This is a genomic window from Lentibacter sp. (assembly GCF_965657785.1).
GTDB lineage: Bacteria > Pseudomonadota > Alphaproteobacteria > Rhodobacterales > Rhodobacteraceae > Lentibacter.
Window position 1 is genome coordinate 111,321 of the sequence record NZ_CBFHPP010000001.1, and the last position, 112,195, is coordinate 223,515.

Genomic DNA, 112,195 nt, shown 5'->3' on the forward strand with positions numbered 1-112,195 from the left:
TGGGCGTGCATTTTTGCACGCCCTTTTTCATTTGATCCACAAATTAGAGTTAACCGTGCAATTATGCACAGAATGCTTGCACCTGTGCCCGTATTCAAAACTTGCGCACTCTATTATCCATCCCGTCACACTTTATAGGGACGTAACAATGACACAACAAATTAACTCAGCACTTCTTGTCGCGCGCATATTTTTAGCGCTCTTGTTCATCATCGCGGGTCTTGGCAAGCTCGGAAATGTCGAGGGCTTCGCAGGGTTTATGGCCTCTGGGGGCATTCCAGCGATTTTGGCCTGGCCTGTCATCCTGTTTGAAATTCTGGGTGGCCTAGCGATCCTTGTAGGATTTATGACCCGCCCTGTCGCTTTGGCGCTCGGCGCCTTCTGCCTTGTCTCGGGGCTGCTGTATCACTTTGACCCATCGGATCAGAATCAGATGACAAACTTTCTTAAAAACGTCGCCTTAACAGGCGGTTACATAGCACTTGCGATTGCAGGCGCAGGGAAGTTCTCGCTTGATGGCCGCAAAGGCTAAGAAAACACACGCGCCGTAAGCCAAGGCCTATGGCGCGTGTCTTCAGCTAAATTTCTGTTCAAGATATGTCAGAAGCGGCGCTTCGTTGGGCGTTTGGCTAGAGGCCCGCGATATCAAATCACGCGGGCGATATAGACCACCATGAACCTGAACAGCATCGCGAAGCCATCCCGTTGCGCCGCTTAGATCTCCCGACGCCAGCTCGTTGTCCAGATTGGGGCGTGCAAGGCGTAATGCTTCATATAGGCAGCCGGCATAAACATTGCCCAAAGCATAGGTCGGAAAATATCCCCAAAGTCCGCAGGACCAGTGCACGTCTTGCAACAGACCATTTGATGGCTTGTCGACAGCGTAGCCAAAATCAGCTTCAAAGCGGGCGTTCCAAGCCTCCTCAAGGTCACGCGCCTCAACCTTTCCGCCAATCACATCGCGCTCCAGATCAAAGCGCAGCATAATATGAAGATTGTATTGAACCTCGTCCGCCTCCGTGCGGATATAGCCTTTGTTGAGGCGATTGACCGTGCGAAAAAACACCTCTTCATTCGCCACACCAAAGTCGCCAAACGCCTCTTTCATTTGCCCGAAAAGCCAGCCTGTAAAGGCACGCGAGCGGCCGAGTTGATTTTCATAAATACGGCTCTGGCTTTCATGAACACCAAGAGACACGCCTTCGCCCAGCGGAGTAAGCAAGTGCTCAGGCGCAATGTTTTGCTCATAGGTTGCATGGCCGGTCTCATGGATCGTTGAATAGATACAATTGAAAGGATCGTGCAAAGCCGTGCGCGTCGTGATGCGCACGTCATCGCCCGACCCTGAAGAAAACGGGTGCACGGCCTTATCGAGCCGCCCTTTTTGCATATTATAGCCAAAGGTCTTGGCCAGAGCGCGCGCAAGGCGCATCTGCTTTTGTTCATCAAACGCGTGGTTGAGTTCTGCGGGTTGATCAGCGCCCATCACTTTGTCGCGTAGCGCAACAAGCCGTGGCCGCATCGCCACAAAGGTTTCAGCCACATCATCGCCACTGGTGTCAGGCTCATAGTCATCCAGAAGAGCGTCGTAAGCATTGCCGCCCTCTGCGAGCGCAGCAGATTCTTCACGTTTAAGCGCAATCATGTCTGATAAGGCGGGTAAAAAGGCAGCTACATCTTCGTTGGCCCGCGCCTCAGACCAAATCCTTTGTGCGCTTGAACTGAGCCTTGCAATCGCCTCCGCAAGCTTGGCTGGAACACGTTGATTGCGTTCAAAACTGCGGCGGATATGCCGGATGTTCGCTGCGGCGACGGCGTCAAGCGTGACCGGGTCAATTTTGGAGAGCCACTCGCCAATGCGCGGATTTGTGCGCCGCGCATGAAGCACAGCTTCCATCGCGGCAAACTCTTCTGCGCGTTGGTTGGCAGCCCCCTCGGGCATCATTGTCTCCTGATCCCAACCGAGCCGACCGGCCACCTGCCCCAAAGCCTCCGTTTGGCGCTGAAACGCCATCAACTCGTCATATGCTGACATAACCTAACCTTCTCGGATGGAGGATGCGCGCGGGTATTGCGCCATGAAGCGTGCGCGAATGATCAAAACCCAAAGCAGCGCGGCCGTAGCTTGGTGCAAGATTGCAATTTCCCATGGCGCGGCCGTAACGACTGTATAAACGCCCAGAACAATCTGGAAGAACAGCACATAAACCGCGCTGGAGAATGCAGATTTTGTTTTGCTATTTGCAGACTTACGGGCCTTAAAAAAGATCATGATTGTGAACCCGAGAAGCAGATACCCAGCCATACGGTGAATAAATTGTACAAGTCCGGGATTTTCGAAAAAGTTCCGCCAGACGGGTTCGATCATCAGAGGATTGGGCGGGATGAATTGCCCGCCCATCAGGGGCCAATCGGTATAAGAGCGGCCCGCATCAATACCCGCCACGAGAGCGCCCAGTAGGATCTGCAAAAAGGTAAAATGCATCCAGCCAGTGCCGAGAGAAAAGAGCTTAGCATCACGCAAACGGCGGGCTTGCATCAAGTCTCTCTCAGGGCGGGACAGCAAGAGTGCATACCAAGTGATAAACCCTATGATAACGAAGGCCAGCCCAAGATGGGTGGCGAGCCTGTAGCTGGCGACATCGGTCATCGACCCTGTCAACCCAGAGGACACCATCCACCACCCGATCGCGCCTTGCAAACCACCAAGGCCGCCAAGCAGCAACAGCCGCGACGTCCATCCCGATGGAATTTGACGACGCAATGCAAACCACAGAAAACCAATCGCCCAGACCAGCCCGACCACGCGGCCAAGCTGGCGGTGGCCCCATTCCCACCAATAGATCACTTTAAAATCGTGCAGCTCCATCCACTTGTTTTGCAACTGGAACTCGGGAATCATTTTGTATTTCTCAAACTCAGAAAGCCAGTCCGCTTCATTGAGAGGCGGGATAGCCCCCGTCAGCGGGCGCCACTCTGTAATCGAGAGGCCAGAGTCCGTGAGACGCGTCAGACCACCGACAACAATCATCGCAAAGACCAGAATACCCAAAAGGATGATCCAAGCTCGGATCGCAAGACGCTCACCGCCCTGCCCTTTGTCGATAATTCCACCTTTGGGAGTTGCAGGTCCTGAACCCTTTTCTCCGCTCACATCCTCAAATATCGCGCGTTTCTCGGCCATGTCTTTCCTCACATCCTGTCGCTTGAGTTAAACTAGGGTGCGCCTTGGTGAGCTGCAAGCGCCGTCAGTCGTCTTTGCCCCTGATAAGTTGACGCAGTGCGCCATGCAACATTTGCACATCCGCCCGCGTGAGCGGCATACGGCTCCAAAGATTGCGTAAATTTGTTTTCATATTCGCGGCCTTTTCGGGTGGAAAGAAAAAACCACGTTCCTCAAGACGCTCTTCCAGATGCCCAGCCCAAGCCTCAATATCGCCGCCTGTCGCAGGGTCACCGCTGCGCGCAATTTCCATCCGCTCATGGCTGATCTCACCTTGTGCACGGCGCCACTCATAGGCGGAGAGCAACACACATTGCGCCAAGTTGAGTGAGGGAAACTCTGGATTCACAGGCACGGTGATCAGCGCGTTCGCACGCGCCACATCGTCGTTTTCAAGCCCCGCCCGCTCCGGCCCGAAGAGCACAGCGACTTTTTCTCCAGCCGCGATCTTTTCAGCAGCCAAAGCCATAGCGCGCTCGGGGCTCATCACAGGCTTCGTTAAGCCCCGAATGCGCGCCGTTGTCGCAAAAACGTAAGTCGTGTCCTCAAGCGCCTCAGCCAAAGTTCCAGTGACTTGGGCCTCGTCAAGCAAACGGCCCGCGCCTGAGGCCATCACAACTGCTTTCTCGTTCGGCCAGCCGTCGCGTGGGGCAACAACGCGCATACGATCCAGCCCAAAGTTCCACATGGCCCGCGCCGCCGCACCAATGTTTTCTCCCATTTGTGGGCGAACAAGAACAAAAAGAGGCTGTGGGCCTTCTGTGGGCATAGAGAGGTTTCCTTTCTCAGTTGACGCCGTTCTAGAAGAAAGCACGCCCCGCGCCAAGACACCAATCGCCAAGGCCTAAAGCCTCTTGGACAAGGCAAAAAATCACGCTAGAAGAGCAAACGCCAATTCAGGAGTCCAATATGGCACAAGACGATACGCCACAGATCTATTTGATCACCCCGCCTGATTTTGAGCTAAGCAGCTTTCCAACGCAGCTTGCCGCCGTGCTCGACACCCGCGAAATCGCTTGTGTGCGCCTTGCCTTGGCGAGCCACGACGAAGATACACTCTGTCGCGCGGCGGATGCCTTGCGCGAAGTCACCATGGCACGCGATGTTGCCTTGGTGATCGAGCGCCATATTCTACTTGTGGAACGGCTCGGCCTTGACGGGGTGCACCTCACTGATGGCAGCCGCTCGGTGGCAAAGGCCCGCAAAGCCCTTGGCCAAGACGCAATCGTCGGAAGTTTCTGCTCAGGCTCGCGCCACGATGGCATGGCAGCCGGCGAAGCGAGTGCTGATTACGTCAGCTTTGGCCCAATCGGCGATACAGCGCTGGGCGATGGCACACAGGCAGAATTTGATCTCTTTGAGTGGTGGTCACAGGTGATAGAAGTGCCCGTGGTTGCCGAAGGCGGGCTTGATGCAGAGCTGATCGCAAAATTTGCCTCCGTGACCGATTTCTTTGGGTTGGGAAGTGAACTCTGGTCTCAGGAAGACCCTGTAAAAGCGTTGAAACAGCTTTATGCGGCCATGAGGGAAACCTAACTCAAAGGCCCGAGGGCCTTGTCATAAGCTTTGCCCGCAGTCAGCTTTTCTTTGGGCAACCCATCCCGAACGGCCACTTCTGCGGCTTTGGCGAGCGCCTTACGATCCTGAAAGTCGGCCACTGCTAGCGGCCTGTGGTATTTAATCCTAACCTCGCCGCCACGCGGCGCAGAAAGCGTTTTCAAAAGATGTGGGCCAAAGGCCATGTCGCCCCACCAGCCATAAAATCGATCCTCCTCGCCCTTGGGGGCCTCATAAACAACTGTCACTGGCTGCACAGCAAGACGCTCGCGCAAAGGATCGGCAAAAAAGGCCTGAAACAAAGTTGGCTTGAAGGGCAAAAGACGTAGCCCGTCTGTCGATGTGCCTTCTGGAAAGAACAAAAGCTTATGCCCCACCAAAAGGCGGGCCTCAAAAATATCTTGCTGGATTTTGGCATCCCTCGGATCGCGCCGAATGAAAACTGTTCCCGTTGCTCGCGCCAACCAGCCGATCCCGGGCCAGCTTGCAACTTCGGATTTTGAGACAAAATAGACCCTCTTGCGCGCATTGAGTGCGAAGATATCAAGCCAACTGCTGTGATTGGCTACAATGGCTCCAGCTGTGGTCATCTGAGCGCCTTCGGTTTCATGCTTGATTCCCAAAATGTAGAATGCGCCGCGGCATACAAACTGGGTGATATAAGGCGTCCAAGGTCGCCTAAGTCCAAACAGCGGGCGCTCGGCGAGACGCAAAGCAAGCAAGACAAATAACCCTCCAAAAACCAACGCAGCCAGACACAGGCCCCGAACGGCCACGCGCAGCCACCCTAACAGGCTTATAGGCGCCTCTTCGGCTGGGCGGTCAGAGGTCCAGGTCATTTGCGCCCCTGATAAAGAGAGCGGCGGCGCGACGGCATGGCCGCCGTATCCATGATCAGGCAAACATCTGTTGTGTTAAACGCGCGGTCCGTAAACGCGCCCTCGCCCACAGCCCCTCCGAGGCGCAGGTAAGCCTTGATCAAGGCCGGCATTTCCATCATGGCACCACGGCGGTCGATCTCTTCTTCTTGCATCAAACCCATTGGCTGATAGCCCGCCTCCAAAGCCCGCACACGCAATGCTTCGGGTGCACAATATCTATAATGGAGCAAAGAAAGCGGCAAGCGCAGCTTGGTGGCATCCGTGCCATGAAAGCTTGCGACGCCAAACAGAATTTCAATCTCGCGCTCTTGGACAAACTCTGCGAGCGCGTTCCAGAGATGAAACATAGCGCTACCCCCGCGATAATCGGCATCAAGGCAAGACCGCCCCAATTCCAAGAGCCTGCGGCCTGAGGTTTTCAGTTTACTCAGGTCATATTCGTTTTCCGAGTAAAACTGACCTGCAGCGTCGGCCCCCGTCTCATCGAGAAGGCGATAGGCCCCGACCACATGATCAGGCGCACTTGCATCGCGCGCGTCATCCACCAGTATCAAATGCTGGCTGTGCACATCAAACCCGTCTCGCTCAAAACGATGAACATGATCAACCAATGCCCCGTCACTGCCAAGCTCTTCAACAAAAACGCGATAGCGCAATCGCTGTGCCCCCAAGATATCGGCATCCGTTTGGGCCAGTCTGACTGAAAATTGCGGCTCGCTCATAGGCTCTCATTTGCGCTGGCAGGTCCTGCGCTATTTAGGGTGTGATATTCTCAGACGCAAGAAGTGACAGTTTTAGATGATCTGTTAACTGTTCAGTAACTTCTATTCGTCATCAAAGACCCAGACCAGTTCGACGCGCGTTCCGTCTATCACAACTTTACCTGCTTCAGGAAAGTTCACAGTGGTTTTGCCGCCAGTGTTGGACTGCACCTGACCAATGCCCCAGTCGGGCATTTGCGGGTGGCGCACCCGCATTCCGGGTGTCAGGATGGCGTTCAAGTCGATCATATTGCGACACTACAGGAAGGACACCATATGGCACAAGACCCGCTCTCCTTGGCAAAACTGATCGCCTCAAGGATCTGTCACGATCTGATCAGCCCCGTGGGTGCCATTGCCAACGGGATGGAGCTTATGGCCCTCTCTGGTGGTGATAACACACCAGAATTAGATCTCATCTCTGACTCCGTCGCAGGCGCGAATGCCCGAATTAAGTTTTATCGGGTCGCGCTGGGGCTGTCCTCTTCCGAGCAAAAGCTGGGCCGCTCGGAAATCAGTAAGATTCTCGACGATTATTACAAAGACACCCGCTTTCACTGTGACTGGGACACCCAAGATGACTGTCCCCGCCCCGAAGTTCAGGCCGCTTTTCTTGCGCTGCTTTGTCTTGCAACGGCCTTGCCCACAGGCGGCCAACTACGTGTGACAAAGTTCGAGGGCGTTTGGACAATGTCCGCCGAGGCTGCCATGATCAGAACAGATGATGCGCTTTGGGCCACCCTCACAAGCGGTATCGCCCCTGAAACATTAAAGCCGGCCGAAGTCCAATTTGCCATGCTCCCCGAGTGCACAAGCGCTCTGGCCCGCCGTCCAACCTATCAGGTGAGTGACACAGCCATACAGATCACGTTTTGAGCTGTGATCAGGCGCGCACTGTGCCGTTGCCCTCAACCAGATACTTAAAGCTTGTCAGTTGTGCCGCGCCGACTGGCCCGCGTGCGTGCATTTTGCCTGTGGCAATGCCGATCTCGGCGCCCATGCCAAACTCGCCACCATCCGCAAACTGGGTTGAGGCGTTGCGCATCAGGATCGCACTATCAAGCCGCTGAAAGAACCGCGCCGCAGCGGCGTCATCTTCGGTCAGGATGCAATCAGTATGGCTTGAGCCAAATGCGCGGATGTGGGCGATCGCCTCATCAAGGCTTCCGACGGTCTTGGCTGCAATGATCATATCAAGGTATTCACAGCCCCAGTCTGCCGACGTGGCCGCTGAAACACCCTCGATAGCAGAAATCACCTCATCACCGCGCACCTCGACACCAGCGTCGAGCAGCGCTTTGATAACACCTTGGCCAATCGTGTTCATCACATCTTCATGGATCAGCAAGCACTCCGCAGCGCCGCAAATCCCAGTGCGCCGCGTTTTGGCGTTCAAAATCACATTGAGCGCTTTCACAGGGTCGGCGTTCTTATCCACATAAATGTGCACGATCCCCTCAAGATGGGCAAAAACAGGCACGCGCGCCTCACGCTGCACAAGCCCCACAAGCCCCTTACCGCCGCGCGGGACAATCACATCAATATAATCGGTCATGGTCAGCATCTCGCTCACCGCCGCGCGCTCGCGCGTGGGCACAAGCTGGATACTCGCCTCAGGTAGTCCCGACGACTTCAATCCCTCAACAAGACAGCCATGCAAAGCACTTGAAGAGTGAAACCCTTCCGACCCACCGCGCAAAATCACGGCATTGCCCGCCTTGAGACAAAGCGCGCCAGCATCTGCCGTGACATTGGGGCGGCTCTCATAAATCACGCCAATCACGCCCAAAGGCGTGCGCACACGGCGAATATGAAGTCCCGTCGGGCGGTCCCAGTCTTCCAGCACCTCACCAACAGGGTCAGCTTGCTCGGCCACTGCTTTTAGCCCCGTTACAATACTCCCGACCCGCGCCTCATCCAGCATCAAGCGGTCCATCATTGCAGGGCTCAAGCCCTTTTCAGAGCCATAGGCCATGTCTTGCGCATTGGCCGCTATGATCTCTTCACGCCGCGCCCAAACCGCATCGGCAGCAGCCAAAAGCGCGTCCCGTTTCTGATCAGAGGAGGCAAAGGCCAGCTCCGCCGCAGCAGCGCGCGCCTTTTCCCCCATCGTCTGCATCATCATAGCAATCTCAGTCATCGGATCGTGCCCTTTCAAATGGTCAGCGCCATATCGTCTCTGTGTATCAGCGCTGCACGCCCGATATAGCCCAGAATAGCTTCAATCTCGTCGCTCTTATGGCCTTTGATTGCGCGGGCTTCCTCGCCTGTGTAGCGGGCTAGACCGTGCCCAAGCACAGCCCCGTTCGCGTCGCAAATCTCTACAGGCTCCCCGCGCCCAAAGCTCCCGCTCACATCGGTGACACCCGCAGGCAATAAGCTCTTGCCTTGTGCCAACGCTTTCGCCGCACCCGCATCAAGCAGGATCCGGCCTTGTGGTTTCATCGACGCTATCCAGCGTTTGCGCGCAGCCTGAGGATCGCCTTCGGCAGCGAAAAGCGTATGCGCCGCCCCCTCTTCAATCGACATCAGCGGCTGAAAAGTCGAGCCAAGCCCAATAATCATTTCACATCCTGCGCCTGTCGCGGTTTTGGCCGCCATGAGCTTGGTCTTCATGCCGCCCTTGCTGAGGCCTGTTCCCGCATCTCCGGCCATCGCCTCGATGTCTGGCGTGATCTTTTCAACACGATCAAACCGCGTTGCGGTCGGGTCAAGCGCAGGGCTTGCCGTATATAGCCCGTCGATATCGCTCAGAAGCACCAAGAGATCAGCACCAACCGTCACAGCGACCTGCGCTGCCAAACGGTCGTTATCACCATAGCGGATTTCGTCGGTCGCAACGGTGTCGTTCTCGTTCACAATCGGCACAACCCCAAGGCTCAAAAGCTGCTCAAGCGTGGCCCGTGAGTTGAGATAGCGGCGTCTGTCGGCACTGTCTTCCAAAGTCACAAGCACTTGACCTGTGATTATTCCGTGCGGCTGCAAGACTTGCTCATAGGCACGCGCAAGTCGGATCTGGCCCACAGCCGCCGCGGCCTGTGACTGCTCCAGCGCGAGCTCTACAGGTGGCAAACCAAGCACGCCGCGCCCCAAAGCGATAGAACCAGAGGACACGAGCACAACATCCTGCCCCCGTGCCTTCATCCGCGCAACATCCTCGGCAAGGCTCCCAAGCCAATCCGCTTTCAACCCGCCAGCCGCAGGATCAACCAGCAGGGCCGAGCCGATTTTGACAACAACGCGCCGTGCCGTGCTTAGGGCTGCCATGGCGCTTCCTCCATGCCAAGCGCTGCCTCCGCGGCCCGCATTTCGGCAATCTTAGCCCGAAGGGCGCGCAACACGTCGGTTACGCCTTCGCCTGTGACGCCTGACATCAGCATCAGCTTCGCCCCAGTCGCCGCCTCAACCTCTTCTTTGAGAAAGTCGCGTTCCTCCGCATCCAGCGCATCAATCTTGTTAAGCACAGTGACACGCGGCTTGGTTGCCAGCTCGCCGCCGTAGGCCTCCAGCTCTCCAATAATCGTCTTATAATCGCCAACAGGGTCGCCAGAGGTGCCGTCAATCAAGTGCAACAGCACAGCACAGCGCTCGACATGGCCCAGAAAACGCACGCCAAGTCCCACACCTTCATGCGCCCCCTCAATCAGGCCCGGAATATCGGCAATCACAAACTCGGCACCATCAACACCGACAACGCCAAGGTTGGGGTGGAGAGTTGTAAACGGATAATCGGCAATCTTGGGGCGCGCGTTGGAGGTTGCGGCCAGAAACGTGCTCTTGCCCGCGTTCGGAAGTCCGAGCAGACCTGCATCCGCGATCAGCTTGAGACGCAACCAGATTGTGCGCTCAACCCCCTCTTGGCCCGAGTTCGCACGGCGGGGGGCCTGATTGGTTGAGGATTTGAAATGCAGGTTCCCAAATCCGCCGTTGCCGCCCTTGGCAATGCGCAAGCGCTGGCCGAGTTCTGTCAGGTCGGCAATCACGGTCTCGCCGTCTTCTTCAAGGATTTCCGTGCCCACAGGCACCCGCAAGATGATATCATCACCATCCTTGCCTGTGCGCTGGCTGCCCATGCCCGATTGGCCATTGTTGGCAAAAAAGTGCTGCTGATAGCGAAAGTCGATAAGCGTGTTCAGCCCGTCCACGACTTCTACCCAGACATCACCACCGCGACCGCCGTCGCCGCCGTCAGGCCCGCCATATTCAATAAACTTCTCACGTCGGAAGCTGATACAGCCGCCGCCGCCCGAACCGGAGCGAATATAGACCTTTGCAAGATCAAGAAATTTCATATCGTCTCCTTAACGCCCGTTGTGGGGCGGCTCAACTGAGTTTGCAGATGTATGTCCATGTCGCCACATTGCTGTTGCGCGCAACACAAAAAGTCTCCGCATCGCCAATATACTCAAACCCTTGGTTTGTCAGTACACGCGCTGATGCTGGGTTGTCTTGAAAAACACTCGCAAAGATCGTCTCGCAACCTTGCGGGTTGGCCTCTATCAAAGCTTCAACAGCGCCCGAAGCGATCCCCGTGTTCCAAAACGCAGGCGCGACCCAATAGCCGATCTCTGATTGGTTCCGGTCCATCCGTGACAGGCTGATGATCCCTGTCAAACTGGGGCCACCGTCTTTGCTGGCATCAATCGCCCAGATGTCCTCAAGCCGGTCTACACTTTGGGCGCGTTTGATAAACGCCTCCGTATGACCAGGCGGCAAAGGATGCGCAATGCGGCTTGTATTGCGCGCCACGCGTTCGTCACCAGCATAGAGATCAATCATCGCCTGATCCGAAGCCATAAGTGGCCTCAATGAAAAGCCATCTTTATTAATAATATCTTGCGCAGCACTTCTAATGTGTATCATGTGCTCTCCCCTTTAAAACAAAACAAGCAAAACAGAAGCCACAGTCAAAGCTGCAAGGCTCCACATAAGGTATTTTTCTTCTGGCCTCCCTGCCAGAAGCGCGGCAATCCTGTCACCTGCATAAACCCACATAGGATGCAGAATGAGCTGCAAGCCCAGTAGACACAGAGCGATAGTGAGTGTCGCCTCAAAGCTTGGCGTGCCCGGGGCCGTAAAACTTGTGAAGCCGGTGGTGATCATGGCCCAGGCCTTCGGATTGAGAGGATGCACCCAAAGCCCCGCCAAAAACCCAGGCGCAGCTCCCACGGAGGCACTTGCACTTAGCCGCATATTTGCGACGTTCCACGCCAGCCAACAGATATAAGCCACACTGGCCCACTTGAGCACCTCAAAAATCCAAGGCGCCGTTCTGGCAAGTTCCATAAGCCCAAATCCGACAGGCCAGATAATGAGCTGCTTGCCAAGCGCAACGCCCGCCACAAAAGGCAGCGCCGCGCGAAAGCCAAAGCGTGCGCCTGTCGCCATAAGCGCCATATTGGCCGGCCCAGGTGTGCCCACCTGAGACGCCCCAAAGACGATAAATGCTGCCACAGAAACGCTCATTCTTGAGCTCCAAAATACGAAAAAGGGACCGGTTCTTCACCGATCCCTTGTTTGTCTTAAAACCTTAAGGTCCGGTTACTCAGCGGCCTCCGCCACTGGGAGAACCGAAATAAAGGTGCGGCCTTTGAGACCTTTGTGGAACTTCACGTTGCCATTAGCTGTGGCGAAGATCGTGTGATCTTTGCCCATGCCAACGCCTGCGCCCGGCCAAAACTTTGTGCCGCGCTGACGCACGATGATGTTACCACCGATGACAACTTCGCCACCGTATTTTTTAACGCCAAGGCGGCGACCCGCTGAGTCGCGACCGTTACGGGATGAACCGCCAGCTTTTTTATGTGCCATATCGTTTCTCTCCTACTGCGCTTACTTGGACAGATCAGCGGCTTGTGCAACCCACTCGGGCTTCACTTTCACTGCGTCAAAGCTGTCTACGTCTACTTTTGCGAGGTCTGCAAAAGTGGTGATGCCGGCTGCAACGAGCTTCTTCGCGGCGGCTGGGCCCACACCTGTGATTTGTGTCAGATCGTCGCCCGCAGCGACTGGGGCTGCGGCGGCTTTTGGTGCAGCTGCTTTCTTGGCGGCTGGCTTCTTCGCGTCGGCTGTTTTGGCTGTAAAGCCAGAAACGGACCCTGTGCCAATTGCGGCTTTCACGCCGGTTTTGTCACCACCGCTTGCAAGAATGTCAGTGATACGCAGAAGCGTGAGCTTTTGACGGTGACCAACAGTCCGCTTGGAGGAGTGCTTACGACGGCGCTTAACGAAGTTAATCACCTTCTTGCCTTTGATCTGGTCGATCACTTCGGCCTGAACGGCTGCGCCGTCGACCATAGGAGCACCAACAACAGGTGCATCACCACCAAGCATCAGAATTTCGTTGAACTGGATTGTTTCACCAGCATCGGCTGCAAGTCTTTCAACACGGAGCACATCGCCCGATTGAACTTTATATTGCTTGCCGCCTGTTTTCAGGACCGCGAACATAGGTCTTTCCTTTTCATCATCCGCATTCTGTGGCCCCTGCTTTTGCAGTGTTTTAGCAGGGAATTGCGCCCCGCCGCCTCGAACAGCGCGTTCCTCTTGGGAACGTCATTAATAATAAATCCAGAGCGGCTTCCCCCTCCAGATGCGCGCTTATCGTGAATAGAAGGCCCCAAGTCAAGCGCGTTTGGCAAAGAAAATCGCCATATTCTTCGGCTTTTTGCCAGTTCTGGCTGCGCTAGAGGTCTTCCCCAAACATTTGAACAGAAACCCCTAAACCAATCGCATAACTCAGATCTTCGCTGAGCGCCCCGTAGCCCTCAAAAATTGCAGCATTGAGGGCTATGCCCTCATCTGTCTTGGAAAACGCCGTATAGGCCGCAAGATCCGCCTCATGCAAATCGCCAAGAGCGGCACAGAGATACGCCGATATCCAGGCTTCAAGCGCAACCCGGATTTCAGGCACCCGCGCCTGAACCTCGGCCAGCACATCCCCCTCGTCCATCTCAAAAACGCCGCCCGCAATCAATCCACGGTAAAACGCCAGATCCGAATTCAGCGTGCCCGCCACATTGCGCTCCAAGAGATCATTCACCTGCGCAAATTCGAGCAAAGCTTCGGCCCGTTCAGGCGGCTCAAGACACGCCGCTTCGGCTGTCTTTTGGGCGCCCTCAAGCAGTAAGTATCTGCGCCCCGCCAGCTCGGCCTCAACAATCCTTTGGCCACGTTCGGACTGATAAAACGTCATCAACGCGGCAATATCAGCCTTGCCAAAACTCTTCTCCATGGCCGAGCGCAGGCGAACCTGCATCAAGGTAGGGACGTAAAGACGCTCAAAAATATCGCGCCACGCCGCGCCGCTACCGTCAGGCAGCATCGCGTCACCGACAGTCTCGCCATAGTCCAGAAACTCTTCGCGCAGCACATCAATCAAAGCGTCAGAGCCAAGTGTCTCAAGCAGATCATCCACAGGCGCCGCCTGTGTCACCTGTGCCGTAAGCGCCCAAACCGATAAAGGCGCTGCGCCAACTCGCCTCAAAGCTCTTCGCCCGGGCTTAACTCGGCCATCCGCAATGCAAGTTTTTCATAACGGTCCGCCATCAGCGCATATTGCACCCCATTCATCAGCTCATAGACCTGCTGCATAATCGGATCTTCAAGCGCTTCGGCATAAGCCTCAACCTCGGAATCACTGAAGCCCTCATATATCCGCGCCGCACTGGCAAGCGCGGCGGCCTCGATTTCAACAGACATCTCGGCCGCCTGCTCTTCCATCAAGCTGCGCAGGGTAGCCTCGTCGATCCGGTTGATCACCCCCGCATCCGACGCCGCAAGCAAAAAGCGGATTTGCACGTCTTGTGCCGCTTGCGTCCCGATATTTTGCGGATCTATGGCGTGATTCATCCGCTTGAGAAACTCAAGCCGCACAGAGCCATCAGCAACCATCGTGGCCACCAGCGCCTCACCGCGCGCGCGATCCACGGCGCTGTCTTCTGCCGAATGCGCCGCGTTTTCCACCGCAACCAACCGCATCCCCAAATCAGACGCATAAAACGCTGCCGCGTGGACCAGCATCTCATCACTTAAGGCTTGCGCCAAGAGTGTCTTGGCATCTTGACGAATGGCCTTTGGCTCAAACACCTGATCGGCAAGAGCCGTCCACTGCAAGCCAAAGTCTTGCGCTTCCAAACCAAGGATCTGCGGAGCATTTGTCGCTCCGAGCCGTATGCTTTCCAAAGCAACGTCAAATCCTGTCACCGTAAGAAAAGCATCCAAGCGCGCATCGCTGGCCTCAGCTTTACCAGAGGTTGCTCCAAAAAGCGTCACACACAAAACGATAGCATAAAGTGCTATGACCATCCCTTGAGATCGCTTCTTACATAATATACCTGCCATTGCTCACCCTTCAGACCATCATATGCCCTTAACCTAGACCAATGCCCTTCTGGTTCAATGGCAAAGCCGCACTTGATCGCCAACAAGGCGATTAGACGCTTAGACGTCTTGCTCCGACCCCCTCGCCTCTTTAGGTTTTAGTGCAAGACCTTCTCTCTCGGGTCAAAAGGAATAGCCAATGCCAGCAAACGCCCTGCAAAAAGACAGTGTGAACAGTCGCGCCACGGTTTTGGCCAACTCCACTGATGCGCCCAACGCGCGTCTCGAGGCGCAGGTTGGCCGTCATCATGTCCTCCTGAAATGGGTTGCAAGCGATGAAAACCGCTGCACCAAAACGCTTCTTGAACGCCCTAACCCACTTGGATTGGACACGCCAAATGGATCATAAGTCCTTTCTTCAAACTTTAAACGCTGATGAAAAGGCGATCCTCACCCGCCGCTCTGATGCGGCAGGTCTGAGGCATCTTGCAGGGCACCTCGGCCTTATTATGACACTCGGAGCGCTCATAGCCTTCAAAGTCCCATTCTGGGGGCTATTGCTTCTGCCCCAAGGCATAGCGCTCGCGTTTCTTTTCACGCTTCAGCATGAAGCAACGCATAAAACGCCCTTTGCCACCGAGCGCCTCAATGAAACCATCGGTCATCTCATTGCGCTCCTGATTGCCCAGCCCTTCACTTGGTTTCGTTACTTTCACCTCGCCCACCACAAACACACCCAAGATCCCGCGCAAGATCCGGAGTTGGCGGGTCTGCCCAAGCCAGACAATTGGCCGAGCTTTTTCTACCACCTCTCCAGCCTCTCCTATTGGCGGGACAAGGTCGTGCTCTTGCTGATGCACGCAGGCGGCAAGGCCGAGGCCCCTTACCTGCCAAAGCGGGCTCACACCATGCTCAAACAAGAGGCGCGTGTGCTTCTGGCGTGCTATGCGCTGGCTGTCGCTTTCTCTGTCTTTGTCTCGCCGCTGTTGTTTTGGGTCTGGCTCGCGCCACTTGCCTTGGGGTTCCCTGTGCTGCGGCTTTACCTTCTTGCCGAGCATGGCCGCTGCCCGAATGTTGAAAATATGCTCGAAAACAGCCGCACGACCTATACGGGCAAGCTCGTGAACTTTCTCGCATGGAATATGCCATATCACGCCGAGCATCACAGCCACCCGCAAGTGCCGTTTTACTTACTGCCGCGCCTCAATTCTATTATGGCCCCATATATCGGCACAACAAGCCAAGGCTACCGCGCCTTTGCACAAAGCTACACAGCGTCCTTTAAACGTTAAACTGACTGCGCGGCCGCCACGGCGCGTTGCCACCGCGCATATTTCGCAGTGCGGGTCTTTGCACGCATCTGGGGCTGAAAGCTGCGGTCCAGCTGCCACATCTGCGCAAAACCCTTCTGATCGGGATAAAGCCCGACCGCATGCCCCGCGAGCCATGCTGCGCCAAGTGCCGTTGTTTCAAGCACCACAGGCCGATCCACCTGCGCGTTAGTGATGTCAGCCAAAAACTGCATGGTCCAGTCCGAAGCGCACATCCCACCATCTACTTTCAGAGCCGCCTCAGCATTTGCGCCCCAATCCGCCCGCATGGCCCCAAGCAAATCCCGCGTTTGATAGCCAACCGACTCCAAAGCGGCCCGCGCCATTTCTTCTGGCCCCGTCGCACGCGTCAGCCCAAACGCAGCACCGCGACAATCAGGGGACCAATACGGCGCGCCAAGTCCCGTAAACGCTGGAACAATAACAACGTCTTGCGCGGGGTCCGCCGCCTCGGCCAAAGCCTGCGTGTTTCCCGCCGAACCGATAATACCCAGCCCGTCGCGCAGCCATTGGACCACAGCACCCGCTACAAAGATCGACCCTTCAAGCGCATAAGTGACCTTGCCCTCAAGCTGGTAGGCGATCGTGGTCAACAGCTTATGGTCAGACGTAACAGCCTCGGCTCCCGTATTCAAAAGCGCAAAACAGCCAGTGCCATAAGTCGCTTTCATCATTCCAGGCTCAAAACAGCCCTGCCCGATCATGGCCGCCTGCTGATCGCCTGCAACCCCCATGATCGGCACAGCTGTGCCAAAAAGATCAGCCTCTCCAAACCAGCCCGCACAGTCCTTCACCTCGGGCAAAAGGCTCATCGGAATATCTAGCAAAGCGCAAATTTCTTCGCTCCATGCGCCTGCATGAATGTCATAGAGCAAACTGCGGGAGGCGTTCGTCGCATCTGTTGCATGGACGCGCCCCCCTGTCAGCTTCCACACAAGCCAGCTATCCACCGTGCCGAACGCCAGCTCTCCCGCCTCGGCCTGTGCGCGCGCCCCCTCCACATTCTCCAAAAGCCACGCCAGCTTGCTGGCACTAAAGTAAGGATCAAGCAAAAGCCCCGTCTTGGCGCCAATAAGGGCCTCATGCCCTGCTTCTTTTAGCGCAGCGCAGAACCCGCTTGTGCGCCTGTCCTGCCAGACAATCGCGTTATATATCGGCTTTCCTGTTGCACGGTCCCAAAGGAGCGTGGTTTCGCGCTGGTTGGTAATCCCGATGCCCAAAAGAGCCTCGGCCGAAATCCCCGCCGCATCAAGCGCGCCCTCACATGAGCGCAAAACCGTTTGCCACAAATCTTCTGGTGCGTGTTCAACCCAGCCAGACTGTGAGAAATGCTGTGCAAATTCCTCTTGGGCACTGCCACAGGGGCGCATCTCTGCATCAAAAACAATCACGCGCGAACTGGTCGTGCCCTGATCAATCGCCAAAATATAGCTCATACTCCGCCCCCTCAACAGGGCCTGATCTCGCAAGATAGGCCTCAAGCCCCGCAACACCCTCAGCGCTCATATGCAATCCCAGCTTGCTGCGCCGCCACAGAATATCTTCAGCACTCTGGGCAAACTCATGTGCAACCAACCAATCCACTTCAACCGTGCTCAGCCCCGCGCCCAACTCGTCAAGCGCCTGACACTTGCCAAACATATCAAAAACATCAAGCCCATAACTGCGCACCAACCGCGCAACAGTGCGCGCCTCAAGAAACGGATATGTTGCCGCCACCCGCGCTTCCAATTCAGGCTTAACGCCAAATTCAAACCCCCCGCCCGCAAGCGCAGCCCCTTTTGTCCAAGGGCGACTTTCGGGCGCAAGCCTATCCACAGCAGCTTCTGCCAGCTTGCGATACGTGGTGATTTTCCCGCCAAAAACCGTCAAAAGCGCAGCCTCTTGTGCTTCAAACCGCAGCTCATAATCGCGCGTCGCAGCCGAGGCGCTGGTTTGTCCATCGTCTTGCAAAGGCCGCACACCCGAATAAGACCAAACGACATCAGACACCGTAATATTTTTGCGCAAATACCCGTTCACAAATGCAATCAAATAAGACTGTTCCGCCTCACTAGCCTCTGGCGTTTCGTCGGCGGCGCCGTGCTCGGCATCTGTGGTGCCAATCAAGGTGAAATCGTCCTCATACGGAATAAGAAAGCAGATCCGCCCGTCCGCACCTTGTAGAAAATAGCATTTGTCGTGGTCATAGAGCTTGGGCACAACGATGTGAGATCCGCGCACCAGTCTGATTTGCCCGCGCATCGCTGTGCTGACATGGCCCAAAGCCTGCGCAACCCATGGCCCCGCAGCATTGACCAATGCGCGCGCAAGATGATGGCTTTGGACACCATCCTGCGCGACAGTCACGCGCCACAGCCCGTCCACACGCTCTGCCGCAACAAACGTCGTGCGCGTCAGGATTCGCGCGCCCCGCTCCGCAGCATCCCGCGCGTTCAGGCAAACAAGCCGCGCATCATCCACCCAGACATCAGAATACTCAAATGCGCGCTCAAAACCCGCCTCAAGCGCCGCGCCTTCAGGCCGCCCGACAAGGCTCAACGCTTTTGTGGCTGGCAAAGCATTACGACCGCCCATGTGGTCATACAGAAACAGCCCCAGACGGATCATCCAGTCGGGCCGCCGCCCCTTCATCCATGGCATAAACCGCGCCAATAGCCTTGACGCGGGCGTCTCTGCGTCAAACCGCATCTCTTTATTGAGCGGCAACACAAAACGCATTGGCCAACTGATATGAGGCATCATACCAAGCAAGACTTCGCGCTCCTTCAGAGCCTCTCTCACAAGGCGAAACTCAAAATACTCCAGATAGCGCAACCCGCCATGAAAAAGCTTGGTCGAGGCCGAGGATGTGCCCGAGGCCAGATCATTTTGTTCCACAAGCGTCACAGAGAGCCCGCGCCCCGCCGCATCACGGGCAATACCACAGCCGTTCACCCCACCGCCAATTATGAAGATATCCCTGATCTCGCCTGACATATTGCTCACCTCGCCCTTTTGTTATGAACGCCCTCACACCAAAAGAAAACCAGTAGAAAAACTGACGAAGCATCCCATCCTGATCAATTATCCCAATAATGCTCACGAAACGGTCCGTTTTCGCCACATTTTAGCATCACGTTAAGCCTTATCGGCTTGGGTGTGGGGCTATAGCTGTGAGGACTTCGCCTTTGAAACGCGCTTCTAGCCTGCCACGACACGCCCGCCTGTTTGAGCTGATCCGTCAGCAAAATCTGGCGTTGGCTGCACGCCCGAAATCACAACAAAAATCTTGTGACACGTCAGACGCCCAGAGGCTTATTGTCCTCGCCCACAAAACTTTGCGGCCCCCTCAGAGCACTATCCTCTAAAGCCCGTCGCAATCACAAATTTCTCAGAGCTGTCAGAGCGCGAGCTTGGCGGCTTCACGTTGACAACTTTGGTGAACTTTTGCTTCAAAAGTTTCTGCAGCTCGCCCTCAGCGCCCCCAGCCAAGACTTTGGCCACAAAGGTTCCGCCCTCTTCAAGAACATCAAAGGCAAAATAAGCCGCCGCTTCACAGAGCGAGATAATACGGAGGTGGTCGGTTTGCTTATGCCCTGAGCTGGAGGCCGCCATATCGGACATGACAACATCAGCCTTGCCCCCAAGCCATTCCTTGACCTGATCATCCGCCCCGTCATCCATAAAATCAAGCTGGTGAATCTCACAGCCCACAATCGGCTCGACAACTTGCAAGTCAACGCCAAGAAGCGTGCCAACAGGCCCTGCTTTTTCGCCAAGCGCATTTACCCGTGGCACAGCCACTTGCAGCCAGCCCCCTGGCGCACAGCCAAGGTCAACGACCCGCGCCCCGGGCACCAGAAAGCCAAACTTGTCATCCAGCTCCATGATCTTGAACGCAGCGCGCCCGCGATAGCCCTCGGCCTGCGCGCGCTTAACATAGGGGTCGTTGAGCTGTCGCTGAAGCCAGCGCGTAGAAGAGCTTCGCCGCCCGCGCGCTGTCTTGACCTTGACTTTCAGTTCGCGTTGCCCGCGCCCCGAAGTGTTTTTTCCATCTGGTTTTTTTGCCATGATCTCGCTCTAGCCTAAAACAGGCCGTCCTCCAAGACGCCATCCGCACTCATCTGCGCATAGAGCAACCCCTCGCGCAGACCACGGTCTGCCACGCTCAGGCGATCCGTCGGCCAACAGCGTAGCAATGCCTGTAAAATAGCACTCCCCGACATAATCAGTGCCTGACGGTCCTGCCCGATCCGTGGATCAAGCCTGCGCCCCTCAGGCCCAAGAGCCAGATAATCGCGGATCACCTTATCAATCTCTTCAGAGCTCATGCGCAGCCCGTCTACTTTCGTGCGGTCATAGCGCTTGAGCCCCAAATGACTTGCCGCCACAGTCGTGACTGTGCCCGACGTGCCGACAATCTGAAACCGCTCGCGTTGCTGAACCCCTTGATAAGGCGTAAAATCAGCAAGATTTTCCTCAAAATACCAGCTCATAAGAGCAAACCGCGCCGCATCATCTTCGACATCGTCAAACTGGTCTTTCAACGTCGCAACACCCAAAGGTACAGAAATCCAGTCGACCACCTTTGCCATCGGCTCATTGCCTTCTTGGTGGCTAAAGCCGCGATGCATCCTCATAATCGCCTTGGCCCGATGTTTCTTGGGCACCTCGGACAAATCGATCCAAACAAGCTCGGTGGAGCCGCCGCCGATATCAACAACCAAAAGCTGCTCTGTTTTGGGGCTCACCAAAGGCGCACAGGAAATAACCGCCAGCCGCGCCTCTTCCTCGGCAGGGATGATATCCAGAACAAGCCCCGTCTCGCGCTTGATCTTGGCCAGAAACTCGGCCGAATTCTGAGCGCGCCGACAGGCTTCTGTCGCCACAAGCCGCATTTTGCGCACTTTGTGACGCTTCAACTTCTGCTGACAGGTCTTCAACGCCTGTATCGTGCGCTGCATAGAGCTGCGCGAAAGCTTGCCGGTGCCCTCAAGGCCAAGGCCAAGCTGCACAGACTTAGAATAGCTATCAACCACATGAAACTGACTGCCCGACGGTCGGGCAATCAACATACGGCAACTGTTCGTGCCCAGATCCAGCGCCGCATAGAGCGGCCCTGGTTCAGGCGGTTTCGGCGCGGGGCTCTCAACCGTTTTATAGGGAGCGCCCGCACCTTTGGGACGCTTGGGCGTCATTGTAACGCCCTCCATTTCGTGTTGCTTTCAAACTATGCTGCGCACCAAACTTCTGCAAGGGATATCGAAGATCATAGAGCTCCCATTTTTGAACCGCACTGCGCCAACACATCCTCATTAAGACCATGAAGATTTTTCAAGGCGGCCAAAGCGGCGGCCCTGTTCATTTTTGTCGTGAAATCTGCGCAAGGTCGCTCAAATGCGCCGCGAAGTCGAAAACGAGCGCTGCGGCGCGGCTCGCGTCCTTTAGACCTGATCATCAAAGAGGAAAGGGAATCATCCATGCCCGACGTTACAATTGTTTATTGGCGCGACATTCCGGCTCAAGTCATCGTTGGCAAAGGCCGTCGTGGCTCCAAAGCGCCCTTGCCTGAACGGTTTGAGCAGGCAATCGACCGCGCCGCCATGAAGATCGGCGCAGAAGACAGTGACGCCTACATGGCCGAATGGCGCAAGGCTGAGCCCTTCACAGTCGAAGGCGAGCCAGACGAGATCGCCGCGGCGGAAGCCGCGCGCATCGACGCAGAATACGACAAAGAGCGCATCAAAGCGCTGATCGCAAACGAAGGCTGGGCCTAAGCGCTCATGAACATCAGGGAGGCCATAATGGCACTGCTCAATTTTCGCAAAAAAACGGCTGACACAGCCACGGCCACGGCCAACCCTGCCCAGATGGAGGCCTTTCTTCAGGGTTACTCTATTGAGGTGATGCCGCGCACCGCCTCCAAAGTTGAGGATTTTCGCGACATCCTCCCCAAAGGCACACGTGTCTACATCGCCCATATCGAGGGCACGCCGATTGAAGAAATGGTCGAGACAGCAGCGCGCATCAATGCCGAAGGCTTTGATGTCATGCCGCACTTCCCCGCCCGTATTATTCACGACGAAGCCATGCTCGCCAACTGGATCGCCATGTATCAGGGCGAAGCCAACGTCAATCAGGCTCTCCTGCTCGCGGGCGGCGTCGACAAACCGCATGGTGCCTTCCATTCTTCAATGCAGCTCCTTGAGAGCGGTCTCTTTGACAAAGCTGGCTTTAAACGCCTTCACGTCGCAGGCCACCCTGAAGGCAACAAAGACATCGACAAAGACGGAAGCCACAAAAACGTCGAGGACGCCCTCCAGTGGAAACAGAAGTTCTCCGAGCGCACCGACGCCAAAATGGCCCTCGCCACACAGTTCGCCTTCGAAGCTGGCCCGATCATTGAATGGGCCAATGGCCTCAAAGCCGCAGGCGTCGACATCCCCGTCCATATCGGGATCGCGGGTCCAGCGAAGCTCCAGACGCTGATCAAATTTGCCATCGCCTGTGGCGTCGGCCCCTCCCTCAAAGTGCTCCAGAAGCGCGCAATGGATGTGACCAAACTGCTTCTGCCTTATGAGCCAACAGAGGTTCTCGCAGAGCTAGCCGCCCACAAAGCGGCCAACCCCGACTTCAACATCGAGCAGGTTCACTTCTTCCCGCTCGGCGGCATCAAAACCAACGCCACATGGGCAACGGACAACGGCGGCGCTTCCGGCGTTCCTGTAAATGCCGTGGCAAACCAAGCATAAGAAAGCGCGATCAATGACCAGAACTATCGTCGAATCCAAAACCAAAACCGCGATCATCGGCTTTGACCAGCCCTTCACCGTGATCGGAGAGCGCATCAACCCGACGGGGCGCAAAATCCTTAACGAAGAGCTGGAGCGTGGAGACTTCACCCGCGTTCAGGCCGACGCCATCGCCCAAGTGGCGGCTGGCGCGACCATTCTTGATATCAACTCGGGCGCCGTCTTCTCGGGCAAAATGGCCGAAGACCCCCGCTATGCGGACAACAACTTCGTTGAGCCGACGCTAATGCGCGAGCTGATTGAAAAAGTGCAGGAAGTCACCGACTCACCGCTCTGCATCGACAGCTCGGTGCCCGGTGCGCTTGAGGCTGGCCTTGCCGCCGCTGAAGGCCGCCCGCTTCTGAACTCGGTCACAGGCGAAGAAGAGCGCCTTGAGCAGGTGCTTCCACTCGTTAAGAAGTATAACGTGCCCGTTGTCGCCATCTCAAATGATGACACAGGAATCTCCGAAGACCCTGACGTGCGCTTTGCCGTCGCCAAAAAGATCGTCGAGCGCGCAGCCGACTTTGGCATCCCTGCGCATGACATAGTGGTCGACCCGCTCGTGATGCCAATCGGCGCAATGGGAACAGCAGGCCTTCAGGTTTTCACGCTCGTGCGCCGCTTGCGCGAAGAGCTCGGCGTAAACACAACCTGTGGTGCGTCCAATATCTCATTTGGCCTGCCAAACCGCCACGGCATCAACAACGCCTTCCTGCCCATGGCGATCACTGCGGGCATGACCTCAGCGATCATGAACCCTGTGGCAATCCCCGTTGGCCCCACCAAAATCGCCGAAAAGCGCGCCGAAGTTGAGGCTTCTGGTCTCGTTCTGCCAGCTGATATGGACGATGAAACCTTCTGCCAGCTCTTTGGCCTTGGCTCAACAAAGCCCCGTGCAGGCAAGGAAATGGAGGCCATCCGTGCCGCCAACTTCCTGACCAACAATGATGACGGTGGCTCAGCTTGGATCAGCTTCAACCGTGTTGCCCCCAAAGCAGGCCAAGAAGGCCGTGGCCGCGCAGGTCGCACAGGCGGACGCCGCCGCGGCTAAACTTGCAAGACCGGTGAAAAAGCGCTCCAGCTCCACGCTGGGGCGCTTTTTTGTGCCGCCTCTTGGCCTGTCATGCGCTCAGATCACTCGGCACAAGGCCAGGCGGCAAGATCCTGATCAAAAGAAGCATGGCGCAGTTCGCTGCCCACATCCAAACCATAGAGCGCTGCCAACCCACCGTTGATTTCCAACACGGCCAGCGCCTTGCCATTGCTGGAAATAAGCGTTTCATCAAGGGGTTGCGCGCGATGATGAATGTGACTGACACGGCCCGTTGCGTCCACAAACAGCAAATCAAGCTCAATCAGTGTGTTGCGCATCCAAAAGGCAAGCTGCGCGGGCCTCTTAAAGACAAATAACATTCCCGCGCCCCTTGGCAGCTGCGCGCGGTGCATCAGCCCCTTGGCACGCTCTTGGGCGGTATCTGCAATTTCAACCTGAAACTGGGTTGCGCCCCAAGGCCCGCGCAACGCGACCAAGTCATCCTGACACTGTGCTGACACAGGCCTGGCCCCGAACGGCAGAAAAACGAAAAGAGCGGCCATCATAGCCGCCCCCATAAAGTTCATGCGAACCTTTAAGTCTAGATCGCGCTTTCCCAAGAGCAAACCTCCGTTGCCATGCGCCCACGTTTGCCATCAATCACTTTGATCGCAACCGCCTCGCCCGGCTGAAGGTCGGCAAAGCCTGAGCGGCGGAGCACTTCGATATGTACAAACACATCATCGTCCTTGCCGTAGACATTTGCAAATCCAAACCCCTTGCTTTTATCAAACCATTTGACACGCGCCGCTTCGAGTGTGGCCGCTGCGATGATCGCAGGGTCAATATCCTCAAAGTCAGCCAAAGCAGGCTCACCCGTGTTTTCTGGCGGTTCGATTTCAAGCACTTCTGTCGCCTGCACACCGCGCTCGGTGATCTGCGCACTCAAAGCAATCCGCGCGCCATCAGCGATCGAATTCTGCCCAAAGTTCCGCAACACATTGGCGTGCAACAAGATATCTGGTCCGCCTGTATCAGCAACCACGAAGCCAAACCCCTTTACAGGATCAAACCACTTCACGCTGCCGCGAACTAACATTACGTCTTCCACAATCAAAATTTACTTTCCTGTCCGTTTCACTCCGTCCCCATACGTTTAATGCAGGTAAACAGTTGATTAATTCAACAGAAAAATTCGGATTTTTTGAAAAATAATGTGAAATAACACGCATAAATCTGACGCCAACCAGCGTCACATTGTGCTTAAACTAGGGATTCAAACGTAAAATCTCCCAATCACACGCAACAGTCGCCCGACGCCAGCGAAAACGGTCATGTAACCGAAAAGCCCCATCTGCCCAAAACTCGATTTCAAGCGGGGTGATACGATAGCCCCCCCAAAACGGAGGCCGCTCAGGATTCGGTCCTTTTTCCGCCGTTATCTTTGCCACCTTGGCCATCAGGCTCGCACGCGAGCTCAATGGCTGAGACTGATCCGAAGCCCAAGCCCCCAAACGGCTCTTGAGAGAACGCGACTTATAATACTCATCCGCTTGCGGGCCTTCGACTTTGCTGATCAGCCCGCGCACCCGCACTTGGCGGCGCAAAGACTTCCAATGCATGACAAAAGCGCCCTTGCCGGCGCCTTCGAGTTCTTGGGCTTTGGCCGAGCCATAGTTGGTATAAAACACAAAAGCATCCGCCTCGATCTCTTTGAGCAAAACCATGCGCGCATTGGGCAATCCGTCCTGATCTACAGTCGAAAGCGCAATCGCATTCGGGTCGTTCACTTCAGAGCCTTGCGCTTCATCAAGCCAGCGCTGCGCAATAGCAAAGGGATCCTCGCCAGCGAAGTGTCCTGTTCTATCTGCCATGGTATTTCCTTTGTCTTTCAAGTCCTGAGACTTGAAGCACCCTAGGCAATCGCCTAAAGACGTCAATAACTCATTAACAAATATTCATCAGGGCGGAGATATGAATGTCTAATCAGCTTTTGGCAGGGAAACGCGGGCTTATTATGGGCCTCGCAAACGACAAGTCGATCGCTTGGGGGATCGCAAAGGCCTGCGCCGAGGCCGGCGCCGAGTTGGCTTTCTCCTATCAAGGCGAGGCCCTGCTCAAACGGGTCACCCCTTTGGCGGCGCAACTGGGCTCGTCCCTCGTCGTTCCCTGTGATGTGGCCGACGAAGCCTCCATGGACGCGCTCTTTGAGACGCTCAAGGCCGAATGGGGCCAGCTCGACTTCGTGGTCCACGCCATCGGCTTTTCTGACAAAAACGAGCTGCGCGGGCGGTATGTCGAAACCAGCCGCGACAACTTCACCATGACAATGGACATTTCGGTTTATTCCTTCACAGCCATCATGCAGCGCGCCGAAAAGATGATGTCTGAGGGTGGCTCTGCCCTCACCCTGACATATTACGGTGCCGAGCAGGTGATGCCGCATTATAACGTGATGGGCGTTGCCAAAGCGGCGCTGGAAGCCTCGGTCAAATATCTCGCCGAAGATCTCGGCAAAGACGGCATCCGCGTCAACGCGATCTCCGCTGGACCGATCAAGACATTGGCCGCCTCTGGCATTGGTGACTTCCGCTATATTCTCAAGTGGAACGAGTTGAATTCGCCGCTGCGCCGCAACGTGACAATCAACGATGTCGGCAAATCCGCGCTCTACCTGCTCTCTGACCTCGGCTCAGGCGTGACAGGTGAAAACCTTCACGTTGATGCGGGCTATCACGTCGTCGGTATGAAAGCCGTCGATGCGCCTGACATCGACGTTGTAACAGGCCGCAAAGACTAAGCCATGGAGCTGGGCCACATCATTGCGTTCAACCTGACGCTGCTGGCCTCTATGGCCAGCCCTGGCCCAGCCCTGCTCCTCGCGCTCAAAACGACGCTCTCCTCGGGCCGCATGGCGGGGATCGTCACAGGCCTTGGTCTTGGCACAATGGCCGCTCTCTGGACAGGCCTAGCCCTATTGGGACTTGAGGGTGTGTTTAAACTCTTCCCATGGGCTTATACGCTGCTCAAAACAGGCGGCGCGCTCTACCTGCTTTATATAGCTTACGGTATGTGGAAAGACGCGGCAAAGCCTCTGCCGCCTTCTTCCTCCGATGCGCCAAAGCTGCGACGCGCCTTTTTTACAGGCTTTGCAGTCAATATGGGCAATCCGAAGTCTGTCATATTTGCCTCTGCCGTGCTCTTGGTCATTTTTCCTCAAGATATGAGCCTCGCTGCAAAAGCCAGTATTGCGCTTAATCACTTGCTCATCGAGTGGACCGTCTACACCCTCTTTGCCATTGCGCTTTCCACATCAGCCGCGCGCGCAGGATATCTGCGCCTCAAACCCTTGTTTGATCGCTTTGCAGCCCTCATTCTCGGCGCTCTCGCGCTGCGCCTCATCTTTTCAAAATAATCCACAAAGGAATCGCCGCCATGACAGACCGCCTGCCCCACGAAAAAGGCTTTCACATCTCCTGGGACCAAATTCACCGCGACAGCCGCGCGCTTGCGTGGCGACTGGATGGCAAAGGCCCTGATGCCGGCCAATGGCGCGCCGTTGTCGCTGTCACCCGTGGCGGCATGGCCCCCGCCATGATCGTCGCACGCGAGCTTGACATTCGCACGGTCGATACAATCTCGGTCAAATCCTATCACTCAGGCGGCGGCGCAGCCGACCAGCGCCGCGAGGCCGAAGTGCTCAAAGCGCCCGAAACTGGCCTCATGGGCGACGGCACAGGCATCCTCGTGGTGGATGATCTCGTGGACAGCGGTAAAACACTCGAACTGGTGCGCTCGCTATACCCCAACGCCCACTTTGCCTGCGTATATGCAAAGCCCGAAGGCGAAAAACAGGCCGATACCTTCATCACAGGCGTCAGCCAAGACACATGGATCTTCTTCCCGTGGGATATGGCGTTGCAATATGTTGAGCCCTACCGCGGCAAAGACTGACACCCGAGACTATTGCCCCTGCAGGACGCTCCGCGGGGGATATTTGACGAAAGAAAAAGCAAGGGAGGCATCGCCCTTTTTCTTTCTGAAAATATCCCCGCCGGAGGCTCCCAGATCACAACAGGAGTCACGCTATGACATTGCCCCGCACCGCAACAACCTTTCCTCCCCCCGTGCAGGAAGCGCGGCGCTGGCTTACGGACGTGAGCTTTCCGCCCGAGCGCCCTTTGATCAACGTCAGCCAAGCGGCGCCCACCGCACCACCGCCAGCGCCAATGCGCGAAGCCATGGCCGAAGCCATCCTGTCACAGCCCGAGACACATCTCTACGGCCCCACGCTCGGCCTGCCAGCTCTGCGCGCCGAAGTGGCCGAGCAGTGGCGAGCAAGCTATGGCGGCGAAATTGCAGAGGCTGAGGTCGCAATCACATCAGGTTGCAATCAGGCTTTCGCCGCAGCCATCGCCACGCTCTGTGCCGAGGGAGACGAGGTCATCCTTCCGACTCCGTGGTATTTCAACCATAAAATGTGGCTCGATATGTCAGGCGTGCGCAGCATCGCCCTGCCCGCTGGCGCAGGCCTTTTACCTGATCCCGACGCGGCCCGCGCCCTGATCACGCCACGCACCCGCGCCATTGCGCTCGTCACGCCGAACAATCCCGCTGGCGTGGAATATCCAGCCGCACTTGTCGGCGCCTTTTATGATCTGGCCCAAGAGCACGGCCTTGCGCTGATTGTGGACGAAACCTACCGCGACTTTGACAGCCGCACAGGCGCGCCGCATGATCTCTTCACGCGCCACGGCTGGCAGGACACCCTGATCCAGCTATACTCCTTTTCCAAAGCCTACCGCCTCACGGGCCATCGCGTCGGCGCTGTCGTGGCCTCGCGAGCACGCTTGGCAGAGGTCGAAAAGTTTCTCGATACCGTCACCATTTGCCCCAACCAGCTTGGCCAGCGTGGCGCGCTTTGGGGGATGCAAAACCTAAGCCAATGGCTCGCAGGGGAGCGCGCCGAAATCCTCGCGCGCCGCGCCGCCATTGAGGCCGAATTCCCGCGCCTTGAAGCACAGGGCTGGCAGCTTCTCGGCCTCGGTGCTTACTTCGCCTATATGGCCCACCCCTTTGAGCTGGCCTCGGATGCGCTCGCCCAAGAGCTTGTACGCCAACAAAGCGTCTTATGCCTGCCCGGAACCATGTTCCGCCCCGAAAAAGAGGCCGCAGGCGCGCGCGAGCTGCGCATTGCTTTTGCCAATGTGAATGCGGCAGGTGTCAAAACCCTGTTTGACAGGCTGCAAATGACCCGCGCTTGAGCCTTGCTCCCGCGCGCGCAAACCCTTAGACACTGCCCTCAAGAATTGGGCATGAGGAGAGCGTGATGAGCGCGAGTGGTAAGACAACCAAAACTTTGGTCTGGATCCTGATGGCGATGCTCATCTTGGGCCTTGGCGGCTTCGGAATCACCAACCTCGGCGGCTCCGTGCGCACCATTGGCACCGTGGGTGACAAAGACATCACCACCCAGAGTTACAGCCGCGCCCTGCGCCAGATGTTGCAGGGCCAAAGCTCGGCTTCTGGCAGCCCGCTCAGCTTTGCCGAAGCCCAAGCCCAACAGTTCGACCGCCTCGTGCTCTCACAGCTCGTTGCCACGCGCTCGCTTGACGCCGAAACCGCCGCGCTCGGCCTCTCTGTCGGTGACGCACGCCTCGCCCGCCAGATCGTCGAGACAGACGCTTTCAAAGGCCTTGACGGCAAGTTCAGCCGTGACGACTATCGCTTCCGCCTTCAGCAAATCGGCCTCACAGAGCGTCAGTATGAAGAGATCGTGCGCGAAGAAATGGCTCGTGGGGTTGTGCAGACAGCCCTGTTCAACAACATTCAGCCAACAGCCAGCTATGCAGACACGATCCTGAACTTTATCGGCGAAGAGCGCGACTTCACATGGGCAATCCTTGACGAAACCCTGCTCGACGCGCCCTTGCCAGAGGCCACCGAAGCAGAGCTTGTCGCATTTCACAGTGAAAACTCAGCCAATTACAAAACGCCTTTCTTGCGCAAAATCACCTTTGCCATGCTCACGCCCGAGCAGATGATTGACGCCGTAGACGTCGACGAGACAACGCTGCAACAGCTCTTCAACGAGCGCGCCGCCGAGCTCAACCGCCCCGAGCGCCGCCTTGTCGAGCGCCTCGTGTTTCCAGCCGAGGCTGACGCCACAACCGCGGCCGAGGCCCTCACAGCAGGCACCAAAAGCTTTGAAGCTGTCGTGGCAGAGCGTGGCCTGACCCTCTCTGATATCGATATCGGTGATGTTCGCAAGGATGAGCTTGCAAGCGCTGGCGACGCTGTGTTTGCCGCCCGCGCAGGCGATATTGTCGGCCCGTTCACAACCGATCTTGGCCCCGCCCTCTTTCGCATCAACGGCATTCTCGCTGCGGTCGAGACAGAATATGACGACGTCATAGACGAGCTGCGCGATGAATATGCCCAGAGCCGCGCCCGCCGCCTGATCGATGTCGAGCGCGAGGCCTATGAAGACCTCCTCGCCGCTGGTGCCACGCTCGAAGAGCTGGCCGCCGAAACCAAGATGGAGCTTGGCAAGATCGATTGGCATGACCGCGCCGAAGCGACGCCCGCAGGCTATGCCGCCTTCCGCGAGACCGCAAACCGGATCACGCTTGAGGACTTCCCCGAAATCATCGAGCTGGACGATGGCGGCCTGATTGCCATGCGCCTTGATGCCGAAGAGCCCGCCACTGAGCAGCCTCTCTCCGCTGTGCGCGCAAACGTCATTGAAGACGAGCGCCGCCAACGCCTGCTAAACGCTCTTGAAAACAAAGCCCGAGCGCTTGCAGCCACTCTTGGCGAAGGCCGCGCCTTTGCCTCGATTGGCCTCGCACCACGTGTCGAAACAGGCCTCACACGTGCCGAATTCATCGCGGATGCGCCAGCCTCGCTTATGGTGGATGCTTTTGCTCTCATCACTCAGGGCGAAACTGCCGTGGTGCGCGGAAGCGACACCGTCGCGCTCCTCCAACTGGATATGATCATTGCCCCTGATCTGACTGATCCCGAGTTGGCCAGCACCCGCAGCCTGTTGGAAAGCCAGTATGAAAACGATCTGGCACAAGACATCTACAACCTGTTCGTGAGTGACATTCAGTCACGTATGCCCATCACCCTGGATGAAACCGCAATCAACGCGGTCAACACCCAGTTTTAAACACAAAGGCAGATCCCGTGGAGCTGACCCCCTCTTTCACACATTTCGAGCAGGGCTTTTCTGCGGGCCAAAACCAGCTCGTCTACACCCGTCTTGCCGCCGATCTTGATACGCCTGTCTCGCTGATGCTCAAGCTCACAGGGGCGGCCAAAAACGCCTTTATGCTTGAATCCGTCACAGGCGGCGAAGTGCGGGGGCGCTATTCCATCATCGGGATGAAGCCTGACCTTGTCTGGCAATGTTACGGCACAACAAGCCGCCTCAACCGTCAGGCGCGGTTTGATGAAAGCGCCTTTGAAGAGCAGTCAGGCGACCCGCTTGCCAATCTGCGCGCGCTGCTCTGCGAAAGCCGGATCGAGATGCCCGAAGATTTGCCCGCCGCCTCGGCAGGCCTCTTTGGCTACCTCGGCTATGACATGATCCGCCTTGTCGAGCATCTGCCCAATGTTCCTGAAGATAGGCTTGGCTTGCCCGATGCCGTGCTCCTGCGCCCCACGGTGACGGCCGTTCTGGATGGCGTCAAAGGTGAGGTGATTGTCGTGGCCCCAGCCTGGGCCTCTGACGGGCTGTCTGCGCGCGCCGCCTATGCCCAAGCCGCCGAGCGGGTGATGGACGCCGTGCGCGATCTTGAGCGCGCCCTGCCCCAACAAGCCCGCGATCTGGGAGACGCCCAGGACGACAGCGAGCCCACCAGCAATTTCACCCGCGACGGCTATAAAGCGGCTGTCGAAAAAGCCAAAGACTACATCCGCGCAGGCGATATCTTCCAAGTCGTCCCAAGCCAGCGTTGGTCACAGCCCTTCCGCCAGCCGCCCTTCGCGCTCTACCGCTCGTTGCGCCGCACCAATCCGTCGCCGTTTATGTTTTACTTCAACTTCGGCGGGTTTCAGGTCGTCGGGGCCTCGCCCGAAATCCTCGTGCGCGTCTTTGGCAACGAGGTCACAATCCGCCCGATCGCAGGCACGCGTCCGCGCGGCGCGACCCCCGAAGAGGATAAGGCGCTTGAGCTTGACCTCCTTGCCGATCAAAAAGAGCTCGCCGAGCACCTGATGCTGCTCGATCTCGGTCGAAATGACACCGCCCGCGTGTCCAAAATCGGCACAGTGCGCCCGACCGAAGAATTCATCATCGAACGCTACAGCCATGTCATGCACATTGTCTCCAACGTGGTGGGCGAGCTTGCGCCCGAGCATGACGCCCTCTCCGCCCTGCTTTCGGGCCTGCCTGCAGGCACCGTCTCGGGCGCGCCCAAAGTGCGCGCTATGGAGATCATCGACGAGCTCGAGCCCGAAAAGCGCGGCATCTATGGCGGCGGCGTCGGTTATTTCGCCGCCAATGGCGATATGGATGTCTGTATCGCCCTGCGCACCGCCCTCGTCAAAGATGAAACACTCTATATTCAGGCGGGCGGCGGCGTGGTCTATGACAGTGACCCGGAGGCCGAATATATGGAAACCCTGCACAAATCAGGCGCAATCCGCCGCGCCGCCGCCGATGCAGCCCGCTTCACAGGCAATGGGAACGCCTGAAATGCCGTCTCTCCCCCTCTGGCCCTCACTTCTTCCTCTTTCTGAAAATATCCCGGGGGTTTGGGGGCAGCGCCCCCAACAGATCGGATTTTCGCAAAGCGAAAATTCGACCCAAGAGCAGCCATGAGCCGCCTTATCCTGTTCAACAAGCCTTTTGGCGTCCTGAGCCAGTTCACGGACAAAGGCACCGAAGGATCTGCGCGCGCCACGCTCTCTGATTTCATCACCGAAAAGGGCGTCTACCCCGCAGGTCGCCTTGATCGCGACAGCGAAGGGCTTTTGCTCCTTACGGATGATGGCAGGCTGCAAGCAAAGCTCTCAAATCCGAAATTCAAAGAACCCAAAACCTACCTCGTCCAAGTCGAAGGCACGCCCGATGACGCCGCCCTTGAGGCGCTCTCCCAAGGTATCACGCTCAAAGACGGCCCCACCAAGCCCGCCAAAGCTCGCCGCGTGGCACAGCCACTCTGGCTCTGGCCGCGCACCCCGCCGATCCGTGTGCGCAAATCCATTCCCGACACATGGATAGAACTCACCCTGCGCGAGGGCCGCAACCGTCAGGTCCGCCGGATGACAGCCCATGTCGGACACCCGACCCTGCGCCTCATTCGCGTCAGCATCGGGCCGCACAGCCTTGAGGGTATAGCCCCAGGCGCATGGACAAAGCTCGACGTTTAATCATGCCTAAGGCGTCTTGAGCAAACCGCTCACAGGCGCAAGCTCAAGCCGGTCGCCCCGCTCCTGCAAGCCCCAGAGCAAAAGCGCGCTGATCGTATCGGCGCGCAACCGCCCGACCATCACAACGCCGCCCTCGGCCTCCGCCTTTAATGCGGCATGGCTCAAGAAACGCTTGATCGTGCTGGCATTCTGCCCCTTGCTGTCAAAGTCGCGAAAGACTGTCGCCGAAGGCACGCCCTCTTTGGCCGCCACTTTCTGCGCTGTGTTCAGCCCCTTGGGGAACAAAAGCATCCCGTGGCCGCTGTCCGCCAGATAGGCACTCACCTGTGCAATCACTTCACGGCTGTCTTGCAAAGCAGCGTCTGGCGTCTCCATAATCGCCACCGCCTCTGGCAGCTTGTCCAGCAAAACAGGCATCGACACTTCCACATCAGACGCGCGCGCGCCGCGTGGCAGATTGACCATCGCAAGCACTTCAAATCCAGCGGAACGATAGGTCTTCATAGCCGCCTCGGCACCGCTCCATGAGGTGTCCACCGCAAAGCTCAGCGGATATGGAAAGGTGCTCAGCGCCTCAACGCCAATCTCGCTCGTGCCATCATCAATCAGCACAATCGCCATCTGCGGCACGCCCTCGGTGGGCACAAACGGCGCCGCAAAGCGCTCAATCGGTGGCAAGTCGTTAATATCAACCGTCCCGCTGACCTCGGCGTCAGCCCCTGCCGCCGCATCGCTCTGCCCGCTGCCCATGCTTGGCAAGCGGCTGGAGGAGCCATCGCCCAAAGTGCGCGCAGGCGTTCCGATACTCACGCGCGCAGTCTCAACAGGGCTTTCGGCCCCATTCGTCGGCTCAGGCGCGCGCCCGCCCTCGTCTTCCTCGGGCAAGCTCGGGATCGTTAGGGTGATCTCTTCGCGGTCTTCGTCAGGCACAGGCGCAGGCTGCGGTTCGGCTTCCGGAACAGGTTCAGCCACGCTCGGGGCTTGCGGCTCGGCTGTCTCGGTTGACACCGCCAGATCGCTTTCGGCCTCAGGCGCCATCGGGGCCTCCAAAACACTTTGCGCGGCAACAGGCTGGTCGGTTTCAGCGCGCTGCTCAGGGGCCACGCCCTGATCAGGCGCGTCCAAAGCGGCCGTGGCCAGTTCGGCGTCGGGTTTGGCGGCAGTTTGCGTGTCAGTCGCCGTCAGGCTCTCCGGTTCAGGCGCAGTGGCCGAGGGCGCTTGGCCCATCACAGGTGCGCTCTCCTCGACTGTCACATCAGGAACCGCCACAGGTGATGTCTTAGCCTGCGGTATAGCGTCAGCTTCCTGCGCCGCTTTCACAGGAGCACTTTCGGGCGGCAAGTCTGTCGCCAAAGACAGCGCCCCCACGCCCACACCCGCCACCAGCGTTCCAACGATCACACCACTCAGAAATCCGCGTGCCACTCAACTCACCTCTGATTTATCTGCCTCATCGGGCCTCTGCCCCTTGACGCTCCGCTCTAACCCTGACCATTTATACCGCGACCTTAGGGTGAGCCTCCAGCCCTTTCCTAACTGCGAATGACAAGATGCTGCTACTGATAGATAATTACGACAGTTTCACCTATAATTTGGTGCATTATTGTGGCGAATTGGGCGCAGATGTCCATGTTGCGCGCAACGATGCGCTCACGGTGGCCGAGGCTTTGGCCCTTGCGCCCTCCGCAATCCTTGTCTCACCGGGGCCAAAAGACCCCGCCCAAGCCGGTATTTGCCTTGAGCTGACACGCGCCGCCTCCAAGGCCCGCATCCCGCTCATGGGGGTTTGCCTCGGGCATCAAACCATCGGCGAGGCCTTCGGGGGCAAGGTCGTGCGCTGCCACGAGATTGTGCATGGCAAAATGGGCACAATTCATCACGAGGGCAAAAGCGTTTTCGCAGGCCTGCCCTCGCCCTTTGAGGCCACACGCTATCACTCGCTGGTGGTTGAGCGCGACAGCCTGCCTGACTGCCTTGAGGTCACAGCCGAGCTGTCTGACGGAACCATCATGGGCCTCGCCCACCGCGAGCTGCCAGTGCATGGCGTCCAGTTTCACCCCGAATCAATCCGCTCTGAACACGGGCACAAGATGTTGAAAACATTCCTTGATATGGCAAAGGAGCCGGCATGAGCCACATCCTCAAACCCCTGATCGGGGCCGCGGCCGAGCGTCCGCTCAGCCGTGCTGAAGCCGAAACGGCCTTCACCGAGCTCTTCAATGGCGAGGCCACCCCAGCCCAGATCGGCGGCTTTCTCATGGCCCTGCGCACCCGCGGCGAAACAGTCGAAGAGTTCGCCGCCGCCGCCGCCGTCATGCGCTCCAAATGCCACGCCGTCAAAGCCCCCGAAGGCGCAATGGATATCGTCGGCACAGGCGGCGACGGTAAAGGCACGCTTAATATCTCAACCGCGACCGCCTTTGTTGTGGCGGGCGCTGGCGTGCCTGTGGCCAAACACGGCAACCGCAACCTGAGTTCCAAATCAGGCGCAGCCGATGCGCTCGGCGAACTTGGCATCAATGTCATGATCGGCGCAGACCTCGTTGAAAAAGCGCTGCAAAGCTGCGGCATATGTTTCATGATGGCCCCCATGCACCACCCTGCCATGGCCCATGTCGGCCCGGCCCGTGCCGAGCTTGGAACCCGCACCATCTTCAATATTCTCGGCCCGCTGACAAACCCCGCAGGCGTCAAGCGCCAGCTCACAGGCGCATTCAGCCGCGATCTCATCCGCCCTATGGCCGAAACGCTCGGCCAGCTCGGCAGCGAACGCGCTTGGCTTGTCCACGGCTCTGACGGAACCGACGAGCTGACCATCACAGGCGTCTCATGGATCGCCGCCCTCAACGAGGACGGCAGCATCACCGAGCAAGAGCTGCACCCCGAGGAAGCGGGTCTGCCCGTGCATCCCTTTGAAGACATCATCGGAGGCACACCATCAGAGAATGCCACCGCCTTTCGCGCCCTGCTGGCAGGGGAGGCTTCGGCCTACCGCGACGCCGTCTTGCTGAACTCTGCCGCCGCCCTTCACGTGGCTGGCAAAGCTGATACACTGCGCGCAGGCGTCGAAATGGCGCGCGACAGTATCGACAGTGGCCGCGCGGCGCAGAAAACCGCCGCCCTTGCCAAATTCACATCGGAGGCCTCATGAGCGCGACCATTCTAGACAAAATCAAAGCCTACAAGCTTGAAGAAATCGCCGCAGACAAAGCGACAGTGCCTCTGGAGGCCGTCGAGGCCGCTGCCTCCGCAGCCGCCCCTGTGCGCCCTTTTGCAGACGCGCTTTTTGAAGCAAGCAAAGCAGGCTATGGCCTGATCGCTGAAATCAAAAAGGCCAGCCCGTCCAAGGGCCTCATCCGCGCCGATTTTGACCCCGCCGCCCTCGCTCAAGCCTATGAAGCAGGCGGCGCAACCTGCCTCTCCGTGCTCACCGACACACCAAGCTTTCAAGGCGACAAAAGCTTTCTTACAGCGGCCCGTGACGCCTGTCGCCTGCCCGCGCTGCGCAAAGACTTCATGTATGACACCTATCAAGTCGCCGAAGCCCGCGCTTTGGGGGCAGATTGTATCCTGATCATCATGGCCTCTGTTTCTGATGCCCAAGCCCAAGAGCTTGAAGAGGCTGCAAGCCAATGGGGCATGGATGCGCTGCTGGAGGTCCATGATGCCGAGGAACTGGAACGCGCCAGTGCGCTCAAGTCACGTATGATCGGGATAAACAACCGCAATCTCAATACCTTCGAGACCTCTCTTGATGTCACGCGCACACTTTCAAAGCGCGTTCCGGCAGACCGCATGATCGTCTGCGAAAGCGGCCTTTTCACGCCCGAAGACCTCGCCGACATCGCCCGCTACGGCGCGCGCAGCTTCCTGATCGGCGAAAGCCTGATGCGTCAGGAGGATGTCGAAGCCGCCACGCGCACGCTTCTGGCAAACCCCTTCAGTGCGGCAGGTGCCTGATGTCAGGCCTCACCCATTTTGACGCCACAGGCAACGCCCATATGGTCGATGTGTCTGACAAAGCTGTGACCTCTCGTGTCGCTACAGCCAAGGGCCATATCCGTATGGCTCCCGAAACCCTCGCCATGATCACAGAGAACCGCGCCAAGAAGGGCGATGTTCTCGCTGTGGCACAGCTCGCAGGCATCATGGGGGCCAAAGAAACGGCCCGCCTTATCCCCCTCTGTCATCCCCTGCCCATCACAAAAGTCGCGCTCACCCTTGAGCCAGACGAAAGCCTCCCGGGCGTGCAGATCACAGCCACAGTTAAAACCACGGGCCAGACAGGTGTCGAAATGGAAGCGCTCACAGCCGTCTCTGTGGCCGCACTGACGGTCTATGACATGGTCAAAGCCGTCGACAAGGCGATGGAGATCGGGGCAACCCGCGTTGTGTTGAAAGACGGCGGTAAATCAGGACGTTATGAAGAAAAATGATCTCAGTTGAAGAGGCCCTCGACCAGTTATTCGCCCTTGCCCGCCCTGTGGAAACAGAGCTTTGCCCCCTGACTGAGGCGTCAGGCCGTGTGCTGGCGCGCCGGGTAGCCGCCAAGCTCACACAGCCGCCGTTTGCGGCCTCTTCCATGGACGGTTACGCGCTCAATTCCGTTGAGGCCGATTTGCACGCCCAATTTGTGGTCATCGGAGAAGCCGCTGCAGGCCACGGATTTTCAGGCCGTGTCGGCGCGGGCCAAGCGGTGCGCATCTTCACGGGCGCGCCCGTGCCCGAAGGGGCCAATTGCGTTGTGATTCAGGAAGAGGTTGAGCGCCGCGGCAAGCTGATCACGCTGCTCACCGACGACACCAGCAAGCCTAACATCCGCCCCGCAGGCCAAGACTTCGCCCTTGGCGACGAGATGAGCGCGCCGCGCTTGCTCACCCCCTCCGATATCGCCCTCGCCGCCTCGATGAACCACGCCGAGCTGCCCGTCTACAAGCGCCCCGTGGTGGCCCTTGTCTCGACAGGTGACGAGCTGGTGCAGCCCGGCGAGACGCCCGCAGAGGGCCAGATCATCGCCTCCAACACCTATGGCCTCAAAGCCCTGCTTGAAGCTCACGGCGCAGAGGCGCGCATCCTGCCGATTGCGCGTGACACCCGTTCAAGCCTTGAGACGGTCTTTGCGCTCTGCGACGGCGCTGATCTCATTGTCACAATCGGCGGGGCCTCCGTCGGCGATCATGATATCGTCGCCGATGTGGCCGCACGCCTTGGCCTCAACCAGAGCTTTTACAAAGTCGCGATGCGCCCCGGAAAGCCCCTCATGGCGGGCCAAATGGGCGACGCTGTGATGATCGGCCTCCCCGGAAACCCGGTGTCTGCCATGGTTTGTGGTCATGTCTTCTTGCTGCCTGTCTTGCGGGCCATGACAGGTCTTGGCGCAGCACCCGCCGAGCGTTTCACAGCCGAGCTGTCCGAGCCCCTGCCCGCCAATGGCCCACGCGAGCACTATATGCGCGCCTGCGTCACCAAGGGCCAGCTTCGCGCCGAAACCCGTCAGGATTCGGCCCTTCTCTCGGTCTTGGCCTCAGCCAACGCGCTCTTGATCCGCCCGCCCCATGACGGCGCGCGCGAAGTCGGGGAAAGCGTCTCCTATATCCGCCTCTAACAGAGCAGCGCCTTGGCCGCACGCAAGCCCGGGTCTTCCCCGTCCCCGCCGAGCCGCTCCATCGTCAGCCGCATCGCCTCAGCCTGCGCCTCAGGCGCGCGCAAGACCTCAAGCACCGCCTCGGTCAGCCCCTCAGACGTGCAGGCCTTGCCGATCCGCTCAGGCACACTGCGGGTCTCGCTCACAAGGTTCACAAGCGTGACCGTGTCAATAAGGAGCATCCGCGCCATAATCATACGGCTCAGCCACGCCATATCATAGCCAATCACCATAGGTGTTTTCGCCGCTGCCAGCTCAAGCGAAACCGTCCCCGACGCGGCCAGCGCCACATCCGCCGTAGCAAAAGCCGCGCGCTTCTCGGTCGCGTCTTTTGGCGTCACAAAACGCGTCTCCGCTGGAAACAGCTCTTGATGCTCGGCCATAAACCCGCGCACCCCATCCGCCACCACAACAACAGCTCGCATCCCTGCACGCTTGGCCAAAACCGCGCGCGCCGCCGCGCCAAAGCGTTCCGAGAGCCGCTTCACCTCGCCCAAACGCGAGCCAGGCAGAAGCAAAAGCAAAGGCGCATCACCAAGACCATGCGCTGCCCGAAACGTCGCGATGTCGAGATCCGTCGCCTCAGGCTCCGCCACCACAGGATGGCCGACAAACGCGGCCTCCATCCCTGCGGCCTGCATAAGCTCAGGCTCAAAAGGCAACAAAGTCAAAACCTTATCGGTAAAGCGCGCAAGCTTTGCGGCGCGCCTGGGGCGCCATGCCCAAACAGAAGGTGCCACATAATGCACCGTCCTGATCGCCCGATTGGCCGCGCGCACCTCTTTTGCCACACGCTTGCAAAAATCGGGGCTATCAATGGTCAGCAAAATATCAGGCTCAAACGCCAGCGCTGCCGCCACAGTCTCGTCTTTGCGCCGCAGCAGCGCGCGATATTTTGGCAAAACTTCCGCCAGCCCCATGACACTCAGCTCATCCATAGGGAACAGAGAGACCAGCCCCTCGGCCGCCATCAGCGGCCCGCCAACGCCCGCAAACTCAACGTCAGGCAAAAGGCGTTTCAGCCCGAGCATCACAGATTGGCCAAGCTTGTCGCCAGAGGCTTCGCCCGCCACGATAAAGATACGCTTCACACCAGCCATAAAAACAGCCCCGCGCGGTCAAGCGTCTCAATCACCTGGTCCTGCTCCAGAACAATCACGCCCCCCGCCTCCAGAATGATCCCGTCAAAGCCAGCCGCCACAACGGCCGCAGCCGTCGCCAGCCCAATCGTGGGCAAATCGACACGCCGGTCCTGATTGGGCTTTGGTGCCTTATAAAGCACAGCCCCCTTGCCCTCGCCGTGCCGCGAAAAACGCGCAAGCAGCGCATCTGTGCCGCTCACATCCTCTTGGGCCAAAACATCTTGGCCCCGCAAAACACAGGCCTGCCCCAGATCGGCCTGCCCCATGGCCGCCAACAGACTGCGCCCAAGTGCAGGCAAGCCCTGATGCGCCTCTTGTGGCTGGCTCCGGGTCGCAACCCCTGCCGCCATGGTCAGCCCCGCCAATAGCTCATGCGCAGCGCGCACATCAAACCCCTTCGCCTCAAACAGCGAGACAACGACGCGCAGCGCCCCGTCATCGCCAAGCCTCAAAGCGCGCAAAAACCTCGGCACCAGCGGCAGCGTTTTGAAATCAAGCTGGCGAAGGCGCAGCCGTGGCCGATCAATCGCGCCACAAAAACAGACCTGCGTCACACCACGCGTCTGCAATGCGCCTAGAAATGTCCCCAAAGTCTCAAGCCGAAATGTGAGGTCAACAGAAAGGGCATCTGGCGCAAAGCCCTCCAAAGCGCAAATGAGAGGCCGCTCGCGTTGCGCATCAGCAATCGCCTTGGGCAATGCCCCGCGCCCTGCGATCAGCGCCAGCACGTCAGTTCCCTGGCGTGAGAAAAGAGCGGTCGCTCGCGCCTGTCACAAAGCCGACGATCTGCTGCACATAGTCGCTTTCGCTATCCTCGCCCAAGCGTCGCGCACGCTCCTGAAACGTGCCTTCGCCCTGCGCCAGCATCTGAAACGCCGCCCGAAGCGCCGTAATATCGGCCCGCGCCACACCGCGTCGCTTGAGGCCCACAAGGTTCAGCCCGTCAAGCTCTCCGCGCGGCCCCTGCACAAGCCCATGCGGGATCACATCATTGGTCACCATGCTCAAAGCGCCAATGATGGCCCCCTGACCAATGCGCACAAACTGGTGAATGCCACAAAGCCCCCCGATGATCACATCATTTTCAATCACACAATGCCCCGCCACAGCCGAGGAATTGACCACAATCACACGGTCCCCGACATGGGCGTCATGTGCGATATGACAGCCCGCCATAAACAGCCCGTCATCTCCAATCTGCGTCAGCCCGCCGCCGCCCTCGGTGCCGCAGTTGATGGTGACGTGTTCGCGAATACGGTTGCGCGCCCCGATTTTCAGCGCGGTCTTCTCGCCCTTAAACTTTAGGTCTTGCGGCACTTCCCCGATCACCGAAAAAGGAAACACAACGGTGCCTTCGCCAATCTCGGTCTGCCCTGTCACAACAACATGGCTCTTGATATGCACATTGGCGCCCAAGACCACATCAGCGCCGATCAGCGAAAACGGCCCGATGATACAGCCCTCGCCAATCTGGGCGCCCTCTTCGACAATGGCACTGGGGTGAATATCGCGGCTCACTCTGCGGCCACCTTCGGCAGATCCATCATCGCGGTAAACTCGACTTCGCAGGCCATCTCGCCCTCAACTGTCGCAACCCCGCCAAAGCGCCAGACTTTGGCACCGGGTTTGCCGCGCAATGTGGTCAGCTGCATTTCAAGCACATCGCCCGGAACAACCATGCGGCGGAATTTGCACTTCTCGATCGCCATGAAATAGACCAACAGCTCTTTATCCGCCATATCAAGCGCAACGCCCACCATAACAGCCGCCGTCTGCGCCATAGCTTCGACAATTGTCACACCGGGCATAATCGGCTTGCCCGGAAAATGGCCCTGAAAATGCGGCTCGTTCATGCTCACATTCTTGATGCCACGGGCTGATTCTGTGCCGATAATGTCTTCCACACGGTCCACCAACAAAAACGGATAGCGGTGCGGAATAATCCGCTGGATAAGGCCGATATCGGCGCGCAGAACCTCGGTTGTCATTGGTATTCCTTCCAGTCAATCTGCACTCTCAGTAGCAAGAGCGCCGTCGCGAAACAAGCGGCGCAGGCCAGAGCCGCATTATTCCTCTTTCGGGGCCGCCTCGGCTTTGCCAAGCATTTCGCCACGCCCGATCGCCTCGTCAATCTTGCGCACAGCGTCATTGGTAATATCAATCGCGCTATCGCGCAAAATCACCGCCCGCATATCCAACAAAACATTTGCGCCCCGCTCATTCATCAGCTCGACAAGAACGCCCTGAGCTGTCGCCAAAAAACGCTGCTCCGCTGAGGTGCGCTTGTCCTCAAGAGCGCGGGCACGGTCTTGGCGCTCGCGGCGAATGGCCTGAACTTTCTTGTCAAAGGCCTCCGCCGCATCCCGAAAGTCAACCGGCGCCATGCTCGGGCGCTTTTCGGTCAGCTCTTTCTCTTCGGCGCGCAATTCCTCTTCAAGTCGGCGGTTGTTGGCCGACAGCTCAACGGCTTCGGCCTCGAGGGCCTGCGAAATATTCTGGCCAAAAAGGGTCTCTGCAAAAAGCCTGTTGGGATCAACAATCACAACTTCGGCCCGTGGTGCGCTCAACCCTTGAGCAAAAACGCCCGCCGCCCAAAGACATAGTCCAAGGGCGAGCGGAAAGACATATGATCTGAGCGGCGCAGCCATCCTAGAACTCGGTTGAGATCGTAAACTCAAAGCTCTGGTCTTTGTCCTGCACTTCTTTTTCCAGAGCCTTGCTCCAGTTCAGACGCATCGGGCCAATCGGCGTCACCCAAAAGACAGAGATACCAGCCACATGGCGGACCGATCCGCTCTCATAATGCGTAACGCCAGGGGTAGAACTAACCTGATCAAGCCCCCAAACATTGCCGATGTCATAAAAGACGCCGCCCGTGATCCCGTATTCCTCAGGCAAGCCCAGCGGGAAAAGCGCCTCAAACTTGGCCGAAACAAAGTAATTGCCGCCCAAAGCGTCGTTCATGTTTGCACCAGCGTTATAATCCCGTGGGCCAATCCCGTCGGGTGCAAAACCGCGAATGATATCCTCGTCAAACAGCCAGCGGTCTGTCGCGCGACTACCAGGGCCAGAGAAGTTCACAGCCCCGCCCGCAATCGTGGCCCGCAGGGTGATTTCATCGCTCAAGATACGGGTCTGAGCCACCATTTTGGCTTTAGACTTCACAAATGTATCGTCGCCGCCCAAGCCGCCGAAATCCTGACTTACGACAAAACGCAGCCCCTCATTGTCATCCAGCGAGGTTTTGCGCGAGTCCCATGAATAGGTATACCCAACAGAGCTTTGCTTGCGCCGCCCCTGAGCGATCTCCGCTGACAGAACATCTCCCACACAGAGAAACAGGTTGCTACAAGTGCTCGGCGCAGGCCCCGACAAAACAGTCGTATTATCCACCGTCATCTTGGTCGCATCAAACTTGTAGTTCACCCCGAGCCGCGCGCGCTCCCCGAGCGCAAACTCAAGACCCGTTGCAAAGTTTCCCTTGTCGGTGTTGTAATTCGAATTTGCGGCCGTTGTTTCCACAAGCCCAATATCAAAGAAAAACTTCACATCCCGCCCAAGGAAAGCCGGCTCTTCAAAGTAAAGCCCGTAGTTGGTGTTATCCGTCGCGCCCGAAGCCCGAAAGCGCACGGTCTGACCGCGGCCAAGGAAGTTCGTCTCCGTATATTGCGCCACGAGGCCAAAGCCGTTGTCGGTCGAAAATGTTCCGCCAAAATTAAGCGAGCCGGTCGGCTTTTCTTGCACATCCACGTCAACAATCACGCTGTTGGGCGTCGAGCCTTCCCGCGCATTGACTTGAGCGTCGCCAAAGAAACCAAGCGCGCGGATCCGCTCCGCACTCTCGCGGATTTCGCGCGGGTTAAACGGGTCGCCCTCCGCCACGCGGAACTGGCGGCGCACCACGCGGTCAAGCGTAGTCGCATTGCCCTCAATGTCGATCCGCTCGACAAAAATACGCTCACCGCGCCCCAGAACAAACTCGATATCCAGCGTAAGATCGCGATCATTGCGCGTGATCCGTGGCTCAACGCGCAAGAACGGCTGGCCATTGCGGATTGCCAGACGTTCCATCCGTGCAATCGCGTTTTCCACTGAGGCTGGCGAGTAAACATCGCCAGAGCGCAGCTTGACGGTCTCCTGATAGTCGTCGCTATCGACCTCGGCCATTTCGCTCACAGTTGTAATCTCGCCAAAGGCAAACTGCTGGCCCTCTTCAAGCGTAAACGTTAGAAAATACCCGTCACGCTCGCGCGCAAGCTCGGCATTCACCGAGGTTGTGCGAAAATCGACATACCCGCGTGACAAATAGAAATCGCGCAAGACTTGTTGGTCAAATTGCAGACGATCCTCAACAAAAGTGTCCTTGCGAATAAAGGCGCGCAGAACGCCGGCCTGCTTGCTCTCCAGAACACGGCGCAGACGTCGGTCAGAGAAAACTTGGTTGCCCACAAAGCCGATCCGCGAGACTTCTGTGTTACCGCCTTCAAATATCTCAAACACAAGATCGACGCGGTTGTCGCTGCGGCGGATGATCTGAGGGGTGATTTTGGCCGCCAAACGGCCATTCTCGGCATAGGCCTCCGTCAGCGTGGCCGCATCCCGCTCGGCTTGTGTCGGGCTAAAGACAAGGCGTGGTCTCAGCTTGATAAAGCGAGACAGCTCGTCATCCTTCAGGCGCTGGTTGCCTTCAAAACTGATGCGATTGATGGTCGGGAATTCCTCAACCACAATCACAAGTGTGCCACCTTTGGGTTCGATCACAACAGTTTCAAACAGCCCCGACGCCAAAATCCGCTGATAGGCCTCATTTAAATCGCCAGCAGACACGGCCTGCCCCCGAGCGATTCCCGCATAGGTCAGGATCGTGTCTGTTTCGATCCGCTTGTTGCCTTCAACAGCGACCGAATTAAAACTGTAATTTTGCGCGTCAACACGCATGACACCCCAGACAAAAACCATTGAAAACATGGCGCAAGCCAGTATTTTCAGCGCTTTGCCAATGGTGTGGTTTGATCCTCTGCGCGCGGCGCGCTTCGTGACACTGCTTGTCATATTCTCATTTCCAGTCAGACACCCCTATCCTGACTGACTAATCGCATTGGCAATTGATGTCAAAACGAGAAGCGCCCCGAAAGGGGCGCGCAAAAGCTATCGTGTGCGGTCAAGGCCCAAACCCCTTAAAGAAACAAGCTGCCGATCCATGCGCCCGCAAACAGCGCAACCGTGATCGTCGCAAGATACAAAAGGCGGTCCCAGTTCAAATCCCAAAGCAGATGCAGCCCGCGATAACCTTTTTCAATCGTATCCATACCCATACTCCACTCTTACAGGCTCAGCCTGACAAAGCATTGTGTAGGAAGCGCGGCACAATTGTGGCATTTCTGGGGCAGCGCCCCGTTTTGAAACCGATCAGCAGAAAATATCGTTCCAAAGGGCAAAGACCATCACGCTCAAAACAAGGGCAATCCCCATGCTCATCAAAACCTGCATCACCCTGTCACTCGGCTTTTTGCGCATCACGGCCTCATAGCCATAAAACATCAGGTGCCCGCCATCGAGCATGGGAATGGGCAACAAATTCAGAAAGCCCACAGCCGTCGATAAGAGTGCAAGAAACCCGATAAATTCGGCAAGCCCCTGCTCCGCTTGGGCTTTTGAGGCCCGCGCAATGCCGATGGCGCCCGACATATTGCAGGAGCTGATCTTGCCAAATGCCAGATGATACAGCCCCGAAATAGACCGCGTCACAACACTATAGGTCTGCTCGGCGCCCAGCCCCACAGCCTCAAACACTCCCGGGCGCTCGGTCTCTGCTTCAAAGAAGGTCGAGCTGAAAATGCCGATGAGAAACCGCTTTTCAAAGCCGTTGTCCGCCGTTGGCACATCGCGAAGCTCGGGTTGGATGACAAATTCCTTTTCCGCCCCGTCGCGCCAGACATTGAGCCTGACAGGCGCGCCTTCAGCGGCCTTCACAACAGACACAAGCTGCATAAAACTGCTCAGGTCTTGCCCGTCCGCGCGCAAGATCACATCGCCCTCCATCAGGCCCGCCGCCTCGCCCGCCGAGCGCGGCTGCACGCCCCCGATCCGCGCGGGGCTATACTGCGGCCCCTGCACGATCAGCGTATCGGTGCCGCGTTTCACGGTGTAATCAAGCAAGAGCCCGTCTGGCAGCGCATCAAAATAGGCGCGGCTCGGCTCTTCGGGAAAGGGTGTGCCCGCAATTGCCACGATCTGATCCCCCGCTTCAATCGTCACACCCTCATAGGGCATCGGATGGAGCGTCGAAATCTTGGGGGGCGAAGACATCATGCCAAGCGACAGCAAAAGCCCCGCAAACACCGCGATCGAGAAGATAAAGTTAAACACAGGCCCCGCCAAAACAGTCGCAGCCCGCGCCCAAAGCGGCGCGCCATGCATGGTGTGGCGCAGCTGCTCCACAGGCATAGCCTCCATAGCCTCGCCATCCTTACCGCTCGCCGCATTGGCATCACCCATAAATTTGACATAGCCCCCAAACGGGATCGCCGCGATCTGCCAGACGGTGCCATGTTTGTCTTCGCGTGCAATAAGCACCGGCCCAAAGCCGATTGAGAAAACCTCAGCCTTGATCCCCGACCAACGCCCGACAATATAATGGCCGTATTCATGCACCCCCACGATGATCGACAAAGCAACGACAAAAGAAATGAGAGTGAGGATTACATTGCCAAATTCTGGCAGAAGGGTCATAAAATCCAAAGGGTTACCTGTCTTTCTGTCTTATTTCGGTGTCACGCTTTGCGCGGTGCTCTGCCCTAAATGGGCTGCTCGGCGCAGGGTATCAAGGGTCATTGGCGCATCGATCAGGCTATCGTCAGGCAAGAGCTGGTCCAAAGTGGCCCGCACCACATCTGCCATGTCGGTAAAGCCGATCTGCCCCGCCAAGAACCTGTCCAACGCCATATCTTTGGCAGCGTTAAACACTGCCCCGCTCAGCCCGCCGCGCGCCATAACCTCATAGGCCAGCCCCAAAGCTGGGTAGCGCTGCGGGTCAGGCTCGCTAAACTCAAGCTGCCCAATGCGCGCCAGATCAAGCCGCTCCACAGGCAGCTTCGCACGCACGGGATAATGCAGCGCATAGCCAATCGCATGGCGCATATCGGGCGGCCCGACATGAGCCATCAGCCCGCCATCCTGAAACCCGACCAGCGCATGAACAAGCGACTGCGGGTGCACCAGCACCTCGATTTTTTCAGGTTCAATACCAAAATACTCACGTGTTTCAATGAGTTCCAAGGCTTTGTTAAACATAGACGCGCTGTCAATCGTGATCCGCTGGCCCATGTCCCAGTTGGGATGGCTGCTGGCCTGCGAGACACTCGCGCTTGCAAGCCGCGCAAGCGGCCAGTCGCGAAATGCGCCGCCGGAGGCCGTGATAATCACCCGCTCGACAGCCGCCATATCCTCGCCCACCAGCGCCTGAAACACAGCCGAATGCTCGCTGTCCACAGGCAGAACCTGTGCCCCGTGGCGCTCGGCTGTCTCCATCAAAAGCTTGCCCGCGCTCACCAGCGATTCCTTGTTGGCCAGCGCCAGAGTGGCGCCCTGCTCAAGCGCCTTCAGCCCAGGTTCCAGCCCAGCCGCGCCCACAATCGCACTCATCACCCAGTCCACAGGCCGCGCCGCCGCCTCAATCAGCGCCACCTGCCCCGCAGCGGCCTCTGTCTGGCTCCCCGCCAACGCCGCACGCAAGTCAGGCAAGCGCGCCTCATCGGCAATCACAGCCACATCCGCGCCAAACCTGCGCGCATCTGCCGCCAGCTGCGCCACATTGCTCCCGCCCGTCAAAGCCACAACTTCATAGGCCTCAGGCGCGCGCCCGATCAGATCAAGCGTCGATTGCCCGATAGAGCCTGTGGCCCCGAAAATAGAAATCCTGCGCCTCACCCCAGAAGCCCTGCCACTGTCAGCACAGGGAAAAAGACCAGCGCCGCGCCGATCATCCCGTCAAAGCGGTCCAAAACGCCGCCATGCCCGGGGATCAGAGAAGAGCTGTCTTTGATACCGGCCTTGCGCTTCAAAGCGCTCTCGACAATATCGCCCATCTGCGCCGCAAAAGCCAAAATTACCGAGAACAGGACAGGCGAAATAGGCCAATCGAGTCCCCCCGCCAACAGCCTGTCGCCGAGCAGCCAGCCCAAAAGCGCAGCCCCTGCCCAGCCCGCAACCGTGCCGGACCATGTTTTCTTGGGGCTGACCTTGGGCCAGAACTTCGGCCCGCCCAAAACGCGCCCCGCAAAATACCCCATGACATCAGAGGCAATCACAACCCCGATCACCCAGATCAGAACCACCATTCCGAAAAGATCGCGAATGCCATAAAGCGCCAGACCCGCGATCATGCAAAAAAACGCATAAAATGCGAGACGATGCCGCAAGCGCGCCGCCAAAGCCCAAACAGCGCCCGCAACCGCGCCCAGAAGAACAAACCCCAAGGGCGCGCCGATCCACTCGGCCGCAATCAGAGCCACGCCGCCCGCAATCGGCAGCGCCACATCGCGCAAAGGCCCGCGCACAGCGCCGCCAAGCCGCGCCGCCTCCCAGACCATGCCCGCCGAGATCAGCGCCAGAAGCGCCAAAAACCAAGGGCCGCCAAGCCAGATATCTACGCTCGCCACAACAGCCATCACAGCCGCCGATATCAGCCTCAAACGCAGATCTCCCCACTTGCCCGCCTCGATTTTCATGCCACAACCCCTCCAAAGCGCCGCTCGCGCTTGCCATAGTTGTTGACCAGCCCCGCAAAAATTTCAGGGCTGAAATCAGGCCAGAGCGTGTCAATAAATTCATATTCCGCATAGGCCGACTGCCAGAGCAAAAAGTTCGAAATCCGCGCCTCGCCGCTGGTGCGAATGACAAGGTCCGGATCAGGCAAAACGTATGTATCCAAATACTTTGGAAGCGTTTCCTCATCCACTTTTTCCGGGTCAAGCCGCCCCGCCGCCACATCCTGCGCCAACCGCTTTGTGGCGCGGCTCACTTCGTCGCGCCCGCCGTAATTGAGCGCAATGGTCAGATGCACCTTCTCGTTCTCGCAGGTCAAAAGCTCAAGCTCGTCCATCAAGCTGACCAACTTATCATCAAGCCGCACACGGTCGCCAATAAAGCGTACCCGCACACCCTCGTCTTTCAAGGCTCGCGCTTCTTTTGAAATATAGCGCCGAAACAGCCCCATAAGCCCTGCCACCTCCACTTGCGTGCGCTTCCAGTTTTCGGTCGAAAAAGCAAAAATCGTCAGATACTTCACGCCCAAATCAGGGCAGGCTTCTACAATCTCGCGCACCCGTTTTGCGCCGGCGTGATGGCCAAAAAGCCGTGGCCGCCCGCGCGATTGCGCCCAGCGGCCATTGCCATCCATAATAATCGCAACATGGCGCGGCCCCGCGCCCTTATCGAATTCACTCGTCAAATCTGGCTCCTTAAGTCACATAATAAAAAGGGAACCTTACACCTGCATGATTTCCGCTTGCTTACTTTCCAGAGCCGCATCGAGCGCTTTGATGTGTTTATCGGTCAAAGTTTGCACTTCGTCTTCCCAGAACTTCTGGTCATCTTCCGAAATGCCGTCGGCCTTGGCCTTTTTCACTTGGTCCATACCGTCGCGGCGAATATTGCGCACAGCGACGCGCGCGTGTTCGGCATATTGCGCCGCAACACGGGTCAGCTCGCGGCGGCGTTCTTCGTTCAGCTCGGGGATCGGCAACATAACAATGGTGCCGTTGGTCTGCGGGTTGATTCCGAGGCCCGAGTTCATGATCGCCTTTTCCACAGCCTGAACCATGGATTTATCCCACACATTGATCGTGACCATGCGCGGCTCGGGCACGTTCACTGTGCCAAGCTGGTTGATCGGCGTCTGGTTGCCATAGGCCTCCACCACAATCGGCTCAAGCATACTCGCCGAGGCGCGCCCCGTCCTCAGAGAGGCAAATTCGGTCCGCAAATTGGCCATCGCCCCGTCCATACGGCGCTCCAGCTCGTCGGTATCCAGCATAAAATCGTCTGACATGGGCCTCAAACTCCTGTTCGTCTCTTTTGGCTTTCAGCCAGTTTACAGTGTCCCGCGCAGGCTTAAAAGCCTTAGCCGTGCACCTTTGTATATGTGCCCTCGCCCGCGAGGATGCCCTGAAAGCCGCCGGGCTCGTCAAGGCTAAACACAATGATGGGGAGGTTATTGTCGCGCGCCAGCGCAATCGCGCTGGCGTCCATAACCCCGAGGCGCTTCTGGAGCACCTCATCATAACTCACATGATCATAGCGCACCGCATCCTCAAACTTGGCAGGGTCTTTGTCATAGACGCCGTCGACTTTGGTGCCCTTAAAGATCGCCTCACAGGCCATCTCGTTGGCGCGCAGGGTCGCCGCCGTATCTGTCGTGAAATAAGGGTTGCCCGTTCCGGCCGCAAAGATACAGACCCGCTTTTTCTCAAGGTGGCGCACCGCGCGGCGGCGGATATATGGCTCGGCCACTTCGTTCATCGTGATCGCCGAAATCACACGGGTAAAGACACCAAGGTCTTCCAAAGCACTTTGCATCGCCAGCGCGTTCATCACAGTTGCCAGCATTCCCATATAGTCGGCTGTTGTGCGTTCCATGCCCTGCGCGCTGCCCGACAGCCCGCGAAAAATATTGCCACCGCCAATGACCATACAGATTTCAACGCCCATCTCCTGAACAGACTGCACTTCCCGCGCAATCCGCTGGACAGTCGGCGGATGCAGCCCGAAGCCCTGATCCCCCATCAGCGCCTCACCTGATATCTTGAGCATAACGCGTTTGAAGGTGGTTTTCGGCGCGGCTGGCTCTGACATCTGCGGTCTCCTGATTGGGTTAAGCTTTGCTCTAAATGTCCCAAATCTCGCTCAGGCGCAACGCCCGAAGCGCGCGGCCAAGTCAAAAAGCGCGCTTTGCCCCGCCCTCAAGCTGCGCTAAAGGCAGGCTCATGCTCAAGCTATCCGCCATATCGCCAGAAACGCCCGTGCTCATCGCAGGTCCGACCGCCTCAGGCAAATCCGCCCTCGCGCTTCAGATCGCTGAGGCAGACGGCGGGCTGATTGTGAATGCCGATGCGCTTCAGGTCTATTCCGACTGGCGCGTTTTGACCGCGCGGCCAAGCGCCGAGGAAGAGGCGCGCGCGCCCCATGCGCTCTATGGCCATGTCGCAGGAACCCATCCCTACTCTGTGGGAGAATGGCTCGCCGAGGTGCGCGCTCTTCGCGCGCAGGGCCAGCGCCTGATCATTGTCGGGGGCACGGGCCTTTACTTTGCCGCTCTGACAGAGGGCCTTGCCGCGATTCCCCCCACGTCGCCCGAGGTGCGCGCCAAGGCCGATGCCCTGCGCGCAACGCCCGAAGGCCTGGCCGAGATGATTGCCGCCCTTGACGGCGCCACCGCCGCCAAGATTGATCTGCAAAACCCGATGCGGGTCCAGCGCGCCTATGAGGTCTTGCAAAGCACAGGCCGCACCCTCGCCACATGGCAGGCCGAAACGCCCGCGCCTGATCTGCCCCTCACCGCGGCACAGCCGATCGTTCTGCAAGCGGACAAAGACTGGCTCAACGCCCGAATCGAGCGCCGCTTTGATCTCATGCTGGAGCAAGGCGCGCTCGCCGAGGCCGAGGCCAACCTTGCCCAATGGTCGCCCCAAAACCCCTCTTCCAAAGCCATCGGCGCGCCCGAGCTGATCGCCCATCTCAAAGGCGAGATCAGCCTCAAAGAGGCCCGCGCCCGCGCCATTATCGCCAGTCGCCAATACGCCAAGCGTCAGCGCACCTGGTTTCGCGCCCGCATGGGCGGCTGGCACAGTCTTCCCTTGGGGTGATGCGGCGATAGTCTTTCAGATCAACCCCACACCAACACAGCGCCATGTCGCTTTTGCATCAGTAACACGTCGCAAAATCACAAAAATAATTAAAGCTTCCCATTGACGCGAGGGGCGCAAATATGTGGTTATGGGGAGGTTAAGGGACAAGACTGCGCCAATGCAGCGTGACCTTAACACAAAAGGGAGTGACAAATGCTGCACGACAGTTGCGCGGCTCAAGCCGGTGTTGCCTTACGCACGCCTGCACAGCCTCAGACAGGTTCCGATCTTTGCCTTTCGAGTGTTTCAGACATTCCTTTTTTCTCACACAGCGCCCCGCGCGCCCAATTTTGCAGATGTGCCGCACAGCACATCACCCAGAACAGGGGAACCTAAATGGGACTATTCATCCTTCGACGGCTTGGCGTGATGCTGCTCACAGCGCTCTGCCTGACCTTCGTGGTCTTCTTTCTGACCAATCTCTATCCCAATCTGGAGAAGCTCGCCAAAACCCAAGGCAATATGCGGATGTCTGATGCGCAGGTCTCCTCCTGGCTCGACAATCGCGGCTATACCCAGTCCTTACCCCGCAAATATGCCGAATGGCTTGGCCTCGCGCCGGGCTTCACAGGCGTGAATGCCGAGGGCGAAATGACAGGCCGCTGCCTGCGCCCGGGCGTTGACCCTGCCAATGCGCCGACATTCTGTGGCATCCTTCAAGGCGACTGGGGCTACTCGACTGTTTTCAAAGAGCCGGTCACCGAGATCATCAGCACCCGCCTCTCACTCACCGCCAAGCTGATGTTCTGGGTCATGGTGCTCATGGTGCCCTCCGCTCTTCTGATTGGCGTGCTCGCTGGGATGCGCGAAGGCTCGCGCACCGACCGCACGCTCTCCACCGCCTCAATCGCCACCACAGCGACGCCCGAATATGTCTCGGGCGTGATCTTCATCGCCCTGCTCGCCTCCTCGCGCTTCGGCCTCTCGCCGATCCTTGCCGACGCGGGGCTGATCGAGGGCAAAACTCTCTTCAAAGGCACAGCCACTTCGGCCATGGAATCAGCCAACTTCGAGAACTTCTTTCTCCCCGTGCTCACCATCGCACTTTATGGCATGGGCTATATCGCCCGCATGACCCGCGCCTCCATGGCCGAAGTCATGACAGCGCAATATATCCGAACCGCCCGCCTCAAGGGCGTCGCCTTCCGCAATATTGTCATGCAGCACGCCCTGCGCAACGCGCTGATCGCGCCCTTCACAGTGATCATGCTTCAGCTGCCGTGGCTGCTCAACGGCGTGGTCATTGTCGAGACGCTCTTTAACTACAAGGGCTTCGGCTGGACGCTCGTGCAGGCCGCAGGCAACAACGATATCGAGCTTCTGCTTGGTGTCTCGGTCGTCTCCGTGGTTGTTGTTCTCATCACCCAACTGGTGAGCGATATTGGCTATGTCTTCCTCAACCCGCGCATTCGCATTTCGTAAGGGATATTGAATATGGAACCTCTTACATGGTTTGGCGCATATGCCGGCTTCTTCGGAACCTTCCTCGCCGCCTTCGCAACCCTCGGCGTGCTCTCGGGCCTCTGCGCTATGTTGCTCTCGCTGACAGGCAGCTCGACACGTGGCAGCTTCTCGCTCTTTAACGGGATCGCCGTGGTCACACTGCTGCTCGTCGGGATCGGCTATATCTACAATGCCCTCTCACCAGCCCTCAGCGGCGGCATGGAGCTGGAAGTGCTTGGCAAAATCCTGCTCGGCCTGCTCGCTCTCGGGCTGTTTGCCGCGATGCTCAGCCTCTTTATGAACAGCTTCTTTGATGATCCCGCCGCCACAATGGGCTTTCTCTTTGGCTTTTCGCTCAAGCTGATCGGCCTCACAGTGGCCGCATGGCTTGGCTATACGCTCCTCTTTGCGGGCGCAGGCTTTCGCGAACAGCTCGCCGCAATGGACCCATCCGCTGTGCCCACAGGCGAAGACCTCGCCCAGCAGCAGCGGATCGCAACCATGCAAGGCCGTGGCATCCTCGCCTCAATCGTGATGCGCTTTATGCCAGTCTGGATCGCCCTTGTTGTGCTCTTCTCGCTGTCCTTCACCTACAAGCGCAAGCTTGGCCTCTACGGCAAGCTGTTTGACAACACAGTCGGCATCTTCGGCTTTGGTCTGGTGATGTTCTGGGTCTTCACAGCCGCCTTCAACGGCCTGTTTGACATGATCGCGACACATGGCCCGCTTGAGCAACTCTCGGGCATGAAGAACAAAGTGCCGGGTACGCCCCTGCGCGACCTCTCCGATGGGGCCTACCCGTTCTATCTCCTTGGCGGTGACAACCTTGCGCGTGACGTCTTCTCGCGTGTGGTGACAGGCTCGGTGATTGTGATCATGATCGCGCCGCTGGCCACGCTCTTTGCCTTTATGGTCGGCATCACGCTGGGCTTGCCCGCAGGCTACTTCTCAGGCCCGGCCCTGCGCAAAGGCAGCCTCGGCATGATCGGCACAGCCGTGATCTTCACACTCGCAGCCCTCGCCACAGCATACGGCGGCGGCATGGCCAACTTTTTGTTGCTGGCGGCGCTCCTCGCGGTTCTCTTCGTGCTGATGTTCCGCGCATCGCTGGATACGGTTTTGAGCTTTCTGGCAAACTTGATCATCGCCTTTCCGGTGATCCTGTTGTTCTATCTTCTGGTCACACCAGAGATTGTCGAAACGGGCCTGCCCCAATTCATGGCGGTGGTGCTTTTCAGCTTCCCGCTGATCTTCTGCGGCGTTTTGATCAACTCACGCTTCCAGACAGACCCCGGCAAAAACCGCTTCTGGCTCATGGTGGTTCTGATCCCGATGGCGATCCTCTATCTCGTCACGATCAACGCACCAGACAGCCAGATCAACATTCTGGGCCCGCTTGATTTCTTCAATCCAGCTCCTGGGGTTCTCGTGGTGTTTGTCTCGGTTGTGTTTGTCAACTCACCGACCGTGTTTCGGATCGTGCGTGGCCTTACGCTCGATATCCACAGCCGCGACTATGTGGCCGCCGCCCAAACGCGTGGCGAAGGCCCGTGGTATATCATGCTCTGGGAAATCCTGCCCAACGCGCGCGGGCCGCTGATCGTCGATTTCTGTCTGCGCATCGGCTATACCACAATCCTTCTGGGCACCTTGGGCTTCTTCGGCCTCGGCCTGCCGCCAGAATCTCCTGACTGGGGCAGCACGATCAACGAGGGCCGCAAGCTTTTGTCAATCTATGCGCACCCTGCTCTGCCCCCCGCCATAGCGCTTCTCTCCCTCGTCTTGGGACTGAATCTCTTGGCCGATGGTCTGCGCGAAGAAAGCCTCAAAGACTAATCGCGCGCGCGGCGGCTCTGGCTGCCGCGCCGCCTTGCAATTCTGAACATAACGTTAAGGACAAAGCGAAATGGTTAACGCGAAACACCCCTCAAAAGCCCGTTCGGGCGGTGCACGCTTTGTGCACGGGTTGTGCACGCTTTTCACCCCCCCGTTTTGCGCCTCTTAGGGAGAAAGTTAATGGCTAAAATCGAATATGACGGCCCTATTCTGGAGATCAACAAACTCTCGATTTCCTTCTTCACCCGCCTGCGTGAAATCCCCGCTGTGATGGACTTCTCCGTCTCGGTCGCTCCGGGCGAAGCCGTTGGTTTGGTTGGAGAATCAGGCTGCGGCAAGTCCACAGTGGCGCTCGGCGTCATGCGCGATCTGGGCAAAAACGGCCATATCGTTGGCGGCAGTATCAAGTTCAAGGGCCGCGACATGGCCTCTCTGAGCGAAGACGAGCTGCGCGACATCCGCGGCAACGAAATTGCCATGATATATCAAGAGCCTATGGCCTCCCTGAACCCCGCCATGAAGATCGGCCGCCAGCTTATGGAAGTGCCGATGATCCATGAAGGCGTCAGCGAGGAAGAGGCCTACAACCGCGCCCTTGAGGTCGTCACAGACGTCAAACTCCCCGACCCCGCCCGTATGCTCTCAAGCTATCCCCACCAGCTTTCAGGCGGCCAGCAACAGCGCATCGTGATCGCTATGGCCTTGATGTCAAAGCCTTCTTTGCTGATCTTGGATGAGCCCACCACCGCGCTTGATGTGACGGTCGAGGCGGCTGTCGTGGAGCTGGTCAAGGATCTGGGCAAGAAATACGGCACTTCCATGCTGTTCATTTCCCACAACCTCGGCCTCGTGCTCGAAACCTGTGACCGCATCTGCGTCATGTATTCGGGCGAAGCGGTCGAGCGCGGCGACATCGAAACCGTGTTCAACAATATGCAACACCCTTATACACAAGCGCTTTTCCGCTCCATTCCCCTTCCCGGAGCCAATAAAAACGACCGTCCGCTTGTGGCCATTCCAGGCAACTTTCCCTTGCCCCACGAGCGCCCAAAGGGCTGCAACTTTGGCCCGCGCTGTGACTATTTCGAAGAAGGCCGCTGCGACAAAGAGTTTATTCCAATGCACCCCGCAGATGCCGACGGTGCCCATGAAACCCGCTGCGTTAAATTCAACGAGATAGATTGGAACGCCCCCCTTGTCGCCGCCGACACCAAGACCAAAGGCGAGATCGGTGAGGTCGTCTTGTCTATGAAAAACCTCAAGAAATACTATGAGGTTGCCGCCAATGCCCTCTTCGGGGGCGGTGAAACCCGCGTGGTCAAAGCCAACGAAACCCTGAGCTTTGAAGCGCGCGAAAGTGAAACACTGGCAATCGTCGGCGAGTCGGGCTGCGGGAAATCAACCTTTGCCAAAGTCCTGATGGGCCTTGAAACAGCCACCGACGGTGTGATCGAACTCGACGGCAAAAACATCGGCAGCACCCCGATTGAAAAGCGCGGAGCCAAGACCGTGGCCGATGTGCAAATGGTCTTCCAGAACCCCTTTGACACGCTCAACCCGTCGATGTCCGTGGGCCGCCAGATCATCCGTGCGCTTGAGGTGTTTGACATCGGCGATAGCGACGCCGACCGCCGCGAGCGGATGCTCAAACTGCTCGATCTTGTCAAGCTGCCCCGCGCCTTTGCCGAGCGTATGCCGCGCCAGCTCTCTGGCGGCCAAAAGCAGCGCGTCGGCATTGCCCGCGCCTTTGCTGGCGATGCGCGCATTGTGGTGGCCGACGAGCCTGTGTCGGCGCTTGACGTCTCTGTTCAAGCCGCCGTGACCGACCTTTTGATGGAGATCCAGCGCGAGCATAAGACCACGCTTCTCTTTATCAGTCACGACTTGAGCATCGTGCGCTATCTGTCTGATCGTGTTATGGTAATGTATCTTGGCCATGTGGTCGAGCTGGGCACCACAGACGAGGTTTTTGCGCCGCCCTATCACCCCTATACAGAGGCGCTGCTCTCGGCGGTTCCGATCGCGGATACGAGCATTGTCAAAAAGCACATCGTGCTTGAAGGCGATATCCCCTCCGCCATGAACCCGCCCTCTGGCTGCCCTTTCCAGACGCGCTGCAACTGGAAAAGCAAAGTCGCAGGCGGCCTCTGTGAAAAAGAAGTGCCCCCCGTCAAAGACATGGGCAACGGGCACCAGATCAAATGCCACCTGAGCGATGCGGACCTCAAAGAAATGGAACCCGTGATCAAGCTCGCGGCTGAATAACCCGTAAAGAGCCGCCACCGCGCGGCTCTTTTTTCGCCCATACGGTTACAAATGCAACTTTTCTCTTGATGGTTACAAATGTAACCGTAAAACCGCATTCCAGCTAAAGAAGGAATGCTGCATGAAAATCGAACAGATACACCACGTCGCCTACCGCTGCCGCGACGCGAAAGAAACGGTTGAGTGGTATCATAAAATGCTCAACATGGATTTCATCCTCGCCATCGCCGAAGATCATGTCCCCTCAACCCATGAGCCAGACCCCTATATGCATATCTTCATGGATGCCGGAAACGGCAACGTTCTGGCCTTTTTCGAGCTTCCCACCAAGCCCGACATGGGCCGCGACCCCAACACCCCGATCTGGGTGCAACATATTGCTTTCAAAGTAAAAGGTCGCGCAGAGCTGCTCGCCTTCAAAGACCATCTTGAGGCTGAAGGTGTTGAGGTTCTGGGGCTCACAGATCACTCGATCTTTCACTCGATCTACTTCTTTGACCCCAACGGTCACCGCGTCGAGCTCGCCTGCCCGGACCCCGAAGAAGACGCGCTCCTTGCCAAGCTCGATGCCGTCAAATGGGAGATGCTGGAGGAGTGGAGCCGCACCAAAAAGGCCCCCAAACACGCCGACTGGCTCCATCAAAAAGAGCTTTCAAACATCTGACATAAAAAGGGGAAGCGCTCAGCTTCCCCAAATCACTTTGACATAGTTGCGCGTCTCTTTAAACGGCGGCACACCGCCATATTTCTTCACAGCCCCTGGCCCCGCATTATAAGCCGCAAGCGCCAGCCGCCAAGAACCAAACTCTTGATATTGCGTCTTTAAATAGCGCGCACCGCCCTCCAGATTTTCATATGGATCATGCGGATTGACCCGCAACGCGCGAGCGGTGCCCGGCATCAACTGCGCCAAGCCCAAAGCGCCTTTATGGGAGCGCGCCTTGGCGTTCCAGCCGCTTTCCTGTTGCACCAACCGCAAGAACAGATCGACAGGCACACCATGCTTCTGCGCCGCCTGCTTTGCCATTTTTACATATGGCCCCTTCTGACGGCCCTGATAGGGCTTAAAATCCTGAAGGCCCCATTTTGTCGGTGCCTCGACCTTGGCAGGCTGCAACCGAATAGACGAGGAATACTGCGTCTTGGCACGGGTATCCAGAATACGGGTCTGGGATTTGAACTGTGACGTGCCGTGCTTGGCCCCAAACAAGTCAGCGCCCGCCTCAAGCGGCAGCAAAAACATCATAACAGTCAAACAGACCATCCACTTATGCATATAAACCCGCCCCCAAGATCATGGCGGCACGATACGGAATATGGCCCAAATATCCAGCCCCGTTTGACTTTCAGCCCAAATTCGCCGTTTCCCGCTCATTTGTCTCAAGTTTTATGCTTTCATTAACCCCGCCGTGGTGGTGTAAGCTCTGTCAAACACCAAATAGATTCTCAGAAAGGCGCATCATGGCAGGTTCAGTAAACAAGGTCATTATCATCGGCAACTTGGGGCGCGACCCAGAAGTGCGTACCTTCCAAAACGGCGGCAAAGTCTGCAACCTGCGCATCGCCACCTCCGAGAACTGGAAAGACAAATCAACAGGCGAGCGCCGCGAGAAAACAGAATGGCACTCTGTCGCCATTTTTCAGGAAGGCCTTGTGCGCATCGCCGAGCAATACCTGCGCAAAGGCTCCAAAGTCTATGTCGAAGGCAAGCTGCAAACCCGCAAATGGCAAGACCAGTCTGGCGCCGACCGTTACAGCACCGAAGTTGTGCTGCAAGGCTATGACGGCGTGTTAACAATGCTCGACGGGCGCGGCGAAGGCGGCGGCAATGGTGGCGGTGGTTCCATGGGCGGCGGCAGCTATGGCGGCGGTCAGGACGATCGTTTCGGCGGCCCGTCCGAGCCTCAGCAAATGGGCAACAATTCCGACTTTGACGACGAAATCCCTTTCTAAGGCCTAGTCGGGCAACGCCCCGATCAGACGTTGATACTCCTGAGTGGCAAACCGGTCGGTCATGCCACTCAGGTAATCCGAGACAATGCGCGCCGTTGCGGTGCGGTCTCCCAAGGCTTCGTTGAGCGCCTCATGCCACTCTTCTGGCAAAAGCTCGGGCGTCGCGAGATAGCCTTCAAACAACCCCTCCACAATCAGAGACGCCCGCGCCCGCATGATGACAACAGTCGGCGCGCGATACATCCGCTCAAACAGAAACGCGCGCACCCGCTTCAAATCAGCCCAAAGCGCTGGCGAAAACTGGACCAAAGGCCGCCCCGCCCCGCGCACATCTGTCGCACTCGCGGGCGCAATCTCGGCGGCAATTGCACGGCTCGTCGCGATCACATCCTCCACCAGAACCCCGAAGAAGCGCCTGAGCGCTTCATGCTGTCGCCGCGCTGGCTCCAGCGCAGGATAGCGCGCATCTACCTCGGCAAAACACGCTCCCACAATCGGCAGGTCCAGCAAGTCATCAACCTCAAACAGCCCCGCCCGTAGCCCGTCGTGAATATCATGATGGTTATAGGCAATATCATCGGCCAGCGCCGCAACCTGTGCTTCGGCGCTGGCATGGGTGTGCAGCTCAAGGTCATGCTCTGCGTTATAGCCCGCCAAAGCGTAGGGCACAGGCGCAAGCACTGGTCCATTGTGCTTTGCGATCCCCTCAAGGCACTCCCACGTGAGGTTCAGCCCGTCCCACTCTGCATAATGCCGCTCCAGAGAGGTCACAATCCTGATCGCCTGCGCATTGTGATCAAACCCGCCATAAGGCTGCATCAGAGCGTCAAGCGCGTCCTCGCCCGTATGGCCAAAAGGCGTATGCCCCAAGTCATGCGCCAGCGCGACCGCCTCGGTCAGCTCCGAGTTCAGCCCAAGCGCGCCACAAATCGTGCGCGCCACCTGCGCCACCTCAATCGAATGGGTCAGCCGCGTGCGGTAATAATCGCCCTCATGCTCCAGAAAAACCTGTGTCTTGTGTTTCAAACGGCGAAAGGCGCTGGAATGGATAATCCTGTCCCGATCGCGCTGAAAACAACTGCGAAACGCGCTCTCCCCTTCGGGGTTGAGCCGCCCGCGGGTGTCTTCGGGGCGGCTGGCAAAGGGGGCCATCTCAAATTGCATCGCGTCTCATCCTTGCCGCCGCTGGTTTCGCCCCATATATATTGCATCAAGCCATTAGGTAAACCCGCTAGCCCGTAAGGATCCGCGCCTATGTTCGTGCCGCCCTCCGTCACTCCCAAAGCCTTTGAACAACTCGCCGTTATTGGCGCCAGCAAAGAGGGCAAGGCCCTGCGCGTCGCTGTCGAAGGCGGTGGCTGTTCGGGCTTTCAATACGAGATCAAGCTTGATGAGCCGACGGCCGAAGACCTTGTCCTTGAGGGCGCAGGCGAAAAAGTGGTGATTGACGAAGTCAGCCAGCCCTTCCTCACAGGGGCCAAGATCGACTATGTCGAAGAGCTGATCGGCGCGCGCTTTGTGATAGACAATCCCAACGCCTCAAGCTCCTGCGGGTGTGGCGTGTCCTTCTCTATGTAGACCGCCCCCAAATAAATCAGCCGCGCGCGCGCGCAAAATGCGCAAAAAACCGGTCAAATTCGGGGTAAGCCGCTTCTGCGGTCAACAGATGTGCATAGGCCTCATGCCCAAGCGTGCCTTCAAGATCGCGACGCATCGCCAGCCAGTCTTCATGGCGACGGTCCGCCAGTTGATACAGATGCTCCGAAAGTGCGCGCAAGACGCCGTGATGCCCGTGTGATTTGCGAAAAATCATCCGTTCAGGCGACATCTGCTGCACAAAACTTGCCCCCCCCGACGCCATAGCCAGCCAGTTGCAGGTCAGGTATTCGTGATAGTCGTCAATCGGCGCGCTTGCCTCCGCCGTGACCTGAAAGCGCAGACCAACGGCCTCTACCCAAGCTTCCCACGCCCGAGGCACAGGCTGTCGCGCCGCGCGCAAAGCAAGGCAGACCTCGGCCAGCAAATCCGCGTTTTCATCAATCAGCGCCAGCGTCCCCGCAAACATAAGGCTGCGCACCGCTTCAGCCCCGATATCAGGGTCGCGGCGGCCATAATCGCTCAGATAAAAGACAATATGCGTCAGCTCATAAGCCGCCTTCTTGTTGGGCAGCGAAAATGTCGCGCTATGGGAGATAAAGCGGCGCAGCCGCGCACTCAATGCCCCCTCCAGCGCCAGCGGCCCAATCCCGCCCCGCGCCAAAAGCCGCGCCGCCTCGGCCCGCTGCAAATCACTCAGCTCCGCATCCACAAGCTGCGCCCTATGCGCCCAGTCACAGAGCTGTGCCCCTTTCCCGCCCTCAAAGCCAAGCGCCTCAAGATCGAGCGTAATAGAGAGCAAAAAGCGGTAATATTGCGGAAAAAATCTCAGACGGTTTTCAACATCATTATAAAACACCTCATAGGCGCTCAAAGCCTGCGCACTGAGCTTTTGACCAGAGGTTTCGTGAATATTCAGAAATTCGGCATTTTCCTTAAGCCAGAACACATCATCCCCGATGCGGCGGTGACGGGCAAAGCATTGCGCGAGCGCCGTTTGCTGGCTGTCTTGAGGCGGGACAGGCTTTGAAAAATCCAGTTGAATAACAGTGCCCATCACCTTGCCTCATTCTTTAGTTTTGTGTTGGCAGCAGGCTTGCCGCCCGCGCAAAGGCCCAAGCCCTAAGGCTCGGGCCTCAATGCTCAATCGTCAGAGCAGCAGATAAATAGCTCAACCGCTTCCCCTGCCATAGCGTCCGAACCTGTCGGCTCCGAGCAGCAAATATATGCGCCCGTTGCATCGCCCATCATGGCGTCAGAGCCGGCAGGATCTGAGCAACAGATATATGTGCCTGTGGCGTCACCGGTCGTCATATCTGTGCCGCGTGGCTCAGAACAACAGATCGTCATTTCGGTTCCCCCGCCGTCAAAGAGGCTCATTTCAGTGACGTCAGAGTGCAGTGTGAGTGTTTTACGAAGTGCAGACATTTGGTTCCCTCCAGGTTGTCATGGCCTCATGATTAACCACCTATGGTTGTTTTTCAAGAAGTATTATTCTCCTTAAGGTTGCATTCAAATACGCTTCACAACCCATTGATATTAAAGTTTCTTCCTTATGGTCTGTTGATATCTCAAGACTAACAACAAGCCTTGCCCCCAGACAGCACAGCACAGCACATCCCTGATTTTTGCCAAGCTCAAGCTCTGGCGGCGCGGTGATTCTTCGGCTACACCTGAGCCATCACAAGCGCAGGCAGGCCCCATGAAATTCGCAACATTCAACATCAACGGCGTCAAAGCCCGCATCGACACGCTCCTGACATGGCTCAAGGACGACGCCCCCGATGTGGCGATCCTCCAAGAGATCAAATCTGTCGATGAAGCCTTCCCCCGCGAAGAGATCGAAGCGCTCGGCTATCAGGTCGAAACCCATGGCCAAAAGTCCTTCAACGGCGTCGCGCTCCTGTCCAAGCTGCCCCTCGAAGACATCACCCGCGGCCTCGCAGGCGACGCTGAAGACGAGCAGGCCCGCTATATAGAAGCAACCGTGATCGGCAAAAAAGCCCTGCGCATCTGCGGCCTCTACCTGCCCAATGGCAACCCAGTCCCAGGCCCGAAATATGACTACAAACTCGCGTGGATGAAGCGGCTTCATACACGCGCCGAAGAGTTGCTCGCGCTGGAAGAGCCGTTCTTCATGGCCGGCGATTACAACGTGATTCCCCAAGACGAAGACGCCGCCAAGCCCGAAAGCTGGCACGCAGACGCCCTCGCCCTGCCCGAAAGCCGCGAGGCCTTCCGCCGCCTGCTCGCCCTTGGCCTCACCGAGGCCTTTCGCGCCCAGACCCAAGGCGGCGGGCACTACTCCTTCTGGGATTACCAAGCAGGCGCATGGCAGCGCAACAACGGCATCCGCATCGACCACTTCCTGCTCAGCCCCGAATGCGCCGACCTTATGGTCAAATGCGAAATTCAAGCCGAGCTGCGCGGCCGCGAAAAGCCCTCAGACCACGTGCCCGTCTGGCTCGAACTCGATATCTAGCCCTGATGCGCGCGGTAAAGCGCCACAAGCTGCGCGGTTGAGCTGTCAAGATCAGCCTCCGCGCCCGCCAGAACAGGCTGCAAGGCCGTCGCCAGCTCCTTGCCAAGCTCGACGCCAAACTGGTCAAACGAGTTGATCCCGAGGATCACCCCCTCAACAAAAACACGGTGCTCATAAAGCGCAATGATCCGCCCCAACATCTTTGGCGTCAGCCTCTCATAAGCCATGGTGACAGAGGGCCGGTTGCCTTCAAAAACGCGCGGCAGCTCGGCGTGGTCGCGCCCGAGCATCATAGCCTGTGATTGCGCCAAACAATTCGCCACCAAAAGCGCGTGATGATGGGCCAGCTCTGGCTCATGGCCCTGCATCGCCACCAAAAACTCCGCAGGCACAATCTGCGTGCCTTGGTGCAAAAGCTGGTAAAACGCGTGCTGCCCGTTTGTGCCAGGTTCGCCCCAGACAATCGGCCCCGAGCCAAAGGCCAGCGCCTCGCCCGTCTTGCTTACACGCTTGCCGTTGCTCTCCATTTCAAGCTGCTGCAAATAGGCAGGCAGCCTCGCGAGCCGCTGATCATAAGGCAGCACCGCGCGGGTTTTGTGCCCGCAAACCTGATGATGCCAAAGCCCGACAAGCGCATGGATCACAGGCAGGTTTTGAGCCAGCGGTGCCTGCGCAAAATGGCTGTCCATCTCCGCAGCCCCCGCCAGAAACGCAGCAAAATCCTCAGGCCCAATCGCCAGCATCAAGCTCAAGCCAATCGGCCCCCAGACCGAATAGCGCCCACCAACCCAGTCTTCAAAGCCAAACACACGCTCTGCCGGAATACCAAAGGCCGCCGCCCTCTGCTCTGCGCTCGAAATCGCGGCAAACTGCGCCGCAGGCTCTCCGCCATGCTCGGCCATCCAGCGCCGCGCCGTCTCGGCGTTGGTCATGGTCTCAATGGTGGTAAAGGTCTTGGAGGCCACCAGAACAAGCGTGCTCGCCGCATTCAGCCCCTTCAAAACGTCATGAATATGCGCCCCGTCAATATTGGAGACAAAATGCAGCCGCGGCCCGTCGCTGTAAGGCGCAAGCGCCAGCGCCGCCATCGCCGGCCCAAGGTCTGATCCGCCAATCCCGATGTTTACCACATCAGTGATCGCGCCTGCCCGCACCTCGCGCGCAAAAGCCGCCATCCGCCCCAGCGTGGCCCGCACCTCGGGCATCACATCCTGCCCATCCACCTCAATCACAGCGTCAGGCCCCGCACGCAATGCCGTATGCAAAACAGCCCGCCCCTCGCTTGTATTGATCTTGTCGCCACGCATCATAGCCTCACGCGCAGCAGGCACCTCGGCCGCCTCGGCAAGCTCCAGAAGCGCCGCAAAGCTCTCCTCAGTCAGCGCCGTTTTGGAAAAGTCATAAAGCATCCCACAGGCACGGCGGCTAAAGCGCTCCGCCCGCTCCGCATCCGCCTCAAACAGATCGGCAATCTTGCCGCGCGCCTTGCCCAGCGTAAATACCCGCGCCCACTCAGCCGCAACCTGCGCCGCCCTCATGGCGCCCAATGCACAGTCGTGCCCTCAAGGATCGCGTTCACAGGCGCTTTTTCGGGCGGCAGTGTCGCCGCGCGCTCAAGGGCGGCGCGCTTGTCCGCCCCGATGATCACCAGATGTTTGCTCAAAGCCCCATTGAGCACATTGGCCGTCAAGGTGACGCGCGGTTCAGGCTCACCGTCAGCCTCAATCGGCGTCAGAAGCGCGCTCGTTTCGTCGCTCAGCGCAACATCAAGCCCCTTGGCCCGCGGAAAAAGCGAGGCCGTGTGCATATCCGCGCCCATCCCAAGCAGCAAAACCGAGATCGGCAAGCAAGGCAAAATCGTGCTTTCCACCTCCGCCAAAGTCTCGTCAGGGCGTGCAGCGCCCGTATAATAGGGATGAAACACAGCCGCCGCCGCGCGGCCCTGCAACAGCCGCTCGCGGATCAGCCGCGCATTGGAGCGCAGGTGCACCTCAGGCCGCCAGCGCTCGTCTGACAACATTACATCAACCCGCGACCAGTCAATATCCGCCGCACAGAGCGCATCAAAAATCGGCCCCGGCGTGCTCCCCCCCGGAACCACAAAGCTTGCGCGTTCCGCGTGAAAAAGCACATTCTCAAGTTCGCCCGCGAGCCTGTTCGCCACCCCCATAAACAGCAGATCGTCGTCAGGGTAAGTCTCTAAAATCATTCCTTAATCTCCCTCCAGCGCCGCCCGTCACGGTGCATCAACATCAGCGCATCATCCGGCCCCGCCGTGTCAGGCTCATAAGGTAGCGGTGCCTCGCGCCGCTCTTCCCAGCCCGCAATGATAGGATCGGTCCAGCGCCAAGCCGCCTCGACTTCGTCATCGCGCATAAACAAGGTCTGGTTGCCACGGATCACATCCATAATCAGCCGCTCATAGGCGTCAGGCACGTCTTCGCCATCAGGCCCAAGCGCCTCGGCAAAGCTCATATCCAGCGGCACATCAATCAGCCGCATCCCGCCGGGGCCTGGCTCCTTAATGGTCACACCAAGCTCGATCCCCTCATTGGGCTGCAGACGAATGCTCAGAATATTGCGGTGCCGCCCCGCATCATCGCCAAAAATACTATGCGGCGTGTCCTTAAACACGACAGCAATTTCGCTCGCGCGGGCCTTGAGCCGCTTGCCCGTGCGCAAATAAAACGGTGTCCCCGCCCACCGCCAGTTCGAAATATGCGCCTTAAGCGCGATAAAGCTCTCGGTTGCGCTGTCCTCAGCCCCGACATCCTCAAAATAGCTCACACGCGCCTCATCCGCGCCATACTGCCCGCGCACGTAGTCTTGCGGCCCGACAGGCTCCAGCGCACGGATCACCTTGAGCTTTTCATCGCGCACCGCCGCAGGTTCAAACCGCGCTGGCGGCTCCATCGCAATCAGGCACAACAGCTGCATAAGGTGGTTTTGCACCATATCGCGCATGGCCCCCGCGCGGTCATAATATTCGCCGCGCCCCGCAACCCCGACAGTTTCGGCCACTGTGATCTGGATATGATCGATATACTGACTGTTCCACAGCGGCTCAAAGAGCATATTGCCAAAGCGCACAGCCATCAGGTTTTGCACGGTTTCTTTGCCAAGATAGTGATCAATCCGGTAAATCTGGCTCTCGTCAAAATGCTTGGCCAAAGCCGCGTTGAGCGCCTTGGCGCTTGCCAGGTCGCGCCCGAAGGGCTTCTCCACAACAATACGGGTTTCTTCCCCCGCCAGCCCGTATTTGTGCAAGCGCTTGGCAAGGTCTTCAAAGAGGCTCGGCCCGACCGAAAAGTAAAACGCCCGTGTCGCCCCCCTGTTGCAGAGCGCCTTGAGAGCGTCCCAGCCCTCGCTGCCCCGCGCATCAAGCGTGACATAATCCAGCCGCGCCACAAACGCCTTATAATCAGACAGTTTCGCCCCCTTCACACGGGCAAACTCCTTTAGGGCCTCCAAAACAAAGGCCCGAAAGCTTGCCTCGTCATGCTCCGAGCGCGCCGCGCCAATGACACGCGCCTGATCGGGCATTTGCCCCGCATGAAACCGGCGAAACAGGCTGGGCAAAATCTTGCGCCGCGCAAGGTCCCCCGTGGCGCCAAAAATCACCAGATCAAAATCATCAACAGGAATGACGCGCGAAACCATAAGACAGCCTTGTGAGTTATTGCATAGGCGAGGATAACAGGCTTGAAGGCGTTCACAATGGCGTGCAAAGCTTGATCGGTTCTTTTTTGCCTGCTCGGTTTGGTTTAGCCAAGGAAAACACAGAAAAATTGTGAGGTGCCATGGAAGATTTTGCAAAGCCCGCCAACCTCGGCAAGTTTCAAGACCCGCATCTCACCGCCAAAGGCGAGACGCGCGCCTCCGTCGCCCTCACCAAGCCCGAGACGCTCTGGTTCAACACAGGCACGCTCTGCAACATCACCTGCGCCAATTGCTATATCGAAAGCTCCCCCACCAATGACGCGCTCGTCTATATGACGCGCGCCGAAGTAGAGCCTTATCTTGAAGAAATCAAAACGCTCGGCTGGCCGATCACCGAGATTGCCTTCACAGGCGGCGAACCCTTCATGAACCCCGAAATGATCGGCATGATGGATGCGGCGCTGGAGGCGGGGTTTGATGTCCTCGTGCTCACAAATGCCATGCGCCCGATGATGCGCAAATCGGTTCAGGCGGGGCTATTAAACCTCGCCGAGCGCTATGGTGACAAGATCACACTGCGGATCTCTCTTGATCATTGGTCCGCCAAGCTGCATGACGCCGAGCGCGGCAAAGACGCGTTCAAACGCACGCTTGAGGGCATGATCTGGCTGCGCGATCACGGCTTTCAAATGGCCGTCGCTGGCCGCATCGCCTTTCACGAAAGCGAAGCAGACGCCCGCGCTGGCTATGCACGCCTCTACGCCGAGAAAAACTTCAAGATCGATGCGCAAAGCCCTGCAAAGACAGTTCTTTTCCCCGAAATGGATATGAGCGTCGAAGTCCCCGAAATCACCACAGACTGCTGGGGTATCTTGGGCAAATCCCCTGATGATGTGATGTGCGCCTCCTCGCGCATGGTGGTCAAGCGCAAGGGCGCTGACGCCCCCGCTGTGCTCGCCTGCACGCTGCTGGCCTATACGCCCGAGTTCGAGCTTGGCGCGACGCTTTCCGAGGCCAGCGGCCCGGTGCAACTCAATCACCCCCATTGCGCCAAGTTTTGTGTGCTGGGCGGAGCCTCCTGCTCGGCCTAGGGTCCTGACCCTAAGGCCTGCTGACAATCCCGCCGCCCACAGCCGCACGCACGCCTGTTGTGCTCGGGCATGACGTGGGCAGCCCCCGCGCCACGCGCACCGCAAGATAGGCAAAGGCCTGCGCCTCCAGCATATCGCCATCAAGCCCCGTCTCGTCAATATTGCGCACAGGGCAGTCCAGCGCCGCAGCCAGCATCTCCATCATCACAGGGTTCAAGCGCCCGCCCCCCGTCACCAAAACCTCGCTCGGCGTTTCGGGCGCATGGTCCATGCCTTGCAACACAGAAGCCGCCGCCATCCCCGTGAGCGTGGCGGCCGCATCCGCATCTGACAGCTCCAGCACAAGGTCGCGCATCTCCGCAAAAGCGTCCCGATCCAGCGACTTCGGCGGCATCCGGTAAAAATACGGATCCGCCAAAAACAGCTCCAGCGCCCCTGTCTCGACAGTCCCCTTACGCGCCAAAGCACCGCCCGCGTCATAAGGCTGGCCCAGCCGCTCGTTGCAGAGGTCATTGAGCGGCGCATTCGCTGGCCCCGTGTCAAAAGCCAGCACAGCGCCCGCAGCCTCAGGTTTTTCAATGCGCGGATCAACAAAGGTAATGTTGCCCACCCCGCCAAGATTGAGAAACGCAACAGGCTTTGTGTAGCCCAGATAGCGCGCACAAGCGTGGTGGAAAAACGGCGCAAGCGGCGCGCCCTCCCCGCCAAGCTCCACATCGGATGAGCGAAAATCCCAGACAACGGCCTTACCAAGCGCCGCCGCCAAAGCCGCGCCATCTCCCATCTGATGCGTGCCCCGCCCGCGCGGCTCATGCGCCAGCGTCTGGCCATGAAAGCCGACAAGCTCCGCCTCATAGCCCGTGAGCGCCTCGACATGGGCACGCTGCACAATCTCAAACGCCGCACCAAGCCCCGCATCGCCCTGCCACTTGCCCAAAGCCGCCCGTAAAACAGCCTGCTCAGCAGGCGTATAGCCGCGATAGCCCGTCGCCCCGAAGCCGAATATCTCCTGACCGTCGGTCACGACTTCCGCCACATCAACCCCGTCCAGAGAGGTGCCGCTCATCGCGCCAATCGCGCACAAACCCGTGCCTGCTTCAAAGCCCTTAATCATGGTCTTTTCCTTCGCCCATGAGCGCTCTATACAAGCGCGAAAGCAGCCAAGGAATATCAAAATGACCTATCACCCAAAATCGGAGTTCATGCGTGTCATGATCGAGCGTGGCTTTCTCGCGGATTGCACCGATTATCAGGGCCTTGATGAGGCCATGGTTGCAGGTGTGGTTCCGGCCTACATCGGCTTTGATGCCACCGCCAAATCGCTGCACGTCGGCTCTCTGATCCAGATCATGATGCTGCGCTGGCTGCAAAAAACCGGCCACAAGCCAATCACCCTGATGGGCGGCGGCACAACAAAGGTGGGCGACCCGTCTTTTCGCGCCGACGAGCGCCCTCTCCTTGATGATGCAGCCATCAACGACAACATAGACGGTATCAAGCAAGTCTTCGCCAAATATGTCGACTACAACGACAGCGACACAGGCGCGCTCATGCTCAACAACGCCGAGTGGCTTGATGGCCTCAATTACCTCGCATTTCTGCGCGATATCGGCCGCCACTTCTCGGTCAATCGTATGCTCGCCTTTGAAAGCGTCAAAAGCCGGATCGACCGAGAGCAGAGCTTGAGCTTCCTTGAGTTCAACTACATGATCCTGCAAGCCTATGATTTCCTTGAGCTCAACCGCCGCTACGGCTGCGCCCTCCAGATGGGCGGCTCTGATCAGTGGGGCAATATCGTCAACGGAATCGATCTCACACGCCGCGTCAGCGGTGCCGAAATCTACGGCCTCACATCGCCCCTTCTCACCACATCTGATGGCAAGAAAATGGGCAAATCCGCCGATGGCGCGGTCTGGCTCAACGCCGATATGCGCAGCCCCTATGAGTTCTGGCAGTTCTGGCGCAACACCACAGATGCCGATGTCGCCCGCTTCCTCAAACTCTACACAGAGCTGCCCCTCGCCGACTGCGAGCGCCTCGGCGCGCTCGAAGGCTCTGAGATCAACGAGGCAAAAGTGGTCCTCGCCAATGAGGTGACCGCCCTCTGCCACGGCCGCGCCGCCGCCGAGGCCGCCGAGGCCACCGCGCGCGACGTCTTTGAGCGCGGCGGGGTCGGCGAAGAGCTAACGACAGTGGCCCTACCCGCCGCCGACATAGAAGGCGGCATCTCCGCTGCCCAGCTCTTTGTGCGCGCGGGCCTCGTCGGCTCGGGCAAAGAAGCCAAACGCCTCATTTCCGAAGGCGGCGCGCGCGTCAACGACGCCGCCGTGACAGAGGCAGGCCAGATGTTTTCAGCCGAGGATGTCGCCGCCACGCTCAAGCTCACCGCGGGCAAAAAGCGCCACGCTCTGGTCAAGCTCGAGGGCTGATCAGCCCCCCTGCTTTTTCTTTTTGCCGAAAATATCCCGGGGGGAGGTTTCAAACGTCTCAAGACGTTTGAAACTGGGGGGCAGCGCCCCCCACGGGTCGGCGTCAGCCGAACCGCCTTATCTGTGCGCTCTCAAAGCGGACGGATCTTGAATTTGGTAATCCGGTTGTCAGCCCGCTCCTGAACCGTAAAGCGGAAGCCATGAAAGGCAAAGACCTGCCCCACCTCAGGGATCATCTGCGCCTCATGGATCACAAGCCCCGCCACTGTGTTGGCGTCCTCGTCGGGCAAAGACCAGTCGGTCGCACGGTTGAAGTCGCGAATGGTCATCGCCCCGTCGACATAAAACACCCCGTCCTCGCCCTTGGTCACAGAATGCTCCGCCGCAGGGTCATGCTCGTCGGTGATCTCGCCGACAATCTCTTCGAGGATGTCCTCGAGCGTGATCAACCCCTGCAAAACCCCGTATTCATCCACCACGAGGGCAAAATGCGTGCGGCGGCGCAAAAACTGGCGCATCTGCTCGTCCAGCGTCGTGGTTTCAGGCACAAAATAGGGCTCCATCGCCACTTCAGCGATATCAAACCCGTTAAACGCCGCCTCGACGGTCCCCGCCGCCATCATATGCTTGTGCATGGAGCGCAACAGGTCTTTGGCGTGGATCACGCCAATGATATTGTCCTGCTCGCCGCGATAGACAGGCAAGCGGGTGTGGTTGCTGCTCAAACAGCGGTCAAGGATTTCCTGCGGCTCAAGATCGGCATCAATCATCTCAATTCCAGACCTGTGAAGCATGATCTCCTCCACAGCCCGCTCCGCCAGATCGAGCGCGCCAAGAATACGGTCGCGGTCTTCCTTCTCGACAATCCCTTCAGAATGCCCCAGCGACAGCGCACCGGCAATTTCTTCGCGCACAGCCAGAATATGGCTGTCAGGGTCCGCCTGAATGCCAATCACCCGCAACAACAGCCGCACAAACCACCGCACAGCACTCACCACAGGCGCAAACACCAAGACAACAATACGGATCGGCGCCGAAACAAGCCCCGCCGCGCGCTCGGCATTGGTGATCGCGTAAGTTTTGGGCAGCACTTCGGCAAAGACAAGCACAAGCATGGTCATAACCAAAGTCGCCATCGCCACGCCACTTTCCCCAAAGAGGGCCGTGAAGAGAGAGGTCGCCAGCGAGGCGGCTAGAATATTGACAAGATTGTTGCCCAAAAGGACCGACCCAATCAGCCGCTCGTTGTCCTCGGTGATCTCAAGCGCGCGCTTCGCGCCCGAGTTGCCCTTGTCTGCCTGCGTGCGCAGCTTGCCGCGCGAGGCCGCCGTCAATGCGGTTTCGCTTCCCGAAAAGAAGCCTGACAAAACCAGCAAAAAGGCAATCGCCCCCGCGGTTATCCAATACGCCCCATCAGATGAGGCCACAGTCGGATCCATTGATCCCTCCCCTTAAAGTCACGTTCTTATGAAGCCTTTGGCTGCAAAAATTCAAGGGCCAAGGCGCGCTTTGCCGCGCTTGTGCTCCTATAACCTCAGTCTTTGGCCATAGGGTGGTGATTGAGCACCAGATCCGCCAGCCGCTTTTCCAAAACATGGGTGTAAATCTCGGTCGTCGCCACATCCGCATGGCCCAGAAGCGTCTGGATCGCGCGCAGATCGGCCCCATTGGCCAGCAAATGGGTCGCAAAGGCATGGCGCAGCTTGTGCGGGCTGACTTTCGCAGGGCTGATCCCCGCCACCACGGCGATCTCCTTGATCAGAAGATAAAACCGATGCCGCGTCATATGCCCCGCCTTGCTCGGACTGGCAAAAAGAAACCGCGAGGCCGCCTGCCCCTTTGCGCGCGCCCCCTCCTCAGCCGCATCGCGCAAAAGAAGCCACTCCTGCAACAAACCCCGCGCATCCGGCGACAGCGGCACAATCCGCTCCTTGCCGCCCTTGCCCGTGATCAGCAGATATTTCGGATTACCCCGCGCCGCCGCCACAGGCAGGCTCACAAGCTCGCTGACACGCATCCCCGTGGCGTAAAGCAGCTCCAGCAAACAACGGTTGCGCAGCCGTTCAGGCGCGCCGCGCCCGACAGCACCTGCGCTGTCCAAAAGGCGGCTCACCTCCTCCTCGGAGAGGACCTGAGGCAAAGCCTTACTGCGCCCTGGCCCGCTGATCTCAAGCGCGGGGTTGTCGGGGCGGATACGCTCCTCATAGGCAAAGCGGTAATATTGCTTGATCGCGGAAAGCCTGCGCGCGCGGGTCGACTTGGCGAGCCCCTCGGCATCACAGGCGATGAGATAGGCCTCGATATCAGGCTTGCCAAGACGTTCGGGCGCATGGCCGTGATGCCCACACCAGCCAAGAAAGCTGTTCAAATCGCGCGCATAGGCCTCAAGCGTGTTCTTGGCCGCGCCCGCCTCGGCGGCTTTTGTTTCCAAGAACATTCCCAGCCAGTCACGCATTTCAGAACTGCCGCTTCTGAAGCATCATATCCAGACTGGCGCGCCGCGCCACATCTTCAAGCCCCATGAGGCGCAGCGCCGCAATCCCGCTCTTGAGCGCCGTCAAATCTCCGCTCAAGCCCGCCTTGATTTGCTCGCAGGCACGCAAAATCGCCAGCCCAAGCTGTCCGCCCTCCATCAGAGACACCACATCAGGATCAACCCGCGCGCCGCCAAACCCATCTTCAATCGCTTCTGCCAGCCGATCCTCCAGCGCCCCCGCCCCCACAGGCGCCCCCGCCGCAAGGCTCTGCAAAAAAGCAGTCTCCCCCGTCAGGCGCTGCGGCGCCTCGGCGCGCTCGTACTCGCCGCTCAATAAAGTCAATCTAAACCGCAGCTCTTCGGCCTCAGGACTCAAATCTGCGCCGACAATCTCGGGCACATATATCTCGGCCAAAAGAGAGACCAACCCATGCGCCGCCAATTCATCATAAGCCGCTCTCAAAGCCGCACTGAGCGGCGCGCGGCGCCCGTCCTCCAAAGCCGCCTCAAGCCGTTGCACCGCCCGCGCCCGCTCCCAAACCCCGCCAGAGGCCGAGGGTTTGCGCTCGGTGTAAAGCCCGAGCAAGACATTGCTCGACAAGGCCCCATTGCGCACCAGCCGCTCTGCCGCTTCCAACTGGGCCTTCCAGCCCGCCACAGCGCGCAAATCAGACACAGCAAAAGCCACCGGCAGGTTCGCCGTCGGCAAAGGCGTGCCAACCGCGTCATAGAGCCTGAATTCCAAAGGGCTGATCTCGCGCGGCGGCGCAAGGCCGGGGCTGGCCTCGGCATAATCAGGGTCAAGAAACGCCAGCAAAAGCTGCCGCTCAGAGCCGCTCAACAGCCCCAAGGCATCCGCCGCCTCAAACAAGAGCGCCGCATCCTCCCAGTTCTCGCCACGCAAGGCACAAAAGATATGTGCCGCATAATCGTTGGATAAGCCCCGCTTGGCGTTGAGCACACCACAGGCCTTGTCTTCAAGCCCCGCCAAAAGCGTCAGATCAAACCAAAGCCCGAAATGCGCCACACTTGAAAGAGGCAAGCGCTCAACCAGCGCCTCGGCAGGCTCGATCGCCCCGAAGGCGCGCAGCATATCCGCCCGCAGCGTGAGAAAACGCTCCGCGTCCGCGCCTTGTGGCGGCAAAGCCTCCGCCAGCATCAATGTGTAAAACAGCCGTTGCAGCGCGGCTATGTTGCGAAAATCCGCCAGAGCAATTTCGCCGCGCAGCACCTCAAAGTCGCTGGCCGACCAAAGCGTCTCAGGCAGCCCCGTCACAGAGCGCCCCAACAGCCCCACAGAGACCTGCGCACCCGCCACACCGATGCTCGCAATCGTCACATCCGGCGATGTTGCGCTGGCGCTGACAGGCGCTTCTGTCAAAGGCCCTTGCCCGCCCTCTGGCGCGCGGATCACGGGCCGCGTCTCTGCGAGCCAGTCTATCGCCGAAAGCGGCGCCTCGGCCTTCAGCGGCATCGCGCCGAAAAGGGCCCCTAAGAGCGCCGGCGCAAGCAGGCGGGAAGGCAGGCTAATGCGCATCCAGCTCCACCGGAATGCGAATCTCTTGGGGCTTGGGGGCAAACTCCGCGTCAAAGACCGGCCCCACATAAGCATAGGCCAAGAGCGCAACAAACCCCAGAATGATCAAATAAAACAACCACTTGAGAAGTTTACCCATATGCTCTCCGCCCTCGCTTTATCGCGCTTGATCCACTTTATATCTGGCATTTTGCTAAAGATCACGCCATTCAGGCGAACAATAAATCAAAACTGCAAAGATTGGCTGATCACAGATCAGCCAAAGCTGGAGACAGATGCGCTACAGGTTGAACAAAACCATTGTTCTGGTCGGCATGATGGGGGCTGGCAAAACAGCCGTCGGTCGCGCCCTCGCGGTCAAGATCGGGGCACCGTTTCTGGATTCCGATGCCGAAATCGTTCAAGCCGCAAACATGAGCATCCCCGAGATATTTTCACGCGATGGCGAGCCGTTTTTTCGCGCCCGCGAAACAGAGGTGATCCGCCGCTTGCTCAATGCAGATGAGAAGTCGGTTCTCTCCACAGGCGGCGGCGCTTTTCTCGCCGAAGAAAACCGCGCCCTCATTTCCAAACTCGGCGTCTCGGTCTTTCTGGACGCCGATCTTGATCTCCTCTGGAGCCGTGTCGGCCACAAAGACACCCGCCCGCTCCTGCGCACAGCCAATCCCCGCGCCACCTTGGCCGAAATATTTGACGCCCGCGCGCCCGTCTACGCCCGTGCCGATCTCTGCGTCACAGCCAAGCCCGCTTACTCGATCACGCAAATGGCCGATAAGGTGCTGAGCGCGCTCACGGCGCGCCAAGATGTCATGGAACCCGAAGATGATTGAAACAGTCCCCGTCTCGCTTGGCGCGCGCAGCTATGAGGTCAAGCTCGCCGCAGGGCTTTTGTCCGAGGCTGGTGCCCATATCGCGCCGCTCCTCAAGCGCCCCAAAGTGGCAATCATCAGCGACGCCAATGTCGCCAGCCTGCATTTGCAGACCCTCACCAAATCCTTGGAGGCCGCAGGCATTGCCCATTCAAACCTGTCCCTGCCCCAAGGCGAGGCGACAAAAAGCTGGGCCCATCTGCAAGAGGTCGTGCATTGGCTCCTCTCCGCGCAAATAGAGCGCGCAGATGTGGTCATAGCCTTTGGCGGTGGCGTGATTGGCGATCTGGTCGGCTTTGCGGCCGCCATCCTGCGCCGTGGCGTGCGCTTTGTGCAAATCCCGACCTCGCTTCTGGCGCAGGTCGACAGCTCCGTTGGCGGCAAAACAGGCATCAACGCCCCCCACGGCAAAAACCTCATCGGCGCCTTTCACCAGCCCAGCCTTGTGCTGGCCGATATTTCCCTCCTTGGCACGCTCACCGCGCGCGATTTTCTCGCAGGTTACGGCGAAGTCGCCAAATATGGCCTTCTCGGAGATGCAGCCTTCTTTGACTGGCTCGAAAAAAACGGCCCCGCCCTCGCCGCAGGCGATGAGGCCCTGCGCCTTGAGGCCGTCAAACATTCGGTCGCCATGAAAGCCGGCATCGTCGCGCGCGACGAAACCGAACAAGGCGAGCGCGCCCTGCTCAACTTGGGCCATACCTTCTGCCACGCGCTGGAAGCCGCCACAGGCTATTCAGATCGCCTCTTGCACGGGGAAGGCGTCGCCATCGGCTGCGCATTGGCCTATGAAACATCCGCCCGCCTCGGCCTCTGCTCCCAAGAGGCGCCCAGCCGCGTGCGCGCCCATCTCAAAGACATGAAGATGAAGGTTGATCTCTCTGATATCGCAGGAGATCTTCCAGATGCAGACGCCCTCATCGCACTCATGATGCAAGACAAAAAAGTCAGCGCAGGCACCCTCAATTTCATCATGGCCCGCGGCATCGGCGAAGCTTTTGTCACATCTGATGTCCCACAGGAGCTGCTGAAGCAGGTCCTCACAGACGCGCTGCAAAAGCGCCCTTAAGCCGCTCCTGACCTCGACCACATCAGCCCGCAGCCCGCTGCTGTGCGCCTCACCAGTCTTCCTCTTTCTAAAAATATCCTGGGGGGAGACTTCAAACGTCGTAAGACATTTGAAGTTGGGGGGCAAAGCCCCCCCCGTGTCCGATGGCGCGCAGCGCCATCGGACACCTGCGCCCCTTATGCGCGCAAACGCGCCCCTTTGGGGTCAAACGGCGCTTCGTGCAAGATCCGCCCCTTATGCGGCTGGCCAAGCACCATCACCTCGACAACATCCCCCGCTTTGGCGCCGCCCTTCACAAAGCCAAGCGCAAGGCTCATGCCGACAGTATAGCCATAGGCCCCCGAGCTGACACGGCCCACAGGCACACCGTCCTTAAAGATCGGCTCGCCCCCCGTCGCATCCGCATTCGAGGCGCTCACATCAGCCTCATCAAGCGCAATGATAACAAGCTCCTCGCGCGGCGCTTTGGTCATGGCCTCCGCCACTGCCTCTTTGTGCAGGAAGTCTTTCTCAAGTTTGCACAGCCGCTCAAGGCCAACTTCCTGAGGCCAGTATTCGGGGCTATATTCGCGGCTCCAGGAGCCATAGCCTTTCTCAACGCGCAAGCTCATCAAGGCGCGCCCGCCCACAGGCCCCGCGCCAAGGTCTTTGCCCGCCTCCAGAAGCGCCTCCCAAAGGCGCAGCTGGTCCTCGGTCTTGCAATGCAGTTCCCAGCCCAGATCGCCCGTAAAGCTCACCCGCAGGGCAAGACATTCCACACCCGCAATCTCGATCCGCTTGGAGCGCATAAACTTGAACTCATCGGTCTCAAAGCTGGCATTGCTGAGCTTCTGCAACAGCGCGCGGCTCTTCGGCCCCGCCACGTTAAACCCGCACATCGCCTCAGTCATGCTCTCAAATGTCGTGCCCGCTGGCAGCGGCACCATGTCATAGAACCGCTTCTGATAGCGTTCCGCCATCCCCGAGCTAACGATCCAGTATTCATCCTCCGCCAGCTTGGTGACGGTCGCGTCCCCCGCAATGCCGCCGCGCACCCCGATCAGAGGCGTCAGACAAGAGCGCCCGACCTCGCTTGGCATCTTGTTGGCAAAAACCGCATTGAGCCAGTCTTCCGCCCCCGGCCCCATACAACGGTATTTGGCAAAGTTGCTGATGTCGATAATGCCCGCGTGCTCGCGCAGCATTTTGCATTCCTCGCCCACAGGTCCCCACCAGTTCTGGCGGGTAAAGCCGTCGGTGTCCTCGGTGCCCTCCACGCCCGAATACCAGAGCGGATGCTCCCAGCCATAGTTGAGGCCAAAGACCGCGCCCATGGCTTTCTGGCTCGCGTAGGCAGGCCGCGTGCGCACAGGCCGCCCCGCCGCGCGCTCCTCATTGGGGAAGTGGATCTTGAAGCGATGCGCATAAACATCCTGCACCTTGGCCTTGGTGAATTTTTTATCCGCCCAAGCGCCAAACCGCGCCATATCCCAGGCAAACATATCATATTCCATCTCGCCCGTGGTGAGCCACTGCGCCACCATAAGCCCCATGCCCGCCGACTGGCTAAAGCCCGGAATAATCCCGTTACAGCAGAAATAGCCCTTGAGTTCAGGCACCGGCCCCAAAATCACATTGCTATCGGGCGACCAGATCATTGGCCCGTTGATCACCCGCTTGATGCCCGCCGTTCCCGCCACAGGCACGCGGTCAATCGCGCGCATGATATTTTCTTCAATACGATCAAGATCGTCGGCAAACAGGTCATGCGCAAAGTCCAGCGGCGTGCCGTTTTCAGCCCAGAACCGCATATCCTTCTCATACGCCCCAATTAGAAGGCCCTTGCCCTCTTGGCGCATATAATATTCGCCGTCACGGTCCGCCACCGAAGGCAAACGACGGTCAATCGCGGCAATCTCGGGGATGCTCTCGGTGACAAAATACTGGTGCTCCGTGGGCTGCAGCGGCAGTTCGATCCCCGCCATAGCAGCCACTTCGCGCCCCCACAGCCCCGCCGCATTGATCACCCAAGGCGTCTTGATATCGCCCTTAGGGGTGCGCACAATCCAGCTTCCGTCGGGCTGCGCCTCGGTTGCGGTCACAGGCGTAAAGCGGTGAATTTCCGCGCCCTTCTGACGCGCGCCCGCCGCATAGGCGTTGGTCACACCCGAGGGGTCCACATTCCCGCCTGATGGTTCCCACATAATACATTTGATGCCGTCAAAGTTCACCAAAGGGTGCAGCTCTTCGGCCCGCTCGCGGCTGATCTCGCCAAAATCCATGTTGTAAAGCTTGGCCTTGGCCTCTTGCAGCTTGAGCTGGTGCACACGCTCTTCTGTTTGCGCCAGATAGAGCGAGCCGGGCTGGAACACACCGCAGCTCTGACCTGTCTCTTCTTCCAGCGCATTGTAAAGGTTCATCGTGTAATGCTGCAGACGGCTGATATTGGCGCTGTCATGCAAGCCATGGATGCCTGCCGCCGCGTGCCACGTGCTGCCAGAGGTCAGCTCGTCGCGCTCAAGCAGCACAACATCGGTCCATCCTAGCTTTGTGAGATGATAAAGAATGGAGCAGCCAATCAAGCCTCCCCCGATTACAACAGCCTGAGCCTCGGTGCGCATGGAATTTTGCCTTTGCATTGCGTTTGTTTGCGCTTCACCCTGACGCAAAATTGCGCGATTCTTTTGCCAATCCCCGACACTTCTCGTCGCTGTGAGGCAAACTGCGCGAAAACGCATTCGCGACACATTCTGTCGCACAAAGCAAAGAGCGGGCGGCCCGAAGATGGGTAGCTCACCCGAAAAGAGCGAGGAGCCAAAAATGAAAACCACCACCCGCGTAGCCGTGATCGGCGGAGGCGTTGTCGGCGCATCCGTGCTTTATCATCTGACAAAACTCGGCTGGTCCGATGTCATGCTCCTTGAGCGCTCCGAGCTGACCTCAGGCTCAACATGGCACGCAGCAGGCGGCTTTCACACGCTGAATGGCGATACAAATATGGCCGCACTGCAAGGCTATACCATCCGCCTCTACAAAGAGCTGGAAGAGCTGACAGGCCTCTCCTGCGGGCTGCACCACGTCGGCGGCGTCACGCTGGCGGACAACCAGGACCGCTTTGATATGCTCGTCGCCGAGCGCGCCAAACACCGCTTCATGGGGCTGGAAACAGAGATCGTCGGCCCCGATGAAATCAAGAAAATCGCCCCCGTCACCAATGTCGAAGGCATCATTGGCGGGCTATATGATCCGCTCGATGGGCACCTTGACCCCTCAGGCACAACCCACGCCTACGCCAAAGCCGCGCGCATGGGCGGCGCCACAATCGAGACCCACACGATGGTCAAAGAGACCAACCAGCGCCCCGATGGCACATGGGATGTGGTCACCGACAAAGGCACCATCCACGCCGAACATATCGTCAATGCAGGCGGTCTCTGGGCGCGCGAAGTTGGCGCGCTGGCGGGGGTCTATTTCCCGCTCCACCCGATGGAGCACCAATATATCGTCACAGACGAGGTGCCCCTCATTCGCGAGATGATGGCCGATGGCATAGAGCATCCTCACGTGATGGACCCCGCAGGCGAAAGCTATCTGCGCCAAGAAGGCCGCGGCCTCTGTATCGGCTTTTATGAACAGCCCTGCCGCCCTTGGGCGGTTGATGGCACAAGCTACAGCTTCGGTCAGGAGCTTCTGGCCGATGACTTTGACAAAATCGAAGACAGCATCAATTTCGCCTACAAACGCTTCCCTGATCTGGAAAAAGCTGGCGTTAAATCCGTGATCCACGGCCCCTTCACCTTTGCCCCTGATGGCAATCCGCTTGTCGGCCCCGTCCCGGGGATGCGCAACTACTGGTCGGCCTGCGGCGTCATGGCGGGCTTCTCGCAGGGGGGCGGCGTTGGCCTCATGCTGGCGCAATGGATGGTTGAGGGCGAATGCGAACGCGACACCATGGCGATGGATGTCGCGCGCTTTGGCGACTGGATCACCCCGGGCTACACCCTGCCCAAAGTGATCGAAAACTACCAAAAGCGCTTCTCCGTCAGCTATCCAAACGAAGAGCTGCCCGCCGCGCGCCCCTTCCGCCAAACGCCGATGTATGACGTCTTTGACGAGATGGGCGCAGTCTGGGGTCAGCAATTCGGCCTCGAAGTGCCCAACTACTTCGCCCAAGGCGACGAGCCGCGCTTTGAAACGCCGAGCTTCCGCCGCTCCAACGCCTTTGAGGCCACCGCGCGCGAAGTGAAGGCCGTGCGCGAAGCCGTCGGCATCAACGAGACGCATAACTTTGGCAAATACCTCGTCACAGGCCCCAATGCCCGCGCCTGGCTTGACCGCGTCATGGCAGGCCGCGTGCCCCAAATCGGCCGCCTCTCGCTGACGCCCATGCTCAGCCACAAAGGCCGCCTGATCGGAGATTTCACGATATCCTGCCTGGGCGAAGAGGCCTTCCAGCTCACGGCAAGCTATGGCTCCCAAGCCTACCATATGCGCTGGTTTGAACAAAATGAGATGGACGGCGTCACCGTCGAAAACGTCTCCGACAAGCTCAACGGCTTCCAGATCGCGGGTCCAAAGGCGCGCGAGGTGCTCGCCGCTTGCACCCGCGCCGATGTTTCGAGCATGAAGTTCATGGACCTGCGCCAAATCACGGTTGGCATGGTGGATTGCGTCGTGCAGCGCGTCAGCTACACAGGCGATCTGGGCTATGAAATCTACTGTGACCCGATGGCCCAACGCGCCCTTTGGCGCAGCCTCTGGGAGGCGGGTCAAGATCACGGAATGCTCCCCTTCGGAATGCGCGCCATGATGTCCTTGCGCCTTGATAAGTTCTTCGGCAGCTGGCTTTCGGAGTTCTCCCCCGACTATACCGCCGCCGAAACAGGGCTGGACCGCTTCATCAGCTTCAAGAAAAACGCCGACTTTATCGGCCGCGCCGCCGCCGAAGCCGAGCGCGAGGCAGGGGCGGCGCGCAAGCTCTGCGCCTTTGAGGTCGAGGCCGAGGACGCCGATGTCAACGCCTATGAGCCGATCTGGCTTGGCGGCGAAGTCGTCGGCTTCTGCACATCGGGGGGCTATTCGCACCACGCTGGCAAGTCGATTGCACAGGGGTTCGTGCCCACAGACCAAGCCCATGAGGGCCTTGAAGTGGAGATCGAAATCTTGGGCAAAATGCGCAAAGCTCGCCTCATCACCACGCCGCTCTTTGATGCAGACGGCGCGCGGATGCGCGGCTAAACCATGCGCCGCGCGGTCCTTCTCCCCGCGGCTGGCGCCTCCTCACGCATGAGGGGGCGCGACAAACTCATGGAAGATGTGGGCGGCCTGCCCTGCCTGCGCCATATGGCCCTCGCCGCCCGCGCGAGCGCCGATCACGTGATCGTCACCCTGCCCACAGCCGATCACCCGCGCGCCAAAGCCCTCATGGATCTCGAGGTCGAGGTCGTCACCGTGGCAGATCACAGCTCGGGAATGTCGGCCTCCCTACGTCTGGGCGCAGAGGCGGCAAAGGCCGCAGCTGCAGATGCGCTGATGATCCTGCCCGCCGATATGCCCGCGCTTGCGCCCTACCTCGCTGGGATATGGCAGGCCTATCAGGGCCTGCGCGCAGGCCAAATCCTGCGCGCAACCACCTCACAGGGCCAAGCAGGCCACCCCGTGATCTTCCCCTCAGATCTGTTCTCAGACTTTCAAAGCCTGACAGGCGACACCGGCGCCGCTCCTATTGTGCAGCACTCAGCGTCTCTGGTGCAGTCCTACCCCCTGCCGCGCGCAGTCGCACGCCATGATCTGAACACGCCCGAAGACTGGAACGCATGGCGGCAAAATGGCTTGGCGGAAGAATAATCTCCTCGATCCCCTGAAATACAATCGTGTCGATCCCGTCCGTAATAATACCCGCCCGCGTGCGGTTAAATTCAATCGCGACAGGCTCTCTGAGGCGCGAGAGATCGACAATCCGAACCGCGCCATGCGCGCCACTCCCCAAAAGGTAATCCGCACCAATTCCGCCACGCAAACACGCAGGGCGAAAGACACCGGCCTCACCCGCTCTTTGCACATCAGGCAATTCGCCATAGGGCGAATAAAAGTTTTCAAAATACCCGATCATTGCGCGCTTGTGCCTCTCTGATTGCCATTTCAACCTAAAGAGTAGCCGCCGCTTGCGGCAGCACTGCGGCAAAACTGCGAAATTCGATATAAAATTAAAGGCACATTTGCCTCAAGTCTTAACAACGACCGCGCGCATGAGGGCCGCAAGACAAATCAGGGAGGGCGCACCAAAGCACGCCCTCCCCAGCACCCCGAAAGACTTGGGGCGCAGCTGCATATTCCAAAATATAGGGAAACCGCCGCGCGCCCTGTCATACAAAGCGCGCGGCCATACTCGTTACCGCACTAACAGGTGCGCCTCGTGCTTCTTCAGAGCGCGGCGGGCGGCCGTATAGTCGTTAAGGCCCTCGACGGTCTTCAACTCTGGGAAGAGCTGGAAGATTTCATCGCGCTGCTCTGCGCCAAGCCCGTCAATCACCGATTGACCAGGCTGGAAGCTCTCGGTCCAGGCGCCATTGCTCAAGACAACCTCATGGTTTTCAAACATAAAGTGCACATAGCTGACCCCGAGCGTGCCCACTTCATCAACGCCTTTCAGCCCCGTGAGATGCTTGGCCGCCACCAGAACTTCCGTCTCCTCAAAGTAAAGCGAGGTGCGCTCGTTGTTGATCAGAATGCGGTGCTGCGGGCTGACAAGAATGTCATGCTCGGGCAGGTTGTTGCCAAGCGCCCCCTTCTGGATCAGGATCGGGCGCAAGTTCGGCGCGCGCGCAAGCTCGTGTCCGGACAATATCTTTTTGCCCATCCAGCAGATTTCCTGAATGCCGTTGTCGCGCGTGATAATCTTGTCCCCGACTTTGAGGTCTTCCACAAGGCGCTCGCCGCGCGGCGTCGCAATCGCGGTGCCGGGCGTAAAGCAAGGCACGACATTCTCGATCTCCTCAAAGACCATCGTCGAGGTGATATTGCCGTCCACATCAAGGAAGTCGACAAACCCGTCCTCACGATCGGCAGAGGTATAGGTGATGTTCAGGCTCCCGCCAGGGTTGTTCGCCTCGGCCGCGCCCGTCAGATCGAGCGTGTCAAAGTCGTTCGGCGTGCCGTCCGCGCGCAGCCCGTCTGGCCCCGATCCGCCGTCCACAACATCGCCGCCTGTGATGTCGGTAAAGGTGTCCTGCCCTTGCCCACCAAGCATCGTATCCGCGCCCGCGCCGCCAGACATGAGGTCATCCCCGACCACACCGTCCAGCAGGTCGTCGCCCGCGCCACCAATCAGCGTATCATCGCCAAGCGCGCCAATCGCGGTGTCGTTGCCTTCGCCGCCAAGAATGCTGTCATCGCCTGTGCCACCAATGATGCTGTCATCATCAATGCCCGCATCAATCACATCATCCCCCGCACCGCCAAGGATCGTATCCGCGTCATCGCCGGTAAAGATCGTGTCGTTGCCCGCGCCGCCCTCGGCGAGGTCGCGGTCATTGTTCGGGTCCGTGTCTAACGCGTCTGGCTCTTCCAGAGCGCCCGAGAGGTCGATAAAGTCATCGCCCTGACCGCCAAACGCCGTATCAGAGCCGTTGCCGCCAATCAGGCTGTCCTCGTCAATGCCGCCGTCCAGAACGTCGTCGCCGTCCCCGCCAAGCAGCGTGTCATCATCATCTTCGCCAAAGATCGTGTCGTTGCCTGCGCCGCCGTCGACAAAGTCGCGGTCGTTTTCTGGCACAGGGTCGGTCGCATCAGGCTCGTTGCCGCCATAGGTGCTGCCGCCCGCATTGATGAAATCGGCGCCCTCGTTGCCAAAGATACTGTCCGAGCCGTGCTGGCCAAGGATACTGTCGTCGCCCTCACCGCCAAGGATGGTATCGTCGTCAATGCCGCCGTCAATCGTGTCATTGCCCGTGCCACCATCAATCTCGTCAGCGTCATCCCCCGTCGAGATCAGATCGTTGCCCGCGCCGCCAAAGACAGTGTCAAGCCCGTCTGTGGTGTTCGGATCACTCAGAATACCCGGGAAGCCCGCAACAGGCAGATTGGGATCGTCACCGATATAATCGGAGAAGGTGTTGGTACCCGCATCAATCGTGTCATCGCCATCGCCGCCAAAAATCAGATCAGAGCCTTGGATGTCGACAATGCTGTCGTTGCCTTCGTTGCCAAAGACCTCGTCATCATCAATACCCGCAAAGATCGTATCATTGCCCAAACCGCCAGTGATGGTGTCACGGTCGTCACCTGTGCGAATGATATCATCGCCCGCGCCGCCATCGACCAGATCACGGTCGTTCTCAGCGTCGGTATCCACAGGCAAACCGGGGAAGATTTCAACGTCAATCAAAGGATCAGGGCCAGAGGTGTCGATCTCGTCATCGCCGTCGCCGCCGCTCACACTGTCGCGCCCGTCGCCGCCTTCGATTGTGTCGTCACCCGTGCCGCCGTCAATAACATCATTGCCATCTTCGCCATAAAGCTCGTCATCGCCCGCTTCACCGCTCAGATCGTCATCGCCTTCGCCGCCGCGCACATCGTCATTGCCCTCGCCAGCGAGCACAGTGTCGTCGCCGTCGCCTGCGCGCACAATATCGTCGTCAACGCCCTCACCCGGAAGGATCTGGTCGTTCGCGTCAATCAGGTCGCCATCAGGGTCGCCCGTATAGCCCGCATCAATAAGATCGTCGCCGCCCGTTCCCGAGACAATCCCGTCGCGCACAGCAGGGTCACTGACCACAACCGTCACAGTCGCCGTGCTCACATTGCCTTGGTCGTCCGTCACTGTGTAGTCAAATGTATCAGTGCCGATAAAGCCCGCATCAGGCGTATAGGTCACCGTGCCATCGCCGTTGATCGACGCCGTGCCATTCGCAGGATCGGTGGTGTCCATCACCGTCAGAGGGTCGTCCTCAGGGTCGCTATCGTTGCCCAAAACGTTGATCACAACGGCGGTGTCTTCATCGGTCGTCGCCGTGTCGTCTACGAGCACAGGGTTCATATTCCCGTCGGCTGGGCAGGTCGCAAAATGCAGATCAGAGACCATAACCGTCTGCTCGCCAGCATTGCCATTGGCATATTCAATCTCGATCCGCATGACGGGGCCAGCCACGGAAACAAGAGTTGACGCTTCGCTATCTTCATAGCCGAAATTCGTGTCGCCATCCGACAGGGTGTTGCCCGTCGCCGTCACATTGGAGCCGGTCACAAACGTCACAGGAATCTCGGTGCCATCAGGCCCAAAGGCGCGGATCGTCACAATGTCTTCATGCGGCGTCGGTGTCGGGTCAATATCACTGCCGCCACCGTCAATATCATTGATCCGGAAGCTGACATTCTGAACGCAATCATCAAACAAGGCGTTGGAGGAGCTGAAATCAAGCGTGGTGGTTGATGTGGCATCTACGCCGCCTTCGCCGCCTTGACCCGAGAGCTTCAAAAAGGACTGGTTGTCAAAAGGATCATCCGCCGCCACATAGCCGGGCGCGTTAAAGGTGACACCAGAGGCCTCCTCATCCTGCGCCTCAAAGCCGATGGTGACATTGACACCGCCCGTGTCGACAGTTTGTGTTGGTTCAACATTGGTGCCAAACGCGCCCAACAAACCCCAATTCAGTACCAGATCAGCCATATCAAAGCCCTCTTTAACAACCTCGGGGAACGCCCCGTCCGCCGATGGTGAAGCCCAGACAAATGCCTGCGCTTCGTTACAAAAATTGCAAAGCTCTTGAGGAGAGAGGGCGAAAAGTCGCACCATGTGCCAAGCGCCCAAAGGCACTCATCATTTGGCAGCCGACGCCACCGTGCTTTTCAAACACACAGCAGCACTTTCCGCATCTTCCGATGCTTCGCAGTTCAGCGGTCGCCCCCGTGACCATACTCACTACGCCCCCCAGTTGGGCACCATCAGTCATAAGGCTATTGCGAAAGTCTCGAAAGATAAATTTGTCGGGAAAACGGCAGCATTTCTCCCCCTCCCGCCTTTTTCACAGGGCGGCAAGGCAGAGAAAAAGCGTCAAATCTGCGGGATTGTTTCCAAATCAAGTCGCGCTCGAAGCGGCAAAACGCCCATGCTTTTCAATGACAAAACCGTGTTCCGCCCAAGAGCTGCCAAGGCCGAGACCCGCTTGGATTATGCCGCTCTGAGAAACAATTAACGGTTCATTCACCTTTGTGAATTATGGTCAAACCGCTCAAATCGCCCCGTCTGATTGATCACGATTATGACATGAATGGCAAACCAGCCCGCGAATTGAACACGTTTGGAGGAAATTGCCACAATTCAAATCCTCGAATCAAACCCCGAAAACCCACGATTTTAGATAAGTTGCACCCGATTCGTCACAAACCGCTGGCGCCCGCCCCATTCGCCGCACAAACTGGCCACACACCACCCAACCACGAGAGACAAACATGGAGCAGCTCTATTCAGGTCAGGATATGCGCGCCAGTTTGCGTCTCCCGCAGCGTGACAGCGCGCCCGAAACCCTCTTTGTGACGTTCAGCAACTTTCGCGCCACGCCATCCATAGAAGACGACGGCTTCGGGCAGAGGTTCTTGCACAACATGGGCCTACCTGCCCTTCACATTGTCACGGCAGGCAACACTTGGTTTCAAAGCCCCGAAATCTTCGAGCTTGCCCAAGCGGTTCAACAGGCCCGCGCCATGTTTCCCCGAGCTGTCGGCTATGGGTCAAGCATGGGCGGCTTTGGCGCGATGATCTTCTCTGACCTCTTCCGCCTTGATACGACGCTCGCCATTTCCCCCCAATACAGCATCCAGCCCCACAAGGTTCAGGGCGACAGCCGCTGGGCACATATCGCCACTGAGCTGGAGTTTGTCTTTGATGACATGGCAACAGCCCTGAGCAAAACAGCTCATCACAATCTGTTTTACGATCCCTGCACCGCAGACAATATTCACGCCCGACTGTTCCAACAGAACGGGGTCAACTGCTTTGCCCTGCCCCATTCGGGCCACTCAAGCGCAGGGTTTTTGCAGCAAGTCGGCGTCTTGTCAGAGCTTGTCACACAGGCGGCCCAAGACCCGATGGCAGATTTCAGCGCCCTTCACAGCGTTGCGCTGGAGCGCTCTGCACGGTCGGCCCTCTATACCGAGAACAAAGCCGAGGCCGAGAGATCATAGCCCGCAAGCCGATCTGACGTCTGCCTCTCCAACGAGGCTCATTTAATGTGCAGTGGTACCCAAGGCCGGACTCGAACCGGCACGCCTCGCGGCGGGGGATTTTGAATCCCCTGCGTCTACCATTCCGCCACTTGGGCACATTGCCTGCCGTTTAGCGCGTTGTTTCGCCCTCGAAAAGTCTAAAATGCACCTAAAGTGAAATCAGATCGAAACAGGCACAAGCGGGCCGCGCGCATTGAGCGCCTCAATATCCATGCCCGCGAGCTTTTTATAGGCCCCTGCGGCCGCCTCAAGCTCCTCTTGGGGCATCACGTCATGGATGTTCTCAAAGCCCTCAGGCGCGCGCTCGGCCACAATATCAAGGATCTTGTCAGGCCCGTCGCCCCGATTGGCCAGAACAATCTTGTTCACCGTCTCGCGCCGGATGTCGTCATAGGCCGCCAAGGCCTCTGCCCCCTGCCCCAAGTCGCGCAGCTCTCGCGCCAGAACCCGCGCATCCAGAATAGCCTGCGAGGCCCCGTTCGAGCCAATCGGATACATTGCATGGGCCGCATCTCCCAAAAGCGTGATCCGCCCATGGCTCCAACGCGGCAAAGGGTTGCGGTCCACCATCGGATATTCCCAAACGCTCTCAGCCGAGGTGATCACCTCAGGCACATTGAGCCAGTCAAACGCCCAGCCCGCAAAAGCGCCCAAAAAGTCCTCAAGCCGCCCTTCGCGGGTCCAGTCCTGCGCGCGCCAGACATACTCCGCAGGCATGGCGCGGTCCGCAATCCAGTTGATGAGGCAGGTTCCATCCTCATATTCTTCAATCGGATAACAGACAAACTTGCAGTCCTTCCTGCCCGCCATAGCCATGCTCCGCCCGCCAAGGAAGCTCGGGCCGCGCGTGACGCCGCGCCACATCATGACCCCGCCCCACTGGGCCGCGCCCTCCTCAGGGTAAAGCGCCTGTCGCGTCACCGAGTTGATCCCGTCTGCCGCAACAAAGACACGGCCCGCCACGCGGCCAAGCTTTGCGCCCGTGCGGCGCTCGGTCAGGGCAAGTTCAACGCCCGCCGCCGTCTCAACAGCCCCCGTCACAGCGGCCCCCATCTCAATCACATCAGGCCCCGCGCGCTCAAGAAGCGCGCGATAAAGCAGCATCTGCATTTCGCCACGGTGGATCGAATACTGCGGCCAATGATAGCCCGCAAACTCGCCCCGCGCCTCGCGCCAGATTTCCCCGCCTTGGGCCGAAAAATACCCGAGCTGGCGCGTGCGCAGCCCGACCTTGTCCAGCGCCCCTTCCAATCCGAGTTCAAACAGCTCGCGGATCGCATGGGGCTGCACATTGATCCCGACCCCGAGCGGACGGATCTCGCGCACCGCTTCAAATATCCGGAACGGGACGCCCAGCTGATGCAGCGACAGCCCGAGTGTCAGCCCGCCAATACCAGCCCCCGCAATCAAAACAGTCATCTTCCCAGCCTCCCGATCAGTCAATCTCAGGATAACGGCCCTCAAAGCCTTGACGCCAGCGCAAAAGCGCGGCCCAATAGGCACAGGCAGTAAGACCAACACAAAACAAAGAGCAGACCTATGTTGCGCAGGCTTTATGACTGGACAATGCGCCTCGCCGAACATCGCCATGCGATGTGGTGGCTGGCGTTCGTGGCCTTTATCGAATCTTCGGTCTTCCCGATCCCCCCCGATATCCTGATGATCCCGATGATCCTCGCCCGCCCCTCGCGCGCATGGCTCATTGCCTCTGTGGCGCTGACCGCCTCGGTCATTGGCGGGCTTCTGGGCTACGCCATTGGCGCGCTGGCCTTTGCTGAGCTGGGCCAGCCAATCCTTGAGAGCTTGGGCAAGGGCGACGCCGTCGCCGCCTTTAACACCCGCTTTAACGACGTCGGCTTCTGGGCCGTGCTCGTCGCAGGCATGACCCCTTTCCCCTATAAGGTCATCACGATCATGTCAGGCTGGACAGGGATGCCGCTTCTCACCTTTATCGTGACATCCATTCTCGCTCGCGGATTGCGCTTTTATCTGGTCGCCTTCCTCCTCTGGAAGTTCGGCGCACCCATTCGTGACTTTATCGAGCGCCGCCTTGGCCTTATGTTCGCCCTGTTCTGCGCGCTGCTGATCGGCGGCTTTTATGTGGTGAAATTCCTATGACCTTCTCGCGCCCCAATCTCATCTTGCTCGCAGGCCTCGGCTCTGGTGCTCTGATGCTCGGCGCGCTCGGCTTTCAACACATCGGTGAGATGCCGCCCTGCAAGCTCTGCCTCTGGCAGCGCTACCCCCATGTTGTCGCGATCCTGCTCGCCCTGATCGGGCTTATGGTCCCGGGTCGGCGCTGGCCGCTCCTCGGCGCGCTCGCCGCCCTCACCACCGCCGCCATCGGCGTCTATCACACCGGCGTTGAGCGCAAGCTCTGGGCTGGCCCCTCAAGCTGCACCTCAGGCGACATATCGGGCCTCAGCCCGCAAGACCTGCTCAACCAGATCATGACCGCCCCGATTGTGCGCTGCGACGAAGCCCCATGGGAGCTATTGAGCCTCTCTATGGCGAGCTGGAACGCCATCGCCTCGATCGCCCTCGCGCTCGTCTGGCTCGCGGCAGCCAAACACCGCATCTGAGCCAACCTGCGCAGCTTTTCGCAGGGATAAACCCTTTAAAATCCGTTCCCCCGCCGCACGCCCCATTAGCTAATTTTCTCTTAACAAAAGGGGAGTCAGGGGGGTGCACACATGGTGCACGCTTTGTGCACGCATAGCACCCCCCCAGAATCAGCGGGTTTTGCCACCGTTAACCCTGCGGGACGCAGGCATAACACAATCTTCAGAACGCCGATTTCTTGGTGCTGAGCAAAAGCGATGTTTCAGATGTCGACACGCCGTCAAGCTTGCGAATACGCGCCAGAACCTCGTCAAAAGCCTCAAGACTTTCTGTGCCGATTTCTGCAATCACATCCCAACGTCCATTGGTGCTATGCACCCCGCGCACAGCCGAAAATCCGGCCAGTTGCCGCAGGATACGATCAGTCCCGCGCCCCTCGATCCCGATCATCATCAGCCCCCTCACAGGGTCCGCCAAACGGTCCTCCTTGAGCACGACAGAATAGCCCAAAATGTCCCCGCGCGCCTCCAGACGCGCTTGCCGCGCCCGAACCGTCGCACGCCCCACGCCCAACTGCCCCGCAAGCTCGGAATGCGACGCCCGCGCATCCTGCCGTAGGGCGGCGATCAACCTTTGGTCAAGATCATCCATAGTGTTCAATCCTATCTAACAATCTGCTCAAGCTATCACCACAGTGATCACTTTGAAAGCTATTACACATCCCACTTAGCCCATAATCTTCCTGCAAACACAGCGATCAAAAGGCTTCATATCCATGCGTGACATCATTCTCATTGGCGCTCCGATGGACTCTGGCAAGCGCCGCAAAGGCTGCCTGATGGGGCCGGATGCCTACCGCACAGCGGGGCTTTCCGAGGCGCTCACAGGGCTTGGCTACCGCGTCCGCGACTGGGGCAATCTCTCGCCCGCCGAACACGCCGCCGATGACCCTGAGGCGCGCATTTACAAACACCACGAAACCGTTGGCTGGACCAACCGCCTCTGGCGCACGGGCAAAGACGCCATGGCCAAAGGCCTGCCAATCTTCCTTGGCGGCGATCATGCGCTCTCGCTTGGCTCGGTCGGCGGGGTCAACGCCTTCGCCACAGAGGCGAATCAGCCGCAATTCTTGCTCTGGCTGGACGCCCATACCGACTACCACACCCCCGAAACGAGTGATTCAGGCAACCTTCACGGAACGCCGATAGGCTATGTCACAGGCCGCAAAGGCTTTGGCGGCTTTCCCAAGATCGAGCGCCCGATCCCTGAAGAAAACGTGTGTATTCTCGGGCTTAGGTCTGTTGATGCCGCCGAGCGCGAGGCCATGCAAGACACCAATATTCACGCCTATGATATGCGCCGCATCGACGAAACAGGCATAGCCAAGCCCCTCTCAGCCTTTCTCGCCATGGTCAAAAAGGCCAAAGGCGCGCTCCACGTCAGCCTTGATGTGGACTTTCTCGATCCCTCGTTTGCCCCCGCCGTCGGCACAACAGTGCCAGGCGGCGCAACCATCCGAGAGGCCCATCTTGTCATGGAAATGATCAGTGATTCAGGCCTGATGAGCTCGCTTGATCTGGTCGAGCTAAACCCCTTTCTCGATGAGCGTGGCCGCACCGCTCAGGTGATGGTTGATCTGGCCGCATCCGCCCTTGGCCGCCGCGTCTTTGACCGCCCCACACGCGCTTTTTCATAAGGAATTTAATATGTTAACCCCGTCCTCCAAAGCTTATGTTCCCTTTGTATCCGTTCAAAACATGATGAATCTTGTGCATCATATCGGCTTGGAAAAGATGTTGAGCGGGCTTGCTGACGAGATCGAAGCCGATTTCAAACGCTGGGAACTGTTTGACAAAACGCCCCGTGTCGCCAGCCATTCCGAGGTTGGTGTGATCGAGTTGATGCCGACCTCCGATGGCGAGGCGTACGGCTTCAAATATGTGAATGGTCACCCGAAGAATACCTCCGAAGGCCTCCAGACCGTCACCGCCTTTGGCCTGCTCGCGAATGTGTATACAGGCTATCCAACGCTCCTCAGCGAGATGACCCTGCTCACCGCCCTGCGCACCGCCGCAACCTCGGCCATGGCCGCCAAGCACCTTGCCCCAAAAGGCGCAAAGACCATGGCGATGATCGGCAATGGGGCGCAATCCGAGTTCCAGACACTCGCTATGAAAGCCATCATCGGCCTTGAGGCCGTGCGCCTCTATGATATCGACCCCGCCGCCACAGAGAAGGCCGCGCGCAACCTCGAAGGTATGGGCGTATCGGTAACGAAATGTAAATCTGCCGAGGAGAGCATGGAAGGCGCGCAGATCATCACAACCTGCACCGCCGACAAACAATGCGCCACGATCCTCACCGACAACATGATCGGCGCTGGCGTCCATATCAACGCCATCGGCGGAGATTGCCCCGGCAAAACCGAGCTGGCCGAAGCAATCCTGCATCGCTCTGATATCTTTGTCGAATTCCCGCCGCAAACCCGCGTGGAAGGCGAAATCCAGCAGCTCTCGCAGGACCACCCCGTGACAGAACTCTGGCAAGTGATCACAGGCGCAGCACAGGGCCGCACCAGCGACAAACAAATCACTTTGTTTGACAGCGTCGGCTTCGCAATTGAGGATTTTTCCGCCCTGCGCTACGTGCGAGACCACATTCAAGGGACAGATTTCTTCCAAACCCTCGATATGCTTGCCGACCCCGATGATCCCCGCGATCTGTTCGGAATGCTCAAACGATCAGTCTGAAAAAAGCCCCCAAAGCAAAGGCTTCAGGGGCTTTCTTTATGTTCTATGCGTGCATAAAAGCCGCGCATCCGGGGAACAGGCGCAGCGTCACGTCGACGGCTTACCTTAGCCGTCTTGGTTGATCATGCCAGCTTCTTCAGCCGCCGTGATCTCGTCCGCATCCAGCAACCCATCGTCGTTGATGTCCATTTCAGAGAAGGCCTCGGCTGACATATCGGGGTAAACCGCTTGCAGCTCGTCAATTGTCACAGCGCCATCAGCGTTTGTATCCAGCTCCGCCAGCATATCCGCATTCGCCAGCATCGGCGTCAGAAGCGTCGCAAGCGCTGCAAGTGTGAGTGTCGTCTTTTTCATAGGTGTCGCTCCATTTTACATATCGTTTCGGTTATCGAGCCGCCTTGGCGAAAGCCACTCGCGCTCATCACACCCACCCGTCGGGCAAGCGTGGTTTCGGTGCCCGTCCCTGCGGTAGAACGCGTCAAAACGCGCAGGAACAAGCCTCGGTGAGAGCGACATAATCGCGATTGTTCAAAGCCGAACAGGGGCAAAACGCACCGCGCGCCAGACCTGCCAAAAGCCGCCAAAACCCCTCTGTCGCACAGGCGCTTCGGCGCTTATGGGCCCACCCCAAAAGCGCCTGAGCCATTTGGCGCGCAAGCGACAGCCCCGCTCTGGCAAAGCGGCGCTTATGCGAGACGCGCCCCTTGCAACAGCGCACGCCGATCTCTATCTCATCGTGCCCATTGCGCGCCCCAAGCCCGAGTCTTCGCGCCTGACTGTCTGATTCTGCACAGAAAAAAAGGGGGGCCATAAAGACCCCCCATCAAGTTTCGCCGTTCAGGCTCACTTATATTCACCGCTCAAAGTTTATGCCTGCGGCCCGAACGCGTTCAGGGGCGAGCGCACCCGCCCCGTATAAGGTGAAGCGCTATGCTTCGATATCAGGAGCACCCTGAGGTCGCTCCGCACGTGTTGCACTTCATGCAGGTGCCGTTGCGCACCAGTGTGTAGTTGCCACAATCGCCACAGGCTTCGCCTTCATAGCCCTGCATCTTGGCTTTGGTGCGCGCATCCATGCCCGTTGCCGTTGTGCTTGTCGTGGTGGCAAGGCTCTCGCTCATCACGGCGCTCGCAACGCCCCCCGATGTCTCAGGCACAAGCGTGCTCAGCGCGCTCACAGGATCGCCCGAGGCCATAGCCATCCCGCCAAAGCTCTGCCCGCCCTGAAGCACAACAAGCTCTTGCGGCAGACGCTTGCGCAGATAGCCCGTCGAGCTGATCTGTTTGAGCACTTCAAGCGAGCGTGAGGCCGAGCCTTCACTCATCTCCTGAATGTTGCTGACGCCCTCTTCCTCGCCGCGCCCCAAGTCATCAAAGCTTGCGCCTTCGGGCTTCACATGGGCCAGATCGGTGCGATCAAGATAAGACACAGCCAGCTCGCGGAAGATATAATCAAGGATCGACGTCGCATTCTTGATGCTGTCGTTGCCCTGAACCATGCCCGCAGGCTCAAACTTTGTGAAGGTGAAGGCGTCCACAAACTCTTCCAGCGGCACACCATACTGAAGACCAACCGACACCGCGATTGCGAAGTTGTTCATCATAGCCCGAAAGCCTGCGCCCTCTTTGTGCATATCAATGAAGATTTCGCCAAGCGAGCCGTCCTGATATTCGCCAGTGCGCAGATAGACCTTATGACCACCCACAACCGCCTTCTGCGTATAGCCTTTGCGGCGCTCGGGCATTTTCTCACGGTGAGACTTTACGATCTCTTTGATGATCACTTTCTCAACGATCTTTTGCGCCAGAACAGCTGCCTTTTCTTGGCTGGAACCGCTCTCCAGAATTTCGAGCGCCTCGTCATCATCTTCCACAAGGGCAGAGGCCAAAGGCTGGCTCAGCTTGGAGCCGTCCCGATAAAGCGCATTGGCTTTGACCCCAAGTGACCATGACAGCTCATAGGCTTTCTGACAGTCCTCTATCGTCGCATCATTTGGCATATTGATCGTCTTGGAGATCGCGCCCGAGATAAAGCTCTGCGCTGCCGCCATCATATAGATGTGAGCCGTGACAGAGAGATAGCGCTTGCCCTTCTTGCCGCAGGGGTTGGCACAGTCAAACACGTTGTAATGCTCTTCGGCCAGATGCGGCGCGCCCTCCAGCGTCATGGTGCCGCAAACGTGGTCGTTTGCCGCGTCCACATCCGCACGGGCATAGCCAAGGTGCTTGAGCATATCAAACGTCGGATCATTGAGCTTCTCGGCAGGAATGCCCAGAGTGCCGGTGCAGAAGGCTTCGCCCAGTGTCCACTGGTTGAAGACAAAGCGGATGTCAAAAGCCGTGCCGAGCGCGTTTTCGATCTTGTCGAGCTCTGGCTGGCCAAAGCCGTGGCCGATCAGCGAAGTGTGATTGATGCCCGGTGCGTTGCCAAGTGTGCCATGCCCGACAGCATAAGACACAATCTCTTCGATTTGGGCCGAACCATAGCCAAGCTTTTCAAGCGCAGCAGGCACCGACTGGTTGATGATCTTGAAATAGCCACCGCCCGCGAGCTTTTTGAACTTCACAAGCGCAAAGTCAGGCTCGATCCCTGTGGTGTCACAATCCATCACAAGCCCGATGGTGCCCGTGGGCGCAATCACAGAGACCTGCGCGTTGCGGAAGCCGTTCTTTTCGCCAAGTTTGAGCGCTTCGTCCCAGACGGCCATCGACAAGTCGACAAGCTGGCTGTCAGGGCAGTTTTTCAGATCCAGCGGAACTGGTTTGATCTCGAGCTTCTCATAGCCGTCTGTCGCGCCATAGGCGGCGTTGCGGTGGTTGCGAATGACGCGCAGCATATGCTCGCGGTTGCGCTCATAGCCCGGGAATGGCCCCAGCTCGCCCGCCATTTCGGCAGATGTCGCATAAGACACACCCGTCATGATCGCGGTGAGCGCAGCGCCAATCGCGCGGCCTTCGTCGCTGTCATAGCCAAGACCAAGGTTCATCAGCAGGCCGCCAATATTGGCATAGCCCAGACCCAAGGTGCGGAAGTCATAAGAGCGCTGTGCAATCTCTTTTGACGGGAACTGCGCCATCATAACCGAAATTTCGAGCGTCACAGTCCAAAGCCGCGAGGCGTGCATATAGTCTTCGGCTTGGAACTTGCCATCCTTGAGGAAGGTCAAGAGGTTCATAGAGGCAAGGTTACACGCCGTGTCATCAAGGAACATATATTCCGAACAGGGGTTTGATCCGCGGATCGCGCCATCTTCTGGGCAGGTGTGCCACTCGTTGACCGTGTCGTGGAACTGGATGCCCGGATCCGCACAGGCCCATGCGGCGTGACCGACATCTTCCCAGAGCTTGCGGGCCTTGATGGTTTTGGCAACCGAGCCGTCCGTGCGGCGGATCAGCTCCCAGTCGCTATCGTTTTCCACGGCCTTCAGAAACGCGTTGGTGACGCGGATCGAGTTGTTCGAGTTTTGGCCAGACACAGAGGCGTAGGCTTCTGAATCCCAATCGGTGTCATAGGTGGGGAATTCAATGCTGCCAAAGCCCTGCTTTGCATAGTCGAGCACCCGTTTGACATATGTCTCAGGGATATGAACTTTTTTCGCGCCGCGAATGGCTGTTTTCAGCTGCTCGTTCTTCTTTGGATCGACCGAGTCTTCGCTTGATCCATCCCAAGAGCGAATGGCACCGAAGATTTCGTTGAGCTTTTCTTCATGCAGCTTGGAGCCGGCCACAATGCTGGCAACCTTCTGCTCTTCTTTGACCTTCCAGTTGATATATTCTTCAATATCAGGGTGATCTGCATCGACGATCACCATCTTGGCCGCGCGGCGCGTTGTGCCGCCAGATTTGATAGCGCCGGCTGCGCGATCGCCGATCTTGAGGAAGCCCATAAGGCCAGACGACTTGCCGCCGCCTGAAAGCGCTTCATTTGAGGCGCGCAGGTGGGAGAAGTTCGTGCCGGTGCCCGAACCGTATTTAAAGAGACGCGCTTCACGCACCCAAAGGTCCATAATGCCGCCGTCGCCGACGAGATCGTCTTTTACCGATTGGATAAAGCAAGCGTGTGGCTGCGGATGCTCATAAGCAGAGGTTGATTTCGTGAGCTCGCCTGACTGGTAATCCACATAGAAGTGGCCCTGCCCCGGCCCGTCGATCCCATAGGCCCAGTGCAGGCCTGTGTTGAACCACTGTGGGGAGTTTGGCGCGGCGCGCTGCGTGGCCAGCATATGGCGCATCTCGTCATAATAGGCGCGCGCGTCTTCTTCTGTTGAGAAGTAGCCACCCTTCCAGCCCCAATAGGCCCAAGCGCCTGCAAGACGGTCAAACACCTGCTTGGCCGAAATCTCACCGGTCTTCTCTGTCGTGTCCGAATCAGGCACCGAACGCCAGAGAAATTCTGGAACGTTCTTTTCCTTAACCTTCTTCAAAGCCGTGGGCACACCAGCCTTACGAAAATACTTCTGAGCAATCACATCCGAAGCCACCTGACTCCAAGTCTTAGGCACTTCCACATCGTCCAATTTGAAAACGATTGTGCCGTCTGGATTGCGGATCTCTGAGACCGTTTTTACAAACTCTACGTCTGCATATGCGTCTTTACCTGCCTCAGTGAATTTTCTGTCGATTTTCATAGCTCTGCCTAGCCCCTCGTGACTTTGGTTCAATACATCTTGCCCAGCTAACCAGAATACTCAGGTCACGCTGATGTCGAATTCGGAAAGGCCGCACACAGAGCTGCGGAGTGCGACCAAAATTCATGGCAGCCACACAAAAACCGCGCTCTTAAGAGCGATATGTCTAAAACTTTTACCTGTCCCTGCCCGACGTCTGACCCCTATATGTTGTGGCCTTTTGTCTGACTGACACTATCTGGCGTATTTGACGGGGGCAGGTCAACGGAAACTTTTAGCAAAATTATTCAATTTAAGGTTGACGGTCGAAACAATCGAAAGCCCCTCAATCTCTTCACTGATTCATCCACCGCCCTCGTCCTAAAAGATTGTGGATAAGCCAAAGCAGAGAAATCACCGAAAGCCTTTTCTTTTAGTGGGGTTATGAGAATTGCTTCAGGAAGCGATTTAAAAATAGAACGATTTTATCCACCGTCGTTGTTCATCAAACCAGATCATCCTTAACTTTTGCAAAAATAATCGATCGGTTACACTTCCTTTACCTTAGGGCGCGCTTGAGAGCTTGGAATGTCCGATCGCGTCGACTGATTCTATCAAATGAACAATGATCCATCCCTCGCAAAGCACTCTCCGCGTCAGGACCACTGAGGGTGAAAACCAGCAAACCAACCTCCAAAAAAAAACCGGCCTCCAAGATGTAGTGATACATCTTGGAGGCCGGTTTTTTTAAATGGTCGGGACGGTAAGATTCGAACTTACGACCCCCTGTACCCAAAACAGGTGCGCTACCAGGCTGCGCTACGCCCCGGACCGAGCGCTTCTATAATCGGCATCTGCTCTGCTTGTCCATACTCAATCGGCAAGAAAATGTCAGCCGCCTAAAGTTTCCTCGCCACGGCGCTCTTCGAGCGCTCCAGCAATAGATTCAGCACGCGCTGCCAGCTCTGCAAGGCTGTCTGTGACAGACCCTGGCACGACGGGAACTTCGATCCGTTCGGGTTCAGGCTTTGGCATAGCACTCATCCGTGCAAGCTCGCCCTCCAGTTCCGCGATCCTTGCATCACGGGTCTTGAGCTTGTCCTCGACACCTGCGGTTTTGTCCGCAAGCATCAACCCTGCCATCAATAGCATACGTGGCTCGGGCAAGCGCCCGATCTGGCTTGTCAGGGTGCTCGCTTCGATATCCAACATTGCAGCCGCACTGTGGAGGTAGTGTTCCTCTCCTTCTTGGCAAGCGACTTCAAACACACGTCCGCCAATCTCGATCTTTACTTCCGGCATTACGACGTCTCCTCAAGCTGTGGCAGCTGGCCATTCAGGGCCAGACCAATCGTCTCTGCAATCGCGGCGACCTCAGCTTTCTCAACAGCGTGTTCTGCACGCAGCCCTTCGAGTTCGGCCAGCATAGCTTTATTAATGAGATGAGGCTCACCAACACCCTTTTCATTGGCCGCTCTCAGATCCGCGTTCGAGCTGCGCAGTTGCGCGTTGGCGGCGCGCATTCGCTGCATTTCCATATCGAGTTTCGCTGTCGCCATACGTTGTGCTTCCAGCTCGGCTTCAAGCCTCGCGCGGGCATCCTCATATTTCTCGCGCAACTTCTTGTTGCGCTCCTCAAGCTGGCTGCTGACCAGCTTTTCCTCTTCAAGGGCCGAACGTAACTGAGATATCTCCTCAGGGTCGCCCCCCGCAGCAGAAACGTCGCCCAGATCGTCTACGTGCTTGCCGATGCGGTCTAGCGCTGCGGTGATCCGGCGTTCAAGCTCTTCAATGTTACCCATCTGCACTTCCTCAATACCCGTGCCTGTTTCGCATTCTGTTTCGCTCACGCGAATCAAACGGCCATTCTTTGCCATGGCTTGGGAAAAGTTTAGGCCATATTTTTGCCTTTTGCACCCTTGAGAGGAAAACCACATTTGCCTCCGCGCGAGAGGCTGTTAAAGACCTCTCAGAAACCTATTGCCAAAGATGAGGACAAAGTCTTGGATATTGCTGCCCTTCGCGCTGCCAACCCCGAGCACTGGATGCGCGCTGCCGCCATTCGTGCACTGACACTTGATGCTGTTGCCGCCGCCAATTCTGGACACTCAGGAATGCCTATGGGTATGGCTGATGTTGCAACGGTTCTTTACGAAAAGCACCTGAAGTTTGACGCAAAGGCCCCCGACTGGCCTGATCGCGACCGTTTCATCCTGTCAGCAGGCCACGGCTCCATGCTGCTGTATTCTCTGCTGCACCTCACAGGCTATGAGGATATGACGCTTGAGCAAGTCAAAAACTTCCGCCAATGGGGCGCAATCACAGCCGGCCACCCCGAATATGGCCACGCAAAAGGCATTGAAACAACCACAGGCCCCCTCGGCCAAGGCATTGCCAACGCGGTTGGCTTCGCTCTTGCGGAAGAAATCCAGCGGGCGCGCTACGGGCGCAAAGTGGTCGACCACTATACATATGTGATCGCGGGTGACGGCTGCCTCATGGAAGGCATCAGCCAAGAAGCCATTACGCTTGCGGGCCGTCAGCGTCTCGGCAAGCTGATTGTGTTCTGGGACAACAACAACATCACCATCGACGGCACCGTCGAACTCTCAGACCGCACCAACCAACCACAGCGCTTCAAGGCTGCGGGCTGGCACGTCATAGAAATCGACGGTCACGACCCGATCGCCATTGATGCCGCAATCACAAAAGCGAAAACAACGTCAAAGCCCTCCATGATTGCCTGCAAAACCCATATAGCGCTTGGGCACGCAGCACAGGATACATCCAAGGGCCACGGCGCATTGACGGATGCAGCCCAGCTTTCCGCAGCCAAAGAAGGCTACGGTTGGAGCTATGGCCCGTTTGAAGTTCCTTCTGATATTAAGACACAGTGGGAAAAGATCGGCGCGCGCGGCGCAACCGAACGCGCGGCTTGGGAAAAGCGTTTTGCCACCCTTTCAGGGCGTAAGCAGGAAGACTTCACCCGCGCGCTCGCACTTGAGGCTCCCAAGAAGCTGTCAGCCACAATTAAAGCCCTGAAAAAGCAAATTTCAGAAACGGCACCGAAAGTTGCAACGCGCAAGAGCTCGGAAATGGTTCTGGAAGTGATCAACCCGATTATGCCAGAAACCGTTGGCGGCTCAGCCGATCTGACGGGCTCAAACAACACCAAAACAGGTGATTTGGGCACGCATGATATCGACAATCGCAAAGGCCGCTATATTTACTACGGCATCCGCGAGCACGGTATGGCGGCGGCTATGAACGGCATGGTGCTGCACGGTGGCGCGCGCGCTTATGGCGGCACCTTCTTCACCTTCACAGACTATGCCCGCCCGTCCATGCGCCTCGCGTCGTTGATGAAAATTCCGACAGTTTTCGTCATGACTCACGACAGTATCGGCGTGGGCGAAGACGGCCCGACACACCAGCCTGTCGAGCATCTGGCGATCTGTCGCGCCACGCCCAACAGCTACACCTTCCGCCCGTGTGACACAGTGGAAACAGCCGAGGCTTGGGAAATCGCATTGACGAGCAAAGACACGCCCTCTGTGCTGGCTTTGACCCGCCAAGGCCTCCCGACCTTGCGCACCGAGCATAAACTGAAGAACATGAGCGCCCAAGGGGCCTACGTTCTGGCGGAGGCAACGGGCAAGCGCCAAGCCATTCTTTTGGCAACTGGCTCTGAAGTCTCCGTGGCGATGGAGGCCCGTGCGCAACTGGAAGCGGAAGGCATTGGCACGCGTGTGGTTTCTATGCCGTGCTGGGAGCTTTTTGAAGCGCAAGACGAGGCCTATCGCCGCAAAGTGCTTCCGGCTGGTCCTGTGCGCGTCGCAGTCGAGGCGGGCGCGCGGATGGGCTGGGACCGCTGGCTCACAGGCGAGCGTGGCAAGGCCATCAAAGCCGATTTTGTCGGGATGGACGGCTTTGGCGCCTCAGCGCCAGCAGAGGTGCTTTATGAGAAGTTCGGGATTACGGCGAAGGCTGTTGCTGAAAGTGTGAAAGCCTTACTCTAAGCTTCTAAATTTAGGTTATGAACGGCAAGGGCGGGATTATTCCCGCCCTTTTTCGTTTTTATGGCTACTCTTTGCTTTCGTCCTCGTCATCCCAGCCCCAACCCCAAGTTGGCCCCCATTGACTCTGATCTTCCTTCTTGGGTTTCGGCTTGGGCTTTGGCGGTGTTTCAGGCGTTCCACTTGCTGGTGCGACATTCGGTGTTCCACTGGCAGGCGGCAGCGTCGTCGTACCGCTCGCCACTGAAAGAGAGGCAGGATCACTCGCATTTTTCGGTTTGGGTTCTGATGACATTCTATCCTCCATGAGACGACTCAACGTGAAGATATCCTAGCCAATCGCGAGCCTACTCGCCTTGACACATCGCAATTTTGAAGTGCGTTTAAAGCGTCTTTCCCTTAGCTTTTCATCTTCTTGCGAAATAGAGCTTGCCAGAGAGGCGTCACAACCTTCAATCCAATCGGGATGAGTATCAGCCCCAATAAAAGCCCCAAAATCCCATCAATCGTTGCCGTAAACAGCCATTTCAGAGCATCAACTGGTCCGCCAACAGCTGAGGCAAGCGCGCTCGCCAAGCCTTTAATGGCCTCATAGGGGCCATGCACTCCAAGCTCGTGCAAAGCGTGCACAATGATTGAGCCTCCAACCCAGAGCATAGCCGCCGTTCCAATGACTGTGAGCAGCCATAGAAACTTTGGCATCACTTTCACGATCCCCTCGCCTAAACGGCGTGTGAGACTGAAACGACCACGATTTGCCATGAATAGCCCGACATCGTCTGCTTTGACGATCAGGGCGACCGAGCCATAGACCGCAACTGTGATCATCACCGCCACAGCCGCCAGCGTAAAGGCTTCCATCCAAAAGGTGCTACTGGGAATCGCGGCCAAAGCGATTGTCATAATTTCCGCAGAGAGAATGAAATCCGTCTTGATCGCGCCTTTTGCGCGCTCTTCTTCAAGATGTGCGGGGTCATCATGGCTTTCTTCAGCATCAGAGTGATGATGCTCGACGAGCCCTAAACTGTGCGCAATTTTCTCCGCCCCCTCAAAACAAAGATATGCGCCCCCCATCATCAGGAGGGGAGGAATAGCCCAAGGCGCAAAATTGCTAAGCGCCAAACCTGCGGGCAAAAGGAAAACCAGCTTGTTGATCATAGACCCACGGGCAATGCGCCAAATAATAGGCAACTCACGCTCGGCCGAAAACCCGTGGACATATTTAGGGGTGACGGCGGCATCATCAATGACTGCGCCTGCCGCTTTTGCGCCGGCTTTGGTGGCTTGAGCCATCACATCATCTACGGAGGCAGCCGCCACCTTCGCAATCGCGGCCACATCGTCTAGCAACGCTAACAAACCACTCATTGAACACTCCTTCGTTTGAGGATGGCCTCTTGCCATTTTCGGGACGTTAGCGCAATCACCTTGGGAGACGAAGCCCTGCACCAGAGGTTTATCGCTAACACTGGCAAAAATCCTCTCAGCGCCCCTTTCCGCTTGCTCTCAGCCCCGTTAAGACCAGCGGAAACAGACGCGCAAGGAGAGAGAACATGACCATCACCGTAGGCATCAACGGGTTTGGCCGCATTGGCCGCTGCACACTTTCACATATTGCAGCATCAGGACGCGATGATGTTCGTGTGGTGAAAGTCAATGCCACTGGCCCGCTCGAAACAGCCGCGCATCTGATCAAATACGACAGCGTGCATGGCCGCTTTCCCAATGAGGTCAAAATCGGCGATGGTATGATGGACCTCGGCGCAGGCGAGATGCAGATGTTCTCCACTTACAACATGGAAGAGCTTGACTGGTCGGGTGTAGATGTTGTGATGGAATGCACCGGCAACTTTAATGATGGCGAAAAAGCCAAAGCCCACCTCGCGCGCGGCGCAAAGAAGGTCTTGCTGTCGGCCCCCGGAAAAAACGTTGACCGCACGATTGTTTATGGTGTGAACAACGAGGCGCTTGAGGCTTCGCATACGATGATTTCAAACGGTTCCTGCACGACAAACTGCCTTGCCCCTGTCGCCAAAGTGCTCAACGACGCTGTTGGCATCGAGAGCGGGATCATGACAACGATCCACGCCTATACAGGGGATCAGCCGACGCTGGACCGCCGCCACAAAGACCTTTACCGCGCGCGCGCCGCAGCGATGAGCATGATCCCGACCTCAACAGGCGCGGCGAAAGCTCTTGGCGAAGTGCTTCCAGAGCTTGCGGGCAAACTCGACGGCTCGGCGATCCGAGTGCCCACCCCCAATGTGAGCGCGGTCGATCTGACGTTTACCGCCAGCAAGTCTGTCACGGCGGCTGAGATCAATGAAATTGTGCGTGCCGCTGCCGAAGGCCCGATGAAGGGCGTCCTCGGATATGAAGAGGCCCCGCTTGTTTCGACCGACTTCAACCACACGGAAGAAAGCTCGATTTTTGCACCCGCACAGACCAAAGTTGTCGGCGGGCGCCTTGTGCGGGTTCTGGCATGGTATGATAACGAATGGGGCTTTAGCTGCCGTATGGCCGATGTGGCCGCAATGATGGGCCGCCTTTAAGCTCCGCTAAACCTCTCCACTATAGGCTCAGGCCAGAATGATATGAAAAGACGCGTCAAGCTCAATGGGCTTGGCGCGTTTGCTTCTGAGGAGAGGCTTCAAGTATTCTTGCGCAAAATGCCCTTGTCAGGCATATCCTCTGACATAGTTCTGGTTTTGATGTGGATGGTATAGAATGAACTCACAAATCTCGATCGTCTTGGCTCTCGTGATTGTTGCGTTGCTGTGCCTTGATATGTTCTTTTTCGGCTGGGACGGGACTGTCTTTCTCCTTCGCAAAATGGCCGAGCTGATTGAATGGCTGGCGTTTTGGCGCTGAAAAATGCGGCCTTATATCTTGCCCATGCGCGACAAAACTTTCTCACGCACAAGCGGGGGAACGAACTTTGAAATATCCCCATCCAGACGGGCAATCTCTTTTACCAGCTTGGAGGCAATCGCCTGATGACGCGCCTCGGCCATGAGGAACACGGTTTCAACAGAATCGTCCAAAGAGCGGTTCATCCCCACCATCTGATATTCATATTCAAAATCCGCCACCGCCCGCAAACCTCTGACAATGATCTGCGCCCCGACATCTTTGGCGCAGTCGATCAGCAGGTTTTCAAAAGGGTGAACGACAATCTCTGTTCCGGTCTTGCGCGACAGCTCGGCACATTCGGCCTCGATCATTTCGACACGTTCCTCCAGCGAGAAGAGCGGGCCTTTGTCGCGGTTGATCGCAACGCCAATCACCAGACGGTCCACAAGAGCCGCGCCGCGCTTGATGATATCAAGGTGGCCCAAAGTGACAGGGTCAAAAGTTCCGGGGTATAGACCGATGCGCATAGGAGCCTCTTGCTATTGGCTGCGTAAGATTCTTTCGCTGGAATGCGATATTGAAGCAGAAATTGCAAGACCGCGACAGTGTGGCTGCGCTTAATGCCCCATAATCATGCCTTGAAGGGCTTCTTTTTCCATTGAGAGTTCTTCAAGGCGCGCTTTAACTGCGTCCCCAATGGTGATGATCCCGACGAGGACGCCGTCTTCTGTGACGGGCATATGGCGAAAGCGGCCATTGGTCATTTTTTGCAAAACGGAATCTGTTGTTTCCTCTTTGCTGCAACAGACCGGATTGCGTGTCATCAAATCACCCACGGTCTCGTCAAGGCAAACAGCGCCGCGCAAAGCAAGGCTGCGCACGATATCGCGTTCGGATAAAATCCCTTCAACGCTCTTGCCATCGTCCGAGACGATCAAGCCACCAATCCTGCGCTCGGCCAGCACATGGGCGGCCTCCGATATCGAGGTTGTGGCTTTAATCGTAATCACAGGGCCGTCGCCCTTTGACTTGAGGATCTGTTGCACGAGCATGGGCAGTCTCCTTTTTTCTCAGGTTGCGACACCAAAGGCCGCTCTGTCAAGCGATCGCCGTCAACCGTAGCATCTCTTCGCGCACACCTTCGCTCAAACGGTCGGCAAAACGGGCAAGCCGAGCGACACGGCGGTCATCTTCGTGGCGGATCAGATAAAAGCTTCGCTTCAGGCTAAAGGCTTGAGGCAAGATCTTACGCAGGTTCGGGGCGGCGGGCAGCGCAAAATCATGCACAACACCAACCCCCCCGCCTTGTCGCAGGATGTTCAGCTGCACCGCCGCCGAATTTGACGCGAGGGTCACGCGCTCAAACGGTGTTCCGCTCAGATAATCCAGCTCTTTGTCAAAAATCATATCGGGGATATAGCCGACAAAACGGTGATGGCTGAGGGCCGCCATATTCAGAATTTCGGGGTGTTGGGCGAGGTAGTCTTCGGCGGCGGCCAAATGGAGCTTATAATCCACCAGCTTTTGCACTAGGAGCCGCCCCGCCTCGGGACGGCTCACCGTTATGGCCATATCGGCCTCGCGCTTGGAGAGATTGAAAATCCGTGGCAACGCCACAATCTGGATATCAAGCTCAGGGTTTTCAGCGGTTATGGCAGCACAGACTTGAGGCAATAAGAAATTGGCGCAGCCGTCTGGCGCGCCAATGCGGATCTGCCCCGAAAGGTCTGCGCCCTGCCCGCCAAGGTCTTCTCGTGCGTCCAACATGGTTTGTTCAAGACGGACAGCATGAGACAAGAGCTTCTGGCCTTGAGCCGTCAGACGATAGCCCTGCGGAGACTTTGCAAACAAAACCTCATCCAGCGCCTCTTCAAGCCGCGCCACGCGCCGGCCCACTGTTGCGGGGTCTGCTTTGAGCAAGGCCGCAGCGCCAGAGAGGGTTTCGGCCCGCGCCACAGCCAGAAAGCTGCGCATATCATCCCAATTTGGTGTCATTTGGTATGGCCCCGCCCCAGTCTTGCAAAAACGCAAATTGCGCCGTGTGAACCTGCCTCTTTTACATACAATATTGCAAGGCTAGAATAGCGTGGAAATCTGACTGGAGGATAAGATGCAAGAACTTACACATTATATTGGCGGCGAGCACGTCAAAGGCACATCAGGCCGTTTTGCCGACGTTTTCAACCCTGCCACTGGCGAAGTTCAGGCACGCGTTCCGCTGGCCTCTAAGGAAGAGATGGCAAAGGCCGTCGCCATTGCCGCCGCCGCCCAACCCGCTTGGGCCGCGACCAACCCGCAGCGTCGGGCGCGCGTAATGATGAAATACGTTGATCTGCTCAACCGCGACATGGACAAACTTGCCGAAGCGCTGAGCCGTGAGCATGGCAAGACGTTTCCTGATGCCAAGGGCGATGTGCAGCGCGGCCTTGAAGTCATCGAGTATTGCATTGGCGCACCCGAGCTTCTCAAAGGCGATTATACCGACGGCGCAGGCCCCGGGATCGATATGTATTCCATGCGCCAGGCGCTTGGTGTGACTGCCGGGATCACCCCGTTCAACTTCCCTGCCATGATCCCCATGTGGATGTTTGGCCCCGCCCTCGCCTGCGGCAATGCGTTTATTCTCAAGCCGTCCGAGCGCGACCCGTCGGTTCCTCTGATGCTCGCCGAACTGATGGAAGAAGCGGGCTTGCCCAAGGGCATTCTGCAAGTCGTAAACGGCGATAAGGAAGCGGTTGACGCGATCCTTTATGACGAGACAATCCAGTCTGTCGGGTTTGTTGGCTCCACGCCGATTGCCGAATATATCTACGGAACAGGCTGCTCGCAAGGCAAGCGTGTCCAGTGCTTTGGTGGTGCGAAAAACCACATGATCATCATGCCTGATGCCGACCTTGACCAAGCCGCCGATGCGCTGATTGGCGCGGGCTTTGGCGCGGCAGGCGAACGCTGCATGGCGATTTCTGTGGCCGTGCCTGTGGGCGAAGAGACAGCCGACAAGCTGATCGAAAAGCTTGTGCCACGGATCGAAAAGCTCAAAGTCGGCCCATACACCTCGGGCGATGATGTGGATTATGGCCCCGTTGTCACTGCGGCTGCAAAACAGAATATCCTCAACCTTGTTCAAACAGGTGTCGATCAAGGTGCCGAGCTTGTTGTGGACGGGCGTGACTTTGCTTTGCAGGGTTATGAAGACGGGTTCTTCGTTGGGCCACATCTGTTTGATCGCGTCACACCTGACATGGACATCTATAAAAAAGAGATCTTCGGTCCTGTGCTGAGCACTGTGCGCGCAGGCTCTTATGAGGAAGCGCTCAAGCTTGCTATGGATCATGAATACGGCAACGGAACGGCCATTTTCACCCGCGATGGTGATGCGGCGCGCGACTTTGCCAACCGCATCAATGTCGGCATGATCGGCATCAACGTGCCCATTCCTGTGCCACTGGCCTACCACACCTTCGGGGGCTGGAAGAAATCTGTCTTTGGCGATTTGAACCAGCACGGGCCAGATGCGTTCAAGTTTTACACGCGCACAAAGACGGTGACCTCGCGTTGGCCGTCAGGCATCAAGAATGGTGGTGAATTCAACTTTAAGCCTATGGACTAATCACCCAACTAACGTCATGGTAGAAAGCGACCCTTGTTGTTGAGGGTCGCTTTTTTTGTGCGTTCGTTTTGGACACCCCATGCCCGTAACCTATGAGATCATTGATGAGCCGGCGGCAGTCTTGGCGCGATACTCCGGGCGCGTTGGCCTATCCGACATCAGCAATATGTTTCAGCGCTATCGTCTCGACCCCTCGTTCTCGCTCACGCGGCCACACATCGCGGATATTCGCGAATTTGACAGCAGCGACATAGGCTTTTCCGAAATCTATGCCCTGTTTTCAATGTATGGCAGCAGCTATGCTCAGGCTGGCGAAATCATGCGTGTCGCGATTATTGCGCCGGATGAAGTGTCCTTTGGGATGAGCCGGATCTTTGAAAACCTGACAGAACAGTCTGATTGGGCCAGAGCCGCGATCTTTGACAATCTTGAGGATGCAAAATCATGGATCAAGACGGAGCTTTCAGGATAGGCTCTGCCTCTGATAGAGTTGTGTCAGGCAAACCTGCCCACCGCTTTAGGAGACAGCCCATGACCACGCGACGCCACCTTCTTTGCACCGCCCTCGCCCTGCCGCTCTTGTCTATTTTGCAACCGAACCGTGCCGAAGCCGCACAACATAAAGTGCGCATTCAATCGATGCAGTTTTCGCCAAATACCCTTGTTATCAAGGCAGGTGACAGTGTTGTTTTTGAAAACCGTGATGCTACGGAGCATACGGCCACCGCAAAAGACGACAGTTGGGACACAGGGAATTTGCGCAAAGGCAAATCCGCGACCATCACCTTTGAGAGCAAAGGCGAGTTTCCCTATATCTGCCGATGGCATGGCGGGATGCGCGGCAAAATCCGTGTTGAATAGTCGCCTTGAAGCTCTGCAAAACTCCTGTAAGATTTTTGAATTAAACGAGTGTTCAATTCGCACATAAGATCAGGCCTTGGGAGGAGACCGTCATGGACTTTGCATTGAGTGAAGAGCAAACGCTTATCTTTGATATGGCGAAGGGCTTTGGCGCCGAGCATATCGCCCCCTTTGCTATGGAGTGGGAAAAGGCCGGCACGATCCCGAAAGAGCTTTGGCCCAAGCTGGCCGAGCTTGGCTTTGGCGGTCTGTATGTGCGCGAAGAAAGTGGCGGCTCGGGCCTCTCACGGCTGGATGCGACACTGGTTTTTGAGGCGCTGGCAATGGCCTGCCCTGCGGTTGGATCGTTTTTGTCGATCCACAATATGTGCGGCGGAATGATTGATAAATTCGGCTCGGACGAGACCAAGGCCAAATGGCTCCCTGCCCTGTGCAGCATGGAAAAAGTCTTCTCCTATTGCCTGACGGAGCCTGGCTCTGGCTCTGATGCCGCCGCGCTCAAGACCCGCGCTGAAAAGACCAACGAGGGCTATAAGCTCAACGGAACAAAGGCTTTTATTTCGGGTGGTGGCTATTCTGACGCTTATGTCACCATGGTGCGCACGGGCGAGGACGGGCCGAAGGGAATCTCGACGGTTGTGGTGGAAGACGGCGCTGCGGGCCTTAGCTTTGGGGCGCTTGAAGACAAGATGGGCTGGCGCGCACAACCCACGGCGCAGGTGCAGTTTGATGACTGCACCGTGCCACATGACAATCTGATCGGAGACGAAGGCCAAGGCTTTGCCTATGCGATGGCGGGGCTTGACGGCGGGCGGCTCAACATTGCGGCCTCGGCCCTTGGCGGGGCACAAAATGCGCTCGATTTGACGATGCAATATATGAACGAGCGCAAGGCTTTTGGCAAATCAATCAACCAGTTCCAAGCGCTTCAGTTCCGCCTTGCGGAGTTTGAAACCAAGCTGCAAGCCTCGCGGATTTTCTTGCGCCAAGCGGCGTGGAAGCTCGACACGGGCGCGCATGATGCCACCAAATTCTGCGCTATGGCCAAGCTTATGGTGACGGATGTGGCCTTTGATGTGGCCAATGGCTGCCTGCAACTTCATGGCGGCTATGGCTATCTTGCGGACTACGGAATCGAGAAGATCGTGCGGGACTTGCGGGTCCACCAGATCCTTGAAGGCACCAATGAAATCATGCGCCTAATCATCTCCCGCCAGATGATTGCTGACGCCGCATGAGCGATATTTCTGTCAGGGTTACGGGCTGTGCGGGGCGGATCACGCTGACCCGCCCCAAGGCGTTGAATGCTGTGACATATCAGATGGTTACGGCCATTCACGCAGCGCTTGACGCGTGGCGCGAGGACGCCTCTGTGACGCGTGTCATCATTGACGCCGAGGGCGAAAAAGCCTTCTCGGCGGGGGGCGATATTGCCCAGCTTTACGAGACCGGCAAAAGCGGCGACTTTGCCTTTGGGCAGACCTTCTGGCGCGACGAATACCGCATGAATGCGGCGCTTCATGACTACCCCAAGCCTGTGATTTCCTTCCTGCAAGGCTTTACCATGGGCGGCGGTATGGGCGTGGGGTGCCATGGCTCCCACCGTATTGTTGGCGAAAGCTCGCAAGTCGCTATGCCCGAATGCGGCATCGGGCTTGTGCCCGATGTGGGCGGCTCGATGATCCTTGCCAACGCGCCCGGAGCCAGCGGGGCCTATCTTGGCCTTGCGGGGGCACGCATGAATGCGAGTGATGCAATTTATGCTGGATTTGCAGATACTTACATATCTGAGTTAAAGTGGAAAGAGCTGATCTTGGCGCTGGAAAACGGGGCTAATCTGGGCCTGCTTGAGGCCGCCGCAGACACGCCCCCCGAGGGCCAGCTGGAGCGCCATCAAGAGAGCATCAGCGCGGTGTTTGAGGGCAAGACCCTGCCCGAGATTGTCGCCGCACTGGCAGCGAGTGACACCACGTTTGGCAAAGACACGCTGAAAGCCGTTCTGCGCGGCGCGCCGCTCGCTATGGCGGCAACGCTCATGATGATGGCGCAGCTTCGGGGCAACCGCGACATCCGCGCGGCGCTCACGCTCGAATATCGCTTTACCGCGCGGGCCATGGAGCATGGCGACTTTCTGGAAGGGATTCGCGCCGCTATTATCGACAAAGACCGCAGCCCCCGCTGGAAACACGCGGCAGAGACCATTGACCAGAGCGCTGCGGAGGCCATGCTGGCCCCGCTCGGCGCGCTGGAGCTGACATTCCCATAAGGAGAGAGCCTCATGAACATCGGATTTATCGGACTTGGCAATATGGGCGCGCCAATGGCGGCCAATCTGGCCAAAGCGGGCCATAGTGTCACAGGATTTGACATGGCCGATGTGGCTGTGGAGGGCGTCAGCCTTGCCACGAGCGCAGCCGAGGCGGCCACAGGGCAGGACGTGGTGATCACCATGTTGCCCAATGGCGCTATTTTGCGGGCTGTGGCGGCGGATGTGCTGCCTGCCATGGGCAAAGGCGCCGTCTTGGTGGACTGCTCGACCGTGGATGTCGACAGCGCCCGCGCGGTGGCGGCCGAGGCGGAGGCTGCGGGCCTTATGTTTGTGGATGCGCCCGTCTCGGGCGGCGTCGGCGGGGCCACAGCCGGCACGCTGACCTTTATGGCTGGCGGGACCGAGGCAGGCTTTGCCAAGGCTGCGCCGCTCTTTGACATTATGGGCCAGAAAGCCGTGCATTGTGGCGACGCGGGCGCAGGCCAAGCCGCCAAGATTTGCAACAATATGATCCTTGGTGTGACCATGATTGCCACCTGTGAGGCCTTTGCTTTGGCCGACAAGCTGGGGTTGGACCGTGAGCGGATGTTTGATGTGGTGAGCACCTCTTCGGGCTACTCCTGGACGATGAACGCCTATTGCCCTGCCCCCGGCGTCGGGCCCCAAAGCCCCGCCGATAACGGCTATAAGCCCGGATTTGCGGCAGAATTGATGCTGAAAGATCTGCGCCTGTCGCAACAAGCGGCGGAGTCTGCGGATGCGGATACGCCCTTGGGGCAAGCGGCGATGGCGCTTTATGAGC

The 112,195-nt window shown here is 58.0% G+C and carries 109 protein-coding genes and 2 tRNA genes (1 of these 111 running past the window's edge); 49 read left to right on the forward strand and 62 right to left on the reverse strand.

The features are described from left to right. Window positions 1–148 precede the first annotated feature (148 nt). Window positions 149–532, forward strand: coding sequence for a DoxX family protein (locus ACTF58_RS00540; RefSeq protein WP_438990007.1), 384 nt, complete (start codon window positions 149–151; stop codon window positions 530–532). Between the two features lie 42 nt (window positions 533–574). On the opposite strand, the gene ACTF58_RS00545 is transcribed toward ACTF58_RS00540, so the two are convergent. The 3 genes from ACTF58_RS00545 to ACTF58_RS00555 all read right to left on the reverse strand — a co-directional run bounded on the left by ACTF58_RS00545 (window position 575) and on the right by ACTF58_RS00555 (window position 3,992). Next, the gene (locus tag ACTF58_RS00545) at window positions 575–2,035 is read right to left on the reverse strand and encodes a carboxypeptidase M32 (protein WP_438990008.1); all 1,461 of its coding nucleotides are present in this window, start codon (window positions 2,033–2,035) and stop codon (window positions 575–577) included. A 3-nt stretch (window positions 2,036–2,038) separates the two neighbouring features. Beyond that, window positions 2,039–3,184, reverse strand: coding sequence for a heme A synthase (gene ctaA, locus ACTF58_RS00550; RefSeq protein WP_438990009.1), 1,146 nt, complete (start codon window positions 3,182–3,184; stop codon window positions 2,039–2,041). A 64-nt stretch (window positions 3,185–3,248) separates the two neighbouring features. Further along, window positions 3,249–3,992 (reverse strand): RNA methyltransferase, encoded by a 744-nt coding sequence (locus ACTF58_RS00555; RefSeq protein ID WP_438990010.1) that lies wholly within the window; start codon window positions 3,990–3,992, stop codon window positions 3,249–3,251. Window positions 3,993–4,132: 140 nt separating this feature from the next. Here ACTF58_RS00555 and ACTF58_RS00560 point away from each other — a divergent pair, with 140 nt between their 5' ends. Beyond that, entirely contained in the window at window positions 4,133–4,759 is a 627-nt protein-coding gene (locus ACTF58_RS00560) for a thiamine phosphate synthase (RefSeq protein ID WP_438990011.1), read from the forward strand. Here ACTF58_RS00560 and ACTF58_RS00565 read toward each other — a convergent pair. The 3 genes from ACTF58_RS00565 to ACTF58_RS00575 all read right to left on the reverse strand — a co-directional run bounded on the left by ACTF58_RS00565 (window position 4,756) and on the right by ACTF58_RS00575 (window position 6,671). Continuing rightward, the gene (locus tag ACTF58_RS00565) at window positions 4,756–5,619 is read right to left on the reverse strand and encodes a lysophospholipid acyltransferase family protein (RefSeq protein WP_438990012.1); all 864 of its coding nucleotides are present in this window, start codon (window positions 5,617–5,619) and stop codon (window positions 4,756–4,758) included. The two genes, ACTF58_RS00560 and ACTF58_RS00565, sit on opposite strands and share 4 nt — an antisense overlap. Further along, a complete protein-coding gene (locus tag ACTF58_RS00570; RefSeq protein WP_438990013.1) occupies window positions 5,616–6,383 on the reverse strand; it encodes a GNAT family N-acetyltransferase in 768 nt (255 codons plus the stop codon). Before ACTF58_RS00570 ends, ACTF58_RS00565 begins: the two co-directional genes overlap by 4 nt. Before the next feature lie 102 nt (window positions 6,384–6,485). Beyond that, complete coding sequence (locus tag ACTF58_RS00575) at window positions 6,486–6,671, reverse strand: DUF3553 domain-containing protein (protein WP_438990014.1); 186 nt, start codon at window positions 6,669–6,671, stop codon at window positions 6,486–6,488. A gap of 27 nt (window positions 6,672–6,698) precedes the next feature. Between ACTF58_RS00575 and ACTF58_RS00580 the strand changes: the two genes are divergently transcribed. Continuing rightward, complete coding sequence (locus ACTF58_RS00580) at window positions 6,699–7,298, forward strand: histidine phosphotransferase family protein (protein ID WP_438990015.1); 600 nt, start codon at window positions 6,699–6,701, stop codon at window positions 7,296–7,298. Between the two features lie 7 nt (window positions 7,299–7,305). Here the strand turns inward: ACTF58_RS00580 and ACTF58_RS00585 are convergent, their stop codons facing one another. The 9 genes from ACTF58_RS00585 to ACTF58_RS00625 all read right to left on the reverse strand — a co-directional run bounded on the left by ACTF58_RS00585 (window position 7,306) and on the right by ACTF58_RS00625 (window position 14,729). Next, window positions 7,306–8,562: a glutamate-5-semialdehyde dehydrogenase gene (locus ACTF58_RS00585; protein WP_438990016.1), complete on the reverse strand. Its 1,257-nt coding sequence runs from the start codon at window positions 8,560–8,562 to the stop codon at window positions 7,306–7,308. Between the two features lie 14 nt (window positions 8,563–8,576). After that, complete coding sequence (gene proB, locus ACTF58_RS00590; protein WP_438990017.1) at window positions 8,577–9,689, reverse strand: glutamate 5-kinase; 1,113 nt, start codon at window positions 9,687–9,689, stop codon at window positions 8,577–8,579. Then, window positions 9,677–10,714, reverse strand: coding sequence for a GTPase ObgE (obgE, locus tag ACTF58_RS00595; RefSeq protein WP_438990018.1), 1,038 nt, complete (start codon window positions 10,712–10,714; stop codon window positions 9,677–9,679). The genes proB and obgE overlap by 13 nt, the downstream gene beginning before the upstream one ends. 31 nt (window positions 10,715–10,745) lie before the next feature. Then, window positions 10,746–11,219 carry a GNAT family N-acetyltransferase gene (locus ACTF58_RS00600; RefSeq protein ID WP_438990019.1) on the reverse strand — a complete coding sequence of 158 codons (474 nt, stop codon included), beginning with the start codon at window positions 11,217–11,219 and terminating at the stop codon, window positions 10,746–10,748. 78 nt (window positions 11,220–11,297) lie between these two features. Further along, on the reverse strand, window positions 11,298–11,888 hold the full coding sequence (locus ACTF58_RS00605) for a LysE family translocator (RefSeq protein WP_438990020.1): 591 nt from the start codon (window positions 11,886–11,888) through the stop codon (window positions 11,298–11,300). 75 nt (window positions 11,889–11,963) lie between these two features. Next, window positions 11,964–12,233, reverse strand: coding sequence for a 50S ribosomal protein L27 (rpmA, locus tag ACTF58_RS00610; RefSeq protein WP_089890909.1), 270 nt, complete (start codon window positions 12,231–12,233; stop codon window positions 11,964–11,966). Between the two features lie 21 nt (window positions 12,234–12,254). Beyond that, a complete protein-coding gene (locus ACTF58_RS00615) occupies window positions 12,255–12,872 on the reverse strand; it encodes a 50S ribosomal protein L21 (protein ID WP_438990021.1) in 618 nt (205 codons plus the stop codon). A gap of 235 nt (window positions 12,873–13,107) precedes the next feature. Next, a complete protein-coding gene (locus ACTF58_RS00620; protein ID WP_438990022.1) occupies window positions 13,108–13,839 on the reverse strand; it encodes a DUF2059 domain-containing protein in 732 nt (243 codons plus the stop codon). A 65-nt stretch (window positions 13,840–13,904) separates the two neighbouring features. Further along, window positions 13,905–14,729, reverse strand: a complete 825-nt coding sequence (locus ACTF58_RS00625) for a DUF2059 domain-containing protein (protein WP_438990023.1) — start codon at window positions 14,727–14,729, stop codon at window positions 13,905–13,907. Window positions 14,730–14,943: 214 nt separating this feature from the next. On the opposite strand from ACTF58_RS00625, the gene ACTF58_RS00630 reads away from it, so the two are divergent. Both ACTF58_RS00630 and ACTF58_RS00635 read left to right on the forward strand, forming a co-directional pair. After that, on the forward strand, window positions 14,944–15,153 hold the full coding sequence (locus ACTF58_RS00630) for a hypothetical protein (RefSeq protein WP_438990024.1): 210 nt from the start codon (window positions 14,944–14,946) through the stop codon (window positions 15,151–15,153). Beyond that, entirely contained in the window at window positions 15,143–16,036 is an 894-nt protein-coding gene (locus ACTF58_RS00635) for a fatty acid desaturase (RefSeq protein WP_438990025.1), read from the forward strand. Before ACTF58_RS00630 ends, ACTF58_RS00635 begins: the two co-directional genes overlap by 11 nt. Here ACTF58_RS00635 and glpK read toward each other — a convergent pair. From glpK to ACTF58_RS00655, 4 genes are all read right to left on the reverse strand, one after another. Beyond that, window positions 16,033–17,511: a glycerol kinase GlpK gene (gene glpK, locus ACTF58_RS00640; protein WP_438990026.1), complete on the reverse strand. Its 1,479-nt coding sequence runs from the start codon at window positions 17,509–17,511 to the stop codon at window positions 16,033–16,035. The genes ACTF58_RS00635 and glpK overlap by 4 nt on opposite strands. Further along, window positions 17,489–19,054, reverse strand: a complete 1,566-nt coding sequence (glpD, locus tag ACTF58_RS00645; RefSeq protein WP_438990027.1) for a glycerol-3-phosphate dehydrogenase — start codon at window positions 19,052–19,054, stop codon at window positions 17,489–17,491. The genes glpK and glpD overlap by 23 nt, the downstream gene beginning before the upstream one ends. A 360-nt stretch (window positions 19,055–19,414) precedes the next feature. Then, a complete protein-coding gene (locus tag ACTF58_RS00650) occupies window positions 19,415–20,128 on the reverse strand; it encodes an RlmE family RNA methyltransferase (protein WP_438990028.1) in 714 nt (237 codons plus the stop codon). 14 nt (window positions 20,129–20,142) lie between these two features. Next, window positions 20,143–21,255 (reverse strand): Ppx/GppA phosphatase family protein, encoded by a 1,113-nt coding sequence (locus ACTF58_RS00655; protein ID WP_438990131.1) that lies wholly within the window; start codon window positions 21,253–21,255, stop codon window positions 20,143–20,145. Window positions 21,256–21,537: 282 nt separating this feature from the next. Between ACTF58_RS00655 and ACTF58_RS00660 the strand changes: the two genes are divergently transcribed. From ACTF58_RS00660 to ACTF58_RS00670, 3 genes are read left to right on the forward strand one after another with little or no spacing between them, the layout of a single operon-like run. Continuing rightward, the gene (locus ACTF58_RS00660; protein ID WP_438990029.1) at window positions 21,538–21,834 is read left to right on the forward strand and encodes a virulence factor; all 297 of its coding nucleotides are present in this window, start codon (window positions 21,538–21,540) and stop codon (window positions 21,832–21,834) included. Window positions 21,835–21,861: 27 nt separating this feature from the next. Then, window positions 21,862–22,809: a methylenetetrahydrofolate reductase gene (locus ACTF58_RS00665; RefSeq protein ID WP_438990030.1), complete on the forward strand. Its 948-nt coding sequence runs from the start codon at window positions 21,862–21,864 to the stop codon at window positions 22,807–22,809. A gap of 13 nt (window positions 22,810–22,822) precedes the next feature. Further along, window positions 22,823–23,902: a dihydropteroate synthase gene (locus tag ACTF58_RS00670; protein ID WP_438990031.1), complete on the forward strand. Its 1,080-nt coding sequence runs from the start codon at window positions 22,823–22,825 to the stop codon at window positions 23,900–23,902. An 83-nt stretch (window positions 23,903–23,985) separates the two neighbouring features. On the opposite strand, the gene ACTF58_RS00675 is transcribed toward ACTF58_RS00670, so the two are convergent. From ACTF58_RS00675 to pdxH, 3 genes are all read right to left on the reverse strand, one after another. After that, window positions 23,986–24,450 carry a DUF192 domain-containing protein gene (locus tag ACTF58_RS00675; RefSeq protein WP_438990032.1) on the reverse strand — a complete coding sequence of 155 codons (465 nt, stop codon included), beginning with the start codon at window positions 24,448–24,450 and terminating at the stop codon, window positions 23,986–23,988. Window positions 24,451–24,485: 35 nt separating this feature from the next. Continuing rightward, entirely contained in the window at window positions 24,486–24,983 is a 498-nt protein-coding gene (locus ACTF58_RS00680) for a cold-shock protein (protein WP_438990033.1), read from the reverse strand. 169 nt (window positions 24,984–25,152) lie between these two features. Further along, entirely contained in the window at window positions 25,153–25,758 is a 606-nt protein-coding gene (gene pdxH, locus ACTF58_RS00685) for a pyridoxamine 5'-phosphate oxidase (protein WP_438990034.1), read from the reverse strand. Between the two features lie 104 nt (window positions 25,759–25,862). On the opposite strand from pdxH, the gene fabI reads away from it, so the two are divergent. The 7 genes from fabI to ACTF58_RS00720 all read left to right on the forward strand — a co-directional run bounded on the left by fabI (window position 25,863) and on the right by ACTF58_RS00720 (window position 33,265). After that, window positions 25,863–26,684: an enoyl-ACP reductase FabI gene (gene fabI, locus ACTF58_RS00690; protein ID WP_438990035.1), complete on the forward strand. Its 822-nt coding sequence runs from the start codon at window positions 25,863–25,865 to the stop codon at window positions 26,682–26,684. Between the two features lie 3 nt (window positions 26,685–26,687). After that, complete coding sequence (locus ACTF58_RS00695) at window positions 26,688–27,299, forward strand: LysE family translocator (protein ID WP_438990036.1); 612 nt, start codon at window positions 26,688–26,690, stop codon at window positions 27,297–27,299. 20 nt (window positions 27,300–27,319) lie between these two features. Then, window positions 27,320–27,838 carry a xanthine phosphoribosyltransferase gene (gene gpt, locus ACTF58_RS00700; RefSeq protein WP_438990037.1) on the forward strand — a complete coding sequence of 173 codons (519 nt, stop codon included), beginning with the start codon at window positions 27,320–27,322 and terminating at the stop codon, window positions 27,836–27,838. A gap of 134 nt (window positions 27,839–27,972) precedes the next feature. Then, complete coding sequence (locus ACTF58_RS00705) at window positions 27,973–29,148, forward strand: aminotransferase (protein ID WP_438990038.1); 1,176 nt, start codon at window positions 27,973–27,975, stop codon at window positions 29,146–29,148. A gap of 65 nt (window positions 29,149–29,213) precedes the next feature. Further along, a complete protein-coding gene (locus ACTF58_RS00710; protein WP_438990039.1) occupies window positions 29,214–31,058 on the forward strand; it encodes a SurA N-terminal domain-containing protein in 1,845 nt (614 codons plus the stop codon). Window positions 31,059–31,075: 17 nt separating this feature from the next. Beyond that, on the forward strand, window positions 31,076–32,587 hold the full coding sequence (gene trpE, locus ACTF58_RS00715; RefSeq protein WP_438990040.1) for an anthranilate synthase component I: 1,512 nt from the start codon (window positions 31,076–31,078) through the stop codon (window positions 32,585–32,587). Window positions 32,588–32,710: 123 nt separating this feature from the next. After that, window positions 32,711–33,265, forward strand: coding sequence for a pseudouridine synthase (locus ACTF58_RS00720; protein WP_438990041.1), 555 nt, complete (start codon window positions 32,711–32,713; stop codon window positions 33,263–33,265). Between the two features lie 6 nt (window positions 33,266–33,271). Here the strand turns inward: ACTF58_RS00720 and ACTF58_RS00725 are convergent, their stop codons facing one another. Further along, window positions 33,272–34,690, reverse strand: coding sequence for a divergent polysaccharide deacetylase family protein (locus tag ACTF58_RS00725; RefSeq protein WP_438990042.1), 1,419 nt, complete (start codon window positions 34,688–34,690; stop codon window positions 33,272–33,274). Between the two features lie 125 nt (window positions 34,691–34,815). Between ACTF58_RS00725 and ACTF58_RS00730 the strand changes: the two genes are divergently transcribed. Genes ACTF58_RS00730 through ACTF58_RS00750 form a run of 5 tightly spaced genes read left to right on the forward strand, consistent with a single transcriptional unit; the run spans window position 34,816 to window position 38,870 of the window. Then, the gene (locus ACTF58_RS00730) at window positions 34,816–35,397 is read left to right on the forward strand and encodes an anthranilate synthase component II (protein WP_438990043.1); all 582 of its coding nucleotides are present in this window, start codon (window positions 34,816–34,818) and stop codon (window positions 35,395–35,397) included. Next, window positions 35,394–36,416, forward strand: a complete 1,023-nt coding sequence (trpD, locus tag ACTF58_RS00735) for an anthranilate phosphoribosyltransferase (protein WP_438990044.1) — start codon at window positions 35,394–35,396, stop codon at window positions 36,414–36,416. Before ACTF58_RS00730 ends, trpD begins: the two co-directional genes overlap by 4 nt. Then, window positions 36,413–37,225: an indole-3-glycerol phosphate synthase TrpC gene (trpC, locus tag ACTF58_RS00740; protein WP_438990045.1), complete on the forward strand. Its 813-nt coding sequence runs from the start codon at window positions 36,413–36,415 to the stop codon at window positions 37,223–37,225. Before trpD ends, trpC begins: the two co-directional genes overlap by 4 nt. Continuing rightward, a complete protein-coding gene (moaC, locus tag ACTF58_RS00745) occupies window positions 37,225–37,701 on the forward strand; it encodes a cyclic pyranopterin monophosphate synthase MoaC (protein ID WP_089890837.1) in 477 nt (158 codons plus the stop codon). The genes trpC and moaC overlap by 1 nt, the downstream gene beginning before the upstream one ends. Next, the gene (locus ACTF58_RS00750) at window positions 37,698–38,870 is read left to right on the forward strand and encodes a molybdopterin molybdotransferase MoeA (protein WP_438990046.1); all 1,173 of its coding nucleotides are present in this window, start codon (window positions 37,698–37,700) and stop codon (window positions 38,868–38,870) included. The genes moaC and ACTF58_RS00750 overlap by 4 nt, the downstream gene beginning before the upstream one ends. Here ACTF58_RS00750 and lpxB read toward each other — a convergent pair. From lpxB to pyrH, 13 genes are all read right to left on the reverse strand, one after another. Then, window positions 38,867–40,009 (reverse strand): lipid-A-disaccharide synthase, encoded by a 1,143-nt coding sequence (lpxB, locus tag ACTF58_RS00755; RefSeq protein ID WP_438990047.1) that lies wholly within the window; start codon window positions 40,007–40,009, stop codon window positions 38,867–38,869. The genes ACTF58_RS00750 and lpxB overlap by 4 nt on opposite strands. Then, window positions 39,997–40,779 carry an LpxI family protein gene (locus tag ACTF58_RS00760; RefSeq protein ID WP_438990048.1) on the reverse strand — a complete coding sequence of 261 codons (783 nt, stop codon included), beginning with the start codon at window positions 40,777–40,779 and terminating at the stop codon, window positions 39,997–39,999. Before ACTF58_RS00760 ends, lpxB begins: the two co-directional genes overlap by 13 nt. A gap of 1 nt (window position 40,780) precedes the next feature. Then, window positions 40,781–41,569, reverse strand: a complete 789-nt coding sequence (gene lpxA, locus ACTF58_RS00765) for an acyl-ACP--UDP-N-acetylglucosamine O-acyltransferase (RefSeq protein ID WP_438990049.1) — start codon at window positions 41,567–41,569, stop codon at window positions 40,781–40,783. Next, on the reverse strand, window positions 41,566–42,039 hold the full coding sequence (gene fabZ, locus ACTF58_RS00770) for a 3-hydroxyacyl-ACP dehydratase FabZ (RefSeq protein ID WP_298803244.1): 474 nt from the start codon (window positions 42,037–42,039) through the stop codon (window positions 41,566–41,568). The genes lpxA and fabZ overlap by 4 nt, the downstream gene beginning before the upstream one ends. A 78-nt stretch (window positions 42,040–42,117) precedes the next feature. Further along, window positions 42,118–42,699 carry an OmpH family outer membrane protein gene (locus ACTF58_RS00775; protein WP_438990050.1) on the reverse strand — a complete coding sequence of 194 codons (582 nt, stop codon included), beginning with the start codon at window positions 42,697–42,699 and terminating at the stop codon, window positions 42,118–42,120. 1 nt (window position 42,700) lies between these two features. Further along, a complete protein-coding gene (gene bamA / locus ACTF58_RS00780; protein ID WP_438990051.1) occupies window positions 42,701–45,103 on the reverse strand; it encodes an outer membrane protein assembly factor BamA in 2,403 nt (800 codons plus the stop codon). Between the two features lie 125 nt (window positions 45,104–45,228). Then, on the reverse strand, window positions 45,229–45,360 hold the full coding sequence (locus tag ACTF58_RS00785) for a hypothetical protein (RefSeq protein WP_438990052.1): 132 nt from the start codon (window positions 45,358–45,360) through the stop codon (window positions 45,229–45,231). 100 nt (window positions 45,361–45,460) lie between these two features. Then, the gene (rseP, locus tag ACTF58_RS00790; protein ID WP_438990132.1) at window positions 45,461–46,783 is read right to left on the reverse strand and encodes an RIP metalloprotease RseP; all 1,323 of its coding nucleotides are present in this window, start codon (window positions 46,781–46,783) and stop codon (window positions 45,461–45,463) included. Window positions 46,784–46,813: 30 nt separating this feature from the next. Next, window positions 46,814–47,980, reverse strand: coding sequence for a 1-deoxy-D-xylulose-5-phosphate reductoisomerase (gene dxr / locus ACTF58_RS00795; protein WP_438990053.1), 1,167 nt, complete (start codon window positions 47,978–47,980; stop codon window positions 46,814–46,816). Beyond that, window positions 47,977–48,780, reverse strand: a complete 804-nt coding sequence (locus ACTF58_RS00800; RefSeq protein ID WP_438990054.1) for a phosphatidate cytidylyltransferase — start codon at window positions 48,778–48,780, stop codon at window positions 47,977–47,979. Before ACTF58_RS00800 ends, dxr begins: the two co-directional genes overlap by 4 nt. Next, the gene (gene uppS, locus ACTF58_RS00805) at window positions 48,777–49,502 is read right to left on the reverse strand and encodes a polyprenyl diphosphate synthase (RefSeq protein WP_438990055.1); all 726 of its coding nucleotides are present in this window, start codon (window positions 49,500–49,502) and stop codon (window positions 48,777–48,779) included. The genes ACTF58_RS00800 and uppS overlap by 4 nt, the downstream gene beginning before the upstream one ends. Window positions 49,503–49,538: 36 nt before the next feature. After that, window positions 49,539–50,102, reverse strand: coding sequence for a ribosome recycling factor (gene frr / locus ACTF58_RS00810; protein ID WP_438990056.1), 564 nt, complete (start codon window positions 50,100–50,102; stop codon window positions 49,539–49,541). Window positions 50,103–50,173: 71 nt separating this feature from the next. Continuing rightward, on the reverse strand, window positions 50,174–50,905 hold the full coding sequence (gene pyrH / locus ACTF58_RS00815; protein WP_438990057.1) for a UMP kinase: 732 nt from the start codon (window positions 50,903–50,905) through the stop codon (window positions 50,174–50,176). A 131-nt stretch (window positions 50,906–51,036) separates the two neighbouring features. Here pyrH and miaA point away from each other — a divergent pair, with 131 nt between their 5' ends. The 5 genes from miaA to ACTF58_RS00840 all read left to right on the forward strand — a co-directional run bounded on the left by miaA (window position 51,037) and on the right by ACTF58_RS00840 (window position 58,165). Then, on the forward strand, window positions 51,037–51,915 hold the full coding sequence (miaA, locus tag ACTF58_RS00820; RefSeq protein WP_438990058.1) for a tRNA (adenosine(37)-N6)-dimethylallyltransferase MiaA: 879 nt from the start codon (window positions 51,037–51,039) through the stop codon (window positions 51,913–51,915). A gap of 378 nt (window positions 51,916–52,293) precedes the next feature. After that, a complete protein-coding gene (locus ACTF58_RS00825) occupies window positions 52,294–53,379 on the forward strand; it encodes an ABC transporter permease (RefSeq protein WP_438990059.1) in 1,086 nt (361 codons plus the stop codon). Between the two features lie 12 nt (window positions 53,380–53,391). Next, on the forward strand, window positions 53,392–55,236 hold the full coding sequence (locus ACTF58_RS00830) for an ABC transporter permease (RefSeq protein ID WP_438990060.1): 1,845 nt from the start codon (window positions 53,392–53,394) through the stop codon (window positions 55,234–55,236). Between the two features lie 180 nt (window positions 55,237–55,416). Continuing rightward, entirely contained in the window at window positions 55,417–57,501 is a 2,085-nt protein-coding gene (locus ACTF58_RS00835; protein WP_438990061.1) for a dipeptide ABC transporter ATP-binding protein, read from the forward strand. Between the two features lie 121 nt (window positions 57,502–57,622). After that, window positions 57,623–58,165, forward strand: a complete 543-nt coding sequence (locus ACTF58_RS00840; RefSeq protein ID WP_438990062.1) for a VOC family protein — start codon at window positions 57,623–57,625, stop codon at window positions 58,163–58,165. An 18-nt stretch (window positions 58,166–58,183) separates the two neighbouring features. Here the strand turns inward: ACTF58_RS00840 and ACTF58_RS00845 are convergent, their stop codons facing one another. Further along, a complete protein-coding gene (locus ACTF58_RS00845) occupies window positions 58,184–58,777 on the reverse strand; it encodes a lytic transglycosylase domain-containing protein (protein ID WP_438990063.1) in 594 nt (197 codons plus the stop codon). A 185-nt stretch (window positions 58,778–58,962) separates the two neighbouring features. Between ACTF58_RS00845 and ssb the strand changes: the two genes are divergently transcribed. Then, window positions 58,963–59,454: a single-stranded DNA-binding protein gene (gene ssb, locus ACTF58_RS00850; protein WP_438990064.1), complete on the forward strand. Its 492-nt coding sequence runs from the start codon at window positions 58,963–58,965 to the stop codon at window positions 59,452–59,454. Window positions 59,455–59,457: 3 nt separating this feature from the next. Here ssb and ACTF58_RS00855 read toward each other — a convergent pair whose 3' ends face one another. Further along, entirely contained in the window at window positions 59,458–60,618 is a 1,161-nt protein-coding gene (locus ACTF58_RS00855) for a deoxyguanosinetriphosphate triphosphohydrolase (RefSeq protein ID WP_438990065.1), read from the reverse strand. Between the two features lie 90 nt (window positions 60,619–60,708). On the opposite strand from ACTF58_RS00855, the gene ACTF58_RS00860 reads away from it, so the two are divergent. Next, window positions 60,709–61,032: a HesB/IscA family protein gene (locus ACTF58_RS00860; protein ID WP_438990066.1), complete on the forward strand. Its 324-nt coding sequence runs from the start codon at window positions 60,709–60,711 to the stop codon at window positions 61,030–61,032. 16 nt (window positions 61,033–61,048) lie between these two features. On the opposite strand, the gene ACTF58_RS00865 is transcribed toward ACTF58_RS00860, so the two are convergent. Beyond that, window positions 61,049–62,107: a DUF6902 family protein gene (locus tag ACTF58_RS00865; RefSeq protein ID WP_438990067.1), complete on the reverse strand. Its 1,059-nt coding sequence runs from the start codon at window positions 62,105–62,107 to the stop codon at window positions 61,049–61,051. Between the two features lie 86 nt (window positions 62,108–62,193). Beyond that, window positions 62,194–62,478 carry a hypothetical protein gene (locus ACTF58_RS00870; RefSeq protein ID WP_438990068.1) on the reverse strand — a complete coding sequence of 95 codons (285 nt, stop codon included), beginning with the start codon at window positions 62,476–62,478 and terminating at the stop codon, window positions 62,194–62,196. A 274-nt stretch (window positions 62,479–62,752) separates the two neighbouring features. Between ACTF58_RS00870 and xth the strand changes: the two genes are divergently transcribed. Then, the gene (gene xth, locus ACTF58_RS00875; RefSeq protein WP_438990069.1) at window positions 62,753–63,532 is read left to right on the forward strand and encodes an exodeoxyribonuclease III; all 780 of its coding nucleotides are present in this window, start codon (window positions 62,753–62,755) and stop codon (window positions 63,530–63,532) included. Here xth and pgi read toward each other — a convergent pair. From pgi to zwf, 3 genes are read right to left on the reverse strand one after another with little or no spacing between them, the layout of a single operon-like run. Beyond that, a complete protein-coding gene (pgi, locus tag ACTF58_RS00880) occupies window positions 63,529–65,070 on the reverse strand; it encodes a glucose-6-phosphate isomerase (RefSeq protein WP_438990070.1) in 1,542 nt (513 codons plus the stop codon). The two genes, xth and pgi, sit on opposite strands and share 4 nt — an antisense overlap. Next, the gene (gene pgl, locus ACTF58_RS00885) at window positions 65,067–65,741 is read right to left on the reverse strand and encodes a 6-phosphogluconolactonase (protein WP_438990071.1); all 675 of its coding nucleotides are present in this window, start codon (window positions 65,739–65,741) and stop codon (window positions 65,067–65,069) included. The genes pgi and pgl overlap by 4 nt, the downstream gene beginning before the upstream one ends. Further along, on the reverse strand, window positions 65,738–67,192 hold the full coding sequence (gene zwf / locus ACTF58_RS00890) for a glucose-6-phosphate dehydrogenase (RefSeq protein WP_438990072.1): 1,455 nt from the start codon (window positions 67,190–67,192) through the stop codon (window positions 65,738–65,740). The genes pgl and zwf overlap by 4 nt, the downstream gene beginning before the upstream one ends. Window positions 67,193–67,332: 140 nt before the next feature. On the opposite strand from zwf, the gene ACTF58_RS00895 reads away from it, so the two are divergent. Beyond that, window positions 67,333–68,283, forward strand: a complete 951-nt coding sequence (locus ACTF58_RS00895) for a radical SAM protein (protein WP_438990073.1) — start codon at window positions 67,333–67,335, stop codon at window positions 68,281–68,283. Between the two features lie 10 nt (window positions 68,284–68,293). On the opposite strand, the gene ACTF58_RS00900 is transcribed toward ACTF58_RS00895, so the two are convergent. Then, the gene (locus tag ACTF58_RS00900) at window positions 68,294–69,397 is read right to left on the reverse strand and encodes an anhydro-N-acetylmuramic acid kinase (RefSeq protein WP_438990074.1); all 1,104 of its coding nucleotides are present in this window, start codon (window positions 69,395–69,397) and stop codon (window positions 68,294–68,296) included. A 61-nt stretch (window positions 69,398–69,458) separates the two neighbouring features. On the opposite strand from ACTF58_RS00900, the gene tyrS reads away from it, so the two are divergent. After that, window positions 69,459–70,712 carry a tyrosine--tRNA ligase gene (tyrS, locus tag ACTF58_RS00905; RefSeq protein ID WP_438990075.1) on the forward strand — a complete coding sequence of 418 codons (1,254 nt, stop codon included), beginning with the start codon at window positions 69,459–69,461 and terminating at the stop codon, window positions 70,710–70,712. A gap of 131 nt (window positions 70,713–70,843) precedes the next feature. Here tyrS and ACTF58_RS00910 read toward each other — a convergent pair whose 3' ends face one another. The 4 genes from ACTF58_RS00910 to ACTF58_RS00925 all read right to left on the reverse strand — a co-directional run bounded on the left by ACTF58_RS00910 (window position 70,844) and on the right by ACTF58_RS00925 (window position 74,864). Next, complete coding sequence (locus ACTF58_RS00910; RefSeq protein WP_438990076.1) at window positions 70,844–72,151, reverse strand: HlyC/CorC family transporter; 1,308 nt, start codon at window positions 72,149–72,151, stop codon at window positions 70,844–70,846. Window positions 72,152–72,246: 95 nt separating this feature from the next. Beyond that, window positions 72,247–73,167, reverse strand: coding sequence for a site-specific tyrosine recombinase XerD (locus ACTF58_RS00915; RefSeq protein ID WP_438990077.1), 921 nt, complete (start codon window positions 73,165–73,167; stop codon window positions 72,247–72,249). 1 nt (window position 73,168) lies between these two features. Then, window positions 73,169–74,662, reverse strand: coding sequence for a hypothetical protein (locus ACTF58_RS00920; protein ID WP_438990078.1), 1,494 nt, complete (start codon window positions 74,660–74,662; stop codon window positions 73,169–73,171). 52 nt (window positions 74,663–74,714) lie between these two features. Further along, on the reverse strand, window positions 74,715–74,864 hold the full coding sequence (locus ACTF58_RS00925; RefSeq protein ID WP_438990079.1) for a hypothetical protein: 150 nt from the start codon (window positions 74,862–74,864) through the stop codon (window positions 74,715–74,717). A 136-nt stretch (window positions 74,865–75,000) separates the two neighbouring features. Between ACTF58_RS00925 and ACTF58_RS00930 the strand changes: the two genes are divergently transcribed. Both ACTF58_RS00930 and aroB read left to right on the forward strand, forming a co-directional pair. After that, window positions 75,001–75,555, forward strand: coding sequence for a shikimate kinase (locus ACTF58_RS00930; RefSeq protein ID WP_438990080.1), 555 nt, complete (start codon window positions 75,001–75,003; stop codon window positions 75,553–75,555). Further along, a complete protein-coding gene (gene aroB / locus ACTF58_RS00935) occupies window positions 75,548–76,663 on the forward strand; it encodes a 3-dehydroquinate synthase (RefSeq protein WP_438990081.1) in 1,116 nt (371 codons plus the stop codon). The genes ACTF58_RS00930 and aroB overlap by 8 nt, the downstream gene beginning before the upstream one ends. Before the next feature lie 176 nt (window positions 76,664–76,839). Here the strand turns inward: aroB and ACTF58_RS00940 are convergent, their stop codons facing one another. Beyond that, entirely contained in the window at window positions 76,840–79,263 is a 2,424-nt protein-coding gene (locus ACTF58_RS00940; protein ID WP_438990082.1) for a GcvT family protein, read from the reverse strand. A 199-nt stretch (window positions 79,264–79,462) separates the two neighbouring features. Between ACTF58_RS00940 and ACTF58_RS00945 the strand changes: the two genes are divergently transcribed. Together ACTF58_RS00945 and ACTF58_RS00950 are read left to right on the forward strand one after the other, a co-directional pair. Beyond that, window positions 79,463–81,880 (forward strand): GcvT family protein, encoded by a 2,418-nt coding sequence (locus tag ACTF58_RS00945; protein WP_438990083.1) that lies wholly within the window; start codon window positions 79,463–79,465, stop codon window positions 81,878–81,880. 3 nt (window positions 81,881–81,883) lie between these two features. Continuing rightward, window positions 81,884–82,489: a nucleotidyltransferase family protein gene (locus tag ACTF58_RS00950; protein ID WP_438990084.1), complete on the forward strand. Its 606-nt coding sequence runs from the start codon at window positions 81,884–81,886 to the stop codon at window positions 82,487–82,489. A 544-nt stretch (window positions 82,490–83,033) separates the two neighbouring features. On the opposite strand, the gene ACTF58_RS00955 is transcribed toward ACTF58_RS00950, so the two are convergent. Next, window positions 83,034–86,309, reverse strand: coding sequence for a Hint domain-containing protein (locus ACTF58_RS00955; protein ID WP_438990085.1), 3,276 nt, complete (start codon window positions 86,307–86,309; stop codon window positions 83,034–83,036). A 154-nt stretch (window positions 86,310–86,463) separates the two neighbouring features. On the opposite strand from ACTF58_RS00955, the gene ACTF58_RS00960 reads away from it, so the two are divergent. Together ACTF58_RS00960 and ACTF58_RS00965 are read left to right on the forward strand one after the other, a co-directional pair. Next, window positions 86,464–86,835, forward strand: coding sequence for a hypothetical protein (locus ACTF58_RS00960; protein ID WP_438990086.1), 372 nt, complete (start codon window positions 86,464–86,466; stop codon window positions 86,833–86,835). A gap of 256 nt (window positions 86,836–87,091) precedes the next feature. Next, on the forward strand, window positions 87,092–87,823 hold the full coding sequence (locus ACTF58_RS00965) for a hypothetical protein (RefSeq protein WP_438990087.1): 732 nt from the start codon (window positions 87,092–87,094) through the stop codon (window positions 87,821–87,823). Between the two features lie 53 nt (window positions 87,824–87,876). Here the strand turns inward: ACTF58_RS00965 and ACTF58_RS00970 are convergent. Both ACTF58_RS00970 and ACTF58_RS00975 read right to left on the reverse strand, forming a co-directional pair. Then, window positions 87,877–87,960, reverse strand: a tRNA-Leu gene (locus ACTF58_RS00970). A 64-nt stretch (window positions 87,961–88,024) separates the two neighbouring features. Continuing rightward, the gene (locus ACTF58_RS00975) at window positions 88,025–89,284 is read right to left on the reverse strand and encodes a flavin-dependent oxidoreductase (RefSeq protein WP_438990088.1); all 1,260 of its coding nucleotides are present in this window, start codon (window positions 89,282–89,284) and stop codon (window positions 88,025–88,027) included. A 120-nt stretch (window positions 89,285–89,404) separates the two neighbouring features. Here ACTF58_RS00975 and ACTF58_RS00980 point away from each other — a divergent pair, with 120 nt between their 5' ends. Together ACTF58_RS00980 and ACTF58_RS00985 are read left to right on the forward strand one after the other, a co-directional pair. Then, on the forward strand, window positions 89,405–89,983 hold the full coding sequence (locus ACTF58_RS00980; RefSeq protein ID WP_438990089.1) for a YqaA family protein: 579 nt from the start codon (window positions 89,405–89,407) through the stop codon (window positions 89,981–89,983). After that, entirely contained in the window at window positions 89,980–90,447 is a 468-nt protein-coding gene (locus ACTF58_RS00985) for a disulfide bond formation protein B (protein ID WP_438990090.1), read from the forward strand. Before ACTF58_RS00980 ends, ACTF58_RS00985 begins: the two co-directional genes overlap by 4 nt. Before the next feature lie 202 nt (window positions 90,448–90,649). On the opposite strand, the gene ACTF58_RS00990 is transcribed toward ACTF58_RS00985, so the two are convergent. Beyond that, window positions 90,650–91,078 carry an Lrp/AsnC family transcriptional regulator gene (locus ACTF58_RS00990; RefSeq protein ID WP_438990091.1) on the reverse strand — a complete coding sequence of 143 codons (429 nt, stop codon included), beginning with the start codon at window positions 91,076–91,078 and terminating at the stop codon, window positions 90,650–90,652. Window positions 91,079–91,202: 124 nt separating this feature from the next. Here ACTF58_RS00990 and rocF point away from each other — a divergent pair, with 124 nt between their 5' ends. Further along, complete coding sequence (gene rocF / locus ACTF58_RS00995; RefSeq protein ID WP_438990092.1) at window positions 91,203–92,123, forward strand: arginase; 921 nt, start codon at window positions 91,203–91,205, stop codon at window positions 92,121–92,123. 10 nt (window positions 92,124–92,133) lie between these two features. Further along, window positions 92,134–93,177 (forward strand): ornithine cyclodeaminase, encoded by a 1,044-nt coding sequence (locus ACTF58_RS01000; RefSeq protein ID WP_438990093.1) that lies wholly within the window; start codon window positions 92,134–92,136, stop codon window positions 93,175–93,177. Window positions 93,178–93,282: 105 nt separating this feature from the next. On the opposite strand, the gene ACTF58_RS01005 is transcribed toward ACTF58_RS01000, so the two are convergent. The 5 genes from ACTF58_RS01005 to ACTF58_RS01025 all read right to left on the reverse strand — a co-directional run bounded on the left by ACTF58_RS01005 (window position 93,283) and on the right by ACTF58_RS01025 (window position 99,634). Continuing rightward, a complete protein-coding gene (locus ACTF58_RS01005) occupies window positions 93,283–93,531 on the reverse strand; it encodes an EF-hand domain-containing protein (protein ID WP_438990094.1) in 249 nt (82 codons plus the stop codon). A gap of 587 nt (window positions 93,532–94,118) precedes the next feature. After that, window positions 94,119–97,805, reverse strand: a complete 3,687-nt coding sequence (locus ACTF58_RS01010; RefSeq protein WP_438990095.1) for a vitamin B12-dependent ribonucleotide reductase — start codon at window positions 97,803–97,805, stop codon at window positions 94,119–94,121. Window positions 97,806–98,536: 731 nt separating this feature from the next. Then, a tRNA-Pro gene (locus tag ACTF58_RS01015) sits at window positions 98,537–98,613 on the reverse strand. A gap of 62 nt (window positions 98,614–98,675) precedes the next feature. Then, entirely contained in the window at window positions 98,676–99,086 is a 411-nt protein-coding gene (locus ACTF58_RS01020) for a cell division protein ZapA (protein WP_438990096.1), read from the reverse strand. After that, complete coding sequence (locus ACTF58_RS01025) at window positions 99,086–99,634, reverse strand: hypothetical protein (RefSeq protein WP_438990133.1); 549 nt, start codon at window positions 99,632–99,634, stop codon at window positions 99,086–99,088. Before ACTF58_RS01025 ends, ACTF58_RS01020 begins: the two co-directional genes overlap by 1 nt. Window positions 99,635–99,787: 153 nt before the next feature. On the opposite strand from ACTF58_RS01025, the gene tkt reads away from it, so the two are divergent. Further along, entirely contained in the window at window positions 99,788–101,803 is a 2,016-nt protein-coding gene (gene tkt, locus ACTF58_RS01030) for a transketolase (RefSeq protein WP_438990097.1), read from the forward strand. A 396-nt stretch (window positions 101,804–102,199) separates the two neighbouring features. Here tkt and ACTF58_RS01035 read toward each other — a convergent pair whose 3' ends face one another. Then, window positions 102,200–103,168: a DUF808 domain-containing protein gene (locus ACTF58_RS01035; RefSeq protein ID WP_438990098.1), complete on the reverse strand. Its 969-nt coding sequence runs from the start codon at window positions 103,166–103,168 to the stop codon at window positions 102,200–102,202. A gap of 185 nt (window positions 103,169–103,353) precedes the next feature. Between ACTF58_RS01035 and gap the strand changes: the two genes are divergently transcribed. Both gap and ACTF58_RS01045 read left to right on the forward strand, forming a co-directional pair. After that, entirely contained in the window at window positions 103,354–104,352 is a 999-nt protein-coding gene (gap, locus tag ACTF58_RS01040) for a type I glyceraldehyde-3-phosphate dehydrogenase (protein WP_438990099.1), read from the forward strand. A 175-nt stretch (window positions 104,353–104,527) separates the two neighbouring features. After that, a complete protein-coding gene (locus ACTF58_RS01045) occupies window positions 104,528–104,671 on the forward strand; it encodes a hypothetical protein (RefSeq protein ID WP_438990100.1) in 144 nt (47 codons plus the stop codon). Window positions 104,672–104,682: 11 nt separating this feature from the next. Here ACTF58_RS01045 and coaD read toward each other — a convergent pair whose 3' ends face one another. The 3 genes from coaD to ACTF58_RS01060 form a co-directional block, all read right to left on the reverse strand. Further along, complete coding sequence (gene coaD / locus ACTF58_RS01050) at window positions 104,683–105,180, reverse strand: pantetheine-phosphate adenylyltransferase (protein ID WP_438990101.1); 498 nt, start codon at window positions 105,178–105,180, stop codon at window positions 104,683–104,685. 90 nt (window positions 105,181–105,270) lie between these two features. Next, on the reverse strand, window positions 105,271–105,705 hold the full coding sequence (locus tag ACTF58_RS01055; RefSeq protein WP_438990102.1) for a CBS domain-containing protein: 435 nt from the start codon (window positions 105,703–105,705) through the stop codon (window positions 105,271–105,273). 46 nt (window positions 105,706–105,751) lie between these two features. Beyond that, window positions 105,752–106,648: a LysR family transcriptional regulator gene (locus ACTF58_RS01060; RefSeq protein ID WP_438990103.1), complete on the reverse strand. Its 897-nt coding sequence runs from the start codon at window positions 106,646–106,648 to the stop codon at window positions 105,752–105,754. Between the two features lie 115 nt (window positions 106,649–106,763). Between ACTF58_RS01060 and ACTF58_RS01065 the strand changes: the two genes are divergently transcribed. From ACTF58_RS01065 to mmsB, 6 genes are all read left to right on the forward strand, one after another. Then, window positions 106,764–108,263 carry a CoA-acylating methylmalonate-semialdehyde dehydrogenase gene (locus ACTF58_RS01065; RefSeq protein ID WP_438990104.1) on the forward strand — a complete coding sequence of 500 codons (1,500 nt, stop codon included), beginning with the start codon at window positions 106,764–106,766 and terminating at the stop codon, window positions 108,261–108,263. A gap of 79 nt (window positions 108,264–108,342) precedes the next feature. Then, a complete protein-coding gene (locus ACTF58_RS01070) occupies window positions 108,343–108,735 on the forward strand; it encodes a hypothetical protein (protein ID WP_438990105.1) in 393 nt (130 codons plus the stop codon). Window positions 108,736–108,794: 59 nt separating this feature from the next. Continuing rightward, entirely contained in the window at window positions 108,795–109,124 is a 330-nt protein-coding gene (locus tag ACTF58_RS01075) for a cupredoxin domain-containing protein (protein WP_438990106.1), read from the forward strand. Between the two features lie 92 nt (window positions 109,125–109,216). Beyond that, a complete protein-coding gene (locus ACTF58_RS01080) occupies window positions 109,217–110,362 on the forward strand; it encodes an acyl-CoA dehydrogenase family protein (protein WP_438990107.1) in 1,146 nt (381 codons plus the stop codon). Next, window positions 110,359–111,390 carry an enoyl-CoA hydratase/isomerase family protein gene (locus ACTF58_RS01085; RefSeq protein WP_438990108.1) on the forward strand — a complete coding sequence of 344 codons (1,032 nt, stop codon included), beginning with the start codon at window positions 110,359–110,361 and terminating at the stop codon, window positions 111,388–111,390. The genes ACTF58_RS01080 and ACTF58_RS01085 overlap by 4 nt, the downstream gene beginning before the upstream one ends. A gap of 12 nt (window positions 111,391–111,402) precedes the next feature. Beyond that, window positions 111,403–112,195: the 5' portion of a 3-hydroxyisobutyrate dehydrogenase gene (gene mmsB, locus ACTF58_RS01090; RefSeq protein ID WP_438990109.1), read on the forward strand. It continues 80 nt past the right edge of the window; the window shows 793 of its 873 coding nt (coding positions 1–793); its start codon is at window positions 111,403–111,405; its stop codon lies beyond the right edge, outside the window.

What these genes read in the sequence shown, in the direction of transcription:
- bamA (WP_438990051.1), bottom strand. Translation starts at nt 45,103, where the DNA reads ATGACAAGCAGTGTCACGAAGCGCGCCGCGCGCAGAGGATCAAACCAC.
- gpt (WP_438990037.1), top strand. Translation starts at nt 27,320, where the DNA reads ATGACAGACCGCCTGCCCCACGAAAAAGGCTTTCACATCTCCTGGGAC.
- ACTF58_RS00655 (WP_438990131.1), bottom strand. Translation starts at nt 21,255, where the DNA reads ATGACGCCCAAGCGTCCCAAAGGTGCGGGCGCTCCCTATAAAACGGTT.
- ACTF58_RS00650 (WP_438990028.1), bottom strand. Translation starts at nt 20,128, where the DNA reads ATGGCAAAAAAACCAGATGGAAAAAACACTTCGGGGCGCGGGCAACGC.
- gap (WP_438990099.1), top strand. Translation starts at nt 103,354, where the DNA reads ATGACCATCACCGTAGGCATCAACGGGTTTGGCCGCATTGGCCGCTGC.
- ACTF58_RS01000 (WP_438990093.1), top strand. Translation starts at nt 92,134, where the DNA reads ATGTTAACCCCGTCCTCCAAAGCTTATGTTCCCTTTGTATCCGTTCAA.
- obgE (WP_438990018.1), bottom strand. Translation starts at nt 10,714, where the DNA reads ATGAAATTTCTTGATCTTGCAAAGGTCTATATTCGCTCCGGTTCGGGC.
- glpD (WP_438990027.1), bottom strand. Translation starts at nt 19,054, where the DNA reads ATGTCAGGCGAGATCAGGGATATCTTCATAATTGGCGGTGGGGTGAAC.
- ACTF58_RS00545 (WP_438990008.1), bottom strand. Translation starts at nt 2,035, where the DNA reads ATGTCAGCATATGACGAGTTGATGGCGTTTCAGCGCCAAACGGAGGCT.
- ACTF58_RS00665 (WP_438990030.1), top strand. Translation starts at nt 21,862, where the DNA reads ATGGCACTGCTCAATTTTCGCAAAAAAACGGCTGACACAGCCACGGCC.
- ACTF58_RS00695 (WP_438990036.1), top strand. Translation starts at nt 26,688, where the DNA reads ATGGAGCTGGGCCACATCATTGCGTTCAACCTGACGCTGCTGGCCTCT.
- proB (WP_438990017.1), bottom strand. Translation starts at nt 9,689, where the DNA reads ATGGCAGCCCTAAGCACGGCACGGCGCGTTGTTGTCAAAATCGGCTCG.
- frr (WP_438990056.1), bottom strand. Translation starts at nt 50,102, where the DNA reads ATGTCAGACGATTTTATGCTGGATACCGACGAGCTGGAGCGCCGTATG.
- xth (WP_438990069.1), top strand. Translation starts at nt 62,753, where the DNA reads ATGAAATTCGCAACATTCAACATCAACGGCGTCAAAGCCCGCATCGAC.
- ACTF58_RS00955 (WP_438990085.1), bottom strand. Translation starts at nt 86,309, where the DNA reads ATGGCTGATCTGGTACTGAATTGGGGTTTGTTGGGCGCGTTTGGCACC.
- ACTF58_RS00565 (WP_438990012.1), bottom strand. Translation starts at nt 5,619, where the DNA reads ATGACCTGGACCTCTGACCGCCCAGCCGAAGAGGCGCCTATAAGCCTG.
- ACTF58_RS00860 (WP_438990066.1), top strand. Translation starts at nt 60,709, where the DNA reads ATGTTCGTGCCGCCCTCCGTCACTCCCAAAGCCTTTGAACAACTCGCC.
- ACTF58_RS00750 (WP_438990046.1), top strand. Translation starts at nt 37,698, where the DNA reads ATGATCTCAGTTGAAGAGGCCCTCGACCAGTTATTCGCCCTTGCCCGC.
- ctaA (WP_438990009.1), bottom strand. Translation starts at nt 3,184, where the DNA reads ATGGCCGAGAAACGCGCGATATTTGAGGATGTGAGCGGAGAAAAGGGT.
- moaC (WP_089890837.1), top strand. Translation starts at nt 37,225, where the DNA reads ATGTCAGGCCTCACCCATTTTGACGCCACAGGCAACGCCCATATGGTC.
- pgl (WP_438990071.1), bottom strand. Translation starts at nt 65,741, where the DNA reads ATGATTTTAGAGACTTACCCTGACGACGATCTGCTGTTTATGGGGGTG.
- ACTF58_RS01060 (WP_438990103.1), bottom strand. Translation starts at nt 106,648, where the DNA reads ATGACACCAAATTGGGATGATATGCGCAGCTTTCTGGCTGTGGCGCGG.
- coaD (WP_438990101.1), bottom strand. Translation starts at nt 105,180, where the DNA reads ATGCGCATCGGTCTATACCCCGGAACTTTTGACCCTGTCACTTTGGGC.
- ACTF58_RS00675 (WP_438990032.1), bottom strand. Translation starts at nt 24,450, where the DNA reads ATGATGGCCGCTCTTTTCGTTTTTCTGCCGTTCGGGGCCAGGCCTGTG.
- ACTF58_RS00555 (WP_438990010.1), bottom strand. Translation starts at nt 3,992, where the DNA reads ATGCCCACAGAAGGCCCACAGCCTCTTTTTGTTCTTGTTCGCCCACAA.
- ACTF58_RS00865 (WP_438990067.1), bottom strand. Translation starts at nt 62,107, where the DNA reads ATGGGCACTGTTATTCAACTGGATTTTTCAAAGCCTGTCCCGCCTCAA.
- ACTF58_RS00855 (WP_438990065.1), bottom strand. Translation starts at nt 60,618, where the DNA reads ATGCAATTTGAGATGGCCCCCTTTGCCAGCCGCCCCGAAGACACCCGC.
- ACTF58_RS00840 (WP_438990062.1), top strand. Translation starts at nt 57,623, where the DNA reads ATGAAAATCGAACAGATACACCACGTCGCCTACCGCTGCCGCGACGCG.
- ACTF58_RS00600 (WP_438990019.1), bottom strand. Translation starts at nt 11,219, where the DNA reads ATGGCTTCGGATCAGGCGATGATTGATCTCTATGCTGGTGACGAACGC.
- fabI (WP_438990035.1), top strand. Translation starts at nt 25,863, where the DNA reads ATGTCTAATCAGCTTTTGGCAGGGAAACGCGGGCTTATTATGGGCCTC.
- ACTF58_RS00660 (WP_438990029.1), top strand. Translation starts at nt 21,538, where the DNA reads ATGCCCGACGTTACAATTGTTTATTGGCGCGACATTCCGGCTCAAGTC.
- ACTF58_RS00945 (WP_438990083.1), top strand. Translation starts at nt 79,463, where the DNA reads ATGAAAACCACCACCCGCGTAGCCGTGATCGGCGGAGGCGTTGTCGGC.
- ACTF58_RS00980 (WP_438990089.1), top strand. Translation starts at nt 89,405, where the DNA reads ATGTTGCGCAGGCTTTATGACTGGACAATGCGCCTCGCCGAACATCGC.
- zwf (WP_438990072.1), bottom strand. Translation starts at nt 67,192, where the DNA reads ATGGTTTCGCGCGTCATTCCTGTTGATGATTTTGATCTGGTGATTTTT.
- ACTF58_RS00570 (WP_438990013.1), bottom strand. Translation starts at nt 6,383, where the DNA reads ATGAGCGAGCCGCAATTTTCAGTCAGACTGGCCCAAACGGATGCCGAT.
- ACTF58_RS01010 (WP_438990095.1), bottom strand. Translation starts at nt 97,805, where the DNA reads ATGAAAATCGACAGAAAATTCACTGAGGCAGGTAAAGACGCATATGCA.
- ACTF58_RS00830 (WP_438990060.1), top strand. Translation starts at nt 53,392, where the DNA reads ATGGAACCTCTTACATGGTTTGGCGCATATGCCGGCTTCTTCGGAACC.
- ACTF58_RS00985 (WP_438990090.1), top strand. Translation starts at nt 89,980, where the DNA reads ATGACCTTCTCGCGCCCCAATCTCATCTTGCTCGCAGGCCTCGGCTCT.
- ACTF58_RS00730 (WP_438990043.1), top strand. Translation starts at nt 34,816, where the DNA reads ATGCTGCTACTGATAGATAATTACGACAGTTTCACCTATAATTTGGTG.
- ACTF58_RS00540 (WP_438990007.1), top strand. Translation starts at nt 149, where the DNA reads ATGACACAACAAATTAACTCAGCACTTCTTGTCGCGCGCATATTTTTA.
- ACTF58_RS00710 (WP_438990039.1), top strand. Translation starts at nt 29,214, where the DNA reads ATGAGCGCGAGTGGTAAGACAACCAAAACTTTGGTCTGGATCCTGATG.
- ACTF58_RS00965 (WP_438990087.1), top strand. Translation starts at nt 87,092, where the DNA reads ATGGAGCAGCTCTATTCAGGTCAGGATATGCGCGCCAGTTTGCGTCTC.
- ACTF58_RS00605 (WP_438990020.1), bottom strand. Translation starts at nt 11,888, where the DNA reads ATGAGCGTTTCTGTGGCAGCATTTATCGTCTTTGGGGCGTCTCAGGTG.
- ACTF58_RS01055 (WP_438990102.1), bottom strand. Translation starts at nt 105,705, where the DNA reads ATGCTCGTGCAACAGATCCTCAAGTCAAAGGGCGACGGCCCTGTGATT.
- ACTF58_RS01005 (WP_438990094.1), bottom strand. Translation starts at nt 93,531, where the DNA reads ATGAAAAAGACGACACTCACACTTGCAGCGCTTGCGACGCTTCTGACG.
- ACTF58_RS00775 (WP_438990050.1), bottom strand. Translation starts at nt 42,699, where the DNA reads ATGGCTGCGCCGCTCAGATCATATGTCTTTCCGCTCGCCCTTGGACTA.
- ACTF58_RS01045 (WP_438990100.1), top strand. Translation starts at nt 104,528, where the DNA reads ATGAACTCACAAATCTCGATCGTCTTGGCTCTCGTGATTGTTGCGTTG.
- ACTF58_RS00870 (WP_438990068.1), bottom strand. Translation starts at nt 62,478, where the DNA reads ATGTCTGCACTTCGTAAAACACTCACACTGCACTCTGACGTCACTGAA.
- ACTF58_RS00940 (WP_438990082.1), bottom strand. Translation starts at nt 79,263, where the DNA reads ATGCGCACCGAGGCTCAGGCTGTTGTAATCGGGGGAGGCTTGATTGGC.
- ACTF58_RS00835 (WP_438990061.1), top strand. Translation starts at nt 55,417, where the DNA reads ATGGCTAAAATCGAATATGACGGCCCTATTCTGGAGATCAACAAACTC.
- lpxB (WP_438990047.1), bottom strand. Translation starts at nt 40,009, where the DNA reads ATGGCTGGTGTGAAGCGTATCTTTATCGTGGCGGGCGAAGCCTCTGGC.
- ACTF58_RS00575 (WP_438990014.1), bottom strand. Translation starts at nt 6,671, where the DNA reads ATGATCGACTTGAACGCCATCCTGACACCCGGAATGCGGGTGCGCCAC.
- ACTF58_RS00825 (WP_438990059.1), top strand. Translation starts at nt 52,294, where the DNA reads ATGGGACTATTCATCCTTCGACGGCTTGGCGTGATGCTGCTCACAGCG.
- ACTF58_RS00705 (WP_438990038.1), top strand. Translation starts at nt 27,973, where the DNA reads ATGACATTGCCCCGCACCGCAACAACCTTTCCTCCCCCCGTGCAGGAA.
- pgi (WP_438990070.1), bottom strand. Translation starts at nt 65,070, where the DNA reads ATGAGGGCGGCGCAGGTTGCGGCTGAGTGGGCGCGGGTATTTACGCTG.
- ACTF58_RS00925 (WP_438990079.1), bottom strand. Translation starts at nt 74,864, where the DNA reads ATGGGTAAACTTCTCAAGTGGTTGTTTTATTTGATCATTCTGGGGTTT.
- ACTF58_RS01085 (WP_438990108.1), top strand. Translation starts at nt 110,359, where the DNA reads ATGAGCGATATTTCTGTCAGGGTTACGGGCTGTGCGGGGCGGATCACG.
- ACTF58_RS00585 (WP_438990016.1), bottom strand. Translation starts at nt 8,562, where the DNA reads ATGACTGAGATTGCTATGATGATGCAGACGATGGGGGAAAAGGCGCGC.
- ACTF58_RS00625 (WP_438990023.1), bottom strand. Translation starts at nt 14,729, where the DNA reads ATGGTCATAGCACTTTATGCTATCGTTTTGTGTGTGACGCTTTTTGGA.
- ACTF58_RS01035 (WP_438990098.1), bottom strand. Translation starts at nt 103,168, where the DNA reads ATGAGTGGTTTGTTAGCGTTGCTAGACGATGTGGCCGCGATTGCGAAG.
- ACTF58_RS00560 (WP_438990011.1), top strand. Translation starts at nt 4,133, where the DNA reads ATGGCACAAGACGATACGCCACAGATCTATTTGATCACCCCGCCTGAT.
- rpmA (WP_089890909.1), bottom strand. Translation starts at nt 12,233, where the DNA reads ATGGCACATAAAAAAGCTGGCGGTTCATCCCGTAACGGTCGCGACTCA.
- ACTF58_RS00910 (WP_438990076.1), bottom strand. Translation starts at nt 72,151, where the DNA reads ATGGATCCGACTGTGGCCTCATCTGATGGGGCGTATTGGATAACCGCG.
- ACTF58_RS00670 (WP_438990031.1), top strand. Translation starts at nt 22,823, where the DNA reads ATGACCAGAACTATCGTCGAATCCAAAACCAAAACCGCGATCATCGGC.
- rseP (WP_438990132.1), bottom strand. Translation starts at nt 46,783, where the DNA reads ATGACCCTTCTGCCAGAATTTGGCAATGTAATCCTCACTCTCATTTCT.
- trpD (WP_438990044.1), top strand. Translation starts at nt 35,394, where the DNA reads ATGAGCCACATCCTCAAACCCCTGATCGGGGCCGCGGCCGAGCGTCCG.
- ACTF58_RS00785 (WP_438990052.1), bottom strand. Translation starts at nt 45,360, where the DNA reads ATGGATACGATTGAAAAAGGTTATCGCGGGCTGCATCTGCTTTGGGAT.
- ACTF58_RS00720 (WP_438990041.1), top strand. Translation starts at nt 32,711, where the DNA reads ATGAGCCGCCTTATCCTGTTCAACAAGCCTTTTGGCGTCCTGAGCCAG.
- glpK (WP_438990026.1), bottom strand. Translation starts at nt 17,511, where the DNA reads ATGAGCTATATTTTGGCGATTGATCAGGGCACGACCAGTTCGCGCGTG.
- ACTF58_RS00615 (WP_438990021.1), bottom strand. Translation starts at nt 12,872, where the DNA reads ATGTTCGCGGTCCTGAAAACAGGCGGCAAGCAATATAAAGTTCAATCG.
- ACTF58_RS01065 (WP_438990104.1), top strand. Translation starts at nt 106,764, where the DNA reads ATGCAAGAACTTACACATTATATTGGCGGCGAGCACGTCAAAGGCACA.
- ACTF58_RS00950 (WP_438990084.1), top strand. Translation starts at nt 81,884, where the DNA reads ATGCGCCGCGCGGTCCTTCTCCCCGCGGCTGGCGCCTCCTCACGCATG.
- ACTF58_RS00920 (WP_438990078.1), bottom strand. Translation starts at nt 74,662, where the DNA reads ATGCCGCTGAAGGCCGAGGCGCCGCTTTCGGCGATAGACTGGCTCGCA.
- miaA (WP_438990058.1), top strand. Translation starts at nt 51,037, where the DNA reads ATGCTCAAGCTATCCGCCATATCGCCAGAAACGCCCGTGCTCATCGCA.
- ACTF58_RS00895 (WP_438990073.1), top strand. Translation starts at nt 67,333, where the DNA reads ATGGAAGATTTTGCAAAGCCCGCCAACCTCGGCAAGTTTCAAGACCCG.
- tyrS (WP_438990075.1), top strand. Translation starts at nt 69,459, where the DNA reads ATGACCTATCACCCAAAATCGGAGTTCATGCGTGTCATGATCGAGCGT.
- ACTF58_RS00680 (WP_438990033.1), bottom strand. Translation starts at nt 24,983, where the DNA reads ATGTTAGTTCGCGGCAGCGTGAAGTGGTTTGATCCTGTAAAGGGGTTT.
- ACTF58_RS00800 (WP_438990054.1), bottom strand. Translation starts at nt 48,780, where the DNA reads ATGAAAATCGAGGCGGGCAAGTGGGGAGATCTGCGTTTGAGGCTGATA.
- ACTF58_RS00635 (WP_438990025.1), top strand. Translation starts at nt 15,143, where the DNA reads ATGGATCATAAGTCCTTTCTTCAAACTTTAAACGCTGATGAAAAGGCG.
- ACTF58_RS01070 (WP_438990105.1), top strand. Translation starts at nt 108,343, where the DNA reads ATGCCCGTAACCTATGAGATCATTGATGAGCCGGCGGCAGTCTTGGCG.
- ACTF58_RS01020 (WP_438990096.1), bottom strand. Translation starts at nt 99,086, where the DNA reads ATGCCGGAAGTAAAGATCGAGATTGGCGGACGTGTGTTTGAAGTCGCT.
- ACTF58_RS01075 (WP_438990106.1), top strand. Translation starts at nt 108,795, where the DNA reads ATGACCACGCGACGCCACCTTCTTTGCACCGCCCTCGCCCTGCCGCTC.
- ACTF58_RS00845 (WP_438990063.1), bottom strand. Translation starts at nt 58,777, where the DNA reads ATGCATAAGTGGATGGTCTGTTTGACTGTTATGATGTTTTTGCTGCCG.
- ACTF58_RS00915 (WP_438990077.1), bottom strand. Translation starts at nt 73,167, where the DNA reads ATGCGTGACTGGCTGGGAATGTTCTTGGAAACAAAAGCCGCCGAGGCG.
- aroB (WP_438990081.1), top strand. Translation starts at nt 75,548, where the DNA reads ATGATTGAAACAGTCCCCGTCTCGCTTGGCGCGCGCAGCTATGAGGTC.
- pyrH (WP_438990057.1), bottom strand. Translation starts at nt 50,905, where the DNA reads ATGTCAGAGCCAGCCGCGCCGAAAACCACCTTCAAACGCGTTATGCTC.
- ssb (WP_438990064.1), top strand. Translation starts at nt 58,963, where the DNA reads ATGGCAGGTTCAGTAAACAAGGTCATTATCATCGGCAACTTGGGGCGC.
- trpC (WP_438990045.1), top strand. Translation starts at nt 36,413, where the DNA reads ATGAGCGCGACCATTCTAGACAAAATCAAAGCCTACAAGCTTGAAGAA.
- fabZ (WP_298803244.1), bottom strand. Translation starts at nt 42,039, where the DNA reads ATGACAACCGAGGTTCTGCGCGCCGATATCGGCCTTATCCAGCGGATT.
- pdxH (WP_438990034.1), bottom strand. Translation starts at nt 25,758, where the DNA reads ATGGCAGATAGAACAGGACACTTCGCTGGCGAGGATCCCTTTGCTATT.
- ACTF58_RS00975 (WP_438990088.1), bottom strand. Translation starts at nt 89,284, where the DNA reads ATGACTGTTTTGATTGCGGGGGCTGGTATTGGCGGGCTGACACTCGGG.
- rocF (WP_438990092.1), top strand. Translation starts at nt 91,203, where the DNA reads ATGCGTGACATCATTCTCATTGGCGCTCCGATGGACTCTGGCAAGCGC.
- ACTF58_RS00900 (WP_438990074.1), bottom strand. Translation starts at nt 69,397, where the DNA reads ATGATTAAGGGCTTTGAAGCAGGCACGGGTTTGTGCGCGATTGGCGCG.
- ACTF58_RS00990 (WP_438990091.1), bottom strand. Translation starts at nt 91,078, where the DNA reads ATGGATGATCTTGACCAAAGGTTGATCGCCGCCCTACGGCAGGATGCG.
- ACTF58_RS00930 (WP_438990080.1), top strand. Translation starts at nt 75,001, where the DNA reads ATGCGCTACAGGTTGAACAAAACCATTGTTCTGGTCGGCATGATGGGG.
- ACTF58_RS00630 (WP_438990024.1), top strand. Translation starts at nt 14,944, where the DNA reads ATGCCAGCAAACGCCCTGCAAAAAGACAGTGTGAACAGTCGCGCCACG.
- ACTF58_RS00580 (WP_438990015.1), top strand. Translation starts at nt 6,699, where the DNA reads ATGGCACAAGACCCGCTCTCCTTGGCAAAACTGATCGCCTCAAGGATC.
- ACTF58_RS01080 (WP_438990107.1), top strand. Translation starts at nt 109,217, where the DNA reads ATGGACTTTGCATTGAGTGAAGAGCAAACGCTTATCTTTGATATGGCG.